This window comes from Parafrankia elaeagni (assembly GCF_000374165.1).
In the GTDB taxonomy this organism is placed as follows: Bacteria; Actinomycetota; Actinomycetes; order Frankiales; family Frankiaceae; genus Parafrankia; species Parafrankia elaeagni.
This window is the reverse complement of record NZ_KB893714.1, coordinates 1-115,343: the sequence shown is the minus strand read 5'-3', so window position 1 is coordinate 115,343 and position 115,343 is coordinate 1. Positions and strand designations below refer to the sequence as shown.

Genomic DNA, 115,343 nt, shown 5'->3' with positions numbered 1-115,343 from the left:
GCGAAGACCGCGGCCGGCTGGGAGGCCCCGGCCAGCACCAGATCGATGTTGTCGATGAGACGGGTGGTGCCGACCCGGGCGGCGACCAGCAGCAGCGCCGGCCCCTCCGCCACCGGGCCCAGATCGGACGGGTCCGCCAGCGTCAGGTAGTCCAGGTCGAGACCGGCTTCCATGGCCAGTACCTCGCGGGCCGCGGCGAGGACGGCCGTCGGGCCCTCCGCCGCGCGTGCGGCGCCCGCGGTGAGGGACCGGACCAGCGCGAGTGCGCTGCGCCGCTGACCGGCGTCGAGGTAGGCGTTGCGGCTGGACAGCGCCAGGCCGTCCTCGTCGCGCACGGTCGGCACGCCCACGACCTCCAGCGGGAAGGCCAGGTCGGCGACCATCCGGCGGATGCAGACGAGCTGCTGGGCGTCCTTGCGGCCGAAGAAGGCCACGTCCGGGCGGACCAGGTGGAACAACGTTCCCACCAGGGTCAGCATCCCGTCGAAGTGGCCCGGCCGGGAGGCCCCCTCCAGGATGCCGCCGAGCGGCCCGGCGCTCAGCGTGACCAGCGGCGCCGGGTCGTGGACCGCGCTCGGCGCGTAGACGATGTCCGCGCCCTCCCGCCTGCACACGTCGAGATCGGCGTCGAACGTGCGGGGGTAGCGGTCGAGATCCTCACCCGGCCCGAACTGCAGCGGGTTGACGAAGATCGTGACGATCACCTGGTCGGCGCGGCGGCGGGCCTCCCTGATGAGGGTGGCGTGACCGCGGTGGAGGGCACCCATCGTCATGACGACCCCGCGGACGCCGCGGGCGGGGCCGCCCAGCGCCGCCGCCAGCTCGGCGCGGGTGCGGACGACGAGGGTCCTGGCGGCGACAGGGGCAGCGGCGACAGGGGTCTGTGCAGGCATGTGAACAGGCATGGGGTCAGTTCCAGTCCTCGGACGGGGTACCGGACGTCGCGGACACTGTAGCTCGCCCGCAACGTCCTCAGAACCCCTCTGTGACCTGCCTGTCTTTCTTCCCGCCCCGATCGGGGGGGACATGACGAGGCCGCGCCCCACCCGTTTCGAAACGGGTGGGGCGCGGCCTCGGGACGGGGCGTCCTGCGCGTCCCGGTCAGCGGCGGCCAGCGGCGGTCAGCGGCGGTCGGTGGCGGCCAGCAGCTCCGTCGTCGCGGTGTCCGCGGTGTCCGCGCCGCGCTCGGCGCCGCCGGGGCCGCCGGGGCCGGCCTGGCGGGGCCACGCCCGGTCGCCGATCAGGGTCAGCACGGCGGGCATCAGGATCACCCGGATCACGGTCGCGTCCAGCAGGATCGCCGCGCCGAGACCGACACCGAGCTGTTTCATGCTGACCTGCGACAGCGTGGCGAAGATGCTGAACACCGCCACCATGATCACAGCCGCGCTGGTCACCACGCCGGCACTGCGGCGGACGCCGGTGAGTACCGCCTCGCGCATCGGCAGGCCCGAGTCGTAGGCCTCGCGGACCCGGCTGAGCACGAAGACCTGGTAGTCCATGGACAGGCCGAAGAGGATCACGAAGAGCATCAGCGGCAGCCAGTTGGTGATGGCGCCGGTCGAGGTGTAGCCGAGCAGCCCGTCCGCCCAGTGATGCTGGAAGACCACCACGAGCAGCCCGTAGGCGGCGGCGACCGACAGCAGGTTCAGCGCCACGGCGGCCGCGGCGACGATCGCGCTGCGGAAGGCGGCCAGCAGCAGGAGGAAGGCCAGCACCAGGACGAACCCGATCACCAGCGGCGTCCGCCCGTTGAGCTGCTCGTTGAAGTCGACCGAGCCGGCGGTCCACCCGGTGACGTCCGCCGTCACGGTGGACAGGGTGCCGATCGACGCCGGGATGACCTCCTCCCGCAGCCGCGTGAGCGCCTGCTGGGACTCCTCGTCCGTCCCGCTGCCGGCGATCGGGATCGCGACCTTCGCGACCTCGCCGTCCGCGCTGATCTCGGTCGTGACCGGCTCGAACATCACGCCGCTGTCGACCGCCAGCCGGCGCAGGCCGTCGAGAGCCGCGGACACGTCCGGCGAGCGCACGTCGTCGGCCGAGACCACGACCACCGCCGCTGTCTGCTCGCCCGGGAAGGCGTCCTGCACCCGGTCGTAGGACTGCATGATCGGCAGGTCGTCCGGCAGGTCGTCCATGCCCGGCTCGCTGGTCCGCAACCCGAGCGCGGGGACGGCGAGCGCGATCAGGAGCCCGCCGGTGACCACCGCGACGGGGCCGGGGTGGCGCAGCAGGTGGCCCATGATCCCCGGGCGGGCCGGCTCCTGGGCCTGGGCCTGGGCGTGCGCCTGGGCGCGGGCGCGGCGTCCGCGCTGCTCGGGACGCCGGTGCCAGGGCAGCCGCAGCAGTTCGACCCGGTCACCCAGCGCGGACAGGACGGCCGGCAGCACGGTCAGCGAACCGAGGACCGCGATCAGGACCACGACCACGGTGCCGCCGGCGATCCCGCTGAACACGCTCAGGCCGGTGATCAGCAGGCCGGCCATGGACACGGCGACGGTCAGGCCGGAGACCAGGACCGCGTGCCCGGAGGTGTCCGCGGCGATCTCCAGCGCCTCCCGCGGGCTGCGCCCGGCGGCCCGCTCCTCCCGCTCGCGGCGGACGTAGAACAGCGCGTAGTCGACGCCGACCGCCAGGCCGATGAGCAGCATGACGGACGTCGCCGTCTCGTCCGTCGGCAGCAGCCGGCTGGTGAAGGCGACCACGCCCAGTGCCGCGACGAAGGCGGTCAGTGCGAGCGCGACCGGGATCAGCGCGGCGACGACGGCGCCGAAGACCGCCAGCAGGATGCCCAGGGTCAGCGGGATCGCGAGCAGCTCCGCGCGTTTGAAGTCCTTGCCGACGGTGTCTCCGAGTGCCTTGTCGGCGCTCGCCTCCCCGACCTGCTCGACCAGCAGACCCGGATGCTCCCGGGCCGCGGCGTCGACAGCGGCGAGGACCGGCTCGATCCGGTCCGCCGCGGTCTCCTCGTCGCCGCGCATCTCGAAGGTGACGAGGACCGAGCGAAGGTCGGTGGAGACGAGGTTGGGATCCGTCTCGGCGCCGGGCAGTGGGATCGGCGCCCGCAGCCCGTCCACCTCGCCGGTTTCGGTGATCCGGGCCGAGACGTCGCCGATGGCGGCGCGCAGGTCGGCGTCGGCGAGCACCGCCGTCCGGTCCGCGGCCGGCTGCGGCCGCTGGATCAGCACACTCTCGCTGGCGGGCGTCGCGAAGCCGTGGTCGGCGAGGGTGCGCTGGGCCCGCCCGTCCTCGCCGACGCTGTAGTCGCTGTCCTTGAGCGTGTGCGTCCCCACCAGCGAGCCGAGCACCGTCAGGAGGACCACGCCGAGCAACCAGCCGCCGATCGCCAGCCGCCGGTGGCGCACACTCCACCTGGCCGCCCGGGCGGCGAGGTGGGTGGCGTGGCGGGCCGACCCGGATCCCGCCGGACTGCCGGGGGAGGACTCGGGCCCGCGTGGGGTGGACGAGTGGCGCGACGACGGTGCCGTCGGAGGTCTCGAGCGCATGGAACGACGATCTCGCTCCAGGCGTTCAACGTCATTGGAGCCCACTACCGGGTTGCGGGTACGGGGAGCCGCCGGAGCCGGGGTGGGGCTGTCCCCAGCACGCGAGGCCGTCCGCTCCGCGGCTGCCCCCCGCGGCAGGGTCAGGCTGTGGAGAGATAGTCCTTGAACGAGATCCCGGTCAGCCGCTCGTAGGCCTCGACGTACCGGGCGCGGGTTGACTCGACGATGTCGTCGGGCAGTTCCGGCGCCGGCGGGTTGCGGTCCCACCCGGTGCTGACCAGGTAGTCGCGGATGAACTGCTTGTCGAAGGACGGCTGCGCGCCGCCGGGCACCCACGTGTCCGCGGGCCAGAAACGGGACGAGTCCGGGGTCAGCACCTCGTCGGCGAGCCGCAGCACGCCGTCCTTGTCATGGCCGAACTCGAACTTCGTGTCGGCGAGCAGAATCCCGCGCTCGGCCGCCAGATCGCTGGCCCGCCCGAAGATCTGCAGAGTGAGGTGCTCGAGCTCGGCCGCGAGCTCCCCGCCGACCCGGTCGGCGGCGTCGTCCCGGCTGATGTTCTCGTCGTGCTCGCCGATCGGCGCCTTCGTCGACGGCGTGTAGATCGTGGCGGGAAGCTTGCTCCCGTCCTCCAGACCGGCGGGGAGCGGATGCCCGCTCACGGCGCCGGTGCGGCGGTAGTCCTTCAGCCCGCTGCCGGTGAGGTAGCCACGGGCGACGCACTCGATCAGGACCATGTCGAGGCGCCGGCACAGCATCGAGCGCCCGCGGAGCTGCTCGGCGTACGGCGCGAGCTCCGCGGGGTACTCGTCCACACTCGAACTGATCACATGGCTCGGGACGAGGTCGCTGAGCTGGTCGAACCACCACAGGGACAGCCCGGTGAGCACGGCACCCTTGTCGGGGATCTCGGTGGGCAGCACCACGTCGAACGCCGAGATGCGGTCGCTCGCGACGAGCAGCACCGCGTCGTCCCCGACGGCGAACAGCTCCCGCACCTTCCCGGAGCCGAGATGCGTCAGCCCGGCGAACTCCTCGTGTGTCAGCGGCATGTCCTGACCGTACCGTCCGGCCCCAGGTCAGGGGGCCGGACCACAGCAGCCTGGTCGGGCACGGGCCTCAGCTCAGCGCGGCGAGCCGGTCGAAGACCGGGGCGAGCCGCTCGACGTAGCGCTCCGGCCGGCTGACCTCGTCGAGGCGGGGCTCGTCGACCGGCAGGCCGCGGTCACCGGCGTGCTTGCGCAGCGTCTCGCGGAACGGCACACCGGTCTGCCAGGTCTCCATCGCCGCCGCCTGGGTGACGGCGTAGGCGTCCTCACGGGACAGCCCGGTCTCGACCAGTTCCAGCAGCACCGCGGACGTGTAGACCAGCCCCCCGGTGGCGTCGAGGTTCGCGCGCATCCGCGCACCGTCGACGACGAGGCCGTCGACGAGCCGGGTGGTCAGGTGCAGCAGGTAGTCCACCCCACAGGCCGCGTCCGGAAGCGCGATCCGCTCCGTCGACGAGTGCGAGATGTCCCGCTCGTGCCAGAGCGCGACCCCCTCCAGGACGGGCACGTACTGGGCCCGGACGATCCGGGCGAGCCCCGCGATGCGCTCCGACATGATCGGGTTCTTCTTGTGGGGCATCGCGGACGAGCCCTTCTGACCCGACCCGAACGGCTCCGACAGCTCGCGGACCTCCGTGCGCTGTCCGTGCCGGACCTCCAGCGCGATCGCCTCGCAGACGGTCGCCAGCCCGGCGAGCGCCGCCACCCAGGAGGCGATCCCGTCCCGCAGCACGACCTGTGTCGCGACCGGGGCCGGGGTCAGCCCGAGCCGGTCCGCGACGTACGTCTCCACGTCGGTGTCGATGTTGGAGTAGGTGCCGACGGCCCCGGAGATCTTCGCCACGCCGACGTCCGCCCGGGCCGCGCGCAGCCGGTCGCGGCAGCGCGCCATGCCGAAGGCGAGGTCGGCGACGCGGTGCCCGAACACGGTGGGCTCGCCGTGGATGCCGTGGGTGCGCCCGACCCGCAGGGTCGCCCGGTGCGCCAGGCCGAGGTCGCGCAGCGCGGCGACGAGGCGGTCGGCGCGGGCGAGCAGCAGGTCGGTGGCCTCGACGAGCTGGCAGGCGAGCGCGGTGTCGAGCAGGTCGGACGAGGTCATGCCGAAGTGCACGTAGGCCGCGGCCGAGCGCGGCTCGGTCCGGTCCGCCCAGGCGGTGAGGAAGGCGATCACGTCGTGCTGGGTGACGGCCTCGATCTCGGCGACCGCCTCGGGCGTGGGGGCCGGCGCGGCGCGCACCGGGTCGACCGCGTCGGCCGGGATGCGCCCGGCCGCCGCGTGCGCCTCCATGACGAGGACCTCGACCCTGCACCACAGCTCGTACTTGTTGGCTTCGGACCACACCCGGCCCATGTCGGGCAGCGTGTAACGACCGATCATGCGCGGGCTGCCGCGACGTCGGCGAGCGAGTCGGCCGCCGCCTGCTCGAACTCGTCCTTGAAGGTCGCCAGCTTGAGGCCCAGGTCCGGGTCGCCGAGGGCGAGGATCTGGATCGCGAGGATCGCCGCGTTCGTCGAGTTGTTCAGCCCGACGGTCGCCACCGGCACCCCGGGCGGCATCTGGGCGATCGCGAGCATCGAATCCATGCCGTCCAGCGCCCCGCCGGAGATCGGTACGCCGATGACCGGGAGCGTGGTCATCGCGGCGACGGCCCCGGGCAGTGCCGCGGCGAGCCCGGCGCCCGCGATCACGACGGAGATCTCCCGCGTGCGCAGCTGCCCGACGTACTCGGCCAGGGTGCGGGGGGCACGGTGCGCCGAGAGGGAGACCTCTTCATAGGTGACGCCGAACCGCTCCAGCGTGGCGCCGGCCTTGCTCATGGTCTGGGTGTCCGACGGCGAGCCGTAGACGATCGCCACCTGTGGCCCGGCGGAACCGGTGCGCGATCCGTTACCCTGCGACGACTTGCCCTGTGACACGCTCACTCCTCTGACGTCCTGCCGGCTGTGCGGGTGCTGCGGTGCTGCATCCGGGACGGATCCCCGATGTCGGTGCGGTAGTGGGCACCGTCGAGCGAGATCCGGCTGATGGCCTCGTAGGCCGATCCTCGCGCGGATTCGAGGTTCGAGCCGATGGCCGTGACTGACAGCACCCTGCCGCCCGCGGTGACGACCTGGCCCTGCTCGTCGCGGCGGGTCCCGGCGTGCAGGATGTCGACCCCGGTCAGCGCGCCGGCCGCGGTGAGACCACGGATCGGATCACCGAGCCGCGGCTTCGCCGGGTACCCGGCGGCGGCGACCACGACGGTGATCGCGGCGCCGGAGCGCCACACCGGAGCCCGGCGGCCGGACAGGACCTCGGTCAGCGGCGTGTTCAGCATGGCCAGGATGGCCTGCACCTCGGGATCGCCGAACCGGACGTTGAACTCGACCACACGAAGGCCACGGGATGTCAGGGCGAGCCCGACGTAGAGAAGCCCGCTGAACGGCGTCCCGCGCCGGGCCATCTCGTCCACGGTCGGCTGGACCACGGTCGAGACCACCTCGGCAGTCAGGCCCGGCGGCGCCCACGGCAGCGGGGTGTACGCGCCCATGCCGCCGGTGTTCGGCCCGGTGTCGCCGTCACCTACCCGCTTGTGGTCCTGGGCGGGGAGCAGCGGTACGACGGCGCCGGTGGCGGTCACGATCGCGAACAGCGAGACCTCGGGCCCGTCGAGGTACTCCTCGAGGACGACCCGGTCCTCCGGGCCGCGCAGGCTGGCCCGGACAGCCTCGACCGCCGCATCCCGGTCGGTCGTGACCGTGACGCCCTTGCCCGCCGCCAGGCCGTCGTACTTGACGACGTAGGGCGGGCCGAACGTGTCGAGATCGGCCAGCGCCGAGGAGATCTCGGTGTGATCCCGGGAGTCGGCGGTCGGGACGCCCGCGGCGCGCATGACCTCCTTCGCGAAGGCCTTGCTGCCCTCCAGCCGGGCTGCCGCGGCGGACGGGCCGAAGACCGCCATGCCCCGGGCCCGGATCTCGTCCGCCGCGCCGGCGACCAGTGGGATCTCCGGGCCGACGATGGTCAGGTCGGCCTGGACGGCCTCGGCCAGCCCGGCCACCGCATCGGGATCCGCCACCTGCACCGGCCGCGGCTCGGCGATCTGGGCGGTGCCGGCGTTGCCCGGGGCGCAGACGATCGCGTCCACCGCCGGGTCCCGGGCGAGCGCGCGGCACAGCGCGTGCTCCCGCCCGCCGGAACCGACGACGAGGAGCTTCATCGGCCGGTGCGGACAGGCAGGGACAAGGAGGAGGTCACGGGGTCCAGGTTAGCGTGCACGTTGATCATCCTTTGCCGTTGTGCGCGGGACTGCGCGGTCGGCGGTGCCCCACGAGTCTCCCGGGCTCCGGCCGGCCTCGGCAACGGCCGTTTGCGCTGGCGCAACACGAGACCACGGTCACGCCGCCGTCGGCATCGGACGTCCATGCTCCACCAGGCTTACAGGCCGACCCCCGCCTGCCACAGCATGTGGGCCATCCCGTGCACCAGGTGCAGCGCGCAGCGTCGGGCATCCACCTCGGCCATGCCCGCGACGATCGCGGGGGCGTCGACCTGCCACACCCGGACCTCCCGGCCGAGCACGGTCAGCGGGGCCGGGTCGTCCCGGCCCTCGAAGGTGCGCCCGCCGGGCTCGACGAACAGGTGCAGGGACCGGCCGGGCGCGGGGAAGCTCTCACACCGCCAGTAGAGGAGCGGCCAGGCCTGCAGCCGCTCCCGTCGCAACCGCCGCCGGTGCCCGGACGGCGTTCCCGCCCGCGGTGCCCGGCGGCGGGCCGTGGGCGGCCGCCGTGTCGCGTCATCGGTCCCGGCGGGATCGTCGTGACCGGGAGCGCGATCATCGTCGTCCTGGTCCTGGTCCTGGTCCTGGCCCTCGTCCTCGTCGAGCCCGGCCTCCTCGGTGGCGGCGGGCCCGTGCGACCGTCCCGGGAGACCGGCCGCCAGGTCACTTTCCCAGGCCCGGTCCGGGCGGCGCCCGTTCGTGCGGACGATGACCGGAGGAACCAGATCCTCCGTCGCGCAGAACGTCAGAAAGTCCAGGATCTGGGCTTCGACATGATCGGCGATCGCCGCGGCCCGCTCCAGCCGCAGGGCCTCGGCGCGCTTCGAGCTGCGGATCGCGTGGCTGCCGCGCAGCAGGACGTCGGTCAGCGTCTCCGGGAGTGCCTCCCCGGTGGGGGAGAACCCGACCGGCCAGGTGGCCGGGTCGATCCCGCGTCGCAACGGGCTGTCCGGCCGGACCGTCGGCGACCAGCGCGCGGGGCTCGGCTGGCGCGGCGCGGTCGGCGCACTCAGGGCGTTCGGGGCGGTCGTGGCGAGTTCCGTCGACGGGGCCGATGCGTTGTCGGTGGTGTCGGTGCCCTCGTCATCCCAGGAGGCACGTGGTGGTAGCCCCGCCATCGGTATCACCCCCGGTCGTCGCCCACTGTGACGTTACAAGCGTCGACCGTAGCTCTCCGTAGTGCAAGCCGGGCGGGGAACGGCGCCTGGCGTGTAGCCCTCGCGTCAGATGAGCTCGTTGATCACCAGGGTCTGTGTGCGACCCGGGCCGACGCCGACGGCCGACACCGGGGCGCCCGCCATCTCCTCGATCGTCGACACGTAGGCCCGCGCCGCCTCCGGAAGATCGTCGAACTCGGTGACCTGAGAGATGTCCTCGTGCCAGCCGGGCAGTTCCTCGTAGATCGGCTTCGCGTGGTGGAAGTCCGTCTGGGTCATCGGCATCTCGTCGGTCCGCCGGCCGTTGATCTCATAGCCGACGCAGACCGGCACGGTGTCGAAGCCCGAGAGCACGTCGAGCTTGGTGAGGAAGAGGTCGGTGAGGCCGTTGACCCGCACCGCGTACCGGGCGATCACCGCATCGAACCAGCCGGTGCGGCGAGCGCGCCCGGTGGTCACCCCGAACTCGCCGCCGATGCGGCGTAGCTCCTCGCCGACCTTGTCGTCCAGTTCGGTCGGGAACGGGCCGGACCCCACCCGCGTGGTGTAGGCCTTGATGATCCCGACGACCCGGCTGATGCGGGTCGGGCCGATCCCCGCGCCGGTCGCCGCGTAGCCAGCCGTCGGGTTCGAGGAGGTCACGAACGGATACGTGCCATGGTCGACGTCCAGCAGGGTGCCCTGCGAGCCTTCGAGCAGGACGACCTTGCCGTCGCGCAGGGCGGTGTCGAGCAGCAGGCCGGTGTCGGCGATGTGCGGAGTCAGCCGCCGCGCGTAGGCGGCGTACTCCTCGACGACCTCGTCGACCTCGATCCGGCGCCGGTTGTAGACCTTCGTCAGGACCTGGTTCTTCTCCCGCAGCGCGAGTTCCAGCTTCTGCCGGAAGATGCCCGGGTCGAGCAGATCCTGCACACGGATGCCGGTACGGGCCACCTTGTCGCCGTAGGCGGGCCCGATGCCGCGGCCTGTCGTGCCGATCCGGGCCTTGCCCAGATACCGCTCGGTGACCCGGTCCAGCGCGCGATGATGCGGCATGATCAGGTGCGCGTCGGCGCTGATCAGAAGCCGGGTGACATCGACCCCCCGGGCCTGTAGCCCGTCCATTTCGGCGAGCAGCACGCCGGGGTCGATGACGACACCGTTTCCGATCACGGGTACGCAGTCCGTGCGGAGCACACCGGACGGGATCAGGTGCAGAGCGTAGCTCTCCGTACCGATCACGACGGTGTGGCCGGCGTTGTTACCGCCCTGGTAGCGGACGACGTAGTCGACGGCGCCGCCCAGCAGGTCGGTCGCCTTTCCTTTTCCCTCGTCACCCCACTGGGCGCCGATGAGGACTAGAGCGGGCACCGGGCGAGGTTACTAGGGATATCGGCCCGTCGGGGCCCGTCCGGAAGAGAGCCGGGCCAGCCGGTCACGTCAGGTGCCTTGCCGGTGACTATGCGAGGCCGAGTTCACGCACAGCCACCGGGTCGCTGTCGCCGAGGAACTGCCGGCACCGGGCGGCCTCGTCCGTCTCGCCGATCTCCGCGGCGGCGCGGGACAGCGCGGCGAGCGCGCGCAGGAACCCGCGGTTCGGCTCATGGGACCACGGGACGGGCCCATGCCCCTTCCAGCCGGAGCGCCGCAGCTGGTCGAGGCCCCGGTGATAGCCGGTCCGCGCGTAGGCGTACGCCGCCACCGGCCGACCGTCCCGCATCGCCTCTTCGGCGAGGAGCGCCCAGCCGATGCTCGCAGCGGGAAAGCGGGCGGCGATGGTCTCCGCGGCGGCACCGGAGGCGACCGCCTCAGCCACCGTCGCGTCCGACGGCAGCAGCGTGGGCGGCGGGCCCGACAACAGGTTCGGGTTTGCGGGCGGTGTCGTCATGGGCACCATCCTGCCGGACGCCCGCCCGCCCGCCACCGTCGCCGGGCGGTGCGGCCCGGCGGAACCGCGCTGGATCAGCTCTGATCAGCTCTGATCAGTTCTGGGGACGAAGCAGGAGGGCCTCGTGCCAGACAGGCATAGCGCGACCTGCCAGACAGGCATGAGGCCCGGGGGAGGGCCCGCCAAGGCGGGGCCTGTCGCCCGTCAGCCGTTGACTGTCGCGCTCCAGAGGTTCTGCCCGACCACACCGGCCTGGCCGTCGCTGACTCTCGTCAGGTACGAGTACAGGGCGGCGATGCCCTGCGACTCCGGGCCGAACTTGCCGTCGACGGTCAGGACGAACCTGCGCTCGCGCATCTCCGCCTGCCACACGAAGGCGTCGGCGCGGACCTCGTCGCCCATACCGACGTTGAGCGCCTCGCCGCCGAAGCTGCTGCCGACCTCGGACCGCGCCCGGTCGAGGGTCATGGGCGGCTCGGCAGGTGTCAGCGCCTGGGCGATGACATCGCCACCGGCACCCGAGGACGTCGGTGCCGGGCCGTTGCGGGTGAGGCCGAGCTTGCTGGTGCAGCCTGGCCACGGCGACCAGCCACGGCTGTTGTAGAGCTTGTAGGCCGCCTCGTCCTGCATCGCGGGCGGTGCCTGGTCCGGCCGGCCGGGGTAGCCGAGCCCCGTCCAGGTGCGCTGGTCGAACTGGTAGGCCCCGTAGAAGCCGTTGCCCGTGTTGATGGCGTAGTTGCCACTTGACTCGCACTGACGCAGCCGGCTGAAGTCCTCGGCGGTGGCGGCCCCGGCCGGGGCCGCGGTGACGGCGAGCCCGGTGCCGACCAGTGCCGTGACGGCTCCGGTGGTCCGCAGCGCGCGAGTGGCCGCCGAGGGTGGCTGCACGGCGCGGTGTCTGCCGCCGCGGCCGTTCGAACGGACGGGATCACGATCGTGCGACCGCATCAGGTGTCCTTCCCGTCGCCTGCGGGGTGAGCTGTCGGGTTCGGGCTGGAAGCTGCCCGGTCGCCGCCCAGGGTGCCGGAGGCCCGTCCCTGAGGACGGCTGCGCTCCTGGCGGTACCTGTGGCAGTGGCTTAACCCCTAGGGCGCGTGGTGCACGCCCGGATGTGGGTCCCCCGCTCCTGCCCTTGTGTCGTCCGCTCTCGTTCCGGCCGGGTGGACGGGGGCAGGACTCGGCGTCCGTCCACGCGACCTCGCCCCGGGGGAGGCGAGTGGGCGGAACTGTAGCGAGATCTACCTGGGCGGCGCAAATCCGGGTGGTTGTGAGGTATCCAGAAGGACCACATGAAAGTCACCCGAAGGGGTTGTTTTCCCCTACAGAAGGATGAGGCGGTCATCACGCCTCATCCTGACAACGTTACCGCTACCACGACGGGCGTCACGCGGCGGGTCCCGTCCGGCGCGGACCGGCCGGATGCGGTCGTTGTGGATGTCCCGTCGAGCTGGGCGTGAACCCGTCGGGCTGGCCGGGGTGGCGGCGGGCTGGTACCGGGGTGGTCGTGAACTGGTACGGGGTGGTCGTGAAGGAGATGTGAGCGCCCGGGGGCACGGGGCGGGACTGCCGGGGGATCGCGCCGAGCCACGCTCGCCCGCCGGGGTCACCGGCGTGTGGCGGCGTCGGTCTGGCCAGGACCGGTGTTGTTGGCGTGGCTCGGCGCGGCGACGGGCGGTGCGGCGGCGGGCGGTGCGGCGGCGGTCGTGGAGAAGGACCGCGGGGGAACCTCCGCATCGTTGTGACCGGTACCCACGGCCCGAGATGGTGGTAAGGCCCCCGCCACCGTACTGATCTTGCTGTGGCGGGAGCCGCCCGGTGCTGCGACACGCGGATCGTTGGGGCGGTCCGCGTCGCGTTCCGCCGCCTGCGGCGGGGTCAACGCCGGGCGGTCGGTCCGTCGCACATCAGAGGAGACCGGTCAGCGGCCGCGTGGTGACGGGGCGGCTGCGATTGGCAGGTGCGAGTGCGGTTGCATCCAGGGCCCTCGGGCTGCCCGGAACAGGGTCTGTCCGGATCGGGGCGGGGAAGTCGGCGCGTGGGCTCGGCCTGAGGCAGGCCGGCAGGGAAGGCGCCGGGCCCGGAGGTGATCTGTGCTCGCATGGGATGCGCGTCGTCCAGCCGGTTCCCCGGTCGGTTGGCAGGGCCTGGCGGGGAGAACTGGCGGCCTTCGCGGAATGGCGCAACGTGTCCGGTGGCAGTCGGCCAGCGCGCCGTGTTCGCCGGTAGGCGGGCGCGGGCAGGTGACCGGGCGGTCCGCTGCGTGGGACAAGGGCGTCAGCCGAAGGTGGCCGCCCAGGTCTGTGGCCCAAGGATCCCGTCGGCGATCAGGCCACGTGCCGTTTGGAAGTCACGCGCCGCGGCCGCGGACAGAGGCCCGTAACAACCGTCAACCGTGAGTGGGTATCCGAGCGCGTTCATTTTGCTCTGCCAGGTCCTGACCTCGTCGCTGACCTGGTTGTGAACGGACGGGGCGTAGTTCCGCCCCAGGGTCGGCAGACCCGCGGTGGCGGGTTGTGCGACCAGAGATGTGCGCTCCGCCACGCGGGAGGCCTGGCTGCCTGCGCCTGACGACGAGGAACCGGGAAGGAGCTGGCTGCCGCTCATTCCGCTGCCGCAGACCGGCCACTGGCCGAACCCGGAGCGGAGCGCGAGCTTCAGGGCTGCCTCGTCCTGCACGGCGGGCGGAGCCGTGTGTGGGAGCCCGGCGTACCCGAGGCTGCGCCAGGTACTGGGGGAGAACTGGTAAGCGCCATAGTAGCCGTTACCGGTGTTCGTCGTGTAGTTGCCACCGGACTCGCATTGCCGCAGACCTTCCCAGGTCGTCGCGGCACTCGCCGGTTGGCTGATGGCGATTGTGCCTCCGACCGCCGCTACAAGGGCGGTTGCGGGGACGAAGGTGCGGGCCCGGCTGCGGGTACTGCTGCGGCGTTGTCGGCCACTGGTACGTGCGTCGGACATGCGTGAGTTTTCCTTCCCCACGCCTGCGAGGTGAGCTGTCGGGTTCGGGCAGGGAACAAGCCCGGCCGCGTGCCAGGAACTCCGGAAATCCTGTGCCTTCGGCAGCGAGGAAGAATTTTCTTCATCGGTGTCGTCGGCCTCGCGGCTTCACCCCAAGGACGCCTGACTTCGGCGCCCGGGATTTGGTTCCCCCGCTCCTGCCATCGGGTTTCTGTTTCCGGCGGATGGGGGCAGGGATTCGGCGTGCCACCCGTCGGGTGCCCGGCCTGTCTCCGGGCACGGCGAAGACCATAACCACGCTGTCCGGCCCGGCGACAAGCATTGAATGCCCTACGTGAAGAAGAGCACACTGCGGCGAGCCTCCTTGAGGTCCGCCGAGACCGCTGGTATCGCGCGCGCAGGCGCGCTCATTAACTTGGCTGACGCTCCGGGGCGGGCGATTAGAGACGGCTGATCACACTCGCGAAAGATCGCGGGCAATGCCTGTGCTGTGGTCAATCGACCGGAATATGCGTCGACGCTGACCGGTCGGCGACGCGCTGTCGGCCGCGGGTCAAAGAATCCATATCGTCGTGCTGATGGGGCTGCGCGTGCCGCGTGATGTGAGATACGCAACTGTAACTATGTGTTAACTCAAACGTATCTTGCGTTGCCGTGTCCGGAGTGCTGGGGCGCCCCCCGGGTGCGTCGAGTGACGCTCCCACTCCGGTCTTGCGGATCTTGCTAGGTCTCCGCGCGGCCCTGCGGAGCCGCGCGCCCCCGACCCGCTTGATGCCTCTCTGTGTCTCTTTAATCTCGGAGGGTCGTATCGGGGTGGATGGGGTCCGCGGTACGACCGCACGGGAGTCCGGACACGGTGGGACTACTGCTGGAGAAGAGGACACATTGCGGCCACGGCCCGTTCGTGGGGGTGCGGCGCAGGCGCCTGGTGCACACCCGGCCGCGGACGTCGGCTCAGCGCTGGTCCGGCCACTCGGGGCTGGTTCGGCCAGGACGAGGCCCGCCGGCACCAGCCGCGCGGACGGGGCGGACGGGGCGGACGGGGCGGACGGGGCGGACGGGGCGGACCACTGTGCCCTTGATGGTGCCCTGGGCGGTTATACCGGGAAGTCGTGCGCCGGAGCAGCGCACGATCTTTCTGGGATGCCGCCGGGCGGACCGGCCGTCCACTCCTTCAACCCGGCGGACGGGCGGTGCGGATGGTCATCGGTGCGCGGTATCAGCCGGCGGGTGTGTCGTCACACGGCTCGGGTGACCGGTCCGGGCGACGGACACCCGGCCGCCCGGAGCGCCGATGCACAGTGAAGAGGTGCCGATGCACAGTGAAGAGGTGAAGAGGCGAGGAGGGTGCGGTGGGGCGGTGGGGTGTCGTGCGGTGCGCCGGAGATGCGCTGCCGCGGGAGGGATACTCCCGGGGGACACGAGCGCCCCCGGGAGAACGAAAGCGGACCCTCGTCCGGGCCTGCGGGTCAGACCCCGATCGAGCGGCCGTTCGATCGGAGGTCCTCACAGGCCTGGGCCACACGGGCGGCCATCGCCGTCTCGGCGGCCTTCCCGTAGGTGCGCGGGTCGTAGGCCTTCTTGACCCCGACCTCGCCGTCCACCTTCAGGACGCCGTCGTAGTTACGGAACATGTGGTCCGCGATGGGTCGGGTGAAGGCGTACTGGGTGTCTGTGTCCACATTCATCTTGATGACGCCGTAGTCGAGCGTCTCGCGGATCTCCGAGAGATCTGACCCGCTTCCGCCGTGGAAGACGAGGTTGAACGGCTTGGCGTCGGCCGCGAGTCCGAGCTTCCCCGCAACATGCTCCTGGCCCTCCCGGAGGATCGAGGGGCGGAGCTTGACGTTTCCGGGCTTGTACACGCCGTGGACGTTGCCGAAGGTCGCGGCCAGCATGTAGCTTCCCTTCTCCCCGGTGCCCAGCACCTCCGCGGTGCGGAACATGTCACCGGGGGTGGTGTAGAGCTTCTCGTCGATCGCGCCGACGACGCCGTCCTCCTCGCCACCCACGACACCGATTTCGACCTCGAGAACGATACGCGCGGCGCGACAGTCGGCGAGGAGCTCGTCCGCAATTTTGAGATTTTCCTCCAGCTCCACCGCGGAGCCGTCCCACATGTGGGACTGAAAAAGTGGGTCGCGTCCCTGCGACACACGTTCCCGAGAGATGGCGATGAGCGGGCGAATATAGGTGTCCAGCTTGTCCGCAGGGCAGTGGTCCGTGTGCAGAGCGATGTTTACGGGGTAGGCCTTGGCGACATGATGCGCGTACTCGGCGAGAGCCTCGGCCCCGAGCACCATGTTCTTGATGGTGGTTCCCGAGAGGAATTCGGCGCCACCGGTCGATACCTGGACGATTCCGTCGCTGCCGGCTTCGGCGAAGCCCCGCAGCGCGGCATTGAGGGTCTGCGAGGATGTCACGTTGATGGCGGGGTAGGCGTAAGCGTTCGACTTCGCCCGGCTGAGCATCTCGGCGTAGACGTCTGGGCTGGCGATGGGCATCGGTGGAGCTCCTCGAAAGGTGTAGGGGCGCCCGGCCGCCAGGTGGCGCGAAGCCACCGTTGGCCGTGACACCGGACGCGCCGCCGAACCCGCCACCGGGCCCCGGATACCCGGAGACCGGTCGCGCCCGACGCGTGCCGACGGCAGGTGTTGGCCGAAGGGTATGTCGTCACCCGGCTCGGACGGGTGTGGTTCCACGCGACATCGCCGGATGCTGCTCGGATGTCGCCTCGGGGTTGCCGCCGGCCGGCAGACTGGGTCGGTGGACATCGAGAGCCTGTCTGGGATGACCCTGTACGCAATCCTCTTCGCGGTGATATTCGTCGAGAGCGGGGTCTTGGTCGGCTTCTGGCTTCCCGGTGACACCGTGCTGTTCGCGGCAGGTCTGCTGGCGGCCGACCCGGCCGCGAACGTGTCGATCGTCGTGATCGCGATCGGGGTACCGGTGGCCGCCACCCTCGGCGCCGTTGTGGGATACATCACAGGTCGTCGGCTCGGTCGGCCGTACCTGGAGCGCAGACACACCACGGCGCTGGCCCGGACCGAGGACTTCTACCGCCGGTTCGGTGCCGCCACCCTCGTCGCCGCGCGCTTCGTCCCCTGGGCCCGGACCTTCGCCCCGGTGCTGGCAGGTGCCGTGTCGATGCCCCGGCACCGCTTCGGGGTGGCGGTGGTCACCGGGGCGCTGGTGTGGGGCACCGGCCTCGTCCTGCTCGGCTACGCGGCGTCTTCCGTACCGGGCCTGCGCGACGCGGCGTTGTGGATCGGAATCGTGGTCATCGTGGTCTCCATCCTGGCCGGCGTGGCCGGCGAACTGCTCCGGCGCCGGGTGGCGCGGCTGCGGGGCGCCGAGGGCACAGGCGGAACGAGTGCCGGTTGACATGATGGGTCCGGGTGGCTTTCCTGCTGGGTGGGTGTCGCTCGTCCTGGCGGCGGCCGATCCGTACGGTTACTGATCGCCGATCCCACCAGGCGGGCGGGCGGTCAGACTGCCGACCACACAGAAGGCGGAATGCGGTCAGCATCTCCTGAGCGTCCCCGGGCGCCCGGCTCGTCCCGGCCTTCGAGACGGCTGCGGCCGTTCCGTGTGGTCCGTTGGTCCGGCCGCGCCCGGCAGCGCCGTGCTGCCGGTGGATGCGCGGTCATGACGGTGGTGCTGCTGGGGCTGGTGGCCGTGGCCGGTGTCGGTGTCCCTTCTCGAGGCGTGGCCTTTCTGGGGTCCCCGCCGGTCCTCGTGGGAACGGGCGGGCCGTTCCCACCGGAGGCGGGCCCGCGGCCGGGCGGCTCCGCCGGCGGCGGCGACCTGAGCCCCACACCGGCTTCCAGAGACCGGCGGGCCGCCCTGGCCATCCCCGACGCGCCGCGGGCCGTGCGGGTACCGATCGCCAACCCGCCCGGAGCCGACGCGCATGCCGCGGCCGGCCCGCCGCCGTCAGCAACGACACCGCTGTTGTCAGGAACGACACCGCCGCAGGCGCGCGGTTCCGCGGAACCCGCCGGGCTCGGCGGCCGCCCGGCTCCGGCTCCGGCTCCGGTCCCAGCTCCATCCGGAGCGGTCGGCACCGGGCCCGCCCGGCCCGAAGCCGCACCTGGGCTGGCCGCCCCCGCCGAGGCTGCTCCCGCCGGCGCGGCCCGACCTGCACCAGTGCCGCCCGAACCAGACCGCTCCAGCGCGGAACCGGGCGGTTCGGACTCCAGCGCTCCGCACTCGGATCCGGATGGCGCCGCATCACCTGGCGCGAATCCAGCTCCAGGTGGTCCCGATCCGGGCGGTCCAGACCAGGATCGCCCCGGGCCGACCAGCGCGCCGTCGGTGGACCCGCGACCGGTGCCAGCTTCGGTTCCGGAAGCGGCACCGGCACCGGCACCGGTGGACGGCGCCAGCACGGCGGAGACCGATACCGTCGCAGTCCCGTCACGTCCGGAAACCACCCCGGCCGAGCCGGCTCCCGCGGTTCCGGCGGCGTCCGGCGAACGTCCTGTCGAGTCCGCCGGCGGGACCGGGGAGGATCACACGGCGCTCATCGCCGAGCTGGTCGAGCGGACCAACGCCCAACGTGCCGCGGCCGGCTGCCCGCCGCTGGCGATCGACGTCCGGCTGAGTGCAGCCGCACAGGCACACAGCGAGGACATGGCTGCCGGCAACTACTTCGATCACACGGCACGGAACGGCCGGTCGCCGTTCGACCGGATCGCGGCGGCCGGGTACTCCTTCTCGGTGGCCGCCGAGAATCTCGCGGCCGGGCAGCGGGCCCCGGCCTCCGTGGTGGCGGACTGGATGGCCAGCCCGGGGCACCGCGCTAACATCCTGAACTGCGAGCTCACTCAGGTGGGGGTCGGGCGGGCGAGCGGTGGCGACTACGGCACCTACTGGGTTCAGGACTTCGGCACGCCGTAGCCGCTCCGGTGCCGAGGCACCGGAGCACGGCCGCTGCCTCGTACTCCCGCTCCGGCCGGGTGGGCGCCAGTAGATCACGTATTGTCTGGGTCCGGAACGGACTGGTGTGTCGGGTCCCGGCCACCGGCGCGCGCGGAGCGCGGACCAGCCGGGTGGTCGGGCAGCGGGTGGGAGGGCTATTGGCTCGGTCGGTGGTCACCGGCGCGGCCGGATTCCTCGGCGGCGCCGTGGCGCATGAGCTCCGCCGGCGCGGCGACGAGGTCGTCGCACTCGACGTCCGGCGCGGCCCCGGGATCACCCTGGCCGATGTCACCACCTCCGGCGACTGGGAGAAGGCCCTCGACGGCGCTGACCTGCTTATCCACGCCGCAGCGGTCGGTATGGGGGGCGTGGGCGAACTGACCCCGGTCCGGGCGGGGCGTCCGACGCCGCCGAGCAGGGTCACCGCCGCCCAGATGCGCAGGGTGCTGCTCGGCGGCACCGCGACGGTGCTGGACGCTGCGCAGCGCGCCGGTGTCCGGCGGGTCATCCACCTGTCCTGTGTGAGCGCGCTTGGCGACGACGCGCCGCCGCTGGCGGACGAGTCCGCGCCGATCGGCCTGACCGGCGAGCCCCGCGCCGACGCGATCGCGGCGGCCGAGCAGACCGCCAGCGCGGCGGCGGCCCACGGCGCGCCGGTCACAGTGCTGCGGATCGCGGACGCCTACGGCCCGCGCGCCGGGCGTTGGACGCTGTGGCCTGTGCTGCTCATGCGCGCCGGCCGCTTCGTCCTCGTCGACGGCGGGCGAGGCCAGCTCAGCCCCGTCCACGTCGATGACGTGGTGGCAGCGGTGACCGCCGTCGCCTCCGCGCCCACCGACGTCGTGGCCGGCCAAGTGCTGCATGTGACGGGCCCGGGCTCGTCGACGGCCGCCGACTTCTTCGGTCGTTACGCCGAAATGGCCGAGGTCAGGCCACCGAGATCCGTCCCCGCCCGGCTGTGTGAGGTCGTCGACGCGGTGGACCGCCTGCCGAGCCGCCGGCCCGCGTCGACGGCCCGCCGCCCCGGCGTGCTGCGGGGCCTCGGCGCGGCGTTGGCCTCCCATGTGGACCCGCGGATCCGGGTGGATCTCGGGCCTCTGACGATCCAGGATCTGACCAGGGCCAGTGCCGTCTCCGGCCGGCGGATCACCGAGCTCGTCGGGTGGCAGGCCCGGGTGGATCTCGACGAGGGCATGCGCCGCACCGGCGCCTGGCTGCGCGACCGTGGGCTGCTCGGCGTCACGGAACCTACGCGTCGTGGGTGAGGGGCCCACCCTCACGACAGCGCGGATGCGCGCGCTTCCCCTGACTGTCTGGAACTCCGGTTTCGTCGCCGAGGAACTGGCGCAGGCCATGGTCGCGGCCGGTCGCGGCGAGCCGATCCGGTTGGCCGCGGGCGAGTTGTTCGGCGGCGCGCTCGACTCCGCCGCGGCCGGGCCGGCGGATTCCGCAGCCATCGATCCCACCGGCGTGCGCAGAGAGCTGCGTCGTCGGGTGGGCGCGGGCCGGGGCATTCTGACCTGGGTGCTGCGCAACACGGACGGTGCAGCTCTGGGGTTGTTGGCGGCGGACGCCCACGGAGCCAGGGCTGCGATCGGGGTGCGGGTGAGCCACACCTATCGGCGTGACGGCTATGCCAGCGAGGCCGTTCGTGTCCTGGCGGGCTGGCTGGAATCGCGTGGGGTGATCGTCGGGACCCGGGTCCGCGTTGGGGATGTGGTGGGAAAACGGCTGGCGCAGTCGACCGCCTTCGTGCCGACCGGCGTCCTGCTCACCGAGCGCCGTCGGCTGTGGATCCGTCCGCCTGTCTGACCGTTCGGGGTGGCCCTGTCGTGGCAGGGTTGTTCTCTCGGTGATCAGTAACGCAACGTAAGATTTGGTGGTGCTGCGGTCGGCCCGGTTTCCCTGGCCGCGGGCCCCCTGCCGGGTGGGGTGCCAGGGCCGGCGCGGCGGGCCCGGGGCGGGCGAGCAGGCTCCCGTATCCCCCGAACGTGCCATAAGAGCTGGTCAAAGCTTTCGTCTCACCCCCCAGAGGTGGTATCCCTGAGAACCCTTCAGGGCTCGGGGTGTCGGCAATCCGACAGGGTTTCTTCGTGGTTTCGTGGACGCCAGGGCCCGGCCGGACACGCCGATACAACAGCCCCCTGTTCAGAACGTGACGTCCTGGGGCACCATAGGAGTCGATGTCGCAACCGGTAGTCGGCCCGCCGACTCCGGCCAACGGCATCAACGACGTCCTGGGGGGCACGTCGTGGTCTGGCAGGGGTACCCGCACGATTGCGTCACCCGCGTCCCTGGGAGGTCGGCACGATGAGCGTGGATGCCCGTCAAGGAGTTCCCACTGGAACTCTGTCGAGCGAGGTCACCTACGACCATCTGATCATTCCGCCGCACTGGCGGCGGCCGGCCGGCTCGGCGCCCGGGAAGCCCAACACCCTCTTCCCCGTCGACGAGCAGGCGGCCGCGCCGCCGCCGGGCCCGGCGGTCACCGGTGCGTCGCCGATCAATCCGGTGACCGGTCCGGTGACCGGCCCGCTGCTCGTCGGCACCACGGCGCGCGCCTTCGCCAAGCTGGACGATCTCGTTCGGCTCAGTGAGGAGGACCGCGCGGTGATCGACGGCCGTCGGGCCGAGGCCGAGCGGGCGCTGCGGTCCATCTTCCCGCCGCGCTGCGCGCTGCCGCTGGTCGGCGTCGCCACCATCGGCTCGGCCGGGCGCGACACGATGATCCGCCCGCTCGACGAGGTGGACATCTTCGTGGTCTTCAGCGCCGCGAACAGCGCGTGGAAGCGCTTCCGGTGGGATTCCCGGGACCTGCTCGTCTGCGTCCGCAACGCCATCGGCGGTGACCGGGTGCAGACGATCGGCACCCGCGGCCAGGCGCTGCGCATCGTGTACGACGCCGCTCCGGACGTCCACCTCGTGCCCGCGTTCGACCATCCGCGTGCCGGCTACGTCATTCCGGACCGGATCGGGGGCTGGCTGCCCACCAGGCCCGAGCGGCACGCCAGCTGGACCATGGACCTCGGCCCCCGGGTGATCTCCGCGGTACGGCTGCTGAAGGCGTGGAACCGGGTCTGTGGAAGCCACCTGCGTTCCTTCCACATCGAGGCGCTCGCCGGGCAGGTGCTTGCCGGCCGCGGGCTCAACACCCGCCAGGGCGTCGCCGAGGTGTTCCGCTACATGGACGAGGTGGGTCTCGCCGTCGGCGATCCGTCGGACATCCGCGGTGACCTGTCCAGCTACCTGCGTCCGGACGACCTCCAGGACCTGGGGGCGGGCGTCCGGCAGGCACGGATCTACGCCCAGCGAGCGGTGGCGGCCGAGCGTGCCGGGAACCACGAGGAGGCCGTGAGCCTGTGGGGCGCTGTCTTCGGCCCGGAGTTCCCCACCTTCGGCTGACCTGCTCGGCTGACCTGTGACCTGAGGATGGGCTGGTGCCGAGACCAGCGCGGTGCCGTGACCGACGGGTTTCGCCCCGGCCGGTCACGGCGCTAGCCCGCCGGCCCGTACTCCGGGGCGCAGACCGCGGCGAGTGGCGGGTCGTACTCCGCCCGGGTGGGCGGCGGATCATCCGTCCGGTCGGTCCGGGCGGCGTGGGGGCCGAGCCGGGAGCGCTCCGCCTGTGCGGCGGCGATCCGGTAGGCCTCCTGGACGTCCCGCAGCCCCGCCCGGATCCGTACCGGCCCACCTGTGCAGTCCAGGTGGACGTCCGCGAGCCGCAGCGCGCGGTGGAGCGGCTGTTGAACGACCTGGATGCTCTGCACCTTGAGATGCGGGATGATCTCGGTCCGTTGCCACAGGCGGCCGGACTGGGTGACGAAGACCTGGTCGTCGGCGCCGCAGCGGATGTGACGCCAGCGCAGCGGAGCCAGCAGCCGGGCCCGGCCGGGTGGCGGGCGCATCGCCACCGCGCCGAGATCGACCTCCGGAAGCAGGCGCTCCACCAGTGCGACGGCCTGCGCGCGCGGCGCGACGGGCAGCAGCATGCTCCTGGCCTCCCCGGCGACGTTGATCTGCACCTCGACCCAGCCGGGCCACCGCCACAGCGGGGACGAACGCAGGCGGATCGCCTGTACCCGGCCGTGCGGGACGGTGTGATGGGCCCGGTTCAGCAGCCCGCCACGGACCCGTAGGCCGTCCGGCGACTCCGACACCGTGAAGCGGTAGCCGCTGGCGAACCGGCGGAACGACGTTCGCCAGACTCCGACCAGCGCCGGTGCCACCGCGACGAAGCCGGCGAACGTCCCGGTGAGCAGGGCCGGGGTGACGAGGACGAAGGCCGCGGCGAGCGCCAGCCACGGCGCGGGGGACAGCGCGATGGAGGCTGCGAGGCGCCCCGGCGGCACCACGGTGAGCGGCCGCTCGGGGGCCTCGCCGATGTCGGGCGTGACACCCGCGGCGCGGGCGAGCAGCTCCGCCCGCAGGGTCCGCGCACGCTCCAGCGAGAGGTAGCTGAGGCTGGTGCCCGACTCCTCGTCCCCGTCATGCGCGCCGCCGAGGTCCAGGCGGAGGACCGCGAGCCCGGCGGCCCGGGCCAGCAGCGGCTGCGCGATCTCGACCGCCTGGAGGCGGTCGAGGCGGACGTCCCGGAAACGCTTGAACAGCAGGCCGGTCTCGAGCCGGATGCTCTCGGCGCCGACACGGTAACGGGTGAAGCGCCAGGCACAGTAGCCGTAGGCGGAGGCGGTGGGCAGCAGGAGAAGCAGAGTGATCAGTACCCCGCGGGCGGAGATCTCCTCGACGAAGTTCCTGAGCACGCTGGCGGCGACGGCCCCCACCAGCAGCCAACCCCGCAGCAGGGGGGTCAGCGGATGGAGATGGTGGTACTCGTCAGCCGGCTCCGAGCCCGCCGAGGTCAAAGCCCGACCGCCCGGTCACGGCCGCGCTCGGCCAGCGCGTCCCGAAGCCGGGCCGCCTCGTCCGGTGTCAGGCCTGGAATGACGGCGTCGGTGGTGGCGGCGGCGGTGTGCAGGCGCACCTGCGCGACGCCGAAGCGCCGCGCCAGCGGTCCGGCTGTGACGTCGACAAGCTGCATCCGGCCGTAGGGGACCACGGCGAGTCTGCGCACCAGGACGCCGTGCTGGACGAGCAGGTCGTCATCGCGTTCGGCGTACCGCCAGGCATCCCAGGCTCGGCCGATCGCGTGCCAGGCCCAGCCCGCGGCGCCGAGCGGCGCGAGCGCGACGAGCAGCCCGGGCAGGCCCAGGAAGGTGCCGCCGACGAGCGCGGCGAGCGCGGCCGAGGGCAGCGCACCGGCCGCGAGCAACAGCCGCCGCAGCCGCCGCAGCTGGGGGGACAGCCCCCGCCAGGCCTGCGGCGGGACGCGCCACAGGTCCGGCATCGACACCGTGTCCGGTAGGTCGAGCGGCGCGGGGCCCATCTGGCAACCATAAGTGCTTAAGCCGTGATTTCCCGAAGGTTCAGGCGGTGCGCGGAGCAGTGCGGCGGATCGGCGCGGCGGATCGGCGCGACGGATCAGCGCGACGGATCAGCGCGCGGGTCCCGTGGCGAACCGGTGGGGGATGCATCCTGCTTTTGGCTGCCGGGCGCATCGCCGGTGTCGCCGGTGCCGGCGGTGCCGGCGGAATCGGGTGGTTCGGTGGTGCGCGCGGTTTCCGCGGTCTCGAGGCCGTTGGCCTGCTCCTCGTCAAGCATCTGCAGGCGGGACATCTCGTAGGCGTGTTCGATGGTGTCGGTGCCGAAGTCGGCGAAGGCGCCGGACGGCGCGATTCCGGGCTGGTCGAGTTCGGCCGCCGCGGCCGCGTCATCGAGCGGTACGGGCCTGGCCGGCGCCGCCTGGGCTGCCCGCAGCGCCAGCGCCCGGTCCGCCGAAGCCGTGGGATGGCTGGGCCACCACACGGCCGGCCCGACATCCAGCGCGAGCGCCGGCACCAGGATCGAGCGGACGATCAAGGTGTCCAGGAGTACCCCGAAGGCCACCAGGAACCCGACCTCGGCGAGCTGGACGAGGGGGAAGATGAGCAGCACCGCGAAGGTGGCGGCCAGCACCACCCCGGCCGAGGTGATCACACCGCCGGTCACTGCCAGCCCGCGCTGCACACCGGCCTCGTGCCCGATTCGGCCCGCCTCCTCGCGGACGCGTGTCATCAGGAAGATGTTGTAGTCGACGCCGAGTGCCACCAGGAAGATGAACCCGACGAGCGGCAGCGCCGGATCGATGCCGGGGAAGCCGAAGACGAAGTGGTAGATCAGCGCGCTCGCGCCCAGCGCCGCGAAGAACGACAGCACGACGGTGGCCATGAGGAGCAGCGGCGCCACGATCGCGCGCAGGAGCAGCGCGAGAATCAGCAGCACCACGACGAGCACCACGGGAATGATCACTTCGCGGTCGCGTACCGCGGCGTCGCGAACGTCGAGGTTCACGGCGGTGTTGCCGCCGACGAGCGCCCCGGCGCCGGGGACCGCGTGGACCGCGTCGCGAAGAGCTTCGACCGTACGGAAGGAGTCCGAGCTGTCCGGCGGCGCTTCCAGGATCACCAGGAACTGGACCAGGTCGGCCGTCCGGCCGCTCTCCGCCGCCGCGGCCACACCTGGAACGGCGCGCACGGTGTCGGCTACCGCGTCCGTCTGCGCGGCGTTCGCGACGACGAACGTCGGAGCCGTGACGCCCGGTGGGAAGCTCTGTTCGGCGAGATGCTGGCCCTCGACCGATTCCACCTGGTCACGGAAGGCCTCGTCCTGGCGCAGGACACCGGGCAGGACGAGCATGCCGAGTACCAGCGCGCCCAGCGCGACCGTCGTGGTGATCCAGATGACCCGCGGGTAGCGCGCGATGGCGGCGCCGGCGCGGGCCCAGGTGCCGCTGCCGGTCTCCTCCGCCTGCTCGTAGTGGCCCAGCCGCGGCACGAACGGCCAGAACAGCCGCCGACCGCCGATCACCATCGCGGCCGGCAGCAGCGTGAGCATCGTCACCAGCGCGACGACGATGCCGATCGCGCAGACCGGGCCGAGCCCGCGGTGCGAGTTCAGCTCACCGAGCAGCAGGCACAGCATTCCGATGATCACGGTGCCGGCGGAGGCCAGGATCGCCGGGCCGGCCCGGTGCAGCGCGACCCGCATGGCCGCGGCGGGCTCGGCGTACCTGGTGAGCTCCTCCTGGTAGCGGGCGATGAGCAGGAGCGCGTAGTCGGTTCCGGCACCGAAGACGAGGACCCGCAGCATGCCCGCGCTCTGGCCGTTGACCGTGAGGTCGGCGTGCCGGGCTAGCAGGTAGATCAGGCCGGCAGCCGCCTGGTCCGCGATGCCGACCGAGAGTAGTGGCACAATCCAGAGGAAAGGGCTGCGGTAAACCAGCAGCAGAATCACGGCCACAATGGATGCGGTCGCGAGCAGCAGCGCGTTCTCGATTTCCGCGAAAACATCGTAGGTGTCGGCCACCAGGCCAGCCGGACCAGTGACGGCGGAATCGAGACCCGGTTCGGCCGCGGCCGCGTCGTCGCTGATGTTTCGTATACGGCCGATATCTTCGGTGAACTGTTCGGCGTCCGTTGACTGCGGCAGCGGAACCGTGAGCACCACGGCCTTGCCGTCACCCGAGGGCACAGCGGGCGGAATGGTGTTCGCCGCGAACTCGCCGAGATCAGCCCGCAGTGCCTCGGCGACCCTCAGGTCGTCCGGAGTCAGACCGTCCGCCCGCGCCAGGATGATCACCGCGGGCACGGCGTCGCCGCCGGGCAGGGTCCGCTGCGCCTCCAGCAGGCGGGTCGACTCGGCATCCTCCGGCAGGAAGGCCGAGGCGTCGTTCGTCTGGGCGTCAGTGAGCCGGAAGGCGAGCGGACTGACCGCCACGCCGACCGCCAACCAGCACAGGACGATCAGGCAGGGTACGAGGCGCGCTGAACGCGACCGCCGTAGCGGGTGCCCCGGGCCCGGATCGTGCCCTGAGCCGGCGGGCGGGGCCACACCGGCCGGCTCTGTGCTGGCCGGCTCCGCGGCACCGTCGGGGCGCGGCTGGTCCATGCTGCGCCCTCCCTCGTTCACCTGCCGGCTTTCCGCCGATGCTGCCAGCTCGGAGCGTCACGCGCGCGCCGCGCCGACTGATCTCACGCGGCGGGCAGCGAATAGCCACCCGGCATGACGATCCGTATCGGGACGATAGCGGCGCGCGCCTGACATGCGGAGTGCGGCGGAAGGCATCAGCCCTGTCAAGGGCGGTACCGAGCGCTCCGGCCCGCCGGTTGCTGTCCCGACAAAGACATCGGATCGGACGGGTGCTCGCCGCATTCTTCCGGCATTGTGGACGAGGGTTCGACGGCGGCGGAACGCCGCCATGGCGGACGCTTTCCGATGCGGCGCGGAAAATCGTGCCGCCATTATCTGGGGGTGGAACTGTGGACGAGCGGGACGCGGTCCGGCAGGTCACGGCGGAATCCGGCCGGGGCGGCACCGGCGTGCCGTCGCGACGCGGGCGCCGGGTCGCGGGGCGGTGCGGGCTGCTGCTCGCGGCGGCCACGCTGACCGTGGCGTCCTGCCAGAGCGGCGGGTCCACCTCGACCGCCGGCGGCCGGTCGGGTGCACCGACCTCGGCCGCGTCCCTGTCTGCGCCGTCGCCGTCGCCGACCGAGGCCACGTTGAACGCCGAGGACTACGTACTCACGGAGGGCCCGCTCACCGCCGGGTTCACCGCGTCCCCCGCGGACCCGCAGTCCAACTCGGACGACATCTCCATGGTCGAGGTGGCCCGCTGCCTCGGAGTGCCGGCCGAGCAGCTGGATGACGAGGACCAGGATTCCGCCGACGGCCCCGACTTCACCAACGACGCCGACAGCCTGATCTCGATCTCCTCCTCGGCCCAGATCGTCTCTGCGGAGAAGGCCGCGACCGACCTGCAGATTCTGACCAACCCCCGGTTCGGGGAGTGCTTCGGTCAGGCGCTGCAGGCCGAGTTCGACGCCAGCGCGAGCAGCGGCACCACGGTTGAGATCGTCGCCGCGGAGACGCCCCCACCCCCGGCCGGAGCCCAGGGCCTGCTGCGGATCAGCATGGGAGTGACGGCAGGCGGGGAGACGGTCGGCCTGGTCCTGGACAACCTGTTCTTCATCAAGGGGCGCGTCGAGGTCTCGGTGAACTACTCCAATGTCGACAACCTGCCGTCGCAGGAGCATCTGCAGCGGATCGCGGACCAGATCTCCGGCAAGCTGCAGATCCAGTGACCGGCGGATGACAGCGGATGACAGCGGGCGGCGTGCGGACGTCTCAGCGGGCCGCCCACGCGGTCGCGATCTCCGCCGCCACCGCCGCGTTGTTGCGGACGACGGACAGGTTGACCTCGAGGCTCGCGCCACCGGTCTCGGTATGGAAGGTCGCCAGCAGGAACGGTGTGACGGCCTTGCCGCGCAGGCCCTGCTCATCGGCGCGGCGCAGCGCGGTCCGTAGCACCTCGTCGTGCACGGCCGGGTCGAGGGCCTGCCCGGCCGGCACCGGGTTCGCGACGACGATCGCGGACGCCAGGCCGAGACCGTCCCGGGTCGCCATGGCGTCCGCCACCTCTCGGGCATCCCGGACCGTCCAGTCCAGCCGGCGGCCGGTGGCCGGGAGATAGAAACCTGGGAAGTCGGCGGTCCGCCAGCCGAGCAGGGTGACCCCGAGCGTCTCCAGACGCTCGAGAGTCGCGTCGACATCCAGGATGGACTTGACCCCCGCGCTGACAACGGTCATCGGCGTGGTGGCCAGCGTCGGCAGGTCGGCGGACTCGTCGAAGGTCTCGGCGGCGCCGCGGTGCACCCCGCCGAGGCCACCGGTCGCGAACACCCGGATGCCGGCGCGGGCCGCCAGGACGGAGGTGGCCGCGACCGTCGTGGCGCAGGTGCGGCCCAGCGCGACGGCGGCGGGCAGGTCGCGGACGGACGCCTTGGCCACCGCGGGGTCGTCGGCGACGCGGGCGAGCCCGGCCTCGTCCAGTCCGACCGTGGGGACTCCCTCGATCACGGCGACGGTGGCGGGGGTGACGCCGCGGGAGCGCAGCATCCCCTCCAGCTCCGCCGCGAACCCGCGGTTGCGGGGACGCGGCAGGCCGTGCGCGATCAGCGTCGACTCGAGCGCGACCACCGGCTCGCCGGCGGCCAGGGCGGCCTCGACCTCGGCGGAGACTGACAGAACCGGACCCGTCCGCACCATGCGCCGACTGTATGAGACCGGTCCGGGGTGGTCAGATGGCCTGCGCGCGGACAGGGGCTGCCACAGCCAGCCCGGACCGCTGCTGGTCGACGTCGACGACGACCTCGTCACCGTCCCGGATCTCCCCGGCGAGCAGCTTGCGGGCAAGCTGGTCGCCGATCGAGGTCTGGACCAGCCGGCGCAGCGGCCGCGCCCCGTACACCGGGTCGTAGCCGGTGTCGGCCAGCCAGCTCTTCGCGGCGTCGGTCACCTCGAGCGCGATGCGGCGATCCGCGAGACGCCCGCGCAGCCGGTCGATCTGGATGTCGACGATGCGGGTCAGGTCCTCCCGCCCGAGCTGTTCGAAGACGAGGACGTCGTCCAGCCGGTTCAGGAACTCCGGCTTGAAGGCGTCGCGCACCGCGACCATGACCGAGTCGTGCCGGACCTGCGGCGGGAGCGTCGGGTCGGCGATGTAGGCCGACCCGAGGTTCGACGTGAGGATCAGGATCGTGTTACGGAAGTCCACCGTGCGGCCCTGGCCGTCGGTCAGCCGCCCGTCGTCGAGGACGGCGAGCAGCACGTCGAAGACATCAGGATGGGCCTTCTCGACCTCGTCGAGCAGGATCACGCTGTAGGGGCGCCGCCGGATCGCCTCGGTGAGCTGACCGCCGGACTCGAACCCGACATAGCCGGGCGGGGCGCCGATCAGCCGTGCCACCGAGTGCTTCTCGGCGTACTCGCTCATGTCGATCCGCACGACCGCCCGCTCGTCGTCGAAGAGGAAGTCGGCCAGTGCCTTGGCCAGCTCGGTCTTGCCGACGCCGGTCGGCCCGAGGAACAGGAACGATCCGGTCGGCCGGTCCGGGTCGGCGATGCCGGCCCGCGCGCGGCGGACCGCGTCGGACACGGTGCGCACGGCGTCGTCCTGCCCGATGACCCGGCGGTGCAGCTCCTCCTCCATCCGCAGGAGCTTGGCGGTCTCACCTTCGAGCATGCGGCCGGCGGGGATGCCCGTCCAGGACGCGACGACCTCCGCGACGTCATCCGGGCCGACCTCCTCGCTGAGCATCGCCCCGCCGGGGGAGTCGGAGCCGGCGAGCGCGCCGGTGGCCTCGGCGAGGCGCTTCTCCAGTGTCGGGATCGTGCCGTAGCGCAGCTCTCCGGCCTTGGCCAGGTCGAGGTCGCGCTCGGCCATCTCGGCTGCCCGCCGGGCGTTCTCCAGCTCCTCCTTGATCTTCTGGACCTCGGAGATGGAGTTCTTCTCGCGCTGCCACCGGGCGGTGAGCGCGGACAGCTCCTCACGCTTCTCCGCCAGCTCCCGCTGCAGGCGCTCGCGCCGCTGCCGGGAGGCGTCGTCGTTCTCCTTGGACAGCGCCATGTCCTCGATCTCGAGGCGGCGGACCGCGCGCTCCAGCTCGTCGACGGCGACGGGCCGGCTGTCGATCTCCATCCGCAGCCGGGAGGCGGCCTCGTCGACCAGGTCGATCGCCTTGTCGGGCAGGAAGCGCGCCGTCACGTACCGGTCGGAGAGGGTGGCCGCGGCGACCAGGGCCGAGTCGGTGATCCGGACGCCGTGGTGGACCTCGTACCGCTCCTTGAGACCGCGCAGGATGCCGATGGTGTCCTCCACCGACGGCTCCCCGACCATGACCGGCTGGAAGCGGCGTTCCAGCGCCGGGTCCTTCTCGATGCGGGTGCGGTACTCGTCGAGCGTGGTGGCGCCGATCATGCGGAGTTCGCCGCGGGCCAGCATCGGCTTGAGCATGTTGCCCGCATCCATCGCGCCCTCGGCCGCGCCGGCGCCCACCACGGTGTGCAGCTCGTCGATGAACGTGATGATCTGGCCCTCGGCCTCGCGGATCTCGGTGAGCACCGAGGTCAGCCGCTCCTCGAACTCGCCGCGCAGCTTCGAGCCGGCGACCATGGAGCCGAGGTCGAGCGAGACGATCCGCCGGCCGCGCAGCGACTCCGGCACGTCGCCGGCGGCGACGCGCAGCGCGAGGCCTTCGACGATGGCGGTCTTGCCGACGCCGGGCTCCCCGATGAGGACCGGGTTGTTCTTCGTGCGGCGGGACAGTACCTGCACGACCCGGCGGATCTCGGTGTCACGCCCGATGACCGGGTCGAGCTTGCCCTCGCGGGCTCGGGCGGTGAGATCGATGGAGTACTTCTCCAGAGCCCGGTAGGCCCCTTCGGGATCACGGCTGGTCACCCGGCGGGCGCCGCCGCGCACCCGCTCGAACGCGCCACGCAGCGTGTCGGGGGTCGCCCCTGCCTCGGCGAGGACGCGGGCCGCCTCGCCACCCTCCTCGGCGAGGGCCACGACGAGGTGCTCGACCGAGATGTACTCGTCGCCCAGCCGCCCGGCCTGCCGCTCGGCGTTGTTGAGGACGGCGACGAGCTGGCGGGACAGCTGGGGTGGGGCGACGTTCGCGCCGGCCGCCCGGGGAAGCCTGCCGACCGCCGCCTCCGCGCGTGAGCGCACCGACTGCGCCTCGGCGCCCACCGCGTCGAGCAGGGCCGCGCCGACCCCGTCGTGTGCTTCCAGTAGAGCGGCCAGCAGGTGCAGAGGATCGACGAGCGGAGATCCGTCGCCGGTGGCGCGGCTGATCGCGGAGGACAGCGCCTCCTGCGAGCGGGCGGTGAGACGGTCAGCGTTCATGGCGACCCCAGTGTCTCGGAGCGATCCGGTGTCAGGCGGTGCCGAAGTTGTCGGCTCCGCGTGATGGGTTCTGTGTCGAACGGCGCCGGATGGCACCGCCTCCTCCGGTAACAACACTCAGCATACCTGAGTCATTCCCGCTCAACTTGTCGGACTTCTCGGGCTCGTGTCCGCCGGCCGACCCCGCCGGCCTCGCCGGCGGCGGACGGGGTGAACAGATGGGCGAGGTGGGCGGGGTCGGGCAGGGGCGCGAGGGAGGCGGGCGCGGACAGGCGCGGCGCCCACACCCGGCCGGGCCGGGATCAGCGGCGGTGGCCGGGCCGCCAGACCACGACCGCGCCGCGCTCGATGGGGACGAGATCACGGCGGTGGCTGGCATGCGCCTCGGCGACGCGCCGGTCGGCGTCGGCGCGGGCGGCGGCCAGCTCCTCGGCGAGCTGGCGGACCTGGGCCTGCAGTGCGACGACCTGGGCACCGAGGCGCAGGATCTGCCGGATGCCCTCCAGGTTGACGCCCTCCTCCTGGGAGAGGCGCTGGACCTCGCGGAGCAGTGCCACGTCACGCGCCGAGTAGCGGCGTCCGCGGCCGGCGGTGCGGCCGGGGGTCACCAGCCCGAGCCGGTCATAGGACCGCAGTGTCTGCGGGTGCATGCCGGCGAGCTGCGCCGCGATGGAGATCACGTAGACCGGCGCGTCATCGTCGTGAGCGGGTCCGGCCGCGGGGCCCGGGGGCTGGTAGTAGCCGGGCGCCGGTTCGTGGGTGGGATGGGAGGAGGCTGGTGCGCCGGCGGGACCGGTCTGGCCCCTGGACAGCCCGCCGGTTCCCGGCTGGGAGCGACTCCCGGCGCGGCCCGGAGTCTGGGGCGGATCGGACGTACGGTTCGGGCGCGCGTTCATGCCCGTCCCTCCATCTGGGCTATCAGGGTTTCACGGGGGTCCTCGGGATGCGCCCGCGCGAACTCCTGGAGCGCGGTGCGCGCCTTCGGCGAGAGCTCCGACGGTTTGGGTACCGTGACCTCGAGCGTGACGATGAGATCGCCGCTCTCCCCGCCGGGACGCGGGACACCGCGCCCCCGGGCGCGCAGACGGCGGCCGCTCGAGGTGCCGGCCGGGACCTTGACCGTCAGCGGGGTCCCGTCGATTGTCGGCACCTTCACGGAGGCACCGAGGGCCGCCTCCGTGATGGTCACCGGCAGGCTGATAGTCAGGTTGTGGCCTTCCCGTCCGAAGACGGGGTGGCTCTGGACGTGCACGGTGACCTCGAGGTCACCGGCGGCGCCGCCGCGCTCCCCGGGCGAGCCGCGCCCGCGGACCCGCAGCCGCTGCCCGTCGCTGACGCCCGCGGGGATGCGGATGCGCTGCTCGCGCTCCCGGCGCCCGGTGCCGTGGCAGTCGGTGCAGGGATGGTCGATGAGGCTGCCCTTGCCCAGGCAGTCCCGGCAGGGCTCGGAGAGCGCGAAACCGCCCTGGGATCGGGAGATCACGCCGAGGCCCCGGCAGACCGGACAGGTCCGCGGCGAGGTTCCGGGCCGTGCGGCGGTGCCGCCGCAGGTGGTGCAGGTGGCGGCGCCCGGCAGCCGCACCGTCGCCTCGAGCCCGGTCAGCGACTTCTCGAACGGGATCGTCACCTCCGCCGCGATGTCGGTGCCGCGGCGGGGCGCGCGGCCGGGCGAGGACCGCTGGAAGAGGTTGTCGAAGATCCCGCCGAAGCCGGCCCCACCGCTGCCGTTGAGCAGGTCGTCGAGGTTGATACCCGACGTCGGGCCGTAGCCGCCCGGCTGGCCGTAGCCGCCCATGCCGCCGCGCCCGCCGCCGGCACCCGGATACGCGCCCGAGGCGAACAGCGCGCGGGCCTCGTCGTACTCGCGCCGCCGGGTCTCGTCGGAGAGCACGTCGTAGGCCTCGGAGACCTCCTTGAACCGTGCCTCCGCCTTGAGATCCCCGGGGTTCTTGTCGGGGTGCAGCTCCCGCGCGAGCCGGCGGTACGCCTTCTTGATGTCGGCCGCGGAGGCGTCCTTGGGGACGCCGAGAGCGGCGTAGTAGTCCTTCTCAACCATGTCGCGAACACTCACGGCGCCCCTCCTTCCGTCATGAACGAACCCGGCACGCGGGTATCGGAAGCATCCGGGCGGGCAGAGCCACCCGGCCGCCGGTCAGATCGGGACGCACCGGCCCGGCCGGTGCGGAACACCGGGCGGGCGGCACGCGAGCGGTCCATCGGCATGGTTCAGTTGGCCATCTCTTCAGTCGGCGCTGACGGTCGGGCCCCCGCGGTCCGGCCCGGGAACGCTGCCGGTGTCGTCCGGGAGGGGAGCGTTCTCCCTTCCGGGAGACGCGCCGCCGGCCGGCTGACCCTCGTCCGGGTGTGCCCCGGCGTGCCCGTTATCACCAAGAGTGCCCGATTCGGTCCCGTCGAGCCCGGTATCCGGCCCGTCGCCGCCGTCCTCAGCGGGCTCCGCGACCGCTACCTGCGCGGCTCGCAGCACCGCGTTGCCGCGCCGGTAACCCGAGCGGAAGATCTCCACGCAGGTCGTCTCGCTGACGTCCGACCGGTACGAGTGCAGCAGCGCGTGGTGCAGGTGCGGGTCGAACAGCTCGCCCGGTGTGCCGAACCGCTCCAGGCCGGTCGACTCCAGCGCCGCCTCGAGGGACTCGGCGATCGCCTTGAACGGCCCTTCGAGGTCGCCGTGGTCCCGCGCGCGGCCGATGTCGTCCAGAACGCCCAGCAGTGCGGTGAGCAGCTTGGAGACGGCCTGGTCGCCCGCGGCGTCCCGTTCCCGCGCCGCCCGGCGCCGGTAGTTGTCGAACTCGGCCTTCAGCCGCTGCAGGTCGGCGGTCCGCTCACCGAGCTGACGCCGCAGCGACGCGGCGAGCTCGGAGTCGGTCTCGCCACCGGCCGGTTCCGGCCCGGCCGTGCCCGGGCCGCCCGAGCCCGGCCCGGCCGGGCCGGGGCCCGATCCGGCCGGGCCCGACTCGGCACCGACGCGGACCTGCCCGGTTTCCGGGTCGATGCGCCTCCGGTCCCTGACCACGGGCTCCTCCGCGCCGGCGTCCCCGCCGGCCCGGCTGTCGTCCAGTCGGTACTCGTCGTGGGGGGACGTCACTTCTTGTCCTCCTCGTCGACGATCTCGGCGTCCACCACATCGTCGTCGGTCGAGGACGCGCCAGGGGCACCGCCCGGGGCACCGGGGGCACTCGCGGCCTGCGCGTACATCGACTCGCCCATGGCCTGGCTGGCCTTCGTGAGCTCGTCCGCGGCCTCGCGGATGGCGGCGGTGTCGGTGCCGCCGACCGCGCCCCGCAGTGTGCCCAGCTTCTCCCCGACGTCCGACTTCACGGTGGCGTCGATCTTGTCGCCGTTCTCGGCGAGGAAGCGCTCCGTCGAGTACACGAGCGACTCGGCCCGGTTGCGGGTCTCGGCCTCCTCGCGGCGCGTGCGGTCCTCCTCGGCGTACTGCTCGGCGTCCTGCACCATGCGGTTGATGTCGTCCTTCGGCAGCGCCGAGCCGCCGGTGATCGTCATCGACTGCTCCTTGCCGGTGCCCAGGTCCTTGGCGGAGACGTGGACGATGCCGTTGGCGTCGATGTCGAAGGTGACCTCGATCTGCGGCATGCCCCGGGGGGCCGGCGGCAGGCCGGTCAGCTCGAACATGCCGAGCTTCTTGTTGTAGGCCGCCATCTCGCGCTCACCCTGGAAGACCTGGATCTGCACGGAGGGCTGGCTGTCCTCGGCGGTGGTGAAGATCTCCGAGCGCTTCGTCGGGATCGTCGTGTTCCGCTCGATCAGCTTGGTCATGATGCCGCCCTTGGTCTCGATGCCCAGGGACAGCGGGGTGACGTCGAGCAGCAGGACGTCCTTGACCTCGCCCTTGAGGACGCCGGCCTGCAGGGACGCGCCGACGGCGACGACCTCGTCAGGGTTGACGCCCTTGTTCGGTTCCTTGCCGCCGGTCAGGTCACGGACGAGATCCACGACGGCGGGCATCCGGGTGGAGCCACCGACGAGCACCACGTGGTCGACATCGCTGATCTTGATGCCGGCGTCCTTGACCGCCTGCTGGAACGGGCCCTTGCAGCGGTCGATGAGGTCCTGCGTCATCCGCTGGAACTCCGCGCGGGTCAGCGAGACGTCCAGGTGCAGCGGGCCCTCGGCGGAGGCGGTGATGTACGGCAGGTTGATCGACGTCTGGGACGACTGCGACAGCTCGATCTTGGCCTTCTCGGCCGCCTCGCGCAGGCGCTGCAGCGCCATCTTGTCCTTGCCGAGGTCGACGCCGTGCTGGCCGTTGAAAGTCTTGATCAGGTGATCGGTGATCCGCTGGTCCCAGTCGTCACCGCCGAGCTTGGTGTCACCGGAGGTCGACTTGACCTCGACCACGCCGTCGCCGATCTCCAGCAGGGACACGTCGAACGTGCCACCGCCGAGGTCGAAGACCAGGATGGTCTGCTCCTTCTCGCCCTTGTCGAGGCCGTAGGCCAGGGCGGCGGCGGTCGGCTCGTTGACGATGCGCAGGACGTTCAGGCCGGCGATGGTGCCGGCCTCGGTCGTCGCCTGGCGCTGGGCGTCGTCGAAGTAGGCGGGGACGGTGATGACCGCGTCGGACACCGACTCGCCCAGGTACGCCTCCGCGTCCCGCTTGAGCTTCTGCAGGATGCGGGCGCTGATCTCCTGGGGGGTGAACTCCTTCGAGTCCACCTTCATCTTCCAGTCGGTGCCCATGTGGCGCTTCACCGACCGGATGGTCCGCTCCACGTTCGTCACGGCCTGCCGCTTGGCGACCTCGCCGACGAGCACCTCGCCGTTCTTCGCGAAGGCCACGACAGACGGAGTCGTCCGGGAACCCTCGGCGTTGGCGATCACCGTGGGCTCTCCACCCTCCAGCACGCTCACGACGGAGTTCGTGGTGCCGAGGTCGATACCGACCGCTCGTGCCATGTCTGTATGCCTCTCGATCATGCAGGCCCGCCTGGTGGAGACCGGCGGGACGCTCCCTGGTTGGTATGAGCCCGTCGACCGGGCCCGGTGCCGAGGCCCCGAGGTGCGCTCGACTCCCTGTGCCCGATGGCCGTGCTCGGCCGCACGCCCCTGGCGCCCGGACCGGGCACCCGGAGTCGAGCGCCCGGAATTGACTTGAGTATGGTCCGCTCAGGATGAACGAATCCAGGATAGCCCGTCGAACCTGAGTCTTGTCCACTCAATAGTTCTCTGTCCGCTCGGCTGTCTTCGCCGGTCGCCCCATCTGTCACCTTACGTGATGTAGGTGTCGCATGATGGAGCAGATAGGGCGTGGCCAACGTCGGAAACCGACTCTGCGTATGGGATTGTGTTCGGAGGGTGGTCAAGGTTGCAGGGGTCTGACAGCGCGAGGATTCTGTCGTTCCCGTTGTCCTGATCACCGGGCGGAATCCAGACATGCGTCGAGGGCGGCGCCCAGAGGACGCCGCCCTGCGGGGTACTCGCCCGGCGCCCGGTGCGCGGCGGGCTGATCCCGGGGGGACCCGGTGAAAGCTACCGACCGGAACCCGGCTCCATGGGGCCGTCGCTGTCGCCGTCGGAGCGGGCGGCCTGCTGGTCGCTGCCGAGCATGCGCTTCTCGGGGTAGGGCCGGCCGCCGGCCGGCCCGATCGAGTTCCCGCCCCGCTGCTCGGGGCGCACCGACGCCAGGATGCGGCCGCGAAGACCGCCGGCCGGCCGGCTCCCGGGCACTCCCTGAGCCGGCGCACCGATCCCCGGTGCGGCTGGGTCGGCCAGGTCGCCGAGGTCGTGGACGACACCCACGCCGGCCCCGGGGGGTGCGGCTCCGGCGGTGTCGGCGGAGCGGGAGGTCGGCAGGCCGGCACGGTCGATGAGGTCGGCCTGCCGGGCCAGGTCGGCTTCGATCTGCGCCAGCCGGTCGAGCATGCCGGACGCGTCGCCGCCGCTCTCCCGGATGCCGCGCAGGGCGTCCATGAGCGTGAGCCACTGGTCCCGGTCGACCACGACGTGCTCGGCGAGGCGGTTCGAGGAGAACGGCGGAAAGAGCCGCTGTGCGGCGGAGATGACCTGCTGGACCTGGCCTGGGTTGAGGCGGCCCGGCCGGTTTCGGACGTAGTTGACCACGTCCTTGACGTTGATGACGGTCACTCCGTCGACCGCGCCGTCCTTCCACAGGACGCTGGCCTCGACCATGACGAGGATCGGGAAGGTCGGGATCGTCAGCGCGGGCAGGGCGGCACGAACCTGGTTGCGGACCTCGCCGCCGAGCCAGGCGGCCTTGTCGATCACGGGCTTGAGGGATTCGCCGTCCACGACGGCGCCGCCCTTGCTGTAGCGGACGACGCCCTTGTTGGTATCGCTGCCGAGGATCATGACTCCGCCGGGCCCGACCAGCAGGTGCCCGATCGTGACCTGCGAGTAGGGGACGGCCCGATCGTGCATGATCGAGTACCCGTGCCGGCGCAGCCGGGCGATCGCCCGGGCCGTCTTGCGTTCGGCCTCGGCCGCCTCGCGCAGCGTCTCGACGTCCGGCGACGCCCCGAAAGCGCCAACGGCCACCCCGCCCGGCCAGATCACGAGCAGGGCCACGAAGACGGTGATCCCGAGGCCCGGCATCCCCAGCCCGAAGCCGAGGACCAGACCGAGGCCCAGGCCGACGACCGCGGCGCGGATGGCGGCGCGGGGAACCTCCCGGGAGATGCGGTCCCGTCGCACCATTGCCTGGTGCTCGCGCGCCCGGAGATACTCAGTGTGCTGAGAGAAGCCCGGCCGCCCGGCCCGGCTCGTCGCAGGCCTGGTGCTAGTCGCCATCGTGCCCACCATGGATCGCAGGGTCGTCAACGTCGTCGGGGCCTGTCCCCGGGAACGCACCGGCCGTTCCGGTGGCGGCGCTGTCGCCGGCCGGCCGCGCCGCGTGCCCGGGCCGGCACAGCCGAGGGCTGCGCCGGCCCGGACTGGGCACGCACTCATGGTGAGCGACACCCGGGATCATCACAAGAGTTGACATCGACACTCGGGATGATCCACGACAGGCGGGCCCAGATCGCCGGCACGTCGTTGCTGCGCGCACCACCAGGCCGTCAACCGGACCGCCATCCACGCCCTCCTGCTCGGATCGTCGGGTTGGCGCTGCGGCCGGGTCGGTCGACCGACCGGCTCGACACGGACGCCCCGCGTGGTCGCGCAGTGGTCCCGACGGAGGCTCGTCGCGCGGCCGGACGGGTCGGGCAGGAACGGGCCGGAAGGGACGGACGGCGCAGGCGGTGCTGGACGGGCGCAGACGGTGCTGGACGGGTGCAGGCGGTGCGGAAAGTTGTGATTCCGATGGTTGTCTACCACTCAAAGTAGCAGCCTCCGTAGTGCTCGGGGCAAGATCGGCCCAATTGGTGCCCGATCTCGCGACGCTCGGACCACGGCGTGGCAGGGTCGGAGGCGACGGAGGCGTCGAGACGGGCGCCGGGCGGGCGAAGGGGTCGCGTGTGGCGACGTCGAGCGGGCCCGGTCACCGGTTCCGGGGCAGGTCGGGAAGCGTCGCGGCGGGGACGCGCATGGTGTGGTGGAGTGCGTCAGGTGATCCGGACGTGTCTCTGGTCACTCCGCTAGTCGCCGCTAACACCGTCGCGGCAAGGCTTGCTCTTCAGGGTGCGTCCGGCGCCAGCCGTGCGGGGTGAGCGACAGCCCTGCAGGGTGGGCTGGTCGCGGAGCGCTCCACGGCGGTGTCCGTTGGTGTATGTCTGTCCGGGCCGGTAAGTTACCCGCGAGTACGGGCAGGCTGGCCGCGCCGCCGGACAGCACGAGAGAAGCGCAGCACGGGATAGCACGGACTGATGGAGGACCTGTGAGAATCGCGATCGGTGGAGCGATCACGCTGATCGCTCTCGCGGTGGCCGGCCGCCGCGTCTTCTGGCTGACCAGACTGATCAGATCCGGCCAGCCTGCCGAGGGGCGTCTCGACGACCTGCCGACCAGGATCTGGACGGAGATCGCCGAGGTCGGCGGCCAGCGCAAGCTGCTCAAGTGGTCGGTGCCGGGCCTGGCTCATTTCTTCACCTTCTGGGGATTCACCATCCTCGGGCTCACGATCGTCGAGGCCTACGGCGCCCTGTTCGACCATGACTTCCACATCCCGCTGTTCGGGGACTGGGCGATCATCGGGTTCCTCGAGGACTTCTTCGCCGTGGCGGTCCTCGCCGGCCTGGTCACCTTCACGATCATCCGGTTGCGCAACGCGCCGGCCCGACTGGAGCGCAAGTCGCGCTTCTACGGCTCCCACACCGGCCCGGCGTGGGTCATCCTCGGGATGATCACGCTGGTCATCGTGACCTTGCTGGTCATGCGTGGTGCACAGTTCAACGCCGGTACCCACCCGCAGGGCGACACCAGGTGGGCCTTCGCCTCCTGGCTGGTCAGCATCCCGCTCGATGTCTTCTCGGAGCACACCAACGAGATCATCGAGACGATCTTCCTGCTGGTGAACATCGCGATCATCATGGGCTTCCTGGTGCTGGTGGTCTACTCCAAGCACCTGCACATCGGCCTCGCCCCGCTCAACGTGATCCTCAAGCGCGAGCCGGTCGCCCTGGGCCCGCTGGGCACCACCCCCGACATCGAGAAGCTGATGGAGGAGGAAGAGCCCATCGTCGGTGTCGGCAAGGTCGAGGACTTCTCCTGGAAGGCCATGCTCGACTTCGCCACCTGCACCGAGTGCGGGCGGTGCCAGAGCCAGTGCCCGGCCTGGAACACCGGCAAGCCGCTGTCGCCCAAGCTTCTGATCATGGACCTGCGGGACCACCTCTTCGCGAAGGCCCCCTACCTCCTCGGAGCCAAGGGCGCCGAGGAGGGCGAGGAGGCGTCGAAGGCGGTCACGGGTGTCTCGGAGGACGCGTCCTCCAAGCACGCGGTGCACCACGTGCCCGAGTCCGGCTTCGGTCGGGTGCCCGAGCCCGGTCAGCCCCAGGTCGACCGGCCGCTCGTCGGGACGGAGGAGGAGGGCGGGGTCATCGACCCCGACGTCCTGTGGTCGTGCACCAACTGCGGGGCCTGCGTGGAGCAGTGCCCGGTGGACATCGAGCATGTCGACCACATCGTCGACATGCGCCGCTACCAGGTGATGATCGAGTCGGCGTTCCCGTCCGAGGCCGGCGTGATGCTGCGCAACCTGGAGAACAACGGCAACCCGTGGGGTGTCTCGCCGCGGTCGCGTACCGAGTGGACCGAGGGCCTGCCGTTCGAGGTCCGCATCCTCGACGAGGGCGAGCAGATCCCGGACGAGGTCGAGTACCTCTACTGGGTCGGCTGCGCCGGCGCCATCGAGGACCGGGCCAAGAAGGTCGCCCGCTCGTTCGCCGAGCTGCTGCACATCGCCGGCGTCGAGTTCGCCGTCCTCGGCAGCCAGGAGTCCTGCACCGGTGACCCGGCCCGCCGTCTCGGCAACGAGTACCTCTACCAGGAGATGGCCAAGGCCAACATCGAGCTGCTGAACGAGACCGGCGTCAAGAAGATCGTCGCGACCTGCCCGCACTGCTTCAACAGCCTCGCGCGGGAGTACTCGGCACTCGGCGGCACCTACGAGGTCGTCCACCACACGCAGCTGCTCGGCAAGCTGGTGGAGGAGCGCAAGCTCGTCCCGATCACTCCGATCGACTCCTCGGTGACCTACCACGACCCGTGCTTCCTCGGTCGGCACAACAAGGTCTACACCCCGCCGCGGGAGATCCTCGAGGCCATCCCGGGCATCCGCGGGCAGGAGATGCACCGTTGCAAGGACCGCGGCTTCTGCTGCGGCGCCGGCGGCGCGCGGATGTGGATGGAGGAGAAGATCGGCAAGCGGGTCAACGTCGACCGCATGGAGGAGGCCCTCGGCCTCGACCCCGATGTGGTCTCGACGGCCTGCCCGTTCTGCATCGTCATGCTCTCCGACGCCGTCACCGAGAAGAAGCTCGCGGGCGAGGCCAAGGAGAGCGTCGAGGTTCTCGACGTCTCGCAGCTGCTCGCCCGGTCGCTGGTCGCGCCGCCCGCGGCGGAGGGGACGCCGGCGATCGCCGGGTCCCCGGCGGACGGAGTGTGACCCGGGACCGGAGGGTCTGAACTCCGAACTGGACGGAACGGATGACGGGGCACGGCCAGCTGGCCGTGCCCCGTCGCCGTGGGGAGCACACCGGCCGGGGCCCGGCCCCGCGCCCGCCTGGGTGGGTCAGGTGGCGCGCTGGGTGGGTCAGGTGGCGCGGGCCGTGTCGGAGAGCTCGGGAACCGCCGTCCGGGTGAAGTCGCGGTAGGCCCGGGACGGTGTGGGCCCGCGCTGGCCCTGGTAGCGAGAACCGTAGATCGCCGAGCCGTAGGGATGCTCGGCCGGCGTCGACAGCCGGAACAGGCACAGCTGGCCGATCTTCATTCCGGGCCAGAGCTTGATCGGCAGCGTTGCCACGTTGGACAGCTCCAGCGTGACGTGCCCGGAGAAGCCCGGGTCGATGAAGCCCGCCGTCGAGTGGGTCAGGAGGCCGAGCCGGCCCAGGCTCGACTTCCCCTCAAGGCGCCCGGCGAGGTCGTCGGGCAGGGTGATGACCTCCAACGTCGACCCGAGCACGAACTCGCCGGGGTGCAGGACGAACGGCTCGTCCCCCTCGGGTGCCACGAGCTCGGTGAGGTCCTCCTGCTCGATGGCGGGGTCGATGTGGCTGTAGCGGTGGTTCTGGAAGACCCGGAACGCGCGGTCCAGCCGCAGGTCCACACTGGACGGCTGGATCAGGCGCTCGTCATAGGGATCCAGCCGGACGCGGCCCGTCGTGATCTCGGCACGGATATCCCGGTCTGACAACAGCACGCCCCGGACGCTACCGCAGAGCCTGACCACCCAGGAGAGCCTGACCACCCAGGCGAAACGTGCGGTAGCCGGGCCGCCATCGGACTCCTGCGTGTGCGAGCGCCGGTCCTTTGGGTAGGAGAGGCTCGAAATCCGCGCGAGGTCGCCACCACGGAGCGCCGTTCCCGGCGGTGGCGTGACCGCCTCGGTGGCGTGACCGCCTCGGCGGCGCAGGACGATCCAGGATGGGGACTGATGCTGGGGCTACCGGATCACATCAGGGCATGTCTGTTCGATCTCGACGGTGTCCTGACGCGCACCGCGGCCGTGCACGCCGCCGCCTGGAAGGAGATGTTCGACGACTTCCTGGAGAACTGGGCCAGCCGCTCAGGCGACCCGTTCGTCCCGTTCGACATCGACACCGACTACCCCGAGCAGGTCGACGGCCGGCCGCGGGTCGACGGCGTCCGCACGTTCCTGGACTCGCGCGGGATCCACATCCCGGTCGGCGCGCCGGGCGACCCACCGTCCGCGATGACCGTCAACGCGCTCGCGACCAGGAAGAACATCCTGCTCCAGAGGAAGATCGACGAAGACGGCGTCGAGGTGTTCGCCGGATCGGTGCGGTACCTGGAGGAACTGGACCGCGCCGGAGTTCCGCGGGCGGTGGTGTCGTCCAGCGCGAACTGCGCCCAGGTGCTGCGGGCCGCCGGGATCGAGCATTTCCTGCCGGTCCGCGTCGACGGCCAGACCGCCCTGGAACAGGGTCTCGCGGGCAAGCCCGCCCCCGACACCTTCCTGGCCGGGGCGGCGGCGCTGGACGTCCCGGCCTCCGCCGCCGCGGTCTTCGAGGATGCTGTGGCGGGCGTGCAGGCAGGCCGGGCCGGCGGCTTCGGCTGTGTGGTCGGCGTCGATCGGATCGGCCACGCCGAGGCCCTGCGGCACAGCGGGGCCGACATCGTGGTCACGGATCTCGCGGAACTGCTCGACGGGCTCTCCAGTTCGTCGGGGTCATCCGGTGCGGTGACGGCCGGGAGGGCTGTGTGATCGGCAGGCCGGTCTACCCCATCGAGGCCTGGTCGCTGACCGAACACGGGCTCGACATCGACGACCTCTCCCGCTCCGAATCGCTGTTCGCGCTGTCCAACGGGCACGTGGGCCTGCGCGGGAATCTGGACGAGGGCGACCCACACGGTCTTCCCGGCACCTACCTCAACTCCGTCCACGAACTGCGCCCGCTTCCGTACGCGGAAGCGGGCTACGGCTATCCCGAGTCCGGGCAGACCGTGATCAACGTGACGAACGGAAAAATCATTCGGCTGCTGGTGGACGACGAGCCGTTCGACGTCCGCTACGGGGACCTGCTCGCCCACACCAGAACCGTCGACTTCCGGGCCGGGGTGCTGCGCCGGGAGGTCGACTGGGTCTCTCCGGCCGGGCAGCGGATCAGAATTCACAGCCAGCGGCTGGTGTCCTTCTCCCAGCGCTCCGCCGCGGCGATCCTTTACGAGATCGAACCGGTCGACGCCTCCGCCCGGGTCGTGGTCCAGTCCGAGCTCGTCGCCAACGAGCAGCTGCCCGCCCGCCGGGGTGATCCGCGCGCCGCCGCCGTGCTCGAATCGCCACTCATCTCCGAACGGCACCGAGCCCGCGATGCCATGGTCGAACTGGTCCACCACACGCGGCACAGCGACATCCGGATCGCCGCCGCGATGGACCACATCTTCGACGGCCCCCGCTCCCTGGGCATCAGTTCGGAAAGCGAGCCCGACGCCGGCCGTGTCACCGCCACCGCCGTCCTGGCACCCGGCGAGAAACTGCGCATGGTCAAGTTCCTCGCCTACGGGTGGTCCGAGCAGCGTTCGCTGCCCGCGCTGCGCGACCAGGCAGTCGCCGCACTGGTCGCCGCCCGCCAGACCGGCTGGCAGGGGCTCGTCGCCGAGCAGCGGGACTATCTGGCGGAGTTCTGGCGCGGCGCGGATGTCGAGGTCGACGGCGATGCCGAGGTGCAGCAGGCCGCCCGGTTCGCGCTCTTCCACGTTCTGCAGGCCGGCGCGCGGGCCGAACGCCGGGCCATCCCGGCGAAGGGGCTCACCGGCCCGGGCTACGACGGCCACGCCTTCTGGGACACCGAGAGCTACGTCCTGCCGGTCCTCACCTACACCGCCCCGGCGGCCGCCGCCGACGCGCTGCGCTGGCGGCACTCCATTCTTCCGCTCGCCCGCGAACGCGCCCAGCTGCTCAACCTGGACGGCGCCGCCTTCCCCTGGCGGACCATCCACGGCGAGGAATGCTCCGGCTACTGGCCGGCGGGAACCGCCGCTTACCACGTCAACGCGGATATCGCCGACGCCGTCATCAGATATCTGTGGGCCACCGAGGACGAGCAGTTCGAGCTGGAGTTCGGGCTGGAGATCCTGATCGAGACGGCACGGCTGTGGCGCTCCATCGGCCACCACGACCTCTCCGGGCGCTTCCGCATCGACGGGGTCACCGGGCCCGACGAGTACTCCGCGCTCGCCGACAACAACGTCTACACGAACCTGATGGCCCAGCGGAACCTCATCGGGGCGGCTGACGCGGTGCGACGCCACCCCGACCGCGCGCGGGCCTTCGGCGTGGACGCGGAGATCGCCGCCAACTGGCGGGACGCCGCCGAGGACATGTTCATCCCCTACGACGAACGCCTCGGCGTCCATCCGCAGTCAGAGGGCTTCACCGAGCACCAGGTGTGGGACTTCGAGAACACCAGACCGGAGCAGTACCCCCTGCTGCTGCACTACCCCTATTTCGACCTGTACCGCAAGCAGGTCGTCAAGCAGGCCGACCTGGTACTCGCGATGCAGCGCCGCGGCGACGCCTTCACCGCCGAGCAGAAGGCCCGCAACTTCGCCTACTACGAAGGGCTCACTGTCCGGGACTCCTCGCTGTCGGCCTGCTGTCAGGCCGTGATGGCCGCCGAATGCGGGCACATGGCACTCGCGCATGACTACCTGCGGGAAGCCGCCTTCATGGACCTGAAGGACATCGAGCACAACACGGGCGACGGCCTCCACGTCGCCTCTCTCGCCGGCAGCTGGATCGCACTCGTCGAAGGCTTCGGCGGGCTGCGGGACAACGGCCGGCTGCTCTCCTTCACCCCCCGGCTCCCCGAGGGCCTCACCCGTCTCGCGTTCCGGCTGCGGGTTCGCTCCCGCCGGCTGCACGTCGAGGTTCTGGACTCCTCCGCCACCTACACCGTGGTCGCAGGCGATGCGATCTCCATCCTGCACCATGGCGAACAGGTCCGGATCGGACCCGACGAGCCGTGCAAACTGGATATTCCCCCACTTCCTGGGCGGGAACGGCCCCGTCAGCCCGCCGGCCGCGAGCCCCTGCGCTTCCTGCATCAGGCGGACGGCGTAGCGGTCGGCCGTCCCGAGCTGCCCCACCTGTCGCACGCGAACGCGAAGACCAGCCACGACGAATCCGCCCGAGCTGAACCCACCCGAGCCGAACCCGCCCGAGCCGAAGCCACCCACGCCGCCACCCAGCGGGCCGCCGATCCACACCCGGGCAGGTGACCAGGGCGGGCGACCACGGCCAGTCCTGACGAAAATTCTGGGGTGCCGGGCAGCCCCCCGACGTCGACGTCCAGTAGGATGCGGTTGCACCACGCGGGCGTAGTTCAGAGGCAGAACACGAGCTTCCCAAGCTTGCAACGCGGGTTCGATTCCCGTCGCCCGCTCGAGCCGGCTCATCGTGGTCGCCCCCTGGGTGGGGGGCTTCCTGATGGGCCGTTATTTTTTCGGAGGGCGTCCCCCGGCCCCCGAGCGGCGGGCATGGTTCGAGCGTGGGGTGGGTCTCCTGTCCTGGGGGTCCCTACCCCAGAATCAAGATCTTCAGGGGTCTTGGCCAGGTGCCCGGTTCGCATCAAATCGCGGGCGGTTTCAGGCCGGATGACCCGGAACCATGTCGCGTATTTCCTGGAAGCCGAGCTGGCGCAGGTTTCCGTGGTACTCGCTGCTGGCTGGAAACAGGACGAACGCGGAATGGTCGCCGACGTCCGTCATCGTCACGACGGGGCCGGCGAACCAGGCGGGTGGGGCCGCGAGGATCGGCATTCCGAACGGTCCCGGTGACCAGGAGCAGTGGGCGAACTTGTCGAAGTCGTCGCCGGTTCTCTCGCCGAACAGTTCCGCGAGGGCCCGGTCGGAGGCGTCCAGCAGGTGCAGGGCCAGGTGGGTGGCCCGCCGGGCCAGGCCGAAGGTGTGGTTGCTGTGCGAGATGCACACCAGATAGCGCGGCGGATTGATGCTGCACTGGGTGTGGAAGCCGACGAGACAGCCGCTGCGCTCGCTGCCCACGGCGGTCGTCACGATGGCCATCGGGTAGCTGACGGCGCTGATCGCGTCGTGGAACGCGGGCGGCTGGACCATGGGCGCTGCTCCTTACCGGCTGGCGATCTCGTCCGCTCACCTGCCCGGGATGCGCCGTCTCATGCCACGGGTCCGGGTCAGCGGTCGACGTACCTGCCGTTGCAGCTGTAGGTGCGGATGCGGCCGTCGCCGCTGTCGTCGACGTAGCTCAGTTTCAGATCGCCACTGTAGATCCAGCCGGCGGTGGACGTGCCGTCCAACCGGGCCCACCACCACACGTTGTCGTGCTTGTTGACCACACTGCAGTGCAGCCAGACCTTCAGCCCCTTGGCGAGTTTTGAGACGGTGCCGCAGGCGGCGTACGGCCCGGTGCGCAGCGCGGAGTTCTCGACGAGGACGCCGTAGCCGTCGCCGTTGTAGGTGTGGCTCGGGCTGGCCGGGCAGCTGGTCGCCGCGGCGCTTGGCGTCACGGCCGGGTTCGGCGCCGCGGCGCTGGTACGCGGGGCGGGGGAGGGCGTCCGCGAGGCTGGGGCGGGGATGGCAGGCGGTGCTGCGCCGGGCTGGGTCTGCGCCGTGCCGGCTCCACCGCCTGGCGCGTTGGCGGACCCCTGGCCTGGCAGGGGCAGGCCGGCCTGACCCGGGGCGGTGCCGGGGAACGCGGGTCCGGGTGCGGCCGCGCCGGCGCCGGTTCCGCCGCCCTTCGGGTCCACGGGCCCTGGCAACGCCGTCGCCGGGGCCGGGCCGGGTGCGCCAGCTGAGGCTTCCATGGGAGCTGACGGGGATGGGGCGCCGGAGCGGGTGAGCAGGATCGCCGCGAGTGCGCACAGCACGATGAAGGCGACCGCGCCCACGGCGCCGAGGAACGCCGGCCGGCGGGTGCCGCCATGCCCGCGGGACGGCTCGGGGGGTGCGCCGGGTGGGCCGCCGCGCGGGGGCCGCGCCGGCGGGGTACCCGTCGGCCCGGCCGGGCCCGTGGACGCCGCGCCGGGAACATAGGTCGGTGGCTCCGGCGGTCCCCCGTTCGGGGGATGGGAGGCCGGTACCGGTGCGAGCCGGTAGCGAGTGATCTCCGCGGCGACGGTGGGTGGCAGCCAGCCGCTGTCGGGCTGCTGGCCGGTGCCGGCGGTGAGACGTCCGACGGGGCTGGTGGAGCCGCAGAGTGTGATCAGCTCGGCGGGGGTCGGGCGCGCGGCGGGGTCCTTCGCCATGCACCGCGCCAGGATGTCGCGCAGATCGTCCGGGCAGCCGTCCCAGTCGGGCTGCTGGTGCTCGATGCGGTGGAACACCGCCGCGTCCACTCCGAACGGGGGACGTCCGGTGAGGGCGAAGTAGGCGGTGGCGCCGAGCGCGAACACGTCGCCCGGCTGGTCCAGCTGCAGGCCCTGGACCTGCTCCGGCGCCATGAACGCCGGGGTGCCCAGCCGGGCCCCGGTCTGGGTCATCGCGGCGGTGGCGGCGTCGATGGCGCGGGCGACCCCGAAGTCGATGACGCGTGGGCCGTCCGGGGCGAGGATGACGTTCCCGGGCTTCAGATCGCGGTGGACGACGCCGGCCCGGTGGATGGACTCGAGTGCCTCGGCGATACCGGCGATGAGCAGCAGGACGCTCGGCGCCGGCAGCGCGCCGGTGCGGGCCACGGCGATCGCGAGGGACGGGGCGGGGACGTAGGCGGTCGCGATCCACGGGCGGGCGGCGGCGGCGTCCGCGTCGATGACCGGCACCGTGTACGGGCCCTGCACTCGCTGCGCGATCGCGACCTCCTTGGCGAAACGCGCGCGGAAGTCGGGGTCGGTGGCGAACTCCGGGCGCACTACCTTGACCGCCAGCGGACGTCCACCGGGAGTGCGCGAGAGGTAGACGGCGCCCATACCGCCCTCACCGATGCGCGCCTGGAGCGGGTAGCCGCTGATCTCGTACGGGTCGGTGGTGGCGAGCGGAGTGAAGATCGCGTCCCAGGGCGTGGTGGTGACGGCTCCGGCCGCGGAGGTGCCGTGGCCCGGCACGGACCCTGCGGACCCTGCGGACCCTGCGGACCCTGCGGACCAGCCGGACGGCAGCGGGTCAGGGAGCGGTGGTCGCCGGTCCGGGCCGGTCGTCGTGGGTAGCGTGCTGCTCATCGTGCCCTCCGGGCGCCGCCTGCGCGCCGCCACGATCGTCACGACCGTCACGGTGGGAACCGATCATGGCTGTACGGGATGGCCGGCGCACGGATCGCCGATGTCCGTTTTCCATCATATTGGCTGGTCGGGAAGGTCTCGCGGCCGGCTGGCCCGGCCCAGCCGGGCGGCCAGCACCCGGACGTGTTCGACCAGCTCCGGCGGCTCGAGCACCTCGAAGTCGACTCCGAGCAGGGACAGGTAGAGGGCCAGCGAGTCCAAGGAGTTGGAGCCGGTCCGGACCAGGCAGGTCTCATCGTCCACCGGTTCGACGGTCATGGCGGAGGGCGTGGTGGAGCGGGCGATCACCTCGGCGGCCGCGTGGAAGCGTACCTGTGCCTGGAAGCGGTAGCCCGCGGTCGACACCGACCACGAGGCGTAGGCCCTGATGTCTTCCGTCGGTGGCTCCCGCGGCGGGAACGCCGGGCCTGTCGGGGTCTTCGGTGAGATCCGGTCGAGCCGGAAGTTGCGCCAGTCGTCGCGGGCGAGATCCCAGGCGACGAGATACCAGCGCCAGCCGGTGTGGACAAGGGTGTGCGGCTCCGTGCGGCGGGACGTCCGTGCGCCTTCGTGGTCGCGGTAGTCGAACCGCAGAACCTGGTGCTCGCGGCAGGCGGTGGCGACGGCCATCAGCACCTCCGGGTCGACCGCGGAGGGGTTGGGGCCGTGCAGAGGCACGGTGACGGACTGCAGGGCCTGTACCCGGTGCCGCAGCCTGGTCGGCAGCACCTGCTCCAACTTGCTCAGAGCACGGACGGACGACTCCGCGATGCCTTCGACCGAGCCGGCTGTGGCCGTGCGCAGGCTCACCGCCACGGCGACCGCCTCGTCGTCGTCGAGGAGCAGGGGAGGGAGCCGGGCACCTGCCCCGAGGCGGTACCCGCCGGCGACACCGGAGGCGGCATGCACCGGATAGCCCAGGCCGCGCAGCTTCTCGACGTCTCGCCGGACGGTGCGGGGGGTGACGCCGAGACGCTCGGCGAGGTCGGGGCCCGACCAGTCGCGCCGGGTCTGCAGCAGCGAGAGCAACCGGAGCAGCCGGGCGGAGGTCTCCAGCATGCCCATCAGTGTGCCTGGGCTGGCGGACGGATTCTGTCCGCAAAGGTTCTCCGCCGCCAGGGCACAGACCCGGCAGGTCCGGCCCACGGCCGGCCCGTGTCCCGCCCGTGTCCCGCCCGTGTCCGGGAGTGCGGGTGGAACAGGCGGATACTGGCTGGCTGAGGGCCCTGTGGCGGGATGGCCGACCCGCCCGTGGACTTGGCGCGGGTCCGCTCGGATGCGGGTCGGGCGCGACCCGAGGGCCGGGGTGCGGGCACGGGGTGGCCCGCTGGTGGTCGGCAGGGCGCTGGGTCCCGGCGTGACAGGCGCGATCCTGGGCAGGTTCCGGACAGCGTGCCGGGTTCCGGGCTGACGGGCACCCCGGCCCGCAGGTTCCTGCGCGCCAGCGGATTCTGGTGGCTGTGGCCATGTGGCCGGTTGATCAGCGCTCGCGGTACGCACCGGGGCGCGGGGAGGTCTTGTATGTGCCATCTGTTCGCCATGAGCAGCGGCCCCGAGCGGATCGAGGCGACCTTCTGGCTGCTCGACGCGCCGGACAACCCGCGGGCGCAGACCCGTCGTCCGCCGGACGGCGCCGGCTTCGGCGCTTTCGAGGCGGACGGCACTCCGCGGGTGGCTCGGCAGGCGATTCACTCCCGCGCCGACACCGCGTTCGCGCGTGAGGGCCAGCAGGTGGTCTCCTCGACGTTCGTCGCGCACGTCCGGCACGCCTCGACGGGGCGGGTGGACGACCGCAACACCCACCCGTTCCTGCAGGACGGGCGGATCTTCGCGCACAACGGCGTGATCGAGGGTCTGGACAAACTGGACGCCGAACTCGGCCAGGCCCGCGCCGACGTGGCGGGCGACACCGACTCGGAGCGGTACTTCGCCCTGATCACCAGGGAGATCGCAGCTCGGGACGGCGACGTCGGCGAGGGCATTGCCGCCGCCGCGAACTGGATCGCCGAACACCTTCCGCTCTACTCGATCAACATGGTGCTGGCGACCCGACACGACCTGTGGGCATTGCGATACCCGGACACGAACGGGCTACACGTGCTCCAGCGGGCACCGGGCGGGCGCAACCAGCGCCACCTCGACCACGCCAGCCCGTTCAGCGAGATCCGGGTCCGGTCGCTCGACCTGACGACCCGGCCGGCGGTGGTGGTGGAGAGCGAGCGCATGGACGAGGATCCGCGCTGGCGTCTCATGGCCAGTGGCGAACTGCTTCATGTGGGCTCGGACCTCACGGTGACCTCCCGGGTGGTCGTGGCCGGGCCGCCCGCGCAGCCGCTGGACCTCGACGACCTCCGCCCGGAGGCCGCCGCGTCGCAGACTGTCGCCGTTCCCGACCAGCAGATCCCCGCCTGAGGACTCGGCCCCCCCGCCTCCGCGGGGGGGCCGAGTACCCCTTCCGCGCGCCGCCCGCGCCACTCCGGCGGCGCGCGGACGTCCCGTAACGGCGTATTTGCCGGCCTCGCCGTCCGAGTTCACCACAGCCTGTGGATAACTTGTGGAAAGTGTGTGGAGAGCTGTGGAAGCCCATACCGGTTCCGTGGGTGACCGCAGGCTCGTCGTGCCGCGAAATGCCTGGTGGAAAGACGTGCGCCCGACGATCGGACCACGTGTCGCCCACGGGCTGCCTGTGGACGCCCTGTTGACAGTCGACAGGCGCGGGGGCGTCCCAGGGGCCCGGTGGCGACCCTGCACGCTCTGGCGCGCGCCGGGCTCCGTTACAGGCGCGGGCTGCCCGGGAGCCTCGCGGTGATCGGTGAGATGCCCGACCGGCCCCTTCGGGCCGGTCGTCGGGGCACGTGCGGAAGGGCACCCGGGCGGGCCGCGCCGGCGCCGCTACCTGGGTTCCTGTCGCCCGGTACCGGCCGGTCGACCGTCGCGGGGGGGTCACTCGGTCCGTGCTGACGGTGACGATTGTCCCCTCTGCTGGCTATGGTCGTCACAGGGCCCATCTCACCCGAGCCGCTGCTGTGGCGCTACACCGGCTCCCGGGCGAAAACCCCGTCAGTTTCTCCGGAGGCACCCGTTCCGGTCTTCCCGGAACTCCGGCGGCGGCGATCCGGGTGCCGGCCGACTCGTCACATCAACGGAACAGATGTCCCCGATGTCCATCGCTCGACGCCGATGGCACATCCAGCAGGACCACACCGAGACGTGAGGAGGAGCGCGGCATCGGGTAAGGACGACCCGATCGGATCGCGGCGTCGATGACGACGATGTGACCAGCGAGAAGGGATCACGAGTGACCATGAATGTCGCCAGGACCGGGCTCTGGATCTCCGCCGGGCAGTGGCCACACGGCACGGCTGAGCGCCGCGACACCGCTCAGGAGCTCGCGGAGCTGGGCTACGGCATGGTCTGGCTGGGCGGCGCCACGGCAGACCTCGAACTGCCCGCGGCCGTGCTGGAAGCCACCGAGAACCTGTGCGTCGGCACCGGGATCCTCAACATCTGGACCGAGCCGGTCGACCTGTTGGCAGACACCTACGGCATGCTGGAGAAGGCGCACCCCGGGCGCCTGCTGCTCGGCATCGGCGCGGGGCACGCGCGCACGGTCGAGGCCATGACCGGTCGGCGCTACCGCAATCCGCTCAACGCCGTCGTCTCCTACCTGGATGCGCTCGACGCGGTCGGCATCCCGCAGTCCGCCCGGGTGCTGGCCGCCCTCGGGCCGCGCATGCTCGGGCTGGCCGCACGGCGTTCCGCCGGGGCGCACCCCTACCTCGTCACCCCGGAGCACACCGGGCGGGCACGGGAGATCCTCGGGCCGGGCGCCTTCCTCGCCCCCGAGCAGAAGGTCGTCCTCGAGGCGGACTCCGACCGTGCCCGTGGGATCGCCCGAGCCGCTCTCTCGCCGTACCTCGACCTGCCGCACTACACGAACAACCTGCGCCGGCTCGGCTTCACCGACGCGGACCTCGCGGCGGGCGGCAGCGATCGCCTGGTTGACGCGCTGGTCGCGTGGGGCGACATGGACACCGTCCGAGCACGGCTCGACGAGCATCGCGCCGCCGGTGCCAACCACGTGGCCGTGCAGCTCCTCACCGGGGGCAGGGACCTGCCGCGCGAGCAGTGGCGCACGCTGGCCGTGGGCCTCGACCTGAGGCCGGCCGCTGTGGTGGGGGCGCCTTCCGGGGCAGCTGGCTGAGACGGTGCGGCTCGGCGCCTGCGCCGGGCCCCGCTCCTCTCCGAACCGAGCTCAGCTCTCCGAACCGAGCTCAGCCGCCTGCGGGGCCGGGTCGCGTACCCGGCCGCCGGTCAGATCACGCCTGTGGGCGCCTCGGCGCATCCGAGCGGTATTCCGGTTGACCGTACCCTGGCCTCGGGGGACAGCCCGATGGCCAACGAGTTCCGTCCCGTGTGTACTGGACGGGATTTGTTCAGGCGGCGACCGGAAACATGTGGCCTGTCGGGCTCCCGACAGGCCACATGTCTTTCGGTGACCCCCATGCTCCGGAAGTGTCGGCTGGCGATGCAACCATCTGGCCAGCGGCGGTGGGCAGACGGGGCCGCCGGAGCCCGACTCGGATCATGAGAGGAGCGTGATGATCGAGGCACGCGGGCTGACGAAGCGCTACGGGCGGACCACAGCGGTCAACGCCCTGACATTCAGTGTTCAGCCCGGCAAGGTGACCGGTTTTCTCGGCCCCAACGGCGCCGGGAAGTCGACGACAATGCGGATGATTCTCGGGCTCGACCACCCCTCGGCCGGCGACGTCCGCATCGGTGGCCGCCGCTACGCGGATCTCAAGGAGCCGCTGCGCGAGGTGGGCGCGCTGCTGGAGGCGAAATGGGTGCACCCGAACCGCTCGGCGCGGTCGCACCTGCGCTGGATGGCGGCGTCCAACCGCATTCCGGCGAAGCGGGTCGACGAGGTACTGGAGATCGTCGGCCTCACCGGCGTCGCCGGACGCCGGGCCGGGGGCTATTCGCTCGGTATGGCCCAGCGCCTGGGCATCGCGGTCGCGCTGCTGGGCGACCCCGGAGTCCTTCTCTTTGACGAGCCCGTGAACGGCCTCGACCCGGAGGGCATTCTCTGGATCCGCCAGTTCATGCACCGGCTGGCACACGAGGGCCGCACGGTGTTCGTTTCCAGCCACCTGCTTTCCGAGATGGCGCTGACGGCGCAGGAACTGATCGTCATCGGCCGCGGTCGACTCATTGCCCAGACCAGCACCAAGAGCTTCATCGAGTCGGCCTCCGACTCCTCGGTGCGAGTGCGCGGGCCTGAGCTGGCTCGTCTCTACGGCGTGCTGACCGGGCAGGGCCTGGCAGTTCAGGAGGCTCCGGCCACCGAGGACTCCCCGGCTGCGCTGATCGTCCGGGGCACCTCCACCGAGCAGGTCGGCGAGTTGGCGGGCACGGTCGGCCTGGTGCTGCACGAGCTCACCGAGTCCCGCGGCTCCCTGGAACAGGCCTTCATCCAGATGACCGGTGGGGACGTCGAGTACCAGGCCGGCGGCCACACCTCGGCCGGTCCTGCGCCAGGTGGGCCGGGCGGGCCGGGTGGTCCGGGTGGTCCGGGTGGTCCGGGTGTGCCATCGGCGGCCTTCCCACCGCCGGGCACCGTGCCCTCGCCCGGTTCCGGCGCCGGCCCGGTGCCGCCGGGTCCAGTCATCCCTGGGGTTTCCGGGGGCCCGGCCGGGGCGCCCGCCCCGCCTGCCTCGCAGCCCGAGGCCGAGGCCGAGGCCCGGAGGGCGGGTAAGCCATGACGCTGCTGACTGTCGAGCGGATCAAGCTCTTCTCCACCCGTTCGCCGTGGTGGTGCATGATCATCGCGGTGGCGCTGACCGTCGGCCTCACGGCCATCTTCAGTGCGGCGACCGCCTCGGACGACCTGGACAGCCTCACGCCGGCGACCACCCAGTTCGCCTACAACTTCGGGCTGGTCGTGATGATGGTGATGGCGGCGCTGGCCGTCACCACCGAGTACCGGTTCGGGACGATCCGGTCGACGTTCCTCGCCGTCCCCGGCCGCACCCCCGCACTGCTGGCGAAGACCGTGGTCGTCGCCGGGCTCGCCGGCATCGTCGGCGAGATCACAGCGATCGCGTCCTGGGGCCTCGCGAAGGTCATCCAGCCTGATGCTCCGCTCGCGCTGGACACCAGCCAGGAGTACCGCAACGTCTTCGGCGTCGGGCTGATCTACCTGCTCGCCGCGGTCTTCGCGATCGGCCTGGCTCTCCTGATCAGGCACACGGCCGGCGCAGTCGTGGTCATGCTGGTGTACCTGTTCCTCGCCGAGAGCCTGCTGCCCGTCATCCCCCGGATCGGGGAGCACATCCAGGACTGGCTGCCCTTCATCGTCGGGAACAACTTCGTCGTCGCGGGCCAGCCGGAGGCCAGCGACGGCCCGCCGGTCATCGAGGGGCTGCCCTTCGGCCCCTGGGGGTCGTTGATCTACTTCGCGGTGGTCTGCCTGGTTCTGCTGGCAGCCGGTCTCGTCGCCGCGAAGCGCCGGGACGCCTGAGTAGCGGCTGCTACCCAGGCCTGTCCACACGCCCGAACGCTCGCCCCGGTGGGGGCCGGACCATCCGGCCGGGGCGGGCGAACCGGCGGGGCGCGCGCATCGTGAGCTCCCAGCCGGGTAGCGCCTACCTCGATGCGACGGCGACAGCGACGGCGACAGCGACGGTGGCTGCGGTGGCTGCGGTGGCTCGGCACCCGTGACCCCGGGCGCTTCTGCCTCACCTCGGCGGCCCGGGTCGCGATCGTGGCGCCCGTCGTCCTGGTGGGTGCGTTCGCACTCGTCGGCAATGTGCGGATGTGCCTCTTCGCCTGGTTCGGTGTCATCGCGCTGCTCGAGTTCGTCGACTTCGAAGGCACCGGGCGGGAACGGCTGCGCGCCTATCTGACGCTCACGGCGAGCGGTGCGCTGCTGATCGTGCTGGGCACGCTCTGCTCGCGGACGCTGGCGCTGGCGGCCGTCGCCTCGGCGGTTGTCGCCTTCGTCGTCATGTTCGCCGGTGTTCTCAACCCCTACGTGGCGGTTGCGGGCCGCTCCGCTCTGCTCGCGTTCGTGCTGTCAGTGATGACCCCCGGCCCGCTCGCGGCGATCCCCGAACGCCTGGCCGGGTGGGGGCTCGGCGCCGCAGGGTCGATCGTCGCCGTGCTGGTGCTGTGGCCACGCCGCCCACCCGACCGGCTGCGTGCCAACATCGCCGCCGCCTCCCGGGCCCTCGCCGCCGGGGTGACCTGGCCGCCTGCCGCCGGCCGGGAACGTACCGCCGGCCGGGAGCCTGCTGCCGGCCAGGAGCACACCGACACTGACACCGACATGAACACCGACGCTGACGAGACAGCGCGGGTCTGGGCGGAACTGCTGCGGCTGCGGCGGGAGTTCGCCGCGACGGCCCACCGCCCGACCGGGCTGGGTGGACGGGCCGCGGCACTCGGCTACATCTTCATCGACCTCAACTGGCTGCTCCCGTTCGCGTTGCCCTGGCCCGAGCGGGACCGGACCGCTCGGGCCTGCTTTCCCGCCGAGGCCGCCGAGATCCACGAGGCGGTCGCGGCGACGCTGCACGCGGTCGCGACCAGGATCGAGCCCTCGCGATACCACCACCACGGACTCCGGCGCAGCTCCCAGGGCGGGCCCCGGCCCGGTGACGCCCACCAGGCCGACGACCGCCTCGGGATGGCCCGGCTGGAACGGTCCGAACGGGCCATGCGCGCAGCACTCCTGCGATACCTCAGGAGCCAGGACGCCCCCGCATCGCCGAGGCGGGCCCCCGGCACCGACCAGCCCGGCGAACTGGGGGCATCCGCCGCGGCCGAGGTGCCTGGGCACAGCCCTCCGGCGCTCGCAGCCGCGGAGGCGTTCCGCCTTCGCCGGCTGGCTCGGGGCACCCGTGACCTGGCCCTGAACGTCCTGAAGGCCACCGCCCCCAGCCGTCGTCCGGGCCGGATGCCCGGCAGCCTGCCCGCGACGGAGCTGACCCGGCTGCGGAGCTGGGTCCGGGAGCGGGGAAGCGTGGCGACAGATCTCGCCGTCGGCTATGCCAGCACCCGTTCGGTGTGGTTCCGCAACAGTGTGCGAAAAGCCCTGGGGATCGCGCTCGCGGTGGTCATCGCCCAGCTGGTCGGTGTCGACCAAGCGTTCTGGGTGGTCCTGGGGACCCTGTCCGTGCTGCGCACCAACGCGATGGCGACCGCCTCGGCCGCCCTGCGGGCGCTGGCGGGCACCGTGATCGGCATCGCGGCGGGCGGCCTCGTCGTCATCGTCGCCGGCGACACGACCGCCGGCCTGTGGGCACTGCTCCCGCTTGCTGTTTTTCTCGGGAGCTACGCACGCCGGCTGGGTGCCTTCGCGCTCGGGCAGGCCGGCTTCACGGCCACGGTGATCCTGCTGTTCAACATCGTGGAGCCGGCGGGATGGCGGATCGGGATCGTCCGGATCGAGGATGTGATCATCGGGTTCGCCGTCAGCATCGCGGCCGGTGCGCTGCTGTGGCCGCGCGGTGCGGTCGCCGTCCTGCGGGCCCGGGCCCGGGCCGCCTACCTGAGCGCCGTACATTCCCTCGTCCTCGCCGCCTCCACCCTGCCCCACGAGCAGCAGCAACCCGGCCGGACGCCGGACGAGGCGGCCCGCGCCGCCCGCGGCGCCGTCCGCGCCGGGCGTCTCCTCGACGACGCCGTGCGGCACTTTCTCGTCGAGGACCCGCCGGAGCGCTTCGACATCGATGCCCTGATGATGATCGTCGCCGGCGCCCAGCGCATCCGCCGCACGGCCCAGCTGCTGAGACAGGGGGACGTCCCCTGGCCCGCAGACCTGCCGGAGATCGACAGGAGCACCGAGTTCGGCGCTGCCTTCCCGGCAGCCCGAGCCGCCCTCTCCCAGGACGTCGAAGGCCTGTGCTTCTGGTACCGCCGTTTCGCGGACGCCCTCGGCGTCGCCGGCCGACCACCGGCCCCCGACCTGACCCCGGGCGGGGGCGGCCCGGCGGGTCTGGCCCTGCTGCGAAGCATCGACGCGGGTGGCATCGACGCGGGTGGCATCGACGCGGGTGGCAACGACGCGGGTGGCAACGACGCGGAGATCGGGGCCACGAGGTCCGGGAGTACGCGCCCCGGGACCGGCCCGAGACCGGAGACGGTCGCCGGCATCGCGCTCGCCGCCCGCGCGGCCTACATCGACATCCTGCGAGGCATCGAGCCGATGATGACGGCCGCCGCGCTCGCACTCGAACGCCCCGCCGGCGACGACGTGGACGGCCTGTGGTCCTCCGGCGGCCCGGGGCCCACCGGGGGTCAGGCGCCGGAACCCCAGCAGTCACGGCCGGCCCCGGTGCGCTCGTCCGCCTTCATCCGCGCCTCATGAACATGCCGGTGCCCGCCGACGAGCTGACCGCGCACCCGCTCCTCCGCCGTCACGAAGGGCCGGTAGTACAGCGCGTCGTATTCCTCGACGATCTGGAAGGTCCACCTGCCGTCCAGGACATTGCGCCCGTGCAGCTCCTTCCGGACCTCGGCGGCAACACGCTCGTGGCCGGCCTCACGCAGTGCCTCGAGCGCCTCGCCCAGAATGATGTCAGCACGCCCGGAAAGATGATGGAACGAGTACAGCGCACCGCGGGCCCGTTCCACCCACTCCAGTGCCTCGCTCAGCTTGCCGGCGGCAACCGCGGTCGCGTCGTCGATCTCCGGGACAGTCCGGTCGCCGTCGGCCCCCGCGGCGCCCAACCGGTTCGTGGTGTGCGGGACGTCGCTTCTCATCACCATCTCGGCGTGCCCTCCACCGCGCAGTGGCAATCCAATCGCCGCCAAACATCGAGGGCTCGGCTCGCGTGACGCTCCAGGGCTCGCGTGACGCTACAGGACAGGGAAAATCGATTGGCTGAACCACCACGCCGGGCACACTGAGTCTGTGGATCTGGTGATACGTCTGTGGATCTGGTGATACGGCCGCTGACCACCGCAGACGTGGACGAGGTGGTTGCGTTCTCGGTGGATGCATGGGACCCGGTGTTCGCGTCGGTCGAGCAGGTGTTCGGGCGTGCCGTCTTTCTCCGGGTGTATCCGGACTGGCACATGTCTCATGCCGAGTTCGTGCGCGGGGTCTGTCTGGGGGATAAGGCCAGAGTCTGGGTCGTGGACGTCGACGGACACCCCGTCGGTTTCGTCGCCGTCATCGTTGATCTGGAGTCGAGTAGCGGTGAGATTGAGATAGTCGGCGTCGACCCGCATCATCAACGGAAGAGCATCGGAAATTCCTTGATGACGTAAGCCGTTGATCACATCCGAAGATCTGGGTGCGGCGTTGCCGTGGTCGTTACCGGAGGCGATTCGGGCCATGCATCCGCGCGAGCCACCTACGAAAGTGCCGGCTTCACGAGACTGCCCTTCGGCCAGCGCCCGTACAGCCGACGGCGCAACACCGACTCAGGCGACATCCCGTTCGCGCGGCGGCAGTACGGGCCTGCGGCACGTCGCCGTGTCGCTGTCGCTGCTGCTGTGGCTGAAATGCCAGCGTTCCGGCGACAAAGGTCGCCCGTCGGGCAGGCACAGCGTCGACGTCCTGTCGCGGCGTGTACGCGAACTGTGTGAACAAACAGGACGGTTCGGCGACGATCGGACCGCGGACGCACTGACGGGCTACCGCCCGCCGGCCGATCCAGGGCCCACGGGTGACGTCACGGACAGCACCGGAGCGGGCTGTGAGATCCTGGATTCGCACCCGGCGGGCACATGGCGGGCAGACTCCGGCGAGGCTGCTCGTTCGGCTGGTGACCTGCTGCGGCGCTGGCGGCGCTGCTCGGCCGGAGGTCCCGCTGAGTCCCATGGTCAACGAGGCAGAATCAGTGCCCACGGAACAGGCACGGAACGGTTCCAGCCCCCCGGGGGGCGTCTCCGTCCGTGTGGCTCTCCCGCGCTGGGCGCGCTGGGGCCGGCGGCGCGCTGGCGGGGCGCCCTGCTCACACTCCCACCGTCAGTCGGTCCGAAAACATGCACTACCGTCCGACCGCGTGCTCCAGCCATACTCGGCCCATGACAGCACGTTCGGAGATCCTCGATGCGGTCCCTTCCATCTGCGACGCGAACGGCGAGTTTGAACTCATTGACGCTGTCAATGAGCTTCGAAGGCGCGGGAGCCGCTACAAGGAATCGACCATCAGGACCCACATCATCTCGCGTATGTGCCGCGACGCGAGCAAAAATCACGCAGTCACCTACGACGACTTCGCTCACGTGCGACCGGGAAGGTACCGCTTGATCGACTGGAAGTCGGATTAACTCATGGCGCGAAGCACCTAATCCGTAGTCAGACCTGGATCTTCCACTGATGTCCGTGGACGTCCGCCCTGTCCGTTGACCAGGATCGCCCCGTCCGCGGGTGTCTGCTGCCGTCCGCCAGGGTCCAGCAGCTTGGCTGTTCAGTTTGGGCTGTCACGCGCGCCACGGCTTAGATCACGTGACGGGCGGTTGACGCTGAGGTCCGGGAGCATATCGGGAGGCATTGCCGATCTTTCCGGGCGGCGGATGTGCCCTTTCTAGCATCCGACCGGTGACTACGGTAAAAGCCGTCACCGCAAGTCGTCACAGGAAGTTGGCGATCAAACACGGAATCCACTCGACAGTGAAGAGCCGTAAATCCTCGACGTCGGGACTCTGGTGCCCGACACAATGCCCCACGCCCGCTCGCGACCCAGCACGGGGGCCGAATCCTCACCTCAGCTCGTGGGCAGGTACCAGACGTAGATCGCCTTGGTCGCGCCACATGAATCGACGCCGCCATCTCTTGCCTCCGGGTCGGAGACAGAGCCGCCGAATGAGACCCGCTGACCTACGATGCCAATGGTCTTCCCAGTCGCGTCAACCACTCGAAGTGGATCGCTATTGACCTGCGCGCCGGCAGGGAAGATGAGGTGCATGCGCTCACCGTCGTCTGCGGCGAGATAGAGGCACTTCAACTGGTCGTCTTGGCTAAGTACGCCCCCAATGAGATTGGTTCGCGCCCCCTGCATCTCAACCGGAGCTGTCTCGATTCGAATATCGCCGGAGGCCGTGCTTGCTTGTTGCGCGGCTGAGGATGGGGTGCTTGATGACTGAGTGCTGCTCTCAACAGCACGGGCAGAATCCGGGCTGGAGTCGTCGCCACATGCGGACATCATCGCGAGGTACGCCAGCGCCGAAACGGTGCACACTATCCGGACCCACCGCTCCGGAAGCGAAGCGGGCTGCCCGGTTTTTACGCGGGCAGCCTCGGTCGGTTCCATTCCGGGTGCCGCAGAAAAGACTACGTAGTTACGCATCTCTTGCCGATTGTCGACCACGGGCCGATCCTCCAAATCTTGCGTGATCCTCGTATCCGGAAACGCAATCTCCGGATATAGGTCTATAGGAGCTTACAGCGCCAGAATGGCTACCGCAAGCCGTCAAGAGGCTCGTAGTATTTTGGGAGCGTCTTCGCGGACCACGGCCTCGCGGCCGAATGGGAATACATTTCGGGTTGACTGTGTCATCTTCGATGGGTGTAGTTCTCGCCAAGTGACTTGATCATGTCGGTGTGTAGGTTTCGGCGAACTTGCTGTGATGGTTGCGGTGTTGTTCCTGGTCGAGGTGGTAGGCCCAGTAGGCGTCGAAGTCGCCGTTGGTGACGACGGCGCGGAGAAGGAGGACGGCTTCGGCGCCGTCGAGGCCCCATCTCGCTCCGGTGATGTCGAAACGGTCCTTGACCAGGTGTCGGCAGGAGCCCTCGACGACGCCGGTCGCGATCGGCCAGCCGTTCGCGAGCGCGAGGTCGTAGCGCAGGTAGGAGGCCTTGGCGTCGAGGTAGTCGGCTGCGGTGTCGGCGCCCTTGCGTTCGGTGGCGTTGTAGTGGTTGCGGGTCGCGCGGCGACGGAAGCCGGAGGCGATCGCCTTTGCCCGGCCGGCGAGCACGCCTCGGGCCTGCGCGTGGACCCAGTCCTCCGCGTCGGGGTCACCCTTGTCGAAGAACGACCAGGCCGCGGTCCAGATGTATTCGAGGACGTGGACGAAGTCGACCACGATGGTGACCGCCGCCTTGCGGCGTGTCGCCTCGGTGCGGATCGCCTCGATCTGGGTGTTGTTCCCGTCGACGAGCACGACCCAGGTCCGCTGGTGGTGGGGGTCGCGCCGTTCGGCCTCATCGAAGCCGGCCGTGATGACGGTGGCGATGTCGTCGACAACGGAGGCGGTCAGCCACTTCCCGGTGGCCTTCGGCCCGTCCGCCCGTGGCCGCGGCGTCTCGTCGGCCCCGGCCTTCGAGCGGGGACGGCGGGCGATGACGTCGTCGACGGTGCGCGGCGCCGGGGTGATGTCGTGCACGACCGCGATCTCGGCCATCCGTTTGCGGTTGGCCTTCTCACCCGGAGACAGGCGGGTGGACAGCCGGTGGGTGGCCGCCCCGGCGGCCTTCGCGGTCGCCGGGCGCAGCGCTTCGGGACGCATGACGATGCCCTTGCCATCGAACTGGAGGACCAGCAGCCGACCGGCGGGGCTGACCTCGGGCCGCGCCTGGGCGTAGAAGGCATCAACGTCGGCGGCCAGGCCGCGGACGAGCTCGACGGCGAGCCGTTTACCCAGGACCTGGCCGGTCGCGCGGGCGACCGCGTCGACCGCGTCGTCGAACGAGCCCCGGGTCACCTCCAGGGCGAGCCTGCGCGCGAGCGTGTGCGAGTACAGCCCCGCCGGCAGGTTCAGCGCCGCATCCGCGGGATGCAGGTTGCCCACTCCCGCCGCGCGGTAGGCGTGGCGGCTGACCGTGACCTGCCCGAACTGGGACACCAGCCGCCGGTCATGGCCGCGCTCGGTCCGGGTACGGGTCACACCGTCGGCGCCGACCGGCGGCGGGTCAGCCCGCTCCTCCTCACGTGCCCGCAGGTCAAGATGGCCCTGGAACAGCGCCCGCAGGACCTCGCGGCCATGCCGGTCGATCAGTTCCTCGACCTCGTCGTGCCTGCCAGAGCGAGCCTCCGCACCGGCGAGCAGCGCCTCGAGCGCGAAGTACCGCACTCTGGCCTCGGTGAACGGGCCCGCCGGCGGCGGCACGGCCGGCTCCTCGTACCCTGACACGCAGGCTCCTTCTTGCTGTCACGTCCCACTGGTTTCGTCACCACGGAACGTAGCGAGAAGGAGCTTCTTTCTTGATCAATAGCAGCACGCCACCCAGAGATCATTAGCGCAACGATCTCACTCAGCCGGAACTACACCCATCTTCGATGATCTGCCCGGCGCAGTGGACGGTCGGTCTGTATCTACAGCGCCACCGGCGTACCGTCGCAGGCACGCCGGTGGCAGTTGCGGTTCCGTTTCACCGCTAAAGTGAGGGTTTCTTTGGAAGGTGGCCTATGTCGGGGAACGGGAATCGTGGAGTTGTTGGCTGGTATTCTCGGCGCGAGGTTTCGGTGATCTCCGAGATCACAGGTCAGGCTGTTGTCAGAAGAGTTGCCTGGAGAATTGATTCAATTGTCGAGATCTTGTGGAGGACGCAGGAGATCCCGCCGTAGGCTGCCCAGCCACCGACATGCATTCCTGAGGCCAAGGCATTGGACGAGCCGGACCGCTGGTACCACGGACCACCCGAGTCTCCGTGCTGGCAGAAAGAGTCGAAGTTGAAGGTCTGGGTGAGATTCGTCGTGCAGCCGGCCGAGTCGCACAACTGCTCGTTCGTATTGATGATCTGGGCGCCGCACTTTGCCAGGGTATAAGAGCCGTCAGAGCAGATGTACTCGTTGACCCCGGGGTTGACCTTTCCGGTGACCACTCTGCTCGTGGGTTCGCCGGGATCTGAGTAGACCCTGTTCGTGTACGTCTGCCCCGCAGCATAGATCATCTCGGCGTCGGGATTCGGGAAACTGCGAAACACGACGTTTCCGACGAAATTGCCACCAGACGTGACTGCGGCCCCCGAGCTAAAGCAATGTCCGGCGGTCGCGACGAACCGTGTTCCATAGACGTTCGAGGTATAGGTGAAATTGCTGGTGCAGGAGGCCCCGGAGGACGAGATCCTGGCGGCACCGTAATGAGGGCTTGCGTCGGCCAGGCGTGAATGGCGGCCGATGCTCGGCGACATCTCTACCTCGACAAGGTCACCGAACAGTTCCTTCAGTGCGCGTGCATGTTCATCTGAGCTAGTGACCACCCGCACGGTTGAAGTGCTCGGTTCGAGACCAAAACTGTAGGTGGCCTTCGCGTCTGACCAGGACTTGGATGAACCTAGTGTCGTCAGAACGCTGAAAAGCTCGGTACCTGGGCGACAACTGGTCCGTATGTCAATTTTCGACGAGAAAGAAGAATTGGCGAGGCGATCGGTCGCAGCGGCACGCTGGGTATCGGATTCCGCAGAGTCAAGTACGACGATGATCCGCTGCGAGTTGTGGTCTGCAGACACACCTAACACGGTGCGGCCGAGGTTCCGGACCTCCTCATTGACACTCCGGGCGGCTGCCTGCCCCTCCGGGTTTGCCAACCAGTCCTCGATCTGTCGGTGCCCCTCCGCGGTAATCGGTGAGGCGGCCAGCGCACTCCGGTCCGGAGCGGAGCAGATCTTCGGTGCATCCGGAATTGCCTGCGTCTGCGCTCCCGCCGGGGTTATGGACAGAAAACCTGGAATGGCCGCTGCTACGAGGGCTACGCAGGCGGACCTTATCTGGGCTCGCATGAAGTCGGATGCTAGGTTATTCCTGAAATCTTGTCAAAATTTTAACGTTCCGTGAAAGCGAAATGATCAAAGCTGAGTGTAAAATCCCTGGCCACAGCCTTTCCCTGGCCGCCCGGAAAATGTTGACGCCCGGTGACTGTTGCAGGGTGTGAGTGTCCTTGGATCCGCAATGACGGGGGGTGGTGGTCCGGCAAGATCGCCAATCGTGGCGGCAACATCCAGATACTGCCTGCCCCTGACGACGGCTGGCGGCTGTGGGTCTCCGACGTCCGGTCCGGGGCCGCGAGCACGACTCGATCGCCCTGAAAGCCTCCGGCGGGCTGCGGATTCTCGTCGCGTGGTCCGCCGACCTGCACCAGGTCCTGTTCGATACTGACGCGCACCGTCGGCACGTCGAACGGCTCGCGAACGCGCTGCGTCACGAACCGCGCTCGCCTGGCTGCTCGAACTGGCTGCGTTACGGCGTCCAGCCGCGCAATCCGAAACCCGGACTCGTCCCGGGCCGGTGCCGCGGGAAGGCGCACCGACGGGAGACCCTCGGGTTCGGCGGACGGCGGGTGCTGGTCTCCCGTCGCTGGTCCGGCAAGACACTGGCCGATCATCGGGCCGACCGGATCGCCTGGGTCCGCGAACAACTCGAAGCCCTCGGCCACACCGACTCCGGCTCGGGCACCGGCCCGGCGGGCGGTCCCGGCCCTGGTGCCGATCCGGCCAGGACGGTCTGCACCCTGTTGCGGCCCGGCGACCCGGCCGCACCTCGACGCGAACACCTGCTGTTGCAAGCCGTCGCGCAACGCCGTGCCTGGCGGGCACAGCTCGACGCGGCCCGCGGCCCGACCTCCGGCAACCCACCGGGAGGTTCGGGCGGCGTGACGGCGTCATGTGCTGCCTGACGGCCTCGGTGCGCGTCGCGCGGCGATCCACCGTTCGATGTCGGCCGTCTCCCACACCTTGCCGGCGGACAGCTCGGCAACCGGCTTCGGGAACGTCGGGTCGCCCGTCTCGATCTGGTGTACCCGCTGCCGGCTGACACCCAACCGCTCGGCGATCTCCGCCGTCCCCATCAGGTGGTGAGTCATGTCCGGAGAGTAATTGACAGTCGCAAACCCGCGGGAGATCCTCGAAAGGCCTTGGCGACCGCCAAGCTTTGGGCCTCGCTGGCGATTCCGGCGCCGGTGGCCGCTCCGCGAACCGATCCCTGACGCAGCAAGCGAGACCCGTGACCATCTTCCCGCCTTCCGGCAACCCGTGGCGCAACCCCCAGGATGACGAACCTTTCGCCAGCATCCGGCGGACCGCCCACGGCGACCACGCGATCGTCCTGCGGCCCGGCGCGGACGTCCGCGACCTCGTCGGGGCCCTGCGCGCCCTTCCGGCAAGCGCGATCTTCACCGACCACTTCGGCGACGTGAACGTCACGCTCGTCTTCCGGCCCGTGCCGGGAACGGCCCCCGGCGCCACCCGGCCGCCGCTCGGCGACCTTCAGCCCACTCGGTCCAGCCACACCGACCGGTGGATTTCGACCGGCCCGATCGACCGGCCGCCGTGGGGCCTGCCGTCCCAGCACTGCGCTGACGCGGTCTACGACTCCCTGACCGGGGTCGACCTCGGCGAGCACGACCACACGATCATCCACTGGCTCGCGCGCTGGGATGCCCCGACGGTGACCACCGTCGCCAGCCTCCTCCGCCGCGCCCGGCGAGCCGACCTCCCGCCTCGGCTTCTCCGACGGGTGGCGGACCGGAGCGGACGGCTACCGACGATGCAGGCCGTCCGCTCCGGTCGCGACCCACCACACGTCTCCATCCGTCCATCGGCGTGTTCCGGCACGCCCGTGATCTCTGAAAAGGCACACATGATCAACAGGGCTGGGAAGGAATCGGCCCACGACGAATGGCTCACCGCGGCGGACGTGATCGCGGAGGTCCGTGTACCGCGGTCGACGTTCTACCGCTGGCGTCAGCTGGGGATCGGCCCTCGTTCGGTGAAGCTCCCGAACGGGGACGTCCGGATCCGGCGCTCGTGGCTGGATGGCTGGCTCCGCAACCTGGCGAAGGACGCGGCGTGAGCGGCGAAACGAGCTTCGACGTCAGGTTCTGGGACATCAAGAAGCGCAACGACGGGCGTAGCCGGCCCTGGCGGTTCCGCTGGGCGGTTGCCGACCGTGAGCGTGACGAGTATTTCCGCACAAAGGCACTCGCGGACGGCTTCCGAAACAAGCTGGTCAAGGCGGCTCGGGCCGGTGAGGCGTTCGACATCGCCACCGGGCGGCCGGTTTCGGAGGTCCGGGCGCAGAACTCGCCCCGCTGGGTCGACTTCGCCCGGGGCTACGTCGGGCACGTGTGGGCCTCCGCCGCGCCGAAGTCCAGGCGGTCGATGGCGGATGCGCTGGCGACCGTGACGGCTGTGCTCGTGACCTCGAACCGCGGCGCGCCCGATCCGAAGGTGCTTCGGCAGGCGCTGTACGGGTGGGCGTTCAACCACTCGAAACAGGACACCGCGCCACCCGATGAGATCGCCTCGGCGCTCGCCTGGATCTCGTCGGCGTCGGTCACGGTGGCGGCGATGAGCGACCCGGCCGTCATCCGGGCGGCCCTCGGTGCGTGTGGGCGCAAGCAGGACGGCACCCCGGCGGCGGCCACGACCTTCCGTCGCAAGCGGGCTGTGTTGCATCACGCCCTGGGCCACGCGGTCGAACAGCAGCTTCTCGACTCGAACCCGGTGGAACGGGTGCAATGGAAGGCGGCAGAGGTGGCGAAGACGGTGGACCGGCGGGTGGTCGCGAACCCGGAGCAGGTGCGCGTGCTGCTCGACGCGGTCTCGAAGCGGGCCCGGACCGGTGACCGGCTCACGGCTTTCTTCGGCTGCCTCTACTACGCGGGCACCCGCCCGTCCGAAGCCCTCGCGATCACGGTGGACAACCTGACCCTTCCCGAACAGGGCTGGGGGCGGCTCGGCCTGGTGGGCTCCGAACCGCGGGCAGGCGGTGACTGGACGGATGACGGCCGGCCGCGGGACCGGCGCGGACTGAAGCGGCGTGGCCAGCACGAGACCCGGCCGGTTCCGATCCCGCCCGAACTCGTCGCGCTGCTGCGGCGGCACCTCGACACCTACGGGACGGGGGAGGGCGGCCGGCTGTTCCGCACCCTGCGGGGCCGGCCCTCCGCAGGACAGCCACTACACGGCACTGTGGCGGCGGACGCGGGCGGCGGCACTGACACCGGCTCAGAGGCGGCATCCCCGCTCGCGCGGCGGCCGTACGATCTGCGGCACGCGGCCGTGTCGCTGTGGCTGAACGCCGGTGTTCCGGCAACGGAGGTCGCCCGTCGGGCCGGGCACAGTGTGGATGTCCTGTTGCGGGTGTACGCAAACTGCGTGGACGGGCAGGACCAGTTCGTCAACGATCGGATCACGGACGCACTGACGGGCCACCCTCCGACGGTCGCCCCGGCGCCGAAGGGTGACGTCACGGGCGGCACCGAAGCGGGCTGTGAGATCCTGGATGTCGAGATCCTGGATGTCGAGATCCAAGATCTGCACCCGGCGGGCACATGGCGGGCAGACTCCGGCGAACCGGACGTAGCCTGACGATGTTTCCGCAGGTCAGGAGGGCTCGCCTAGTGGCCGATGGCGGCGGTCTTGAAAACCGCTAAGGGGAGTGATCCTCTTCGTGGGTTCGAATCCCACGCCCTCCGCTCTGTGATGTCCCAGGACGTCAACATAGCCCTGAACCTGCGATCCCGGGTTCAGGGCTTCGTGCTTTCGGGGCCGTCCCGCGGGGTCCACAGGGAACGTTGGAACCGTCGGCACGGATGAGGTGGGTCCTGGCGGGCGAGCGCCTGGCTGCCGAGGACTCCGATGCTGGCGATCATCCGCGGCGGCTGCCAGACGTCGAAATTTCCATGATCGAAATGGTGTCGGCGGTTCCGTGGCCGGCCGGGTGGGCGGCGCTTCGCCTCGGCACAATCCGCTTCGGCGATGGTGGCGGATCCCCGAAGCCCGTTGTGGTGGGGTGTGTTTAGTGCCGGGCCATCGGGGATGACGGGTCAGGTCCGACCCCGGAACCGATGGGAGACACCATGACGAGCACGGTGCAGGAGTCGATCGACGTAGCTGTTCCGATCCGGGCCGCCTACAACCAGTGGACGCAGTTCGAGTCCTTCCCGAACTTCATGGAGGGTGTGGAGTCGGTCCAGCAGTTCGACGACACGCACACGCACTGGAAGATCCGGGTGGCCGGCGCCGAGCGGGAGTTCGACGCGACCATCACCGAGCAGCACCCGGACGAGCGGGTCGCCTGGAAGAGCACCGAGGGCACCCAGCACGCGGGTGTGGTCACATTCCACCGCCTGGCGGATGACCAGACCCGGGTGACGGTCCAGATGGAGTGGGAGCCGGCGGGTCTCGCCGAGAAGGCGGGTTCCGCCGTGGGCGCGGACGAGCGCCGGGTGAAGGGGGACCTGAAGCGGTTCAAGTCCTTCATCGAGCACCGCGGCCAGGAGACCGGATCGTGGCGCGGTGACGTGCCGCGGCCGGATACCGCTGGCCCCGCCGGGCTGGGCTCGCCGTCGTCAGCCACGGGCGCGGCGGCCGACGCGTGGCCGAGCGGCACGGACGACCGGCGGCCCAGCGGCGGCAGTTTCTGATCTCGGGCCCAGCGGGCGGGGCGTCCAGGCGCCCCAGTCCGGGGGTGTGACCGGCCGGACGCGGCTGCTGACCTGGCCTGGCCTGGGGCCAGGCCAGGCCAGGCCAGGTCAGGTCAGACCGCATCCGGCCGTCCGCCGTTCCCACGGGTGGGGGACCTGGCCGCTCGGGGTGGTCACGGAATTCGGGCGATTCCCCCGTACCAGCTGACCTGGGCGTCTGTGGGCCCGTCCGGGGCGACGTCCGCACGCCAGCGATGGACGATCTGTACCCCCGGCTCGACGAGTTCCAGCCCGTCGAAGAAACCTTCGACCTCGGCCCGGGTCCGCGTCGTGAGCGGGATGCCCCGCTGCCGGTAGATCTCGACGAGCCGCCCGGCCTCCTGCGGGGCGGCGTCCGCCGTGGCGTGGGTGAGGGCGAGATAGCTGCCGGAGGGCATCGCGGCGAGGTATCGGCGCAGGAGATCGGCGACCTCCGCCGGGTCGGGGAAGAAATGCAGGATCGCGATCAGCGACAGCGCGATCGGGCGGCCCAGGTCCAGAGTGTCCCGTACCTCGGCCGAACCGAGGATCCGCTCAGGGTCGCGCAGGTCGGCGTCCAGGTAGGCGGTGCGACCCTGGGGGCTGCTGGTGAGCAGCGCGCGGGCATGGGCGAGAACGATCGGGTCGTTGTCCGCGTAGACCACGCGTGCGTCGGCGGCGATGCTCTGGGCCACCTCGTGCAGATTGGGCGAGGTGGGGATACCGGTGCCGATGTCCAGGAACTGGCGCAGGCCCACCTCGTCGACGAGGAACCGGGTGGCGCGGTGGACGAACGCCCGGTTCTGCTGGGCAGCGACCCGCAGGGCTGGAAAGGCCTTGAGCGCCTGCTCGGCGGCTTCCCGGTCCGGTGGGAAGTTGTCCTTGCCGCCAAGGAAGAAGTCGTACATCCGGGCGGAGTGCGGGACATCCGTCCGCAGGTCAGTCGAACCCACTCGGTCAACCAGCCTGTCCCAGCGGGTCCTCGGCTCCATGTCGGTCACGTCCCGGCCTCTCGGTCGTCGTCGGGGACTTCTGGCACCCTGTCGCCCGAGCCCGGCTCGGCGTCTGCGCCCCCCTGGGTCAGGGTCTGCAGGTCAGGGCCTGCGGATCTGCAGGCCCTGAGGGGCCCGGGGAGCGCTACCCGCGCAGGGATCAGACGGTCTGTCTGGATTAAGGTGCTTCGCCGACTTTACCGCTGCGGATTGCGAGGGATCGCGCACGCTCCGGTTCAAGTCCTGGCTGTCCGAGTGGACCCGGCGCGTGCCGCCAGGGCTCGCGGATCCGTCGCGACCGGCCCTGGCCGCCCTGGCCGCCCGGGCGGCCAGGGGGTGGGGTCCAGCCGGCTGCGGCGCCGGCCCTGGTCCGGCAGGTGGTCGCCGGCATCTGTCCTCAGGGCAGCTGTGGCTCTGTCTCATCCTGGAGGCCAGGCCACCATCTTTGTTCTTTGTTTCGATGCGGGCCAGGAACGCATTTTCCCTCAGTCATATTCTTGGGTTTTCAGTAGTTCTCGGGCCGGAAATCTGAAATGACGGACACTGCGCCTTCCTGAATCCAGCGTTTCATGTTTCGTGTCGGATGTCGGATGTTCGTGGGTTGGCAGGTGGTACTGCCCGAATAGATTCGGCCGACCTTGGGGCCCTGAGGCTGTGGGTCGTCGTCGCCGCCGTCCTGCCGGTGAGCGTGGTGGGCGCGCGTTCGGACGCCCGAACCACAGGAGGCGCAGGCTGTGGGGCGGGGGAGTGGCCGGCGGGAGTAGTGGGCGCCGCACGGCCGGGGCTGGTCCCGTGGCCGGCAGGGTTCGCCCGATCAGGCCGGAAGCCTGCCGGGAGGTGGCCATCGCGCGCAGGCCGGTATGTGGCCCCGCGCAGGGCTTTCTGCCTGGGAGAGACCAGGTAGGCGGGTCGCCGGACCACCTGGAAGGGCTATGGAAGGGCGGAACCAGGAAGAACTCTGAAGAGTCGACGCCCGGTTGCGTGACGCTTGTGCCGGTGTACGACAGGATGGCCGGGTGCCTCCCCGCCGCTCTGCCGGTCGGCGCGCGATCCCGACCCCGCTCGCGCCGAATACCGCCCCACGTGCCGTTTCGGTGACGCTGCCGGCCCGGTCGGGTCCGTCCATGCAGCCAGCTCTTCCGCTGCCTGTCGAATCCTCGCGTCAGCCTGCGCGGTTCCGGGACCTTCCGGTCGTGGTGAGCTGCGGCGGCTGCGACGGTCGCTGGTCCGAGCTGGACGCTGCTCACTGCCGCGCCTGCCACCAGATCTGGCCGACTGCGGTGGGCTTCGACGACCATCTGGCCGAGTGCCCGGCCGCTCCCGAGATCGCGCCCAGGAAGGCGAAGCGGATTCCCGACCAACGCCGGCATACCCAGGACGGTGCGGAGGTGCAGGCCGAGCCGCCAGCCGGAGCCGCGCGTGAAGAGTGGAACGTCGCCTGAGCGAGGGCTCCCGGCCGCCCGCGAGCGGCCGCCGCTGATCCGTGCCCGGAGGTCGTTGCGCTCAATGAGCGCAACCACTCGGTGATCGGGTGCGCAAGCTGCTACGGTCCGGCGCGGGAACGCGCTCGTGCGTTCCGTGGACAGCGGGCTCGGGGCGGGAGGCGGCATGACCGTGTGCGGGCTGCTGCGGCTGGACGGGGCGGATGTCCGCCGCTCCGAGCTGACCGGGATGCTCGCGGCGTCCTCGATCGGGCTGCCCGCGGCGCGCCAGGTGCACCTTGACGGGTCGTTCGGTGTCGTGGCAGCTGCCAACGACGCGACCGAGCCGATGCCCCCCGTTCTGGTCGAGCCGTCTGGGCTGGTGATCGTGATCGCCGACCATGGCCCAGGTGGGCGGGTGGTCCCCGTCAGGCGGGCCCGCGACGGCCACGCAGGCACCCGCACAGGTCCTTCGCTCCACGTGGGCCGGCTCGACCGACCGGACCGGCCACGCGGGGCGGGCCAGCCGGCTGGAGTCGTCCGTGTCACCGGCCCGATCGAGGCGGTCGGGTCCGCGCGCCGGTCCGAGGCGGGGCGAGCGGGAGCGGGATCGGTGACGGTGCTGCGCCCCGTGCAGCCACGGCGCCCGGTGCCGTCAAGCCGCCAGGGCAATGACATCCGCCTGGGCAACGACATCCGTCCTGGCCACCCGCACGACATGGCAGACGACGCCGGCCACGTCCGGGACACGGACACGGACACGGACCCGGGCCAGCTCGGCGCCATCGAGGACGCCTGGCGCACGGAGAACGGGGCAGGAGACCGCAACGCGCGGGCCGCAGCCGCGCTCCTGCGGGCCTACCGGGCCGCCGGGCACCGTGCGCTCGGCACGCTGGGCGAGCACCTGCTGGCGATCGTCTGGGAACCGGCCCGGCGGCGGCTGATCGTCAGCCGAGGCGGACGACGCGCCGACGACCTGGTGATCTGGTCCGACGGCAGATACTTCGCCTTCGGCGTGGAGCAGGCCCAGGTGCTCGCGGCGGGCCCCCTGGGAACCGGCCGCCCACGCCGGCTCGCGGCCGGCGAGACGCTGCCCGTCACAGTTGCCACCAGGCTGCGCCGCCCGCCCGCCGCGGAGTTCAGCGGCCCGCGGAGCTGATTCGGGCGCGAGGCCGGGGAGGCGGGGAGGCGGGCACCGGGTCGGTCCCCGGTGCTCAGGTGCTCCATCACCACACGGCGGCCCCGACGGGGGACCTAGCTGGCGAGTCGCCCCTGGCCCGTACCAGGGGCGGTGGGAGCCGTACCCAGGCCGGCGCGCACGATCGCCGCCACCTTCCGCTCCGCGACGAAGGACAGAAAGGGGATCGTGCCGGCGAGCATGACCAGAATGGTGCGCCTGGGCGGGAAGCCGCAGCGGGTCGCCAGGTCGAACGTCGCCGCCAGGTAGATCATGTAGAGCAGGCCGTGGAACGGGCCGATCGCCGACACCACGGACGGCTCGTCCGCCAGGTACTTGAGTGGCATCCCCACGACCACCAGCGCGATCAGCACGACACCGACCACGTAGGCGATGATCCGATAGCGCAGCAGAGAGGCGCGGACGGCTGCGGGTGCCGACCTGGAACTCGCGGCGGCGCTGGAGGATGCCGTCACCGGTGGGCCCCCTTGGTGTCGTTCCGGCTGTCGTTCCCGGGGTCGTTGCCAGAGGCCGCGGCGTCGCGCTCGTAGAGCGAGGCGAGATACCGGTTGTAGGCCGCGAGCTCGCGGTCCTCGTCGGTCTCCGGTGTGTCGTCCGGAGTGCTGATCATGACGGGGGCCTCCGGCGCGATGCGCCCACCCTGGCCCCACTGGGGCCCGGTGTCGTCGGGATCGCGTGGGCGGAGATCCTCGGAGACCATCCGCCACCACCAGTAGACGACGAACGCCGCGAAGATCGGCCACTCGACCCCGTAGAAGAGGTTCTGCAGGCTGCCGTGTTCGGATTCGCCCTTGGTCCACTGCCAGATGCCCATGCGCATGAAGAGCAGCACCAGGCCGAGCGCGAGGGCATGGCGGGCGAGCCACGACGGGCGGAACAGAATCCTGCGCACGGAGCCGACGGTACCTGGCGGGTTGCGCGAGGGGGTAGGCCGGCGATCCGGACGTGGCGGACGTCCCTGCTCCCGCAGTGGCGCTGTTCTGACGTCGAAGTGCCGGCCGCGCGCGTTTCCGGGGCTGGCGAAAGGGGTGGGAGGGCCCGTGAACGGGGAGGGCGGCCCTCCCACCGCCGGTGGGAGGGCCGCGACGGCACACAGAAGGACACCGTTGCCGGTGGAAGTGTGAGGTGCGCGATCTCGCCACCCGGTGCGGACGTGAGCCCGACGGAGCTGCGGTGCCTGGTTCGGCCCGCCCGCCCGGCTGGGGGGGGTTAGCGGGGTCGGGCGGGCCGGAACGACCACCGCAACCTGGCGCGGTGTACGGCGGTGCGTTCATATGTCCAGTCGCCCGGCACCCCGTCCAGGTTGCCGCCAATCCCAAGTTTTTTTGCCATTGTTGTTCGAGAGTCGAAAGGTCGTCTGGAGTGGTGTTCCAGATGACTCTGGGGTGATCGCCGGTGGCCGGCGCTGCTGGTGGCCGGCGTTGCTGGTGGCCGGCGCTGCGCGGGGTGCTGGACGCGGTGGCGTGACTGGCGCCGCGGCCAGGTCTCAGTAAAGGACGACTGCGGCGAGGGTGAGCGGTCCGCTGCCGACGATCGTGACGGAGGTCGGGCCGTCCGCGCGGGGGAGCTGCACGGACACCACGGCATCGGCGGCGCCGTGCCGACCGCTCAGCGCCACCCGGTGGAACGCGGCGTCCCGCCCCTCGCCGACGACCACGGTGACACTGCCGGCTGACGAGCCCAGGTAGACGTCGAGGCGGCGAGGCTCGGACGTCCGGTCCACCTCCAGGCCGACACGTGACGTGATGAGGCGGTCGTTGTCCCTGGAGCCCGACGCGACGGGTTGACCGCCGGTCCAGGAGAAGGGGTTCGAGAAGCCGCCGGCTCCGGCGCCGGCCGAAATACGGGATGTCCCGATCCGTGCCCGGGGTGCCGCCGCGCGGGTCTGCACCCCGCCCTCGTCGAACAGGACCCAGTCGAGACAGCCGGCGGTTGGCAGGTTGATCTGGTCGGCGCGCCCGAACGGCCGGGCCGAGGCACTGCTGGGCCCGGTTTCGTGCCGCCCGTCGCCGCGGTCCGGGCTGACGGCGGCGGGACCCTGGCCATCGCGGTCGCCGTATCGCCTGTCGCGGGGGCCGTTCTCGGGCTCGTTGCCGGACCCACGCCCGTCATGGTCGCGTGCCCAGTCGTGGCCGCCGGGTTCGCCCCTGCCCGAACCTGACCCGTCACCGCGTTCCGCTCCGGCATCCGGGCCCGAGGCGGCGGGCGGTCCGCCCTGGGAGTTCGGCCCGCTGCTGCCGGGTGCTCCGGACGGCCCGGGGTCGGCGCGGGTCCCGGGGGGCGGCGGACTGTCGGCGGTGCCTGTGCCCGCTGTCGGGCCGGGCGGGCTCTGTGACGGGGACGACGAGCCGTCGGCCTGGCCCGGCGCCGGCGCTGGCGCCGGGCCGTCCGGGCGGAGGGAGATGTCCGGCGGCTCCGGGCTCCGCGCGGTTGCCGGCTGCGAGGCCGCCGTCACGGTGCCGAGGTCGGTGCCGCCGCCGCTGAGCATGCCGTTGAGCAGGAACAGCGCAGCCAGGACGGCGGTGCTGGCACCGACGAGCAGTGGCATACGCGCGCGCTGCGGGCGGCGGCCGGTGGAGCGCCGTCTCCGTAGGGCGCGAAGGCCCCGGGTGGCGTCATCCGGGGCTGTGCCGACAGGGACCGTGATCCCTGACCGGCTCGTGGCGGGGGCGGAACGGGACGCGAGGCCGCCGACCGGCGTGGCGGGAACGCCGGCGGCCAGCAGGCGGGCGCGGATCCGTTCCGTGTCCGGAGTGTGATTCGCCTGTTCCTCGGCCAGCAGTGCCCGCAGCGGGCCGGTGAAATCATCGGCGGATGGCGGCGGTGCTGTGCGGTGATCGTCTCCCACCGCCCCGCGGCCTGGTGAGCGTCTGCTCCAACGGCTCCGGATCATGGCAGGCCCATTATGCGACTTCTGGAAGCTTCGGGCGTCCCCACGTGGCCGTGCCCGCCCACTCATGCGCCGACCTCCCGGCGCCGATGCCGGCGACCTGGCCGGGAGCGGCGCGGTCGCGGGCAGACAGCTGCCCGAGTGCCCTCAGCTCTCACTGCCACGGAGCCGGCCGTGTGCCTCGCCGTCCCGAAGCCGGTGCAGCGCGGACCGGGTGGCGGCCGCGGGGTCGCCCGCTCCGGCGGGACGCCGTCGTGAGCGTGGAGCGACGGCGCGGCGTGCGCCCGGTTTGTGGGCTGGCGGCGCGGCCTGTTCCCGCCGGCGGGCCGGCCCCGCCGGCAGGTCGGGCGGAAGCAGGTCCGGACAGGTGCCGAGCAGGCGCTCGAGCTCGACCACCGCCTTGGACGTCTGACTCTTGACGGTGCCGGTGGAGATGCCCAGGACCCGGGCGGTCTCCGCCTCGGACAGGTCGAAGGCATAGCGCAGGACCACGCAGGCCCGCTTCCGCACGGGCAGCGCCATCAACGCGGCCCGCAGGTCGACGGCGGCGGTCAGGTCGCCGCCGTCGGTCGCGTGCCCGGAGCTGTCGGCGAGCATGCCGAGCATGGTCATGCCGCGCCGCTCGCGGATCACCCGACGCAGCCTGCTGGTAGCGAGATTCGCGACGATGCGCCGTACGTAGGCGATGGGGCTGTCCGCCGCGCTGACCCTGTCCCAGCGGGACCACGCGGCCGTCAGAGCATCGGCGGTCAGGTCGTCAGCGACATCGTGGTCGCCGGTCAGCAGGTAGGCGAACCGGGCAAGTTCCCGATGGTGGCTGGCGAAGAAGTCCTGGAACTCGGCGGCTCCTCGGTCTTCTGCCATGGGCCGGCCCTGCGCCAGTTGGTCCTCCAACGCCGGATCCAGAAACGAGGAGTCCGGATCCAGAAACGAGGAGTAAGGACTGCCTGTTCCCAGTCGGGCGGGATGGGCATCAATCTTGGTGCCGCTGTCCACGCTCACCCGGCACACTCCCCCGGCTGGTTTCGGTGATCTCGTGTGTCACGGTGGTCCGGCGGCGGAAACGCGCTCCCCGACGGACACGGCCAGGGCCGGGTCAACGGGCGTTGCATCACCGCACACTGGACGGTACTCCGTGTCAGAAGTATCGCGAAAGGGGTACAACGGGACTAAATCGCATCGAGTTGAAGTCGCTGTCTGGTTCCCCGGACAATCGGACCCAAGCGCGGCCGGGCCGGGCGCCCATGGGCTCGGCGTCATCGGCGTCATCGGCGTCATCGGCGTCATCGGGGTCAGTCGCGCGGCGGGGCCGCGGCGCGGTGGGGCGCAGGCGCGGTGGGGCGCAGGGGGGGCGGACGGCGTCGCACGTGCGGCCTGGCGCGGAAGCGGCGGACCGGCCGCCGGGCAACCGCGGCGATGTTCCCCGCCCCGTGATCCGGGGTAGGCGAGCCCTATGCCCCCACTGACTGAAGCAACGTCGCCTGACCCGACGCGGGGACCGGCGTCGGGGCAGACGTGGCCGGCCACGAGGCCGGCGGCCTTCGCGGCGCTGGCCGACGCGGCCCCTGCCGCTCCGGAGCCCGCCGCTCCGGCACCTGCCCCAGGGGCACCGTGCGAGGCAGCCCCGTCCGCGGTCGGTGCGTCCGCGGCCGGTGCGTCCGCGGCGGGTGCGTCCCCGCGCCGCTCCGACCCGCCTCCCCTCGACCCGGACGCGCCGATCCCCGACGATCCCGGCCCGCTGCTTCCCGACAGCCCTGATCTGCCCCCGGCGCCGCACGAGCCGTCGCCGTTCACGCCGCCGGCACCCGAACGCCCCGAGCCGGAGCCCGAACCCGTCTGACGGGTTCCAACCCGCCTGACGGAGCGTGGCCGGGTGCACGCGCCCGGCCGAGTGCGGGGCCGGGCTCGCCGTACAGTGGCACTCGTGCATGCGGTGACGGTGAGCGCGCCCGGTGGCCCTGACGTCATGAGCTGGGCGGAGGTGCCGGACCTGCCGGCGCCCGGTCCCGGCGAGGTCACACTCGACGTCGTGGCCACCGCGGTGAACCGGGCCGACCTGCTGCAGCGCCAGGGCTTCTACCCGCCACCGCCGGGCGTCAGCGACACCATCGGCCTGGAGTGCTCGGGTCGGGTCCGTGCGGTGGGCAGCGGGGTCACGGAGTACGCCCCGGGCGACGAGGTGTGCGCCCTGCTTGCCGGCGGCGGGTACGCGAGCCAGGTCACCGTGCCGGCCGGGCAGCTGCTCCCCGTGCCCGGAGGAGTGAGCCTTCTGCATGCCGCCGGCCTTCCGGAGGTGGCCTGCACCGTGTACTCCACGGTCTTCGAACGGGCCGCCCTGGCGGACGGCGAGGTCTTCCTGGTCCACGGCGGCGCATCCGGCATCGGGACGTTCGCGATCCAGGCCGTGCGGGCGCTGCGACCCGCCGCTGTGATCGCGACGACCGCGGGCAGCCCGGAGAAGCTGGCGCGCTGCCGGGAGCTGGGCGCCGACATCACGGTCTCCTATCGCGACGAGGACTTCGTCGACCGTGTCCGGAAGGCCACTGACGGGCACGGAGCGGACGTCATCCTGGACAACATGGGAGCGTCCTACCTGGAGCGCAATGTCTCGCTGCTCGCCGCGGACGGCCGCCTCGTCGTGATCGGGCTGCAGGGCGGAACCAAGGGCACCCTGAACCTGTCGGCGCTGCTGCCCAAGCGGGCGAGCGTGCACGCGCTTTCCCTGCGGGCCCGCCCGGCGGAGCAGAAGGCACGGATCGTGGCGGGCGTCCGTGAGACGTTCTGGCCGGCCGTTGCGCAGGGGCGCATCCAGCCGGTGATCGACCGTGTCCTGCCCATCGCGGACGTCGTCGAGGCCCATCGGCTGGTGGAGGGCCTCGGCCACGTGGGCAAGGTCATCCTGGAGGTCGGCGGCTGAGCTGGTGTCCGCTCCCGCGCCGCGTGGCGGCGAGGCCACGCCGGTGGACTCGTGCGATCAGAAGGGCAGGATGGACGGCATGACAGACCAACCGAAACCCCGCATCGTCGTTGTCGGCCCGGACGGCGCGCTGCAGGAGGTTCGCGGCGCGGTCGGTGCACCGATCGCACCCGCCACGGAAGCCGGCGTGGACGGCGAGAGCACGGGAGAGGCCAAGAACCCCTTCGCCGACATGGTGTCCCAGCCTGACAAGGTGATGCGCATCGGCACCATGATCAAGCAGCTGCTGGACGAGGTGCGGGCAGCACCGCTCGACGACGCCAGCCGCAACCGGCTCCGCCAGATCCACCAGAGTTCGATCATCGAGCTCTCGGACGGGCTCGCGCCGGAGCTGCGCGAGGAGCTCGCCCGGCTCTCGCTGCCGTTCGACGAGAACGCCACCCCGTCCGACGGGGAACTGCGGATCGCGCAGGCGCAGCTGGTCGGCTGGCTCGAGGGGCTCTTCCACGGGCTGCAGACCGCACTGTTCGCGCAGCAGATGGCGGCACGCGCACAGCTCGAGGAGATGCGCCGCCGTGCGCTCCCGAGCGGGCAGCAGCCGCCGAACGGCGGAGAGCCCTTCGGCGGCACCTACCTGTAGGTCGGCAGCCGGGCGGGCCTCCGGCCAGGCGTCCCAGCCCCGGAGCGGGTGTCGCGGGCCGGCGGCAACCGGCCCGCGACACCCGGTTCAGCTCGCCCGTTTCAGCTCGCCCGGTTCAGCTAGCCGGGCTCACCGAGCTCATGTTGAAGTCGGGGATCCGCAGCACGGGCATGCGGGCCAGGGTGAACCAGTCGGCCCACTCGCGGGGCAGCGTCCGTTCGGTGGCACTGATCTGCGCCGCGCGCCCGAGCAGGTCGACCGGGGACTCGTTGAACCGGAAGTTGTTCACCGCGCCGACGACCTCGCCGTGCTCGACCAGGAAGACGCCGTCCCGGGTGAGGCCGGTGAGCAGGAGCACCTCCGGATCCACCTCGCGGATGTACCAGAGGCAGGTCAGGAGCAGACCGCGCTCGGTCGAGGCGATCATCTCCTCGAGGCTGGCGGTACCGCCGCCGTCGAGCAGCAGGTTGTTGACGAACGGGGTCACTGCCGCGCTCCCGCCCGCTCCGCCCGTGCTGCCGCTGCCGCTGGCGCTGCCGCTGGCGCTGCCGCTGCCGGTGGCGGTCGGGCCGGCGGTGCGGGCCGACGCGCGGGTCTGCACCAGCGCGTTGAGACGTCCATCGAGGATCCAGTCGGTCGGCCCCAGCGGCAGGCCGTTGTCGAAGACGCTCGACGTGGCGGAGGCGCCGGCGGCGGTGACGAACGGCGTGGTGGCCAGGTCCACGGCGCCCGGGTCACTCCACAGCCGCAGGCCGGCCGGGCCGATCGACTCGCCCACCCGTGTCCCGCCGCCGGCCCGGCTGAACACGGTGCGCCCCTCGGCCGCGTCCCGGCCGGCGGCCGACCAGTACAGGTTGACCATGAGATCCGCGACGGCGGACGGTGGCAGCAGTGTCTCGTACCGGCCGGCCGGAAGGTCCAGGGACCGGTCGCACCAGGCGAGCCGGGCCCGCAGCCGCGCGTCGGTCGCGGCGACGTCCACATCGGTGAAGTCGTGGGTGGACTGGCCGTGCCACACGGAGCCACCGGGCGCGCTGCTCTTGGCGTTCCACTCCACCGAGCCGGTGGGCTGGCTGTGTCGCAGGCGCAGCCCGGTCGAGGTGCCGAGCCAGGTGGTGGTCAGGTCGTGCTCGGCGAAGCCGAACAGACGGCGGTTCTCCGCCCGCGCCGACCCGAAGATCTCGGCCAGGTCACGCGCGAAGGCCGTGAACACCGCGCTGCTGGTCCGCTCGGCGGGGTCGGTGAAGGATCCGGCGGCCAGGGCCGCGGCAGCCGGGGGGAGCAGGTCGCTGTAGTCCTCGGCGTCGTCCGATTCGCGGGCGGCGGCCTCCGAGGCCCGGACCAGCGCCTCCAGCCCGGCCAGGTCACCGGCGTCACCGGCCGCGGTCCCACCGGTCCCACCGGTGTCACCAGCCACCCGGACGGTGCCCGGCCCGTCCACGGTGGAGGTGGTGCGTACGCCGAAGGAACGCCCGACAATGCTGATCACCGTCACCGAGCGGTCGCGTGCGGCGCCGTTCGTGGTGAGGGTGTTGTTGGCCCACCGCAGGTTGACGGTGCTCGTCTCGCTGGCGATGACGACCGCCCCGTCCGCGCGGGAGAGCTCCAGCGCCCGCTCGACGATCTCGTGCGAAGCCCGGATCCCGCGAGCCGTCCTCGTCACCGGGAAACCTCCGCTCATCGCCCGCCCTCACGGCGGGTGTTCAGGATGTTGACATCGCGGAACAGGGCCGAGGGGCAGCCGTGGCTGACCGCGGCGACCTGCCCGGGCTGGCCCTTGCCGCAGTTGAACGCCCCGCCCAGCACGTAGGTCTGCGGGCCGCCGACAGCCTCCAGCGAGCCCCAGAAGTCGGTGGTGGTCGCCTGGTAGGCCAGGTCGCGGAGCTGGCCGACGAGCTGTCCCCTGCGGATCTCGTAGAAGCGCTGCCCGGTGAACTGGAAGTTGTACCGCTGCATGTCGATCGACCAGCTCCGGTCACCGACGACGTAGATCCCGTGGTCCACCCGGCTGATCAGCTCCTCGGTGGACGGGCCGCCGGGCGCGGGCAGCAGCGACACGTTCGCCATCCGCTGGATCGGCACATGGCCCGGGGAGTCCGCGAACGCGCAGCCGTTCGACCGGTCCACCCCGAGCGCGGCCGCGTTCTGGGCAGCCATCCGCCGGTCGAGCTGGTAGCCGACAAGGACCCCGTTCCGGACGATGTCCCACTGGCCGGTCCGCACCCCCTCGTCGTCGTAGCCGATGGTGGCGAGGCCGTGGGGGGCGGTCCGGTCGCCGGTCACCGTCATGGCCGGAGAGCCGTAGCGCAGCGAGCCGAGCTGGTCGAGGGTGGCGAAGGACGTCCCGGCGTACGCGGCCTCGTAGCCGAGCGCGCGGTCGAGCTCGGTGGCGTGCCCGACGGACTCGTGGATCGTCAGCCACAGGTTCGACGGGTCGATGACCAGGTCGTAGCGGCCAGGCTCGACCGAGGACGCCTTCGCCTTCTCGGCCAGCAACGACGGGATCAGGTCGATCTCGGACTCCCAGTCCCAGCAGCCCGCGGCGGGCCCGCCCACCATCCACTCCCAGCCGCGGCCGACCGGCGGGGCGATGGTGCGCATCGTCTCGAAGCCGCCCGCCGGGTCGACCCGCGTCGCCTCGATCTGGCAGAGCACCCGGACCCGCTGCTGGCTGGTGTCCGTGCCGGCGAGATCGGCGTAGAACTTGTTCTCCATGACGGCCTCGAACCGGCCGTCCACATGGTCGACGTCCTGGGCGGCGTACAGCGTCCGGCACAGGCCGCCGACCCGATCGACCTGCTCACGCGGGTCGATCATGAACGGGTCCGCGGCATAGGCGGAGACCCAGGTGGCGCCGGTGTGGACGGGCTCGCCGGCCAGCTCCACCGCCTCGGAGTTGAGCGGCGCGGCCACCTTCGCCATGGCCACCGCCTCGCGGGCCACCCGGACGGCCTCGTCCGCCGTCAGGTCGACCCCGGCGGCGAATCCCCAGGTCCCCCCGTGCACGACCCGGACGGCGAAGCCGGCGGTGACGCCGTCGGAGCGGCTTTCCAGCCCGGCATCGCGGAAGGACAGCCCGGATTCCTTCAGCCGCTCGACGCGAATGTCGGCGTGCGTGGCACCGAGGTCGCGCGCGGTCTGCAGTGCGGCGTCCGTGAGCGTCGCGGTGGGAAGCGCGCGGAACTCCTCGTCGATGTCGTGCGGCGGCAGGGGCGGTGCGGCCGGATGACCGGGAACGGAAGTCGCCATGCCCCTATCCTCGCCTGCCCGCCGATCAACCGCGCCGCGGCGTGCGTCCGCGCCCGGCGGCGCGTCGCCGGATCAGCTCCGCAGGCGAGGCCGGTCGGGCGGGTGCTCTCCGGGCTGGCGGCGGGCCGGGCGGGGATGCCGGCCGTCGTCGCCCAGGTCGGGAGACGGAGGAACCGGTGGCCGCGGCGGGATCAGCACGCGGTGTTTCGCCACTGGCGCGCGGGGGCGCTCCCGGTCCTGCTCCGCGGTGCCGGTGCCGGTGCCGGTGCCGTCGGCCGCGGCGCGCGATGCCGGCTGACCGGACGCCGGCCGGTCGGCCTGGATCCCCACGACCGCCCACCGGGCTTCCGCCTCGCGGACGGCTGCCACCAGGGTCTCCATACGCGTGGCCGGTTCCCGCCCGCCGAAGAGATCCAGCATGTTTGTCAGCGCACAAACGAAGTGACGGGTGTCCGGCGCCAGCACGTCGACCTTGGCGGGACGTCCGGGCCGATGTCTGACGGCGCTCAGGTAGAGGCGCGTGACCCGGCCGATGCGCGCGTTCAGGTTCTCGAGAATCGGCTCGTCCCAGGACCGCCGGGAGCCGTGGGGGAGGACGACGAGGGCCTCGCCCTCCCGGCCTTCCTGCGGGTCGAACACGTCCGGCCAGCCGTCGTCGTCGGCTGGCCCGGCACAGGTCGCCACGTCGTCGAGAACCGTGATGATCGTGGGCTGGTCATCGACCTGGCGGCGCGGCGCGGGCAGTGGTGTGTGGGTCCAGCGCGAGGCGGTCAGGTCCGGTCGGGCCCGGGTGGTGGTGCCGCCGCTGCCGCCCGCGGCCGGCCCGGCGCTGCGCCGTTCGTACCGGCGGGCCCACAGTGCCCAGACCGCGGTGCCGAGCAGAACGAGTACCAGGCCCAGCACCGTCAGCACGAGAGAGCCACCGTCGAGACCATCGCCCGGAGCCCGCTCGGCGAGATGCTCCGGCGGGACGCCCGGCGTGGCGGCGCCACCACCCGTCGCTGCCCCGTCGGGTTCGCGGGCGGCGAGTTCTCCGACGCCGGCCGCGCCGGCGAGAAGCAGGGTGAGCACAATGAAGAGGAAGGCGGCGCGGAACTTCCGGAGCCGGGCGGTGAAGACGGTGAGCGCCACACCGAGGAGAGCCGCTGCTCCGACCGAGAGGACGGGGTGCGGCCCGTTGAAGGCGAGCACGTTCATTCCTGTTCTCCCCCGCACGATTTGTCGAGGGATGTGACCTGGTGGGCCAGTGCCAGCGGGTCGGCCGTTACGCCGTCCGGGCGAGACTTCGCGTGACCGGGCTTCACGTGACCGGGCCTCGTGCGACCCGGGCCGGTGCGACTCGGCCTGGGTGGAGAGATGAGCGCGTGGGACGCCCCCTGCGGCTCCGTGCAGCGTCGTCTCGCGGACTGCCGCGCCCCCGTGTCCGTCATCCGATGCACCTCCTAGGGTGCGGGAGGATCTGTGGAACGCCCTGGTAGTTCCGCCAGGGGTCTGCGAATCGTCACTCCTGCCGACCTGAATCACAAGGTCTTTTGGGCGAATAATCCTTGATCTTTGCCGGATCACGTCTAAAGTCGATATTCGACTACGCTCAGATGTTGCATGGTCGCTCTTTGTGTGTGACACCTTTTGTTTGACGCATCTAATTCACCGTAATTGGTGAATCTTTTGCATTATTGGTATTCGGGGGCGGTGTGTGTGACTTTATGGTCTACTCGCCCTGACTCCCCCACGCGAGAACGGCGATGCTGTTCGCTGGAGCCCGGTGGCGCCTGTCTGCGACCGGCCGGTGGTCGGGAAAACGGAAAAGAGGTCACCACGATGCGCCTGACCCCTCTGACCGCCAGCTGCAACACCAGTGGATGCCCGGCCGTCTTTCTGAGCGACTCGGGTTTCATCCTGGTTCAGGGTGATCGCGTGGACCGGCCGCCGGCTGCTGCCCGTCTCTCGCCGGGGGAGGCCCTCGTGGTGATCCCGCTGGATGTGTTCGAGGAGGCGGTGCGCCGACTCCGCGCGCTGTGACCGGCCAGGCCTTTCGCCGCAGACCGACCCTGGTCGTCCAATGTGTCGTACATCATACCGACCCGGTCTGTTGCCGGGGCCGAGAGTGATGGTGGATCTCGTGGCTGATGCGGCGAGCGGAGGTCGTGCGGCAGTCGTGGCGCGACCCCGTCGGCGACCCGGGTCGCCTCGCCGTCCCGACCCGACCCCTGTCTTTCGTTACCAATAATCCCTTCGCGATCACGGAACGTGTTTCTTCGGTGTCGTGTCGCAGCGTGCCCTGCTGTCGGGCGCCCGACGGCGCGACTATATTCGGTCGTCTCCGGGCCCTGGTCCCGAGTAATTCGGCTGGCCGCCCGCATAATGCCCTCGATTCGGGCTAACATCCGTGGCGGCCGGCGGTTCGTAGAGCTGACAGTCAGGAGTCACGGAGCAATGGAGCTCACCCCGTTGGTCGGCACGGCCTGCCGCGGGTCGGGATGCCCGACCGTGTACACAACGGAGAGTACCGACCTGGTTGTGCAGGGTTATGTCGTCCCGGATCAACGCGGAGCCGGCGAGGTGCCGGAAGGTGAGACTCTGGTGCGTATTCCCCGCCAGCTGCTTGTTGACGCCATGCGGGAGCTTTCTGTCGGGGGCCGACTTCCAGCCAACGGATAGCGCGGCCGTCGAGGGTCCCCCGGCTGCTGGCTGACCCGCCGCACGGACCGTACCGAGGTGTCAGCGATGGACAATGCCCCCGGCGCGTCACACCGCAACGACGAGGCCGCCCGTGAGGGCGCCCCGTCGGCGGTCAGTATCGGCCGGACCCTGGGCTCCCTGCGGCGGGAACGCGGGCTGACAGGTGAAGCCCTCGGCGCCAAGGTACACATGAGCCAGGCGAAGATCTCCAAGCTGGAGCGCGGCCAGCTCACGCCGACCCCGACGGACGTCGAACGCATCGCCAGGGCGTTGGGCATGTCCGAAAGCGCGTACCGCGGCCTGGTTACCGACGCGGAGCAGCTGCGGGCCTCTGCCGGCAGGAGGACGACAGGTCGCCGCCAGGGCGGCGGTGTCGAGCAGCTCGACTACTTCACCGAAGAGGGACGGGTGCGGGAGCTGCGCAGCTACGAGCCCGTCGCCGTGCCCGGTCTGTTGCAGATCAGTGAATACACCCGTCGCCTTTTGAGTGCCTATCTCGCGATCGAGTACGCGGAGGACGCCAGCGAAGAGGAGTGGGACACCCGGACCGCGGCCACGGTGTCACTGCGGGCGCAGCGACAGGAACGGCTGTACGAACCCCGGCGGACATTCGACTTCGTCATCATGGAATCCGTGCTTAGTAATCGTTTTGCGCCGCCGGCTTACATGCTGGCGCAGATCGACCGTATCGAGAAGGTCGCAGAGCTCGACAATGTCATGGTGCGGGTGGTTCCGCGGACGGTCGAGCTGCGATTCCCACCGGCCCATGGTTTCACCCTGCTGGACGACCGAATGGTCCTGCTCGAGTCGGTCGAGGCCACGATGGTGCGTGAGCGACGCACGGTGGACTTCTATCGTCGCGTACACGACTACTTCGTGGCGAACTCCGAGGCCGACCTGGAACCGATCCTCGCCGAGTACAAGACCCTGTACGCGGACCTCGCCCGGCCTCGATGAGCCCGTCAGGGAGGAGCGCGTCAGGGGAAGAGACGCTCCAGGACGAGCGCGACGCCGTCCTCGTCGTTCGACGCGGTGACCTCGTGGGCGGCGGCGAGGACGTCCGGGTGGGCGTTCGAGACCGCCACCGCATGCCCGGCCCAGGCGAACAAGGGCAGGTCGTTCGGCATGTCCCCGAACGCGACGACCTGCGCCGGCCGGATTCCGAGGTCCTGGGCGAGCCTGGCCAGAGCCACCGCCTTCGACACTCCCGGCCCGGCGATCTCGATCAGGTCGGCGCTCGACATCGTCACCGCCGCGTCCGTCCCGGCGAGTTCGACGATCGTGCCGTAGACGTCGACCATCGACGCGCCGCCGCGGCGGACCAGGAGCTTCGCCGTGGGCAGGCATTCGAGGAGCTCACGGAAGCTGGCGACCATCTCCTCCGGATCGGGCCACATGGTGCTGAAAGCGGGTTCGCGCCCGAACCGCAGGCCGCTTTCCACCGCAAAGGCGACCCCTGGGATCATTTCCCGGATCGCGCTCGCGAGTTTCACCGCGGCGGCGGACTCCAGGATCGTCTCCCGCACCGACACGCAGGTGTCGAGGTCGTAGACGAGTGCCCCGTTGGCGCAGATGGCCAGGCCGGTCGCCGCCGTCTGGCGGACGATGTCGGCCATGACGCGGGTGGGGCGGCCCGTGACGAACACGACGGTGGCGCCGGCGTCTTCAACACGGCGCAACGCGTCCCTCGTCCGGTCCGAGACGGTGCCGTCACTGCGGATCAGGGTTCCGTCCAGGTCGGTGGCGACGAGCGCAGTCCGGGACACAAGTAATGAGTGAACCATCGGCGGGGATGGGACACCATCGCCCAGGAGGCCCAGGGGGTGTCGTCCTCCGGTCGCCCCATGTGCGACGGTGATCAGCGTGGGCTGCTGGTCGGGCCGCTGCGGGTAGCATGCGGGCATGGCCTTCTCCGACGCGTCCGATGCGTCTCGTCCGCCGGTGACCGGCGGCGAAGGGCGGCCGGAGCGGTTCGATCGGGTCGCGTCCGTTACCGCCTCGTCGCTCGCCGAGGGAGGCGAGGGCCGGGAAAGAAAAACATTTGACGAACTCTTTGTAGAGCTGTCTCGTAAATGGCAGGACAGGTCGCCCGGCTCGGGTACGGTCGCCGCGTTGGACCAGGGCGTGCATCATCTGGGCAAGAAGCTCGTCGAGGAGGCCGCCGAGGCCTGGATGGCGGCCGAGCACGAGGGCCGTGACCGGGCCGCCGAGGAACTCTCGCAGCTTCTGTACTGGAGCCAGCTGATGATGATTTCGCTGGGCCTTTCCCTGGACGACGTATACTCCCACCTGTGAGAACGTCCGGTTTTTCCGCGGCCACGGGTGCCGCGTGTGCCATGTGCACCGTTGGCGAGTGGTGATGATGCTGCGTATCGCGGTTCCGAACAAGGGCGGGCTCGCGGCTCCGTCCAGCCAGCTGCTGTGCGACGCCGGTTACCTGGCGCGGCGGGAGTCCGCCGAGCTGGTGGTGGCGGATCTTGAGAACGACATCGAGTTCTTCTTCCTCCGCCCGCGTGACATCGCCGTGTACGTCGGCACCGGTCGTCTGGACCTGGGGATCACCGGCCGTGACCTTCTGGTCGACAGCAACACCTCGGCGCAGGAGCTGGTCCAGCTGGGGTTCGGCCAGTCCACGTTCCACTACGCCGCACCGGCGGGGTCGCGCAGCGACGTCAAGGAGCTCGACGGCCTGCGCATCGCCACGTCCTTCCCCGGCCTGGTCCGCACCGACCTCGCCGGTCGGGGCCTCTCGGCGCAGATCGTCACGCTGGACGGCGCGGTGGAGACCGCCGTGCGGCTTGGCGTCGCGGACGCGGTGGCCGACGTCGTGGAGACGGGGCGGACGCTGCGCGCGGCCGGGCTCGAGCTCGTCGGAGAGTCGGTCCTGCGCTCCGAGGCGATCATGATCGCGAAGCGGGGAGCCGAGCTGTCGGCCGGGCATGAGCGGCTGCTGCGCCGCGTCCAGGGTGTTCTCGTCGCCCGGCGCTACGTGATGATGGACTACGACGTGCCCTCCTCCGTCCTGGAGAAGGCCTGCGACGTCACGCCCGGCTACGAGTCGCCGACGATCTCGCCGCTGCAGCGCGAGGGCTGGGTCGCCGTCCGCGCGATGGTGCTGAAGGCCGATGTCAACCGCACCATGGACGACCTGTGGGATCTGGGCGCCCGGGGCATCCTGGTCTCCGGCATCCAGGCCTGCCGCCTGTAGTGCCGTCCGGTGGCGGCCCGATGGAGAAGGTCCTCGCGGACATCCACAGGGCCTTCTCCGCGGACAGCTCCGGTGCCGTCGCCCGCTACATCCCCGAGCTCGCGACGGCCGACCCGTCCCTGTTCGGTCTCGCCGTCACCACGATGGACGGGCTGCACTACCAGGCGGGGGACAGCCATGTCCCGTTCACGATCCAGTCCGTCTCCAAGCCGTTCGTCTACGCCCTCGCGCTGCGCGACCGCGGGACGGAGAACGTGCTGGCCAGGGTCGGTGTGGAGCCCACCGGCGACGCGTTCAACGCGATCACCCTGGAGCCGGCGAGCGGCCGGCCCCTGAACCCGATGGTGAACGCGGGCGCGATTCTGACATCCAGCCTGGTGCGGGGGGCCGACCCGGGGGAGCGCTTCGACCGCATTCTGGCCGGCCTCTCGGCGTTCGCGGGTCGGCAGCTCACCGTCAACGAACGCGTCTTCACCTCGGAACGGGACACCGGCGACCGCAACCGCGCCATCGGCTTTCTGATGCGCGGGGCAGGTGCACTGCACGGTCCGGTCGACGAGATCTGCGATGTCTACTTCCGGCAGTGCGCGGTCGAGGTGACCGCGGCCGACCTCGCGGTGATGGCCGGGACGCTGGCCCGCGGCGGGATCAACCCGCGGACCGGCGAGCGTGTCCTCGACGAGGACCACGTCAACCACGTGCTGACCGTGATGGCCACCTGCGGCATGTACGACCGGGCGGGCACCTGGCTGTTCCGGGTCGGCCTGCCGGCCAAGAGCGGGGTGGCGGGCGGCGTCTGCGCGGTGCTGCCGGGGCAGCTCGGGATCGGTGTCTTCAGCCCGCCGCTGGACGAGGCGGGCAACAGCTACCGGGGTGTCCGGGCCTGCGAGATGCTGGCTTCGCGCTTCGCCCTGCACCTGCTCGCCCCGCAGGGGGAGCCGCCGCATCCGGTGCGGGGTACGCACCGCGGCGACGCACTCAGCTCCAAGCGCCTGCGTGGCGCCCGCGAGCGTGCCGTCCTGGCCCGGCGCGGCGCGGCGATCGTCATCCACGAGCTGCAGGGTGATCTCGGTTTCGCCAGCGCCGAGCGGGTCGTTCGCACAGTACGGGAGAACCAGGCCGGGGCGCGCTGGGTGCTGCTGGACCTACGCCGGGTCGCCGCTGTCCGCGAGCCGGCCGTCGAGCTGATCCGCGTCCTGGTGGACGATCTGGCGACCCGGGGCATCAGCGTCCTCTTCGCGGACCCGCGCGGGCTCCCGGGCGTCGAGCGGCTGATGCGCGGCATGGCGAACACCTCGCGGCTGCCCGACCTGGAGACCGCCCTGGAGCAGGCGGAGGAGGGGCTGCTGGCCGGCGCGGCACTCGTCACACCGCCGCCGACCGCGCATGTCGACCTCGGCGCGCAGGAACTGCTCGCGGACCTGGGGCCAGAGGAGATCTCCACGGTCGCGGCGGCGTGCGAGCGGCGTGCCTACGACGGTGGTGTGACCGTGTTCGACGAGGGCGAGCCGGCTGACGCCCTGTTCTTCGTCACCCGGGGGCTGGTCGACGCGCTGGCCCCGAACTCCGACGGCTCCCGGTGGTTCCGGCTGAGCTCCATCCCGGCCGGGAGCGCCTTCGGTGAGCTGGCACTGGTCGACGGCGGTCGGCGTTCCACCCGGACGGTGGTGGCGCAGGCCGCGACCTGCGAGGTTCTGACCGCGACCGCCTTCGAGGAGCTGCGGCGCACCTGCCCGGACGTGTACAACGCACTCGTCCGGGCGATTGCCCGCAGCCTGTCCTCCCAGCTCCGCCAGGCGACACTGGAGATCCAGTCGCTGGAGGAGTGAACAGCGGGCCATGCGGCCCGGCGGGGGCCTGTGGTCAGCGGCCCCGCATGATCAGTGACATGCCTTCGCTGCGGGTCGCCGGGCTGAGGAACTGGCCGCGCACCGCTGACGTCACCGTGGTCGCGCCGGGCTTGCGCACGCCCCGCATGGACATGCACAGGTGCTCGGCCTCGACGACGACCATCACCCCGCGCGGGTCCAGGACGTCGACGAGCGCGTCCGCGACCTGCGAGGTGAGGCGCTCCTGCACCTGCGGGCGGCGGGCGTACAGGTCGACCAGCCGGGCGAGCTTGGACAGACCGGTGATCTGCCCCTTCTCGTTCGGGATGTAGGCCACGTGCGCCTTGCCGGCGAAGACCACGAGGTGGTGCTCGCACAGCGACGAGAAGTCGATGTCGCGGACGAGGACCATCTCGTCGTGGCCCTCGTCGAACACCGTGGTGAGGACCTCGGCCGGGTCGCGGCCGAGCCCCTCGACGGCCTCCTGGTAGGCGCGGGCCACCCGGTCCGGCGTCTTGCGCAGGCCTTCGCGGTCCGGGTCCTCGCCGATGCCGATCAGCAGCTCGCGCACAGCGCGGGCGACCCGGTCGTGGTCGAACGGGCGGACCAGATCGGGCCGCTTCGGCCGTCGCCCGCCTGCGCCCTCCGCCAGGGTGCCCGCCCTGCCCGTTGCCCCCGTCTTTCCGGCAGGAGAGCCGTTCTCCGCGCCTGACCCTGCGAAGGCTTCACCGGGCTCGGTTCCGACGGATCCCGCCGCCGGGGCGCCGTCGTGGCGCGTGACAGTCCGCGCCTCGTCGGAATCGGAGCTCAACGGCGTCTCCTGTCGTCATCGTTGTCCCAGGTGGGAGGCGCCCACGGATTGGCGATCCGGGGTGATTCGGGCCCTGGGGCACCGCCCTGCCCCACGGGGCCGGCCGGGTCCTGCCCCGGCCCACCGGGCACCGGATCGCCGCTGGGCGGCGCCGGGTGCTGCGGAACGGCCGGGTCGGGTGCCCCCGCGGGGCGGACGGCATGGCCGCCGTTCCCGTTCCCGTTCGGCGCGCCGCCGTTCGTCGTGGTGTGGCCGGACGGTGCGCCCTTGACCATCTCCGTGACGCCCGACGGGACGAGGCCCAGCTCGGCCGGGGTCTGGACCGGCGGCCGGTCGGAGGGGATGCGTCGCCCGACACCCGTGTAGGAGCCGCGGCTGGGCCGCTTCTGGACGGTCGCGAAGACCTCGAGGAGGTCGTCCTTGCTCAGCGTCTCGATGTCCATCAACCGCAGGACCAGGTTGTCGAGGACGTCGCGGTAGGTGACCAGGATCTCCCACGCCTCGTCGTGCGCGGACTCGATGAGGCGGCGCACCTCGTCGTCGATCTCGCTGGCGACCTCTTCGGAGTAGTCCCGCTGGTGGCCCATGTCGCGGCCGAGGAAGACCTCACCGGACTCGCTGCCGAACTTGATCGCGCCCAGCTTGTCGCTCATGCCGTACTGGGTGATCATCGCGCGGGCGATCTGGGTCGCCTTCTCGATGTCGTCGCTGGCGCCGGTGGTGGGCTCGTGGAAGACGAGCTCCTCCGCGGTGCGGCCGCCAAGCAGGACGGCGAGCCGGTCAAGCATCTCCGACCTGGTCGACAGGTACTTGTCCTCCAGCGGGAGCTGCATCGTGTACCCGAGGGCGCGGCCCCGCGGCAGGATGGTGATCTTGTGTACCGGGTCGGCGTTGGGGAGGGCGTGCGCCACGAGCGCGTGACCGCCCTCGTGGTAGGCGATCCGCTTCTTCTCCTTGTCGCTCATCGCCCGGGTCTTGCGCTCCGGCCCGGCCATCACGCGGTCGATCGACTCCTCCAGCAGCGCGGAGGAGATGAACCGGACGTCCGACCGGGCGGCCAGCAGGGCCGCCTCGTTCAGCACGTTCGCGAGGTCGGCACCGGTGAAGCCGGGGGTGCGCCGCGCGATGATGAGCATGTCGACGTCCGGCCCGATGGGCTTGCCCTTGGCGTGGACCTTCAGGATCGCCTCGCGCCCGAGAAGGTCGGGGCGGTCGACGACGATCTGGCGGTCGAACCGGCCGGGGCGCAGCAGCGCCGGGTCGAGGATGTCGGGCCGGTTGGTGGCGGCGATCAGGATCACGCCGCCCTTCACGTCGAAGCCGTCCATCTCGACGAGGAGCTGGTTGAGGGTCTGCTCGCGCTCGTCGTGGCCGCCGCCCAGACCCGCCCCGCGGTGCCGGCCGACGGCGTCGATCTCGTCGACGAAGATGATGGCGGGAGCGTTCGCCTTGGCCTGCTCGAACAGGTCGCGGACCCGGCTCGCGCCGACACCGACGAACATCTCGACGAAGTCGGAGCCGGAGATCGAGTAGAAGGGAACGCCGGCCTCACCGGCGACCGCCCGGGCGAGCAGCGTCTTGCCGGTGCCGGGCGGCCCGTAGAGCAGCACGCCCTTGGGGATCTTGGCGCCGATGGCCTGGAACTTGCCCGGGTTCTCCAGGAACTCCTTGATCTCCTGGAGCTCCTCGATCGCCTCGTCGGAGCCCGCGACATCCGCGAATGTGGTCTTGGGTGTGTCCTTGCTGACCAGTTTCGCCTTGGACTTGCCGAAGTTCATGACGCGGTTGCCGCCGCCCTGCATCTGGTTCATGAAGAACAGCAGCAGGATCACGATGAGGACCACGGGCAGCAGGTTCAGCAGCAGTGAGACGAGGACGTTCCCGCGGTCGACGGTGACCTCGTACTTGATGTTCTGCTGCTTGAGCTCGTTGGCGAGGGTGAGCGCCTGCTCGGTCGCGAAGGACGACTCGTACTTCTGGCCGTTCCCCAGCTCGATCCGGATGATCTGCTTCGAGTCCTGGATCGTCGCCTCGGTGACCCGGGAGTCGGCCTCGGCGCTGGAGCTCTGGTCAATCTTCTGCTGGACGAAGCTGAGGTCCGTCTTCTCGTACTCACTGGGCCCGGAGAGCACCCCGGTCGTGAGGATGATCACGAAGAGGGCCAGGAGTAGCAGGGGCACCCAGCCGCGGAAGATTCGTCTTGGAGTCATCTGTTTGGAGCGCCGGACACAAGCGCTCCACCCTCCTGCCGTGTGTGCTGCCCTCGATCGGGATTCCCTTGTGCCGAGGGTACCGCCGGTACGCGCATCTCACCGCCCGTACATCCGAGCAACGGACCGCGGGGCCGCACTGTTCCATGGCCGCTCGACGGCCGCTCCTGGCCGCGCACCGGCGCCGGCCCCACGCCGGTGGCCCCGGGTGCCGCGGAGCTGACCCCCAGGCCGGGTCAGGCGCGCCGGGCGATCGCCTCGGGTGTCAGCGTCCCGACGAAGGGCAGGGTCCGGTAGTGCTCCGCGTAGTCGAGGCCGTACCCGACGACGAAGGCGCTCGGGATGTCGAAGCCCACGTACCGCAGGTCGACGTCGACGGTGATCGCCTCGGGCTTGCGGAACAGTGCCAGCACCTCGAGCGACGCCGGCCCCCGCGACCGCAGGTTCCGCAGCAGCCAGGACAGGGTCAGCCCGGAGTCGATGATGTCCTCGACGACCAGCACGTCCCGCCCCTCGATGGAACGGTCGAGGTCCTTGAGGATGCGGACCACACCGGAGGACGACGTCGTCGACCCGTAGGACGAGACGGCCATGAACTCCATCGTGATCGGCACGGTCAGCGCGCGGGACAGGTCCGCCATCACCATCACCGCGCCCTTGAGGACACCGACCAGGAGGATTTCGCGACCGGCGTAGTCCGCGTCCACGCGCGCCGCCAGTTCCGCGATCTTCGTCGCGATCTCCTGCTCGCTGACGAGGACGTCGCCGATGTCGGGATGGACCCGAGCCGGGGACACCTCCGCAGCGGGGATCGAGGTGCCGTCGTTGTCGGCCTTCGCCGTCGCCGCCTGGCTCACCAGCCTGTCCTCCTGGTCGGGTGCTGGGTGGACCGGCCCGGCGACGCCCGGTTCCGCGGGTTCGGCGGGAATCGGCGCGTCTGGACCGGCGATGGCGATCCTGCCACCAGTCCGGCGTGCCAGCACGCCTGACGGGAGCGGGACCGGCTTCTGCCCGCGCCAACGGGTCACAAGTTCCTCGACCGCCCAGATGTGCGAGGCACGCAGCGCGGAGGCTGACGAGCCCGCGCTCAGCGCGGCCCTGCGCAGCACCCGGCCTCGCACCGCCCGGGAAAGGGGGGCCAGCGCCTGGACGTCGAGCTCCACCCGCGCCGGACGGAGCGCCGCCTGCGCCGGGTCGGGCTCTGCCGGGGCCTGCGGCGGGGCAGTGGCGGTGAGGCCGAGATAGGCGTCGTCGGCCAGCGCCTCCAGCGCGTCAGCGTCCGCCCGCAGCAGGTCCGCGGTGCGGGCCAGCGCCTCGGCGATACCGGGCCCGAGCTCAGCCTCCAGGACGGGTAGCACCGTCGCGCGGGTACGAGCCCGGGCGAACGCCGGGTCGGCGTTGGTCGGGTCCTCCCAGAAGGGGAGGTCGAGGAACTGACAGGCCTCGCGGGTATGTGCCCGCCGCAGGCCGAGCAGCGGCCGGCGGACCAGGCCGTCGGCGGCGGGCATGCCGCTCAGTGAGCGTGCCCCGGAGCCGCGTGCGAGCCGCAGCAGCACGGTCTCGGCCTGGTCGTCGAGGGTGTGACCGAGCAGCACGGCGTGCGCCTGCAGCCGCCTGGCTGCCGCGAGCAGGGCAGCCCGGCGGGCGTCCCGCGCGGCGCCCTCGGAACGGGGCGTGGGTGCCGCCAGGATCTCGACCGGGGACAACCCCAGGCTCTCGCCCTGCGCTGCGACCCCGGCCGCGCGGGCGGACGACGTGTCGTCCCAGGCGTGGTCCACCGTCAGCAGGCCGGCGCGCAGTGCGCGGCGGGGCGCGACGAACGCCAGGGCGGCGGCGAGAGCCAACGAGTCGGAGCCGCCCGAGCAGGCGACGAGAACGAGCCCGCCGGGCGGAATGTCGGCCACCGCGTCGCGGACGGCCAGCCGCACCGCCGACAGCGACGGCGCCGGCATGCCCGCAACGGACGCCGAGGCCGGGCCGGGGGCGGGCCGGGCCGCCGTCACAGCGGTCGCCCGCGCTGCCCGCGCTGCCCGCCGTTCACACGGACCGGGCCGTCACGCGGACATCGACGGCCGGGTGCCGAGCACCCGAAGCATCCAGGCCCCCGGGTCGGCCAGCTCCGGACGGGTGGGCAGTGTCTGCGGCGACTGCCACACGTGGTTGAACCCCCCGACCCCGACCTCGGCCACGACGGCCCGGACGAAGGCGCCGCCCTGCCGGTACTGCTGCATCTTCAGGTCCAGCCCGAGCAGGCGGCGCAGGAACCGGTCGATGGGTGAGCCGCCGGAGCGCCGGTTGTCGAACTTGGCGCGGATGTCGGCCACCGTCGGGACGACCTGCGGGCCGACCGCGTCCATGACCTGGTCGGCGTGGCCCTCCAACAGGGTCATCAGCGCCTGCAGGCGATCCAGGACCTCGCGCTGCGCCGGTGTCTGCAGGGCCTCGACCACACTCGTCGTCTCCGGGCCGTGATCGCGGACCGCGCTGCGCAGTGCGGTGACAGCGGCCCGCACCCGGTCGGCCAGCACGTCCGGATCGAGGTCGGTGGCGGCGATGAACGCCGTGATCTCGGACTCCAGGTGCTCCCGCAGCCAGGGAACGGCGGTGAACTGGCTGCGGTGGGTCTGCTCGTGCAGGCACACCCAGAGTCGGAAGTCGTGGGGGACGACGTTGAGCGTCTCCTCCGCGTGGGCGATGTTGGGGGCCACCAGGCTCAGCCGGCCGACCGGAAGCACGACCGACGCCGCCAGGGCCGCCGCGTCGAGGGCCGACCCCGGCGCCGCACCCGCGGCGGGCCTGGCGAGCAGCGGCGACCCGGCCCCGCTGCCGCCCTCCTCGTACTCCTCGGGTGGGAGGAAGATCTCGAACTGGCCGAGCACCTTCCCGGCCAGGTAGGCGAGCGCCGACCCGATCTGGATGCCGGTGACCCGCCGACCCAGACTGGCCGAGAGACGGCCCCGGCTCTGCTCGGACAGCTTGCCCATCAGCGGGGCGGTGGCCACCCGCAGCCCGGCGACGTTGGAGCGCACCCACTCGGGACGGTCGACCACCGCGATCGGCGTGGCCGGACCGGCGGGAACCAGCCGGGTGTACTCCTGAACATGGCCCTCGGCCACCACTGCGAGTCGCCGCAGCTCCGACACGATCTCGTCCGCCTCCGCGCGACTGCGCTGCGGGCCGGGTCGGACGAGCTTTTTCGCCGTTGTTACAGCGAGTCCCCAGTCGACCAGCTCAGCGTCCACGAATACGAGCGTACCGGGCCTGTGCCCACCTGGCCCGCCCGATCGGACGATCCTGTCCGTGCAGCCGAGGTCGACCAGCACTTTTTTCAAATGATTTCTGGAAAAGCTCACAGATGCCTGAAGGCAATACTCTGATCTCCCCGCGTTCCGGCGGACGAGCAGTTCAGCCCTGCGGCAGCGGCGGCACGGAGGACCCCGGCAGGGCCGGGCGGGTCGGCGGGGACGCCGCCGCCGGGCACCCGCAGGAGGCGAGTGCTGTGGCCACCCGGTCCAGCGCCATCTTGGTGAGGCCCTGCTCCTCGACCGGGGCGAACAGGCCGAACAGCAACAGCCGCCCGTCGGCGTCGGTGACCACACCGGCCAGACTCGTCACAATGCGCAGGCTGCCGGTCTTCGCCCGCACGACACCGGCGGCCGACGAGGTGTCGGCCGCCCCGTAACGATCCCCGAGGGTTCCGGTGAACCCTGCGACCGGCAGCCCGGACAGGACGGTCCGCAGCGCGGGATGCCCAGGCATGACCGCGGTTCGCAGGGCGGCGACCAGGGTCGCCGGGGCGATCCGGTTGTCGATCGACAGGCCGCTGGTGTCCCGCAGGACCGCGCCCTCGGTCGGGATGCCCGCGTCGCGCAACGCGCCCAGCACGCCCTGGGCCGCCCCGTCGAAGGTCGCCGGCAGCCCCCGGGCCACGGCGACCTGCCGGCCCAGGCTTTCCGCCAGGTCGTTGTCCGAGTCGGTGAGCATGCGCTCGACCAGGACGGCGATCGTCGGGCTGTCTACCGAGCCGACCTCGTGCGCGGCGGGATCGGCGCGGCCGATGGTCACCGCGCCGACGGGAACCCCGGCGGCGCCGAGCGCCGCGGCGAACGCCCCGGCGGCGGCGGCGTCAGGTGTGGGTGTGCGCGGCCCGCCCGCGCCCGGCGCGGACCGCCCGGCGTCCACCTCGAGGGCGGAGACCGGGGTGACGTTTCCGTCCGAGACGTAGCCGTCCCGCCAGCCGGCAGCGGTCGTCGGGCCGGAGTACGCGGTGCCGTCACCGATCACCGTGCCGACCGCCGTGATGCCGGCGTCGTGCACCTGGCGGGCGAGGTCGCTCAGGCGGGCCGCGGGCGGGTAGCCGGCCGGGCCCGTGCTGGCGGTCAGGGTGGGATCGCCGCCGCCGACCAGCCACAGGGTGCCGCCCGGTGTGGTGGCAGCGCCGCCGGCCGGGGGGAGGTAGACCGCTCGGGTGGTGAGGGTGGTGTCCGGATCGAGCGCGGTGAGCGCGGCGGTGGCCGTCGCGATCTTGATCGTGGAGGCCGGGGCGGTCGGCGTGGTGGCCCGATGGGTGACCAGTACCTGACCGGTCAGCGCGTCGACCACCAGCGCCGCGGGATCGCCGAGGATCGGGTCGGCGAGCGCGCCGGCCAGCCGCGCGGCCACCGCGGCGGGGTCGGCCTTCGGGGCGTCCGGGTCCAGGCCGGGCAGGGCCGACGCCTCGGCGCGGGGCCCCGCGAGGGGAGGGGCCGAGCTGCCGGGGGTCGGCGCGGGCGCGGTCGACAGCGATCCGGCCAGCAGCGCGCCGGCGAGGGCCGTGAGGCCACCGGTCCGCGCGGCCAGCGGCACTGATGTCACCCGCGGAAGATTACGCAGCCCCGCAGCTCCCGGACAGCCCTGTGCCGCGCACGCCCGTATTGACACGGTGGGGATCTTGTTCGGCATGCCGGGACGGGCTCGATCTCCCGGGAACGGCGTCGTCGTTTCCGGCCGCGGCCGGTCGGCCGGCGGCCGGGTCGCGTGGGCTCCGGACGTGGGGGAACATCTCCCTCACATCGGCGGGGCGGGTGCGTTCGGGGGGAGAAACGGCCGGCGGATCTCCGCCGGACAGCTGGTGTGGGGTACGAAGAAGACCACACTTCCGGGCTCGCGCAGAGGTGCAACGGGCACGATGTACCGGACGGGGTACCGGACGGGCGCGACATCCGGCCGCGGTGACCGGCGAGTCGGGGGCCCGACCGGGCCCCCGCCACGTCCCGCCGTCGCGCGCAGGGCACAGTGGACCCGCACGCACTCCGGTCACGGCCGGGTGCCAGGCAGCCGGCCCGCGAGGTATGCGCGGCGTTTGCCCGGCGCGAGGTGGGACCAGCGTGCGTACGGCAGAACAGATCCGGCCGTCGGCGCCGGACGGACCGAAGGAGACAGGGAACGGCGTGGACCTTGAGTTCGATGTGACCATCGAGATCCCCAAGGGGCAGCGCAACAAGTACGAGATGGATCACCACACCGGGCGTATCCGGCTCGACCGGATGCTGTTCACGTCCACCCACTACCCGTCCGACTACGGGTTCATCGAGGGCACCCTCGGTCGGGACGGTGACCCGCTCGACGCGCTCGTCCTGCTGGAGGAGCCGACGTTCCCGGGCTGCCTGGTGCGGTGCCGGACCATCGGAATGTTCCGCATGACGGACGAGAAGGGCCCGGACGACAAGGTCCTGTGCGTCCCGGTCGCGGACGTCCGCCAGGAGCACCTGCGTGACATCCGTCACCTTCCGGAGTTCGACCGGCTGGAGATCCAGCACTTCTTCGAGGTCTACAAGGACCTGGAGCCCGGCAAGTCGGTGGAGGGCGCCTCCTGGGTCGACCGCCGCGACGCCGAGAAGGAGATTCTCGACTCGATCACCCGACTCAAGGACTCCGAGGCCGAGCATGGTGCTGACGATGCCGAGCACGCCCGCACGGCGTGACCGGAGTGTGACGCCCGCACGCTGAGATCTGGGCGTGCCGTCGCGGGCGGCTGGTGGGGAAACAACCCGCCGGCCGCCCTTTTCCGTGTGGGACGAGGCTCCGGGGCGGCCCGCAGTACGCGTCGGCACGTTGTGCGGGCCAGCACGTAGCAGGCCGGAACGCTGTGGGCCGGTCGCTGCACGGGTTCGCGGGACGGTTCCGGCTGTGCGCACCGAGCTGCCGGCGGGAGGCTCGCGCTCGGGGCTCTCCCCGATCAGAACTGAATGTGAGCCGGAGGCGGGGATTGAACCCGCGACCTATCGCTTACGAGGCGATTGCTCTGCCACTGAGCTACTCCGGCGACTGCTGGGCGAGTGCGGGTTCACAGACACCGTCACCGCCCTGCCCGCACGAGTATGCCAGACGGGAGCCCGGTGGCGATCGGCACCCGCGGCCGGGGTTGCGCATCCACCCACAGCCGTTCGCATCCCGTGACGCACCCGGTGGGCCGCCGGTCGCGTGCCGACGTCGGGACGTCACTGATCTGACGTTCTGAGCAGTAAGCCACGCGAGGTGGACCGTCGGTTGCCCCGCAGAAGGGCCGAGATCGGGACGTGCACTGATCGCATGTCGGGCAGGGCTTTCCGTGACGAAATCGCGAGCGGTTCTCCGGACGGGTCGGTCTGAAGGTGCCGAAAAGGCACCCCCGGTCGCAGTGGCTCCGGTGAGGTTGCGTAGGGTTTCGCTCCATGACCGGGGCCGGGGAAGGTGCGCCAGGAACGACGCGCGGAGCGTCGCTGCTGATTGCCGAAGACGACGAGGCATCGCGGATCGCACTGGCGCGCAGCCTTGAGCGATTCGGGTACCGCGTGCTGGAGGCTGCGGACGGCGAGGCGGCGCTGCGGCTGTTCCAGACCACCGAGGTGGATCTCGTTGTGCTGGACGTGGCAATGCCGAGGATGGACGGCTTCGCCGTCCTGAGTCGGCTGCGGCAGACCAGCGAGGTTCCGGTGATCATGCTCACCGGCCGTGCCGAGGAGGTTGACCGGGTTGTCGGCCTCGAGCTGGGCGCCGACGACTACGTGGTCAAGCCGTACTCGCTGCGTGAGCTGGTCGCCCGGGTCCGCGCCCGGCTGCGCCGCCGGCCCGTGGAGGCCCCGCCGCAGCGCACGGGCGACGGCAACGAGCCGCTCGTCTACGGCGACGTCTCGATCGACCTGCGGGCCCGTGAGGTGGCCGTCGCCGGCGAGCGGGTGGACCTGACCGCACGCGAGTACGAGCTGCTGGCCTTCCTGGCCCGGCACCCTCGCCGGGTGTTCAGCCGGGAGGAGCTGCTGGAACAGGTCTGGGGGACCCGGTTCCAGGATCCAGCCACCGTGACCGAACATGTGCGGCGCGTGCGGACCAAGGTCGAGGGCAGACCGCCACAACGCCGGCTCGTCACCACACTGCGGGGAATGGGCTACCGCTTCGATCCGTGAGTTCGATCGGCTCGCGGAGCTCCTTGTCGTCGAGGTCCAACTCGATGATCGACCCGTTCGGGACGGGGTTGCCCCGCTGGTGCTCCCGGTAGCCGCCCATGTCGAGGCGGTCGACACTGCCCGCGCGGCTGCGCAGGCACCAGTCCACCGCGCGGATGAACATTCCGTGGCTGAAGACCACGACGAGGCCATCGGGGATCAGGCTCAGCCGGGCCAGCAGCCGATCGGCGCGGTCCATCAGCCCGGCGAACGACTCGCAGCCGAGATCCGGCCGGTCGACCGCATACGGGTTCGCCGCGTGCCAGTACGTCTCGGCGAACGGCGCGCGCTCCCGGTCACTGAGGTTCTGGCCGTGCAGGCTGCCCAGATAGGTGAACTCCTGCACCTCCCAGATCTCCTCGGGCACGGTGGGGAACCTGCGGGAAGTCGGCCGGGCGGTGCGCCGAGCCCGCAGGAAACTCGAGGTCACAACCAGCGACGGGGCGCGCGGAACCGCGTCGGCCACGACGTCGGCCTGCCGCAGACCCAGCTCGGTCAGCGCGATGTCATGCGGATCCGCGGTCGGCAGACCCGCGTTCGCCATGCTCTCCCCGTGTCTTACCAACCACGTCAACCGTCCCACGGTGCCCCCCGGATCGTGTAGGCGTACTCGGTTTGCGGGCAGCGGAACGGACCTCGGCAAGCTGCCGCCCGCGTGCCCTGGCATGCGCTGTGTGTCTGTCTACTGCTCCCCGCGTCGGCGGGACCGCCTGCGCCGCTCCGAGGGCGCTGAGGGCTCCGAGGGCGCTGAGGGCTCCGAGCCGGAGACGTCCGGCGGGACACCCGGGTGCCCGGGCCCCTCAGCAGCCCCGGCGGTCGGCCTCGGTGCCCCCTCCGCCCACGCGGCGGCTTCCGCTCCCGGGCCCACGGCGCAGCCCGGCGGTCCGGAAACTGGCGATTCGGAAATGGTCGATTCGGAGGCTGGCTGCTCCGAGGCCGGCTGCTGGGAGCCGTGGGTCGCCTCGTACGCCTGACGGGATCCGCAGACGTCCGCGTGTGAGCAGCTGTGCCGGCCTCCGCCGTCGAGCTCGACCGTCACCTGCTGGCGGGGGACGTCGTGGCCGACCACACGGCCGTCACCGACCGGAGTCGAGGCGCGTTCGCCGAGGGCGGGAACCCCGGCGGTGAACTGCTCGTAGAGCGGATGCTCGTAGCGGAGGCAGCACATCAGCCGTCCGCAGGCGCCGCTGATCCGCATCGGGTTCAGCGAGAGGTTCTGATCCTTGGCCATGCGTACGCTCACCGGCTCGAAGTCGGTGAGGAAGGTGGAGCAGCAGAGGTCCCGCCCACAGGAACCGATGCCCCCCTGGAGCTTGGCGCTGTCCCGGGCCGAGAGCTGGCGCAGCTGCACCCGGGCGGAGAGGGTTCGGTTGAGATCGCGGACCAGCGAACGGAAATCGACCCGGTTCTCCGCGGTGAAATAGATGGTGATCGCGTTTGTCGCGAGGACGACATCCACGCCGATGACCTTCATCGGCAGGCCATGTTCCCGGACGAGTCTGCGGGCGGCGACCCTGGCCTGCGCCCGGCGCCGCCGGGAGGCGTCGTTGCGCCGCAGATCCTCCTCGCCGGCGAGCCCGGCCAGGACAGGCAGGCCGCCGACGTCCTCGCTGACCCACTGCGGGGCCCATACGCAGGTTGCGACCTCGGCGCCCTCGTCGGTCGGGACCAGCACCCGGTCGCCCACCCGCGGGCTGTGCGGGCCGGGGTCGGCGTAGTACAGACGACCCCGCCGGGAGAAGGACACCGCACACATCATCGGCATGCGACGGCCCGCCACCTTTCCCGCTCGGGTGTCCGGTACACCCGGAGAAGACTATGACGGGTATGGCGTCAGCACCCTCGGTTCGCACATCTCGGACCGCCCGGTGATGCCGGCGGGCCCCACAGCCACCGGCCGCGACCAGAGGGGTCTGCACCGGTTCGGACGGGTCCGCGCCGTGCCGTCATCCGATCCGGGCGGCCCCCGGAAGACGGTAGACGGCGAACGGTGCGACGATCACCGGCCGGGCGACGTTGCGGACCGGCGTCCCGCCCGGGGTGCGGCCCATCTCCTGGCCGTGGTGGGCATGCCCGTGGACGGCAAGCGCGGTCGCCGGCTCCCGGGTGGGCCGGGCCGCGGCCGTGGCCCGGCGGCGCCCTGCGGCCGGGTGCGGCTCCGGCCAGACGCCGAGGCGGGGCAGAGTCGCCGCGTTGCCCGCCCGCCGGCCGCCTTCGGCGCGTGCGGTGGCAGCCCCGGTGCCCGCATAGGCCCACCACGAGGAGGTGGACCCCTGGCTGCCCGGGTGGTCAGCGCCGGCCGGGGAGTCCGCGGGGGCGGCGCCGGCCAGCGCACCGTCGATGGCGGCGCCGAGCAGGGAACTGCCGAGATACCGGTGGATCGCGGGGTCCTCGCCGGTGAGCGTGTCCGCGACCGGCGCGTAGTGCGTCAGCGCGATGCGCAGGTCGGTGTCAAGCCTCGCCAGTGCGTCACGGAGCTGGTAGGCCTCGTCCGCGCCGGGAGGACCGCTGGCCGCATGGCCCTGCGGGAAGCCCTTCACCCCGGCGACCCCCACCTGGCCACCGGGCGTCTCGACAGTTGTCGCGGTGCCGTCGAGAACGATGGCGCCGACAGCGCCGAGCATCGCCGCGACCTGGTCGCCCACGCCGGTGTCATGGTCGTGGTTGCCAAGTACGGCCACCACCGGCAGGTCCAGGTTCCCGACGACAGCGCACAGCTCCGCCGCGGATTCGGGATCGCCCCGGTTGGTCAGGTCCCCGGCGAGCAGAAGAAGATCCGCGACCAGGGCCGCGCGCTGGTAGACGGGCCGGAGGCGGTGCGCGGACCCGGGAACGACGTGAAGGTCCCCGACAGCCGCAACCCGCATGATCATCCCCCCGTCCCGTACGGCGGCGACACGCCGCCCGGTCGCCGCCGGTGCCCGTCTCCGGGTGGCGACGTCACGCAACAGGTTCTCACGCGTCGCGTAGCGCGAGCGCGAGCGACTCCGTGGTGAGCTGCGGCACGAGTCCAGGATTGTCCGCGAGTGTCTGTCGGGTCGCCAGGACGGCCTCCCAGCGGCGCAGCGTCTGCTCCGGAGTGGCCGTGGCCGCCAGTCGCTCGATGGCCTCCGCGTGGTCCGGGTGGACGGGGGCCACACCCGCCCGCAGCTGATGGGCCAGGACGTCCCGGTACAGGCCGGCGAGATCGACCAGCGCCCGGTCGAGGGAGTCGAGGACGGTGCGCCGCCCGCGGCTCTTCTGCGTCCGCTCGAGTTCCTTGAGTGCTCCGGCGGCGCCGCGGACCTGGATCGACTTCGGCTTGGCACCTGCCCGCCCGCCGCCGCGGGCGGAGGCGGAGCGGGTGCCGGCCGAGGTCGCGCCCACTCCGAGGGCGGTCTTGAGTGCTTCCGTCTCGGCCTCGTCCCGGTCGGCGTTGGCGGCCTGTGCGTCGGCGTTGGCGGCGTCGACCAGATCGGCCGCGGCCGCCAGGCAGTCACCGACCCGGTTCAGCCGGGACGGCAGCCGTAGGACCGCCTCCCGGCGGGCCCGGGCCTGCGGGTCCGCGGCCAGCCGCCGGGCCTGCCCGACATGCCCCTGGGAAGCCTGCGCGACCATGCGCGCCAGTCCCGCGTCGACACCCTCCCGCACGAGGGCGGCGGTGACGTCGTCAACCGACGGCAGGCGCAGCGCCACGGACCGGCAGCGGGACCGGATCGTCGGCAAAACGTCGTCGACGGACGGCGCGCAGAGCAGGAACACCGCCCGTTCGGCCGGCTCCTCCAGGGCTTTGAGCAGAGCGTTCGCCGCCGAGTCGGTGAACCGGTCGGCATCGTCGATCAGCAGGATGCGCCACCGGCCGGCACTGGGAGCGCTGGCGGCGTCCCGGATCAGGGCGCGCACGTCGCGCACCCCGATCGACAGCCCCTCCGGGCGGACGGTGCGCAGGTCGGCGGCGGTGTCGGACAGGACGGTGTGACAGCCCGGGCACCGGCCGCAGCCGGGCGCGCTGTTCTCGCAGAGCAGCGCGGCGGCGAAGGCGCGGGCGGCGACGGCCAGGCCGGACCCGGCCGGCCCGGTGAACAGCCAGGAATGAGTCATTCCGGCGCGGGCCGCGGCGAGCGGGCCCTGCGTCGTCACCAGCGCGGCCGCGCGTGCCGCCGCGGTGAGCGTCGAGACGACGGAGTCCTGCCCGACCAGCGCATCCCAGACCGTCACCCGCACATTGTCCACCCCTGCACTGCCTTGCCCGGGTGGCCCTGGCAGCCCGCGACGTCCGGGCGCCGTCAGACGGCGGCGGCCTCGGTCCCGCTGACGAGGCGGCCGGCGATCAGCGGGCGAATCCTGCGGTGCAGCTCCTGCGCGGACAGCGTGCCGTCGAAGGTGACGTGTCGGTCCGGATCCTCCTCGGCGAGCCGGCGGAACTGCTCCCGCACCCGCTGCTGGTACGCCGCCGAAGCCGGGCCGTTGCCGTTGTCCTTGCCGTTATCCTTCTCCTTGCCGTTGCCAGCGCCGTCGGGTGTCGGTGCCAGGTCGGGTGGCAGATCCAGCAGGATCGTGACGTCGGGCAGCAACGAGTGGGTCGCCCACTGGGCCAGCACGGCCAGCTCGTTGCGGTCGAGACGCTGGTCGGCCCCCTGGTAGGCGATCGAGGAGTCCGCGTACCGGTCGGTCAGGACAATCGCGCCGCGGGCGAGCGCGGGCTCGATGATCCGCGCGACCTGCTCGGCCCGGTCGGCCGCGTCCAGCAGGGCCTCGGTCCGCACGCTCGGGCGGGTGGACGGGTCGTCCAGCAGCTCGCGCAGGCCGGTCCCGAGCGGGGTCCCGCTCTTCTCCCGGACGACGACGACCTCGCGCCCGCTGGCCGCGAGCCACTCCTCGAGCAGTTCGAGCTGCGCCGCCGTACCGGCACCAGCGGCACCCTCGACGGTGACGAACAGCCCGGCGTGCCGGGGCCGCCGACTGGGGCGGTACCGACGCCCCCGCACCGCGTTCCACAGCTCCGGCAGGACGGCCTCGCCGACCTTGTCATCCATCTGCCGGTAGGAGAACAGGCCCACGGCGACGGCCAGCAGCCCGCCGCCCAGCAGCACGGCGGTGACCCCGTCCGCACGGACGTTGATGTCCCCCCACAGGTGGACCTCGTGAAAGCCGATCAGCCCCACGAGGCCCGGGGCGGCCGCCAGGACGAGCAGAAGGTCCACCCGGACCAGCGACTGCACCAGCGCGAACGTGCGGCCGCGCAGCTCGTCGGCCACCTCGGCCTGCAGCAGGGTGTAGCCGGTGACCCAGGCGACGCCGGCGAAGGCGCCGACGAGCACGACCAGGATGCAGGCGATCACCAGGTTCGGGATGATCGCGACGATGACCAGCGTGATACCCGCACCGGTGACACAGACGCCGAACAGGCGGGTCCGGCTGTAGTCGCCGAGCAGCCGCGGCCCGGCGGCCATCCCGCTCGCCAGACCGATGAAGACGGCACCGAAGAGCACACCGTAGGCGGAGTCGCCGCCGCCGAGGAGCTCGACGTAGAGCTTGCCGAGCGCGACCACGCAGCCGGCCCCGGCGAAACCGCCGAGAATGCCCACGACGAGCCCGCGGACGAGCCGGTCCTGGCCGACGAACTTCCAGCCCTCGGTGATCGAGGCGAAGAAGCCCGGCTCGGAGCCGTGCTCGGGCCGTTCCGCGCGGCCGATCGAGCGCAGGCCCCAGATCACGACAGCGGAGCCGAGGAACGTGGCGGCGTTGAAGTACAGCGCGATGTCGAGCGAGCGGTCCTCGAAGAAGCTGATGCTCGGTGCCAGGGCGCGGGACACCGTGGCGAGCAGTGTGAAGATCGCAGCCGCGAGCGGGGCCGTGCCGTAGGTCGTGATCAGGCTGAGCGTGTTGGCCGCCGCGAGCCGGTTGCGCGGGACCAGGTGCGGGATCGAGGCCTCCTTGGCCGGCGCCCAGACCAGGCTGACGCATTCGACCAGGAAGGAGGCGATCAACAGCCATTCGAGTGTGCCGACGATCGGGATCGACAGGAACAGCGCGAACCGCAGGACATCGGTGACGACCATCGTCAGCCGGCGGTCGAGGCGGTCGGCGATCGCACCGGCGAGCGGGCCCAGCACCAGGGCGGGCAGCAGCCGGACGATCAGCAGTGAGCCGATCGCGTACGCCTTGCCGGAGAAACTGGTGGTGAGCTCGGTGACGAGTGCCGTGGTCGCGAGCAGGCCCAGCCAGTCGCCCAGACTCGACAGGCTGAGCTGGATCCACATCCGGCGGAACTCGGGGATGCGCAGGACGGCCCGCACATCGCTGTCCGAGCCGTCGGAGGTGCGCGACCGCGGCGGTGGCGAGGGCACCGTCGTGACCGGGTGGCGGCTGAGCGGCCGGCGGACCCGCATGCGCGGGGCCCGCCGCCGCGCGCCGGCGCCCGCCCGGTCACTGTTGGCCGGGTTCTGCTCGTGTCGGCGATCCTGCTCGTGTCGCTGCCCCTGGGCCTGGGGCTGCTCCTGTTCGTGTCGCTGCTCCCGGTCGGCCGGGGCGGCGGCGTTCGCCGCGGTCCCGCCAGCCGGGACCTGTATCGGTGTGCCTTCCAGATCGCCGCGGCTTTCGCCGACGGGCAGATCCATCAGCCGGACCGTCGCGAGCCGCCGGAGGCGGCTCCGGGAGCTCCGGCGGCTCCGGTGCCGCCGTCGCTGCCACCCTCGGCGCCACCGGTGGCCGCCGGTGGCGCCGAGGGCCCACTCGCATCCTTGCCAGCGCTCGTGGCTCTCGACGTGGTCCTGGCCGTGCTGGCCGGTTTGTCCTTGTCCGCCGCCGTGCTCCTGGTCGCCGACTTCGACTTCGCCGGGGTCTTCTCGGCCGTGCTCTTGGCGGTCGAGCGAGACTTGGCTGTGGCCTTGGTCGTGCTCTTGGCAGGCGCCTTCGTGGTGGACTTCGTGGTCCGCCGGGTGGTCGTGGTGCCCCGGGCCCGGCGGTCCGCCAGCAGCTCCGCGGCCCGCTCGGTGCTGATCGTCTCGACCGCGTCACCCTTGCGCAGACTGGCGTTCGTCTCGCCGTCGGTCACGTAGGGCCCGAAACGCCCCTCCCGGACGACGATCGGGCGCTCGGTCGCCGGGTCCTGCCCCAGCTCGCGCAGCGGCGGGGTCTGGGCGGCCTGCCGCCGCCCGCGCGCCTTCGGCTGGGCCAGCAGCGCCAGCGCCTCCTCCAGAGTGACCGTGAAGAGCTGCTCCTCGGACTCCAGCGACCGGCTGTCCGTGCCCTTCTTCACATAGGGCCCGTACCGCCCGTTCTGGGCCGTCACCTCCGCCCCGTCCTCGCCCACACCGAGGATCCGGGGCAGCGTGAGCAGCCGCAGCGCCTCCTCCAGCGTCACGGTCTCCAGGGACATGGTGCGCAGCAGGCTCGCGGTCCGCGGCGGCTCGCTGTCCGTCGTCACGTAGGGGCCGTACCGGCCGGCCTTCGCGGTGATCGACGCGCCGCTCTCCGGGTCGGTGCCGAGGACCCGGTCACCACTCGGCGCGGCCAGCAGCTCCAGCGCCCGCTCGACCGTGAGCTCGTCCGGAGCGACCTCGTCCGGGACGCTGGCGCGGCCCTCGCCATGCTGGACGTACGGGCCGTAGCGCCCGACCCGCACGACGACGGTCGCGCCGTCCTCGGCCTTGCCCAGCGGGATGGAGTTGACCTCGCGCGCGTCGATCTCACCGAGCCGCTCCCCGACCAGGTGCTTCAGGCCCTCGACCCCGACCGTGCCGTCCGCCTCGGTGGAGCCGAAGTAGAAGCCGGTCAGCCAGTCGGCGGACGCGGCCGTGCCGGCGGCGATCGCGTCGAGGTCGTCCTCCATCGAGGCGGTGAACTGGTAGTCGACAAGCCGGGCGAAGTGATCCTCGAGCAGACCGACCACGGCGAAGGCCACAAAGCTCGGGACCAGGGCCGAGCCCTTCTTCCAGACGTAGCCCCGGTCCTGGATCGTTCCGATGATCGACGCGTACGTGGACGGCCGGCCGATCCCCAGCTCCTCCAGCGTCTTGACCAGGCTCGCCTCGGTGAACCGCGGCGGCGGGCTGGTGGTGTGCCCCCGCGGCGTGAGCGTGCGGGTGTCCAGCGCGTCGCCTTGGCGGACGTCGGGCAACCGCCGTTCGCGGTCCTCCAGCTCGGCGTCCGGGTCGTCGGCGCCCTCGACGTAGGCCCGCAGGAACCCCGGGAAGGTGATGACCTTCCCGGACGCCGAGAACTCGGCGTCCTCACCGGCGGAGGACCGCGCGCCCAGGCGGATCGTGGCGCTGGTGCCGCGGGCGTCGGCCATCTGGCTGGCCACCGTGCGCTGCCAGATCAGCTCGTAGAGCCGGAACGAGTCGCCGTCGAGCTCCCCGCGCACCTCGCCCGGTGTCCGGAAGTGGTCGCCGGCCGGCCGGATGGCCTCGTGTGCCTCCTGGGCGTTCTTGACCTTCTTCGCGTAGACGCGTGGCCGGTCCGGAACGTACTCGGTGCCGTAGAGCGTGCGGGCCTGGTCCCGGGCGGCGGCGAGCGCGGTCTCGGACAGGTTCGTCGAGTCCGTCCGCATATAGGTGATGTAGCCGTTCTCGTACAGGCGCTGGGCGACCTGCATCGTCCGCTGGCTGGAGAAGCGCAGCTTGCGCCCGGCCTCCTGCTGCAGCGTGGACGTCATGAACGGCGGGTACGGGGAGCGCCGGTAGGGCTTCGTCTCCACCGAACGCACCGCGAACGCCGCATCGGCGAGCCGGGCGGCGAGAGCCCGGGCACCCGCCTCGTCGAGCAGGGCGACGGCATCGGACGTCAGCTCGCCGGTCGGGGCGAAGTCGCGGCCGCTGGCCAGGCGCCGCCCGTCCAGCGCGACGAGCGTCGCGGGCAGGGGGGTCCGGTCCGGTGCGGTGCCGTCGTGCCCGGCGGTCTGCTGGAAGACGCCCTCGATGTTCCAGTACTCGGCGGTCCGGAACCGCATGCGGGCCCGCTCCCGCTCGACGAGTACCCGGGTCGCCACGCTCTGGACCCGCCCCGCCGACAGCTTCGGCATGACCTTCTTCCACAGCACGGGGGAGACCTCGTAGCCGTAGAGCCGGTCCAGAATCCGCCGGGTCTCCTGCGCGTTGACCAGGTTCTCGTTGATCTCCCGAGGGCTGTCGACGGCACGCTGGATCGCCTGCGGGGTGATCTCGTGGAAGACCATGCGCTTGACCGGGACGGTCGGCTTCAACGTCTGCAGGAGGTGCCAGGCGATCGCCTCGCCCTCGCGGTCCTCGTCTGTCGCGAGATAGAGCTCGCTGGCGTCCTTGACGAGCGACTTGAGCTTGCTGACCTGGACCTTCTTGTCCGGGCTGACGACGTAGAGGGGCTCGAAGCCGTTGTCGACGTCCACCCCCAGGCGGGCCCAGGGCTTGCCCTTGTGCGCGGTGGGGACGTCGGCGGCGCTGCGCGGCAGGTCCCGGATGTGACCGATGCTCGACTCGACCTGCCAGCCGGGGCCCAGATAGCCCGCGATCGTCTTAGCCTTCGCGGGCGACTCCACGATCACAAGGCGGGTTCCCTCCACCTTCGCCGCGGGGCGCGCCGCGCGGCGCCCGCCGGCTGGCCGGCCCCCGCTCGGGGAGCTGTCCGGGGCGCGCTCGCTGGGGTCGCCGGCCGCGCCGGCCGCGGTAGCGGACGTCGCTGCCGCGGTGGCCGTGCCGGCCGGGGCGGTGGTCGCGGTCGCGCCCACAGGCTCGGCGCGGTCGGCAGGCTCGGCGACCGGCGTCGGCGACCCCGCGGTCGTCCGGCTCGTCGAATTCGTGCGCGGTGGCACTTCTCTCCTCGATACGGCGTGCTGCATCCGGTGGATCACCGTGACTGTCGTTCCAGCCCCGCTGACCCTCGTGTGATCTACCTCTGTCTGCTCCAATGCCCGCCCGGGCCGTCGTACGGCGCGCTGGCGTCTCCCGCTCCGTGGGCGTGGACGCGGGACCGGCGCGACCGGACATCTCCCGCTGCCGGAATCGGCCGCAGGGAGCACCGTACGCCGGTGTGTCGCTGGAGGGATCCCCCCGTCCGCCGTCGGGGCCCGAGCGAGTTCTCTCTCTGTGGTCGCGCCGGCCACCGACCGCACCATCGTGCCGTGGCAGGCGCCGACTGGTCCAGCGTCAAAGGGATCTCCCCGCGCCGAGCGCCGCGACGACGGCTGTACCGCCCGCCCGCGCGGCCCGCGCGGCACCCTGCCCGGCGTCACAGCGGCCTGCCCGGCCTGATCGGGTCGCGGAGTCCGAACGTGCGACCGGGCGCCGGTGGCGGTCGTCTGACCGCCACCGGCGCCCGGACCGGATCACATCGGGCGTACGGGTCAGACCCGGACCTCCGAGTCCGACTCGGGTGAACGGGAGGGCGGCGCGGCCGTGACCGGGGGGCCGTCGCCGACGGATGATCCCCGCCGCCTGGAGATGACCACGACAGCGATGATCACCGCGGTGGCCGCCAGGGCGATGCTGATCCGTGCCGGTGTGTTCTCGTCCTCGCCCACCGAGAACTTCACCACCAGGGGCGCGATCAGCAGGCTGACCAGATTCATGACCTTGAGGAGCGGGTTGATCGACGGTCCGGCGGTGTCTTTGAACGGGTCGCCCACCGTGTCGCCGATCACGGTGGCGGCGTGTACCTCGGAGCCCTTGCCGCCGTACCGGCCGTCCTCGACGAGCTTCTTCGCGTTGTCCCAGGCCCCGCCCGAGTTGGCCAGGAAGACCGCCATCAGGACGCCGCCGGCGATCGCCCCGCAGAGGAAGGCGCCCAGCGGCGGGTAGCCCAGACCGAACCCGACCGCGATCGGCGCCATCACCGCCAGGGTTCCGGGTGTCACGAGCTCCCGCAGTGAATCCCGGGTGCAGATGTCCACGACAGCGCCGTAGTCGGGCTTCTCGGTGCCCTGCATGATCCCCGGTCGGGTGCGGAACTGGTTGCGCACCTCGGTCACGACCCGCCCGGCGGCCCGCCCGACGGCGTTGATGGCCAGCCCGGAGAACAGGAAGACCACAGCCGCACCGATGATCAGGCCCACCAGCGCGTCGGGATAGGCCACGTTGAGACCACCGACAGTGCCCCGGCCGATCTCGGGGGTGACGCCGGCGTCGGCCAGTGCTGTCGTCACCGTGTCCGTGAACGATCCGAACAGGGCGGTCGCGGCGAGGACGGCGGTCGCGATCGCGATGCCCTTCGTGATCGCCTTGGTGGTGTTCCCGACCGCGTCGAGCGAGGTGAGAATCGCCGCCCCGCGCTCGTCGATCCCCTCCGGTCCGGCCGACATCTCGGCGATTCCCTGGGCGTTGTCGCTGACCGGCCCGAACGTGTCCATCGACACGATGACGCCGACCGTGGTGAGAAGTCCCGTGCCGGCCAGTGCCACCGCGAACAACGCGATCGTGACACTGCCGGACCCGAGCAGATAGGCACCGAAGACGGCTGCCCCGATGAGCAGAGACGAATAGACGGCCGACTCCATGCCCACCCCGATACCGGCCAGGATGTTCGTCGCCGGGCCGGTCGTCGACGCCTCGACGACGCTCAGCACCGGACGCCGGTTCGTCTCGGTGAAGTAGCTGGTCAGAAGCTGGATGGCCGCCGCCAGCACGATGCCGATGAGCACCGCGCTGATCGCGATCACCCGGGGGTTTCCGCTCTGGGTGCTGCCGGCCATTCCCGGGAGCTCCGCGAAGCTTCCGGGCAGGTACAGCAGCGTGACGATCACCACGCCGACGGCTGAGATCACGGCTGAGATGAAGAAACCGCGGTTGATCGCGGTCATTCCGGTGCGGTCACCGGGGCGGGGCGACACCGCGAAGATTCCGATGACCGCTGTGATCACGCCGACTGCTGGTATCAGCAGCGGGTAGACCAGCCCGTTCTCACCGAAGGCCTTCACCCCGAGAATCAGGGCTGCGACCAGCATGACGGCGTAGGACTCGAACAGGTCGGCGGCCATTCCCGCGCAGTCGCCGACGTTGTCACCGACGTTGTCGGCGATGGTCGCCGCGTTGCGGGGATCATCCTCCGGAATGCCCTGCTCGACCTTGCCGACCAGGTCGGCGCCGACGTCCGCCGCCTTGGTGAAGATGCCGCCGCCGACCCGCATGAACATCGCCAGAAGCGCGGCTCCGAAGCCGAACCCCTCCAGGACCTGGGGGGCGGTGTCACGGAAGGCCAGGACCACCACCGCGGCGCCCAGCAGGCCCAGGCCGACGGTGAACATCCCGACCACACCGCCGGTGCGGAAGGCGATCCGCATCGCGGCGCGTTCACCGCGCTCGATCGCCGCCGCGGCCGTGCGGGTGTTGGCGCGGGTGGCCAGGGACATGCCGACGAAACCGACCAGCGCCGAGAAGACGGCGCCGACCACGAAGAACACCGAACGGCCCACTCGGGCACCGGTGTCGTCCGCAGGGAGAAGGAGCAGGACGAAGGGAATGACGATGACGAACCCGGCGAGGGTCCGGAACTGCCGTCGGAGGTACGCCGCGGCTCCCTCCTGAACCGCTCTTCCCACCTCGATCATCTTCGGTGTGCCGGCGCTCGCGGCCAGCACCTCGCGTACGAGGTATCCGGCCACCAGCAGTGCGAGCGCTGCGACGATCGCCACACCGGCGACCAACCCCACAGCTCCACCGCTAAGGTCGATAGGAGTGTTATCGCCCTGTAGGGTGTGGATCGGGGACATGGCTCCTCCCGGTCTGTCATGTGCACCCTCTGCCGTCGCGACAGCGTGAGGGTGGGCGCCGACCGCCCACTCCCCACCACTCGTCGGCAACAGCCATGACGTCGCATCCGACGACGCTCTGGGTGGCGGACCGGTACCGGTCAGCGGGCGCGGGCCGTCTGGTGTGGGCCGGGCGATCGCCGGAGGTGACTCCGGCGAGGAAGCGGACGCCGTCCCACCGGCACCGCTGTCCCGCCCGCGCGGCAAACACCCATGCGGCCCTTGCCTGTGGCCCGGACCCCACAGGGAACACCAAGGGAAACACCAACGGCTCCGATCAACCGTCGGCGAGATGCGGCGGAGTCTATCCGTAGGTGTGTGATGTGCGCGGGTTTTTCGGCTGTGACTGGCCGGGTCTGTTGTTTTTGTTGTAGAGAGTCCGCGGCTCTCGGTCGGCGTGCGTGGCAGTCGGTTGTCCGTAAGTGATCACTGCTGGTGTCGATTCGTGTGCGCAGGCGCGGGCGTAGGCGCAGGTGCCGCGACGCCGCCGCGAAACCGGAGCCGGACGCGTTACTGGGGGCCTCCGAGTTTCTCCGGAGACCCCCAGCCGGCGGTGCGGAGAGGCTGACCGTTCAGGCCTGCCGGCGGGCCGACCCGGCGATCTCGGCCGCGAGCGCCGCGTACGCGGCGGAGTCGAGGTCGGTGTCGTCGGCCGGTTCCCCGGTGTGCCAGGTCATTTCGACCACGGTTCCCATGCCGTCCGCGCCTCGCCGGACGGCCACCTCATCCACCAGCCCTTCGATCAGGGCCAGCCCGAGACCGGGAGGAAACGGCTGGTCGGAGTCGGCATCCCCGGGCAGGTCGGGAACACCGAGGACCGACGCTTCCGGGCCCTCCGGGTTCTCGAGGCCGAGGAGGGCGTCAACGCTGATCAGGCCACCGTCCGGCCCCGGGGCGATCTCGTCGCCCGGGGTGCCGCTGTCGGAGACGACGACCGTGAACGTCTCGGCGGAGTCCGTCAGCTCCACCCGTACGAGTGCCTGGGGACTGCTCCGGCGGTTGACCCGGACGGCCCGGGCACACGCCTCCCCGACCGCCAGCTTGATCTCGTCGACCGCCCCGGCCGGCACGCCCGCCCGCCGGCTGACCGCGGTGGCGATCATGCGTGCGGTGCGGACATGGCCGGGCAGGGCTGCGAAGCACAACTCGACGGTGGGCATGCGTCCGGAGACCTGCCTTTCGCGAAGGGACCTGACGCGGCGAAGAAAGCTGCCTCAGTCGCGGGCGGCCAGGGCTTCCTCGACGGAGGAGTGGATCGGGAACACCTTGGTGAGCCCGGTGATGCGGAAGATCTTCAGAATGCGTTCCTGGGTGCAGACAAGGTGGAGGGAACCCTCGTGCGCGCGCACCCGCTTGAGACCGCCGACCAGAACGCCGAGGCCGGTGGAGTCGAGGAACTCCACGCCCTCCATGTCGACCACCAGGTGGTACGACCCGGCGGAGACCAGGTCGATGAGCTGCTCACGGAGCTTGGGGGCGGTGTACACATCGATCTCGCCGCCCACCACGACGACCGTGTGGGTCCCTTCCTGGCGAGTCGTGAGGGACAGATCCACGGATCCTCCTAGTGGTTCTTCCCGGCGCCCGCGCCTCGGGCAACCGACATCACGGCGGCACTACCCTCCCATGAGGAGGATCAATCCGGTAGCCCGCAACACGGAGCGAGCCGGCATTCGGCGCGGCCGGCGGAGAGTCGCTGTCACGCGGCCCTTCCCCGTCCGGGGCGGTGCAGGGCTGCGCGAAGATCGCCTAGTGTGACGATCCATTGCCCTATGTAGCCAGGTAGTGGAGTGCCCGGTAGCGGTCGCCGGCGATGCGCTCGAGGGTTTCCTTGACCTTTCGGACTCCGTGGAGGCGGAGGAGACTCAGCGCGAGGTTGCGGATGGTGGCGAGGTTTCTGGGCCCGTTTCCTCGGGAGGCGTGGCAGGCGTCCTCGCGCCAGGCGGTGTCGCGGATGTAGTGGAGGCGGTTCTCGATTCCCCAGTGCAGGCGGAC

The 115,343-nt window shown here is 71.4% G+C and carries 85 protein-coding genes, 3 tRNA genes, 4 pseudogenes and 1 riboswitch (1 of these 93 running past the window's edge); of the genes and pseudogenes, 36 read left to right on the top strand and 56 right to left on the bottom strand.

Translation table 11 applies throughout. From position 1 onward, the window contains the following. From panC to fbaA, 12 genes are all read right to left on the bottom strand, one after another. On the bottom strand, positions 1–893 hold the 5' portion of the coding sequence (gene panC, locus B207_RS0109385) for a pantoate--beta-alanine ligase (protein ID WP_018636271.1). The gene continues 25 nt to the left of window position 1, outside the view; only the first 893 of its 918 coding nucleotides appear in the window; its start codon is at positions 891–893; its stop codon lies beyond the left edge, outside the window. A 228-nt stretch (positions 894–1,121) separates the two neighbouring features. Next, on the bottom strand, positions 1,122–3,509 hold the full coding sequence (locus B207_RS33210) for an MMPL family transporter (protein ID WP_084692065.1): 2,388 nt from the start codon (positions 3,507–3,509) through the stop codon (positions 1,122–1,124). A gap of 140 nt (positions 3,510–3,649) precedes the next feature. After that, positions 3,650–4,561, bottom strand: coding sequence for a phosphoribosylaminoimidazolesuccinocarboxamide synthase (locus tag B207_RS0109375; RefSeq protein WP_018636269.1), 912 nt, complete (start codon positions 4,559–4,561; stop codon positions 3,650–3,652). A 67-nt stretch (positions 4,562–4,628) separates the two neighbouring features. Beyond that, positions 4,629–5,936 carry an adenylosuccinate lyase gene (gene purB / locus B207_RS0109370; protein WP_018636268.1) on the bottom strand — a complete coding sequence of 436 codons (1,308 nt, stop codon included), beginning with the start codon at positions 5,934–5,936 and terminating at the stop codon, positions 4,629–4,631. Then, positions 5,933–6,481: a 5-(carboxyamino)imidazole ribonucleotide mutase gene (purE, locus tag B207_RS0109365; protein ID WP_018636267.1), complete on the bottom strand. Its 549-nt coding sequence runs from the start codon at positions 6,479–6,481 to the stop codon at positions 5,933–5,935. Before purE ends, purB begins: the two co-directional genes overlap by 4 nt. Further along, a complete protein-coding gene (gene purD / locus B207_RS0109360; protein WP_018636266.1) occupies positions 6,478–7,758 on the bottom strand; it encodes a phosphoribosylamine--glycine ligase in 1,281 nt (426 codons plus the stop codon). The genes purE and purD overlap by 4 nt, the downstream gene beginning before the upstream one ends. Before the next feature lie 218 nt (positions 7,759–7,976). Continuing rightward, a complete protein-coding gene (locus B207_RS0109355) occupies positions 7,977–8,936 on the bottom strand; it encodes a hypothetical protein (RefSeq protein ID WP_018636265.1) in 960 nt (319 codons plus the stop codon). 105 nt (positions 8,937–9,041) lie between these two features. Beyond that, complete coding sequence (locus B207_RS0109350) at positions 9,042–10,325, bottom strand: adenylosuccinate synthase (protein WP_018636264.1); 1,284 nt, start codon at positions 10,323–10,325, stop codon at positions 9,042–9,044. Positions 10,326–10,413: 88 nt separating this feature from the next. Continuing rightward, positions 10,414–10,842 carry a DUF3151 domain-containing protein gene (locus B207_RS0109345; RefSeq protein WP_026310869.1) on the bottom strand — a complete coding sequence of 143 codons (429 nt, stop codon included), beginning with the start codon at positions 10,840–10,842 and terminating at the stop codon, positions 10,414–10,416. A 204-nt stretch (positions 10,843–11,046) separates the two neighbouring features. Then, positions 11,047–11,790, bottom strand: coding sequence for a transglycosylase family protein (locus B207_RS0109335; protein ID WP_018636261.1), 744 nt, complete (start codon positions 11,788–11,790; stop codon positions 11,047–11,049). A 1,326-nt stretch (positions 11,791–13,116) separates the two neighbouring features. After that, positions 13,117–13,800, bottom strand: coding sequence for a transglycosylase family protein (locus tag B207_RS0109325; protein WP_018636259.1), 684 nt, complete (start codon positions 13,798–13,800; stop codon positions 13,117–13,119). Between the two features lie 5 nt (positions 13,801–13,805). After that, positions 13,806–14,033, bottom strand: a riboswitch (cyclic di-AMP (ydaO/yuaA leader). A 1,236-nt stretch (positions 14,034–15,269) separates the two neighbouring features. Next, complete coding sequence (fbaA, locus tag B207_RS0109320; protein WP_018636258.1) at positions 15,270–16,304, bottom strand: class II fructose-bisphosphate aldolase; 1,035 nt, start codon at positions 16,302–16,304, stop codon at positions 15,270–15,272. Between the two features lie 211 nt (positions 16,305–16,515). Between fbaA and B207_RS0109315 the strand changes: the two genes are divergently transcribed. The 5 genes from B207_RS0109315 (at position 16,516) to B207_RS0109295 (ending at position 22,125) form a co-directional block, all read left to right on the top strand. Continuing rightward, complete coding sequence (locus tag B207_RS0109315) at positions 16,516–17,184, top strand: DedA family protein (RefSeq protein ID WP_018636257.1); 669 nt, start codon at positions 16,516–16,518, stop codon at positions 17,182–17,184. Between the two features lie 948 nt (positions 17,185–18,132). Continuing rightward, positions 18,133–18,702 (top strand): CAP domain-containing protein, encoded by a 570-nt coding sequence (locus tag B207_RS41230; RefSeq protein WP_230204932.1) that lies wholly within the window; start codon positions 18,133–18,135, stop codon positions 18,700–18,702. Positions 18,703–18,881: 179 nt separating this feature from the next. Continuing rightward, entirely contained in the window at positions 18,882–19,988 is a 1,107-nt protein-coding gene (locus B207_RS0109305; protein ID WP_026310867.1) for an NAD-dependent epimerase/dehydratase family protein, read from the top strand. After that, on the top strand, positions 19,981–20,535 hold the full coding sequence (locus B207_RS0109300; protein WP_026310866.1) for a hypothetical protein: 555 nt from the start codon (positions 19,981–19,983) through the stop codon (positions 20,533–20,535). Before B207_RS0109305 ends, B207_RS0109300 begins: the two co-directional genes overlap by 8 nt. A 498-nt stretch (positions 20,536–21,033) precedes the next feature. Continuing rightward, entirely contained in the window at positions 21,034–22,125 is a 1,092-nt protein-coding gene (locus B207_RS0109295; protein WP_018636251.1) for a nucleotidyltransferase domain-containing protein, read from the top strand. A 92-nt stretch (positions 22,126–22,217) separates the two neighbouring features. On the opposite strand, the gene B207_RS0109290 is transcribed toward B207_RS0109295, so the two are convergent. The 3 genes from B207_RS0109290 to B207_RS33205 form a co-directional block, all read right to left on the bottom strand. After that, the gene (locus tag B207_RS0109290) at positions 22,218–23,585 is read right to left on the bottom strand and encodes a PH domain-containing protein (protein WP_018636250.1); all 1,368 of its coding nucleotides are present in this window, start codon (positions 23,583–23,585) and stop codon (positions 22,218–22,220) included. Further along, positions 23,582–24,106 (bottom strand): PH domain-containing protein, encoded by a 525-nt coding sequence (locus B207_RS0109285; protein ID WP_018636249.1) that lies wholly within the window; start codon positions 24,104–24,106, stop codon positions 23,582–23,584. The genes B207_RS0109290 and B207_RS0109285 overlap by 4 nt, the downstream gene beginning before the upstream one ends. A 95-nt stretch (positions 24,107–24,201) precedes the next feature. After that, complete coding sequence (locus tag B207_RS33205; RefSeq protein ID WP_018636248.1) at positions 24,202–26,706, bottom strand: MMPL family transporter; 2,505 nt, start codon at positions 26,704–26,706, stop codon at positions 24,202–24,204. 371 nt (positions 26,707–27,077) lie between these two features. On the opposite strand from B207_RS33205, the gene B207_RS0109275 reads away from it, so the two are divergent. After that, positions 27,078–27,899 carry a hypothetical protein gene (locus B207_RS0109275; protein ID WP_018636247.1) on the top strand — a complete coding sequence of 274 codons (822 nt, stop codon included), beginning with the start codon at positions 27,078–27,080 and terminating at the stop codon, positions 27,897–27,899. A gap of 43 nt (positions 27,900–27,942) precedes the next feature. Here B207_RS0109275 and B207_RS0109270 read toward each other — a convergent pair whose 3' ends face one another. From B207_RS0109270 to B207_RS33200, 7 genes are all read right to left on the bottom strand, one after another. Continuing rightward, entirely contained in the window at positions 27,943–28,863 is a 921-nt protein-coding gene (locus tag B207_RS0109270; RefSeq protein WP_018636246.1) for a pseudouridine-5'-phosphate glycosidase, read from the bottom strand. 31 nt (positions 28,864–28,894) lie between these two features. After that, positions 28,895–31,507 carry an ATP-dependent chaperone ClpB gene (gene clpB / locus B207_RS0109265; protein WP_018636245.1) on the bottom strand — a complete coding sequence of 871 codons (2,613 nt, stop codon included), beginning with the start codon at positions 31,505–31,507 and terminating at the stop codon, positions 28,895–28,897. A gap of 302 nt (positions 31,508–31,809) precedes the next feature. Then, complete coding sequence (locus B207_RS42540) at positions 31,810–32,403, bottom strand: heat shock protein transcriptional repressor HspR (RefSeq protein WP_018636244.1); 594 nt, start codon at positions 32,401–32,403, stop codon at positions 31,810–31,812. Then, positions 32,400–33,578: a molecular chaperone DnaJ gene (dnaJ, locus tag B207_RS0109255; RefSeq protein ID WP_026310864.1), complete on the bottom strand. Its 1,179-nt coding sequence runs from the start codon at positions 33,576–33,578 to the stop codon at positions 32,400–32,402. The genes B207_RS42540 and dnaJ overlap by 4 nt, the downstream gene beginning before the upstream one ends. Before the next feature lie 171 nt (positions 33,579–33,749). Beyond that, a complete protein-coding gene (gene grpE, locus B207_RS0109250; protein ID WP_018636242.1) occupies positions 33,750–34,610 on the bottom strand; it encodes a nucleotide exchange factor GrpE in 861 nt (286 codons plus the stop codon). Beyond that, positions 34,607–36,442 carry a molecular chaperone DnaK gene (gene dnaK / locus B207_RS0109245; protein WP_018636241.1) on the bottom strand — a complete coding sequence of 612 codons (1,836 nt, stop codon included), beginning with the start codon at positions 36,440–36,442 and terminating at the stop codon, positions 34,607–34,609. Before dnaK ends, grpE begins: the two co-directional genes overlap by 4 nt. A 573-nt stretch (positions 36,443–37,015) precedes the next feature. Continuing rightward, on the bottom strand, positions 37,016–38,200 hold the full coding sequence (locus B207_RS33200) for a nuclease-related domain-containing protein (RefSeq protein ID WP_018636240.1): 1,185 nt from the start codon (positions 38,198–38,200) through the stop codon (positions 37,016–37,018). A 1,120-nt stretch (positions 38,201–39,320) separates the two neighbouring features. Between B207_RS33200 and B207_RS0109235 the strand changes: the two genes are divergently transcribed. Further along, positions 39,321–41,549 carry a (Fe-S)-binding protein gene (locus B207_RS0109235; protein ID WP_018636239.1) on the top strand — a complete coding sequence of 743 codons (2,229 nt, stop codon included), beginning with the start codon at positions 39,321–39,323 and terminating at the stop codon, positions 41,547–41,549. 147 nt (positions 41,550–41,696) lie between these two features. Here B207_RS0109235 and dcd read toward each other — a convergent pair whose 3' ends face one another. Next, the gene (gene dcd / locus B207_RS0109230; protein ID WP_018636238.1) at positions 41,697–42,302 is read right to left on the bottom strand and encodes a dCTP deaminase; all 606 of its coding nucleotides are present in this window, start codon (positions 42,300–42,302) and stop codon (positions 41,697–41,699) included. A gap of 234 nt (positions 42,303–42,536) precedes the next feature. Between dcd and B207_RS0109225 the strand changes: the two genes are divergently transcribed. The 3 genes from B207_RS0109225 (at position 42,537) to B207_RS0109215 (ending at position 46,008) form a co-directional block, all read left to right on the top strand. After that, on the top strand, positions 42,537–43,328 hold the full coding sequence (locus B207_RS0109225; protein WP_018636237.1) for an HAD family hydrolase: 792 nt from the start codon (positions 42,537–42,539) through the stop codon (positions 43,326–43,328). Then, on the top strand, positions 43,325–45,844 hold the full coding sequence (locus B207_RS0109220; RefSeq protein WP_018636236.1) for a glycoside hydrolase family 65 protein: 2,520 nt from the start codon (positions 43,325–43,327) through the stop codon (positions 45,842–45,844). Before B207_RS0109225 ends, B207_RS0109220 begins: the two co-directional genes overlap by 4 nt. Before the next feature lie 93 nt (positions 45,845–45,937). Beyond that, positions 45,938–46,008 (top strand) — tRNA-Gly (locus B207_RS0109215). A 202-nt stretch (positions 46,009–46,210) separates the two neighbouring features. Here B207_RS0109215 and B207_RS0109210 read toward each other — a convergent pair. From B207_RS0109210 to B207_RS0109200, 3 genes are all read right to left on the bottom strand, one after another. Further along, a complete protein-coding gene (locus tag B207_RS0109210; protein ID WP_018636235.1) occupies positions 46,211–46,699 on the bottom strand; it encodes a flavin reductase family protein in 489 nt (162 codons plus the stop codon). A 77-nt stretch (positions 46,700–46,776) separates the two neighbouring features. Then, entirely contained in the window at positions 46,777–48,756 is a 1,980-nt protein-coding gene (locus B207_RS0109205; protein ID WP_154675243.1) for a serine/threonine-protein kinase, read from the bottom strand. A gap of 114 nt (positions 48,757–48,870) precedes the next feature. After that, on the bottom strand, positions 48,871–49,854 hold the full coding sequence (locus B207_RS0109200) for a helix-turn-helix transcriptional regulator (RefSeq protein ID WP_026310863.1): 984 nt from the start codon (positions 49,852–49,854) through the stop codon (positions 48,871–48,873). A 462-nt stretch (positions 49,855–50,316) separates the two neighbouring features. Between B207_RS0109200 and B207_RS0109195 the strand changes: the two genes are divergently transcribed. From B207_RS0109195 to B207_RS0109175, 5 genes are all read left to right on the top strand, one after another. Next, the gene (locus tag B207_RS0109195; protein ID WP_018636232.1) at positions 50,317–51,207 is read left to right on the top strand and encodes a class II glutamine amidotransferase; all 891 of its coding nucleotides are present in this window, start codon (positions 50,317–50,319) and stop codon (positions 51,205–51,207) included. A gap of 886 nt (positions 51,208–52,093) precedes the next feature. Then, on the top strand, positions 52,094–52,999 hold the full coding sequence (locus tag B207_RS0109190; RefSeq protein ID WP_035740363.1) for an LLM class F420-dependent oxidoreductase: 906 nt from the start codon (positions 52,094–52,096) through the stop codon (positions 52,997–52,999). A gap of 397 nt (positions 53,000–53,396) precedes the next feature. Further along, positions 53,397–54,563, top strand: a complete 1,167-nt coding sequence (locus B207_RS0109185; protein WP_018636230.1) for an ABC transporter ATP-binding protein — start codon at positions 53,397–53,399, stop codon at positions 54,561–54,563. Then, positions 54,560–55,321 carry an ABC-2 transporter permease gene (locus B207_RS0109180; RefSeq protein WP_018636229.1) on the top strand — a complete coding sequence of 254 codons (762 nt, stop codon included), beginning with the start codon at positions 54,560–54,562 and terminating at the stop codon, positions 55,319–55,321. Before B207_RS0109185 ends, B207_RS0109180 begins: the two co-directional genes overlap by 4 nt. Positions 55,322–55,564: 243 nt before the next feature. Beyond that, a complete protein-coding gene (locus B207_RS0109175) occupies positions 55,565–58,171 on the top strand; it encodes an FUSC family protein (protein WP_230204931.1) in 2,607 nt (868 codons plus the stop codon). Here B207_RS0109175 and B207_RS0109170 read toward each other — a convergent pair. Beyond that, the gene (locus tag B207_RS0109170; RefSeq protein WP_018636227.1) at positions 58,102–58,572 is read right to left on the bottom strand and encodes a hypothetical protein; all 471 of its coding nucleotides are present in this window, start codon (positions 58,570–58,572) and stop codon (positions 58,102–58,104) included. The two genes, B207_RS0109175 and B207_RS0109170, sit on opposite strands and share 70 nt — an antisense overlap. Before the next feature lie 165 nt (positions 58,573–58,737). Between B207_RS0109170 and B207_RS41225 the strand changes: the two genes are divergently transcribed. Next, positions 58,738–59,076, top strand: a complete 339-nt coding sequence (locus B207_RS41225; protein WP_018636226.1) for a GNAT family N-acetyltransferase — start codon at positions 58,738–58,740, stop codon at positions 59,074–59,076. 720 nt (positions 59,077–59,796) lie between these two features. Next, the gene (locus tag B207_RS43135) at positions 59,797–60,084 is read left to right on the top strand and encodes a DUF7669 domain-containing protein (protein ID WP_456095349.1); all 288 of its coding nucleotides are present in this window, start codon (positions 59,797–59,799) and stop codon (positions 60,082–60,084) included. A 437-nt stretch (positions 60,085–60,521) separates the two neighbouring features. Here the strand turns inward: B207_RS43135 and B207_RS39640 are convergent, their stop codons facing one another. From B207_RS39640 to B207_RS39635, 3 genes are all read right to left on the bottom strand, one after another. Beyond that, positions 60,522–61,124, bottom strand: a complete 603-nt coding sequence (locus B207_RS39640; protein ID WP_154675236.1) for a hypothetical protein — start codon at positions 61,122–61,124, stop codon at positions 60,522–60,524. Positions 61,125–61,347: 223 nt separating this feature from the next. Further along, entirely contained in the window at positions 61,348–62,862 is a 1,515-nt protein-coding gene (locus B207_RS0109150) for an ISKra4 family transposase (RefSeq protein WP_084692069.1), read from the bottom strand. Positions 62,863–63,238: 376 nt separating this feature from the next. Next, positions 63,239–64,474, bottom strand: coding sequence for a S1 family peptidase (locus tag B207_RS39635; protein ID WP_154675235.1), 1,236 nt, complete (start codon positions 64,472–64,474; stop codon positions 63,239–63,241). Between the two features lie 180 nt (positions 64,475–64,654). On the opposite strand from B207_RS39635, the pseudogene B207_RS39630 reads away from it, so the two are divergent. Then, positions 64,655–64,845: pseudogene (locus B207_RS39630) on the top strand (IS5/IS1182 family transposase); the annotation flags it as partial. Then, positions 64,846–65,367, top strand: a pseudogene (locus B207_RS0109140) (replication initiator); the annotation flags it as partial. Here the strand turns inward: B207_RS0109140 and B207_RS0109135 are convergent. Further along, positions 65,353–65,553 (bottom strand): helix-turn-helix transcriptional regulator, encoded by a 201-nt coding sequence (locus B207_RS0109135; protein WP_026310861.1) that lies wholly within the window; start codon positions 65,551–65,553, stop codon positions 65,353–65,355. The pseudogene B207_RS0109140 and the gene B207_RS0109135 overlap by 15 nt on opposite strands. A gap of 140 nt (positions 65,554–65,693) precedes the next feature. Between B207_RS0109135 and B207_RS42780 the strand changes: the two are divergent. The 5 genes and pseudogenes from B207_RS42780 to B207_RS33180 all read left to right on the top strand — a co-directional run. After that, positions 65,694–65,891, top strand: a pseudogene (locus tag B207_RS42780) (hypothetical protein); the annotation flags it as partial. Between the two features lie 438 nt (positions 65,892–66,329). Beyond that, complete coding sequence (locus B207_RS42775; protein ID WP_026310876.1) at positions 66,330–66,542, top strand: helix-turn-helix transcriptional regulator; 213 nt, start codon at positions 66,330–66,332, stop codon at positions 66,540–66,542. Further along, entirely contained in the window at positions 66,539–68,062 is a 1,524-nt protein-coding gene (locus B207_RS33185; protein WP_063820897.1) for a tyrosine-type recombinase/integrase, read from the top strand. Before B207_RS42775 ends, B207_RS33185 begins: the two co-directional genes overlap by 4 nt. Before the next feature lie 18 nt (positions 68,063–68,080). Beyond that, positions 68,081–68,169: transfer RNA gene (locus B207_RS0109115), tRNA-Ser, on the top strand. Between the two features lie 384 nt (positions 68,170–68,553). Continuing rightward, a complete protein-coding gene (locus B207_RS33180; RefSeq protein WP_084692068.1) occupies positions 68,554–69,120 on the top strand; it encodes an SRPBCC family protein in 567 nt (188 codons plus the stop codon). A 173-nt stretch (positions 69,121–69,293) separates the two neighbouring features. Here the strand turns inward: B207_RS33180 and B207_RS0109105 are convergent, their stop codons facing one another. Next, positions 69,294–70,130 (bottom strand): SAM-dependent methyltransferase, encoded by an 837-nt coding sequence (locus B207_RS0109105; RefSeq protein WP_051102473.1) that lies wholly within the window; start codon positions 70,128–70,130, stop codon positions 69,294–69,296. Between the two features lie 1,124 nt (positions 70,131–71,254). On the opposite strand from B207_RS0109105, the gene B207_RS33175 reads away from it, so the two are divergent. After that, a complete protein-coding gene (locus B207_RS33175; RefSeq protein ID WP_051102472.1) occupies positions 71,255–71,572 on the top strand; it encodes an FDXHR family putative zinc-binding protein in 318 nt (105 codons plus the stop codon). Between the two features lie 166 nt (positions 71,573–71,738). Beyond that, complete coding sequence (locus tag B207_RS0109095) at positions 71,739–72,710, top strand: hypothetical protein (RefSeq protein ID WP_018636216.1); 972 nt, start codon at positions 71,739–71,741, stop codon at positions 72,708–72,710. Positions 72,711–72,805: 95 nt separating this feature from the next. Here B207_RS0109095 and B207_RS33170 read toward each other — a convergent pair whose 3' ends face one another. From B207_RS33170 to B207_RS0109075, 4 genes are all read right to left on the bottom strand, one after another. Further along, entirely contained in the window at positions 72,806–73,204 is a 399-nt protein-coding gene (locus B207_RS33170) for a DUF3817 domain-containing protein (RefSeq protein WP_018636215.1), read from the bottom strand. After that, entirely contained in the window at positions 73,201–73,641 is a 441-nt protein-coding gene (locus tag B207_RS33165) for a hypothetical protein (protein WP_018636214.1), read from the bottom strand. Before B207_RS33165 ends, B207_RS33170 begins: the two co-directional genes overlap by 4 nt. A gap of 594 nt (positions 73,642–74,235) precedes the next feature. Then, on the bottom strand, positions 74,236–75,597 hold the full coding sequence (locus B207_RS0109080) for an ICP22 family protein (RefSeq protein WP_026310859.1): 1,362 nt from the start codon (positions 75,595–75,597) through the stop codon (positions 74,236–74,238). 189 nt (positions 75,598–75,786) lie between these two features. Next, a complete protein-coding gene (locus B207_RS0109075; RefSeq protein WP_230204929.1) occupies positions 75,787–76,641 on the bottom strand; it encodes a SigE family RNA polymerase sigma factor in 855 nt (284 codons plus the stop codon). A gap of 451 nt (positions 76,642–77,092) precedes the next feature. On the opposite strand from B207_RS0109075, the gene B207_RS38115 reads away from it, so the two are divergent. The 3 genes from B207_RS38115 (at position 77,093) to B207_RS0109065 (ending at position 79,196) form a co-directional block, all read left to right on the top strand. Beyond that, the gene (locus tag B207_RS38115; protein WP_084692061.1) at positions 77,093–77,479 is read left to right on the top strand and encodes a hypothetical protein; all 387 of its coding nucleotides are present in this window, start codon (positions 77,093–77,095) and stop codon (positions 77,477–77,479) included. Between the two features lie 84 nt (positions 77,480–77,563). Continuing rightward, entirely contained in the window at positions 77,564–78,556 is a 993-nt protein-coding gene (locus B207_RS0109070; RefSeq protein WP_154675234.1) for an NAD(P)H-quinone oxidoreductase, read from the top strand. 79 nt (positions 78,557–78,635) lie between these two features. After that, the gene (locus tag B207_RS0109065) at positions 78,636–79,196 is read left to right on the top strand and encodes a bacterial proteasome activator family protein (protein WP_026310857.1); all 561 of its coding nucleotides are present in this window, start codon (positions 78,636–78,638) and stop codon (positions 79,194–79,196) included. 115 nt (positions 79,197–79,311) lie between these two features. Here the strand turns inward: B207_RS0109065 and B207_RS0109060 are convergent, their stop codons facing one another. The 3 genes from B207_RS0109060 to B207_RS36770 all read right to left on the bottom strand — a co-directional run bounded on the left by B207_RS0109060 (position 79,312) and on the right by B207_RS36770 (position 83,642). Next, positions 79,312–80,877 carry a metallopeptidase TldD-related protein gene (locus B207_RS0109060; RefSeq protein ID WP_035740361.1) on the bottom strand — a complete coding sequence of 522 codons (1,566 nt, stop codon included), beginning with the start codon at positions 80,875–80,877 and terminating at the stop codon, positions 79,312–79,314. Further along, the gene (locus B207_RS0109055; protein ID WP_018636209.1) at positions 80,874–82,445 is read right to left on the bottom strand and encodes a TldD/PmbA family protein; all 1,572 of its coding nucleotides are present in this window, start codon (positions 82,443–82,445) and stop codon (positions 80,874–80,876) included. Before B207_RS0109055 ends, B207_RS0109060 begins: the two co-directional genes overlap by 4 nt. A gap of 72 nt (positions 82,446–82,517) precedes the next feature. After that, the gene (locus B207_RS36770) at positions 82,518–83,642 is read right to left on the bottom strand and encodes a hypothetical protein (protein ID WP_018636208.1); all 1,125 of its coding nucleotides are present in this window, start codon (positions 83,640–83,642) and stop codon (positions 82,518–82,520) included. 624 nt (positions 83,643–84,266) lie between these two features. On the opposite strand from B207_RS36770, the gene B207_RS0109045 reads away from it, so the two are divergent. Then, entirely contained in the window at positions 84,267–84,467 is a 201-nt protein-coding gene (locus B207_RS0109045) for a hypothetical protein (RefSeq protein ID WP_018636207.1), read from the top strand. Positions 84,468–85,172: 705 nt separating this feature from the next. After that, positions 85,173–86,084, top strand: a complete 912-nt coding sequence (locus B207_RS0109040; RefSeq protein ID WP_018636206.1) for a helix-turn-helix domain-containing protein — start codon at positions 85,173–85,175, stop codon at positions 86,082–86,084. 20 nt (positions 86,085–86,104) lie between these two features. Here the strand turns inward: B207_RS0109040 and B207_RS0109035 are convergent, their stop codons facing one another. Then, positions 86,105–86,911: a Cof-type HAD-IIB family hydrolase gene (locus tag B207_RS0109035; RefSeq protein WP_035740368.1), complete on the bottom strand. Its 807-nt coding sequence runs from the start codon at positions 86,909–86,911 to the stop codon at positions 86,105–86,107. Positions 86,912–87,029: 118 nt separating this feature from the next. Here B207_RS0109035 and B207_RS42300 point away from each other — a divergent pair, with 118 nt between their 5' ends. From B207_RS42300 to glsA, 3 genes are all read left to right on the top strand, one after another. Further along, complete coding sequence (locus B207_RS42300) at positions 87,030–87,422, top strand: phosphoribosyl-ATP diphosphatase (protein ID WP_018636204.1); 393 nt, start codon at positions 87,030–87,032, stop codon at positions 87,420–87,422. 67 nt (positions 87,423–87,489) lie between these two features. Next, complete coding sequence (gene hisG / locus B207_RS0109025) at positions 87,490–88,335, top strand: ATP phosphoribosyltransferase (protein WP_026310855.1); 846 nt, start codon at positions 87,490–87,492, stop codon at positions 88,333–88,335. Positions 88,336–88,355: 20 nt separating this feature from the next. Then, positions 88,356–90,164, top strand: a complete 1,809-nt coding sequence (glsA, locus tag B207_RS0109020) for a glutaminase A (protein ID WP_035740360.1) — start codon at positions 88,356–88,358, stop codon at positions 90,162–90,164. A 34-nt stretch (positions 90,165–90,198) separates the two neighbouring features. On the opposite strand, the gene folE is transcribed toward glsA, so the two are convergent. The 5 genes from folE to dacB form a co-directional block, all read right to left on the bottom strand. Further along, on the bottom strand, positions 90,199–90,975 hold the full coding sequence (gene folE, locus B207_RS0109015) for a GTP cyclohydrolase I FolE (protein ID WP_018636201.1): 777 nt from the start codon (positions 90,973–90,975) through the stop codon (positions 90,199–90,201). Beyond that, positions 90,972–93,185 carry an ATP-dependent zinc metalloprotease FtsH gene (gene ftsH, locus B207_RS0109010; RefSeq protein WP_026310854.1) on the bottom strand — a complete coding sequence of 738 codons (2,214 nt, stop codon included), beginning with the start codon at positions 93,183–93,185 and terminating at the stop codon, positions 90,972–90,974. Before ftsH ends, folE begins: the two co-directional genes overlap by 4 nt. A gap of 236 nt (positions 93,186–93,421) precedes the next feature. Next, positions 93,422–95,137 (bottom strand): hypoxanthine phosphoribosyltransferase, encoded by a 1,716-nt coding sequence (hpt, locus tag B207_RS0109005; protein WP_026310853.1) that lies wholly within the window; start codon positions 95,135–95,137, stop codon positions 93,422–93,424. Positions 95,138–95,239: 102 nt separating this feature from the next. Continuing rightward, positions 95,240–96,427 (bottom strand): zinc-dependent metalloprotease, encoded by a 1,188-nt coding sequence (locus B207_RS0109000; RefSeq protein WP_018636198.1) that lies wholly within the window; start codon positions 96,425–96,427, stop codon positions 95,240–95,242. 163 nt (positions 96,428–96,590) lie between these two features. Then, positions 96,591–98,030, bottom strand: a complete 1,440-nt coding sequence (dacB, locus tag B207_RS0108995) for a D-alanyl-D-alanine carboxypeptidase/D-alanyl-D-alanine endopeptidase (RefSeq protein ID WP_018636197.1) — start codon at positions 98,028–98,030, stop codon at positions 96,591–96,593. A 584-nt stretch (positions 98,031–98,614) separates the two neighbouring features. Here dacB and B207_RS0108990 point away from each other — a divergent pair. After that, positions 98,615–99,148 carry an inorganic diphosphatase gene (locus B207_RS0108990; protein WP_026310851.1) on the top strand — a complete coding sequence of 178 codons (534 nt, stop codon included), beginning with the start codon at positions 98,615–98,617 and terminating at the stop codon, positions 99,146–99,148. A gap of 269 nt (positions 99,149–99,417) precedes the next feature. Here B207_RS0108990 and B207_RS0108985 read toward each other — a convergent pair. Further along, a tRNA-Thr gene (locus B207_RS0108985) sits at positions 99,418–99,489 on the bottom strand. Positions 99,490–99,877: 388 nt separating this feature from the next. Here B207_RS0108985 and B207_RS0108980 point away from each other — a divergent pair. Continuing rightward, entirely contained in the window at positions 99,878–100,609 is a 732-nt protein-coding gene (locus B207_RS0108980) for a response regulator transcription factor (RefSeq protein WP_018636195.1), read from the top strand. Here the strand turns inward: B207_RS0108980 and B207_RS0108975 are convergent. The 10 genes and pseudogenes from B207_RS0108975 to B207_RS40550 form a co-directional block, all read right to left on the bottom strand. Continuing rightward, positions 100,569–101,231, bottom strand: coding sequence for a histidine phosphatase family protein (locus tag B207_RS0108975; protein WP_026310850.1), 663 nt, complete (start codon positions 101,229–101,231; stop codon positions 100,569–100,571). The two genes, B207_RS0108980 and B207_RS0108975, sit on opposite strands and share 41 nt — an antisense overlap. Positions 101,232–101,330: 99 nt before the next feature. Beyond that, on the bottom strand, positions 101,331–102,413 hold the full coding sequence (locus B207_RS33155) for a PSP1 domain-containing protein (RefSeq protein ID WP_018636193.1): 1,083 nt from the start codon (positions 102,411–102,413) through the stop codon (positions 101,331–101,333). Positions 102,414–102,594: 181 nt separating this feature from the next. Then, positions 102,595–103,515, bottom strand: coding sequence for a metallophosphoesterase family protein (locus B207_RS0108965; protein ID WP_026310849.1), 921 nt, complete (start codon positions 103,513–103,515; stop codon positions 102,595–102,597). 88 nt (positions 103,516–103,603) lie between these two features. Beyond that, positions 103,604–104,845 (bottom strand): DNA polymerase III subunit delta', encoded by a 1,242-nt coding sequence (locus tag B207_RS0108960; RefSeq protein WP_018636191.1) that lies wholly within the window; start codon positions 104,843–104,845, stop codon positions 103,604–103,606. A 68-nt stretch (positions 104,846–104,913) separates the two neighbouring features. After that, complete coding sequence (tmk, locus tag B207_RS0108955; protein ID WP_018636190.1) at positions 104,914–107,247, bottom strand: dTMP kinase; 2,334 nt, start codon at positions 107,245–107,247, stop codon at positions 104,914–104,916. Beyond that, on the bottom strand, positions 107,247–110,417 hold the full coding sequence (gene topA, locus B207_RS0108950; RefSeq protein WP_018636189.1) for a type I DNA topoisomerase: 3,171 nt from the start codon (positions 110,415–110,417) through the stop codon (positions 107,247–107,249). The genes tmk and topA overlap by 1 nt, the downstream gene beginning before the upstream one ends. Positions 110,418–110,948: 531 nt before the next feature. Next, positions 110,949–113,309: a sodium-translocating pyrophosphatase gene (locus B207_RS0108945; RefSeq protein ID WP_026310848.1), complete on the bottom strand. Its 2,361-nt coding sequence runs from the start codon at positions 113,307–113,309 to the stop codon at positions 110,949–110,951. 611 nt (positions 113,310–113,920) lie between these two features. After that, complete coding sequence (locus B207_RS0108940; protein WP_018636187.1) at positions 113,921–114,508, bottom strand: ATP-binding protein; 588 nt, start codon at positions 114,506–114,508, stop codon at positions 113,921–113,923. Between the two features lie 54 nt (positions 114,509–114,562). Then, a complete protein-coding gene (locus B207_RS0108935) occupies positions 114,563–114,904 on the bottom strand; it encodes an STAS domain-containing protein (RefSeq protein ID WP_012157755.1) in 342 nt (113 codons plus the stop codon). Positions 114,905–115,118: 214 nt separating this feature from the next. Beyond that, a pseudogene (locus B207_RS40550) lies at positions 115,119–115,343 on the bottom strand (ISAs1 family transposase); the annotation flags it as partial.

What these genes read in the sequence shown, in the direction of transcription:
- B207_RS33210 (WP_084692065.1), bottom strand. Translation starts at nt 3,509, where the DNA reads ATGCGCTCGAGACCTCCGACGGCACCGTCGTCGCGCCACTCGTCCACC.
- B207_RS0109375 (WP_018636269.1), bottom strand. Translation starts at nt 4,561, where the DNA reads ATGCCGCTGACACACGAGGAGTTCGCCGGGCTGACGCATCTCGGCTCC.
- purB (WP_018636268.1), bottom strand. Translation starts at nt 5,936, where the DNA reads ATGATCGGTCGTTACACGCTGCCCGACATGGGCCGGGTGTGGTCCGAA.
- purD (WP_018636266.1), bottom strand. Translation starts at nt 7,758, where the DNA reads ATGAAGCTCCTCGTCGTCGGTTCCGGCGGGCGGGAGCACGCGCTGTGC.
- B207_RS0109355 (WP_018636265.1), bottom strand. Translation starts at nt 8,936, where the DNA reads ATGGCGGGGCTACCACCACGTGCCTCCTGGGATGACGAGGGCACCGAC.
- B207_RS0109345 (WP_026310869.1), bottom strand. Translation starts at nt 10,842, where the DNA reads ATGACGACACCGCCCGCAAACCCGAACCTGTTGTCGGGCCCGCCGCCC.
- B207_RS0109335 (WP_018636261.1), bottom strand. Translation starts at nt 11,790, where the DNA reads ATGCGGTCGCACGATCGTGATCCCGTCCGTTCGAACGGCCGCGGCGGC.
- B207_RS0109325 (WP_018636259.1), bottom strand. Translation starts at nt 13,800, where the DNA reads ATGTCCGACGCACGTACCAGTGGCCGACAACGCCGCAGCAGTACCCGC.
- fbaA (WP_018636258.1), bottom strand. Translation starts at nt 16,304, where the DNA reads ATGCCCATCGCCAGCCCAGACGTCTACGCCGAGATGCTCAGCCGGGCG.
- B207_RS0109315 (WP_018636257.1), top strand. Translation starts at nt 16,516, where the DNA reads ATGCTGCTCGGATGTCGCCTCGGGGTTGCCGCCGGCCGGCAGACTGGG.
- B207_RS0109295 (WP_018636251.1), top strand. Translation starts at nt 21,034, where the DNA reads ATGAGCGTGGATGCCCGTCAAGGAGTTCCCACTGGAACTCTGTCGAGC.
- B207_RS0109285 (WP_018636249.1), bottom strand. Translation starts at nt 24,106, where the DNA reads ATGGGCCCCGCGCCGCTCGACCTACCGGACACGGTGTCGATGCCGGAC.
- B207_RS33205 (WP_018636248.1), bottom strand. Translation starts at nt 26,706, where the DNA reads ATGGACCAGCCGCGCCCCGACGGTGCCGCGGAGCCGGCCAGCACAGAG.
- B207_RS0109270 (WP_018636246.1), bottom strand. Translation starts at nt 28,863, where the DNA reads ATGGTGCGGACGGGTCCGGTTCTGTCAGTCTCCGCCGAGGTCGAGGCC.
- clpB (WP_018636245.1), bottom strand. Translation starts at nt 31,507, where the DNA reads ATGAACGCTGACCGTCTCACCGCCCGCTCGCAGGAGGCGCTGTCCTCC.
- B207_RS42540 (WP_018636244.1), bottom strand. Translation starts at nt 32,403, where the DNA reads ATGAACGCGCGCCCGAACCGTACGTCCGATCCGCCCCAGACTCCGGGC.
- dnaK (WP_018636241.1), bottom strand. Translation starts at nt 36,442, where the DNA reads ATGGCACGAGCGGTCGGTATCGACCTCGGCACCACGAACTCCGTCGTG.
- B207_RS33200 (WP_018636240.1), bottom strand. Translation starts at nt 38,200, where the DNA reads ATGGTGCGACGGGACCGCATCTCCCGGGAGGTTCCCCGCGCCGCCATC.
- B207_RS0109225 (WP_018636237.1), top strand. Translation starts at nt 42,537, where the DNA reads ATGCTGGGGCTACCGGATCACATCAGGGCATGTCTGTTCGATCTCGAC.
- B207_RS0109210 (WP_018636235.1), bottom strand. Translation starts at nt 46,699, where the DNA reads ATGGTCCAGCCGCCCGCGTTCCACGACGCGATCAGCGCCGTCAGCTAC.
- B207_RS0109205 (WP_154675243.1), bottom strand. Translation starts at nt 48,756, where the DNA reads ATGAGCAGCACGCTACCCACGACGACCGGCCCGGACCGGCGACCACCG.
- B207_RS0109200 (WP_026310863.1), bottom strand. Translation starts at nt 49,854, where the DNA reads ATGCTGGAGACCTCCGCCCGGCTGCTCCGGTTGCTCTCGCTGCTGCAG.
- B207_RS0109195 (WP_018636232.1), top strand. Translation starts at nt 50,317, where the DNA reads ATGTGCCATCTGTTCGCCATGAGCAGCGGCCCCGAGCGGATCGAGGCG.
- B207_RS0109185 (WP_018636230.1), top strand. Translation starts at nt 53,397, where the DNA reads ATGATCGAGGCACGCGGGCTGACGAAGCGCTACGGGCGGACCACAGCG.
- B207_RS0109180 (WP_018636229.1), top strand. Translation starts at nt 54,560, where the DNA reads ATGACGCTGCTGACTGTCGAGCGGATCAAGCTCTTCTCCACCCGTTCG.
- B207_RS0109170 (WP_018636227.1), bottom strand. Translation starts at nt 58,572, where the DNA reads ATGGTGATGAGAAGCGACGTCCCGCACACCACGAACCGGTTGGGCGCC.
- B207_RS43135 (WP_456095349.1), top strand. Translation starts at nt 59,797, where the DNA reads ATGCACTACCGTCCGACCGCGTGCTCCAGCCATACTCGGCCCATGACA.
- B207_RS39635 (WP_154675235.1), bottom strand. Translation starts at nt 64,474, where the DNA reads ATGCGAGCCCAGATAAGGTCCGCCTGCGTAGCCCTCGTAGCAGCGGCC.
- B207_RS0109135 (WP_026310861.1), bottom strand. Translation starts at nt 65,553, where the DNA reads ATGACTCACCACCTGATGGGGACGGCGGAGATCGCCGAGCGGTTGGGT.
- B207_RS42775 (WP_026310876.1), top strand. Translation starts at nt 66,330, where the DNA reads ATGATCAACAGGGCTGGGAAGGAATCGGCCCACGACGAATGGCTCACC.
- B207_RS33180 (WP_084692068.1), top strand. Translation starts at nt 68,554, where the DNA reads ATGACGAGCACGGTGCAGGAGTCGATCGACGTAGCTGTTCCGATCCGG.
- B207_RS0109105 (WP_051102473.1), bottom strand. Translation starts at nt 70,130, where the DNA reads ATGGAGCCGAGGACCCGCTGGGACAGGCTGGTTGACCGAGTGGGTTCG.
- B207_RS33175 (WP_051102472.1), top strand. Translation starts at nt 71,255, where the DNA reads ATGCAGCCAGCTCTTCCGCTGCCTGTCGAATCCTCGCGTCAGCCTGCG.
- B207_RS0109095 (WP_018636216.1), top strand. Translation starts at nt 71,739, where the DNA reads ATGACCGTGTGCGGGCTGCTGCGGCTGGACGGGGCGGATGTCCGCCGC.
- B207_RS38115 (WP_084692061.1), top strand. Translation starts at nt 77,093, where the DNA reads ATGCCCCCACTGACTGAAGCAACGTCGCCTGACCCGACGCGGGGACCG.
- B207_RS0109065 (WP_026310857.1), top strand. Translation starts at nt 78,636, where the DNA reads ATGACAGACCAACCGAAACCCCGCATCGTCGTTGTCGGCCCGGACGGC.
- B207_RS0109060 (WP_035740361.1), bottom strand. Translation starts at nt 80,877, where the DNA reads ATGAGCGGAGGTTTCCCGGTGACGAGGACGGCTCGCGGGATCCGGGCT.
- B207_RS0109055 (WP_018636209.1), bottom strand. Translation starts at nt 82,445, where the DNA reads ATGGCGACTTCCGTTCCCGGTCATCCGGCCGCACCGCCCCTGCCGCCG.
- B207_RS36770 (WP_018636208.1), bottom strand. Translation starts at nt 83,642, where the DNA reads ATGAACGTGCTCGCCTTCAACGGGCCGCACCCCGTCCTCTCGGTCGGA.
- B207_RS0109045 (WP_018636207.1), top strand. Translation starts at nt 84,267, where the DNA reads ATGCGCCTGACCCCTCTGACCGCCAGCTGCAACACCAGTGGATGCCCG.
- B207_RS0109040 (WP_018636206.1), top strand. Translation starts at nt 85,173, where the DNA reads ATGGACAATGCCCCCGGCGCGTCACACCGCAACGACGAGGCCGCCCGT.
- B207_RS0109035 (WP_035740368.1), bottom strand. Translation starts at nt 86,911, where the DNA reads ATGGTTCACTCATTACTTGTGTCCCGGACTGCGCTCGTCGCCACCGAC.
- B207_RS42300 (WP_018636204.1), top strand. Translation starts at nt 87,030, where the DNA reads ATGGCCTTCTCCGACGCGTCCGATGCGTCTCGTCCGCCGGTGACCGGC.
- hisG (WP_026310855.1), top strand. Translation starts at nt 87,490, where the DNA reads ATGCTGCGTATCGCGGTTCCGAACAAGGGCGGGCTCGCGGCTCCGTCC.
- glsA (WP_035740360.1), top strand. Translation starts at nt 88,356, where the DNA reads ATGGAGAAGGTCCTCGCGGACATCCACAGGGCCTTCTCCGCGGACAGC.
- ftsH (WP_026310854.1), bottom strand. Translation starts at nt 93,185, where the DNA reads ATGACTCCAAGACGAATCTTCCGCGGCTGGGTGCCCCTGCTACTCCTG.
- hpt (WP_026310853.1), bottom strand. Translation starts at nt 95,137, where the DNA reads ATGCCGGCGCCGTCGCTGTCGGCGGTGCGGCTGGCCGTCCGCGACGCG.
- B207_RS0108980 (WP_018636195.1), top strand. Translation starts at nt 99,878, where the DNA reads ATGACCGGGGCCGGGGAAGGTGCGCCAGGAACGACGCGCGGAGCGTCG.
- B207_RS33155 (WP_018636193.1), bottom strand. Translation starts at nt 102,413, where the DNA reads ATGCCGATGATGTGTGCGGTGTCCTTCTCCCGGCGGGGTCGTCTGTAC.
- B207_RS0108965 (WP_026310849.1), bottom strand. Translation starts at nt 103,515, where the DNA reads ATGCGGGTTGCGGCTGTCGGGGACCTTCACGTCGTTCCCGGGTCCGCG.
- tmk (WP_018636190.1), bottom strand. Translation starts at nt 107,247, where the DNA reads ATGGATCTGCCCGTCGGCGAAAGCCGCGGCGATCTGGAAGGCACACCG.
- B207_RS0108945 (WP_026310848.1), bottom strand. Translation starts at nt 113,309, where the DNA reads ATGTCCCCGATCCACACCCTACAGGGCGATAACACTCCTATCGACCTT.
- B207_RS0108940 (WP_018636187.1), bottom strand. Translation starts at nt 114,508, where the DNA reads ATGCCCACCGTCGAGTTGTGCTTCGCAGCCCTGCCCGGCCATGTCCGC.